Source organism: Paenibacillus sp. RC67, from assembly GCF_030020805.1.
Lineage (GTDB): Bacteria > Bacillota > Bacilli > Paenibacillales > NBRC-103111 > Paenibacillus_S.
This window is the reverse complement of sequence record NZ_CP125098.1, coordinates 3,110,515-3,225,857: the sequence shown is the minus strand read 5'-3', so window position 1 is coordinate 3,225,857 and position 115,343 is coordinate 3,110,515. Positions and strand designations below refer to the sequence as shown.

The 115,343-nt window shown below is 43.5% G+C and carries 99 protein-coding genes, 4 pseudogenes and 1 riboswitch; of the genes and pseudogenes, 23 read left to right on the top strand and 80 right to left on the bottom strand.

The genetic code is table 11. The features are described from left to right. Positions 1-180: 180 nt before the first annotated feature. Together QMA13_RS14770 and QMA13_RS14765 are read right to left on the bottom strand one after the other, a co-directional pair. Positions 181-5,727, bottom strand: coding sequence for an SdrD B-like domain-containing protein (locus tag QMA13_RS14770; RefSeq protein ID WP_282942288.1), 5,547 nt, complete (start codon positions 5,725-5,727; stop codon positions 181-183). A 32-nt stretch (positions 5,728-5,759) separates the two neighbouring features. Then, positions 5,760-6,329: a class D sortase gene (locus tag QMA13_RS14765; RefSeq protein ID WP_282942287.1), complete on the bottom strand. Its 570-nt coding sequence runs from the start codon at positions 6,327-6,329 to the stop codon at positions 5,760-5,762. A gap of 397 nt (positions 6,330-6,726) precedes the next feature. Here QMA13_RS14765 and QMA13_RS14760 point away from each other — a divergent pair, with 397 nt between their 5' ends. Further along, positions 6,727-7,947 carry an MFS transporter gene (locus QMA13_RS14760; RefSeq protein WP_282942286.1) on the top strand — a complete coding sequence of 407 codons (1,221 nt, stop codon included), beginning with the start codon at positions 6,727-6,729 and terminating at the stop codon, positions 7,945-7,947. Positions 7,948-8,123: 176 nt separating this feature from the next. On the opposite strand, the gene QMA13_RS14755 is transcribed toward QMA13_RS14760, so the two are convergent. The 10 genes and pseudogenes from QMA13_RS14755 to QMA13_RS14715 all read right to left on the bottom strand — a co-directional run bounded on the left by QMA13_RS14755 (position 8,124) and on the right by QMA13_RS14715 (position 17,207). Next, positions 8,124-8,846 (bottom strand): DUF3221 domain-containing protein, encoded by a 723-nt coding sequence (locus tag QMA13_RS14755; RefSeq protein ID WP_282942285.1) that lies wholly within the window; start codon positions 8,844-8,846, stop codon positions 8,124-8,126. Beyond that, positions 8,809-9,393, bottom strand: a complete 585-nt coding sequence (locus QMA13_RS14750; protein WP_282942284.1) for a GNAT family N-acetyltransferase — start codon at positions 9,391-9,393, stop codon at positions 8,809-8,811. Before QMA13_RS14750 ends, QMA13_RS14755 begins: the two co-directional genes overlap by 38 nt. Positions 9,394-9,412: 19 nt before the next feature. Then, positions 9,413-9,895 carry an NUDIX hydrolase gene (locus QMA13_RS14745; RefSeq protein WP_282942283.1) on the bottom strand — a complete coding sequence of 161 codons (483 nt, stop codon included), beginning with the start codon at positions 9,893-9,895 and terminating at the stop codon, positions 9,413-9,415. Between the two features lie 25 nt (positions 9,896-9,920). Then, positions 9,921-10,127, bottom strand: a pseudogene (locus QMA13_RS36575) (histidine phosphatase family protein); the annotation flags it as partial. 194 nt (positions 10,128-10,321) lie between these two features. Then, positions 10,322-10,882, bottom strand: a complete 561-nt coding sequence (locus QMA13_RS14740) for a nucleoside/nucleotide kinase family protein (RefSeq protein WP_282942281.1) — start codon at positions 10,880-10,882, stop codon at positions 10,322-10,324. 37 nt (positions 10,883-10,919) lie between these two features. Beyond that, positions 10,920-11,534, bottom strand: coding sequence for a histidine phosphatase family protein (locus tag QMA13_RS14735; protein WP_282942279.1), 615 nt, complete (start codon positions 11,532-11,534; stop codon positions 10,920-10,922). Between the two features lie 47 nt (positions 11,535-11,581). Next, positions 11,582-11,992 (bottom strand): GNAT family N-acetyltransferase, encoded by a 411-nt coding sequence (locus QMA13_RS14730; protein WP_282942277.1) that lies wholly within the window; start codon positions 11,990-11,992, stop codon positions 11,582-11,584. 590 nt (positions 11,993-12,582) lie between these two features. After that, positions 12,583-14,220: a glycosyl hydrolase family 28-related protein gene (locus tag QMA13_RS14725; protein ID WP_282942276.1), complete on the bottom strand. Its 1,638-nt coding sequence runs from the start codon at positions 14,218-14,220 to the stop codon at positions 12,583-12,585. 118 nt (positions 14,221-14,338) lie between these two features. Continuing rightward, positions 14,339-15,631, bottom strand: coding sequence for an ABC transporter substrate-binding protein (locus QMA13_RS14720; RefSeq protein ID WP_282942275.1), 1,293 nt, complete (start codon positions 15,629-15,631; stop codon positions 14,339-14,341). Positions 15,632-15,644: 13 nt separating this feature from the next. Then, positions 15,645-17,207 carry an FAD-dependent oxidoreductase gene (locus QMA13_RS14715; RefSeq protein WP_282942273.1) on the bottom strand — a complete coding sequence of 521 codons (1,563 nt, stop codon included), beginning with the start codon at positions 17,205-17,207 and terminating at the stop codon, positions 15,645-15,647. A gap of 161 nt (positions 17,208-17,368) precedes the next feature. Between QMA13_RS14715 and QMA13_RS14710 the strand changes: the two genes are divergently transcribed. Beyond that, on the top strand, positions 17,369-18,424 hold the full coding sequence (locus tag QMA13_RS14710; RefSeq protein ID WP_282942272.1) for a LacI family DNA-binding transcriptional regulator: 1,056 nt from the start codon (positions 17,369-17,371) through the stop codon (positions 18,422-18,424). A gap of 388 nt (positions 18,425-18,812) precedes the next feature. Here QMA13_RS14710 and QMA13_RS14705 read toward each other — a convergent pair whose 3' ends face one another. Beyond that, entirely contained in the window at positions 18,813-18,986 is a 174-nt protein-coding gene (locus tag QMA13_RS14705; protein WP_282942271.1) for a hypothetical protein, read from the bottom strand. Between the two features lie 281 nt (positions 18,987-19,267). Between QMA13_RS14705 and QMA13_RS14700 the strand changes: the two are divergent. The 5 genes and pseudogenes from QMA13_RS14700 to QMA13_RS14680 form a co-directional block, all read left to right on the top strand. Beyond that, a pseudogene (locus QMA13_RS14700) lies at positions 19,268-19,566 on the top strand (P-loop NTPase family protein); the annotation flags it as partial. A 345-nt stretch (positions 19,567-19,911) separates the two neighbouring features. Beyond that, positions 19,912-20,946, top strand: coding sequence for a Cfr family 23S rRNA (adenine(2503)-C(8))-methyltransferase (locus tag QMA13_RS14695; RefSeq protein ID WP_282942270.1), 1,035 nt, complete (start codon positions 19,912-19,914; stop codon positions 20,944-20,946). A 312-nt stretch (positions 20,947-21,258) separates the two neighbouring features. After that, a complete protein-coding gene (locus QMA13_RS14690; RefSeq protein WP_282942269.1) occupies positions 21,259-21,522 on the top strand; it encodes a CD3324 family protein in 264 nt (87 codons plus the stop codon). A 337-nt stretch (positions 21,523-21,859) separates the two neighbouring features. After that, positions 21,860-22,483, top strand: a complete 624-nt coding sequence (gene rplD, locus QMA13_RS14685) for a 50S ribosomal protein L4 (protein WP_282942268.1) — start codon at positions 21,860-21,862, stop codon at positions 22,481-22,483. A gap of 296 nt (positions 22,484-22,779) precedes the next feature. Continuing rightward, positions 22,780-22,977 (top strand): hypothetical protein, encoded by a 198-nt coding sequence (locus QMA13_RS14680; RefSeq protein WP_282942266.1) that lies wholly within the window; start codon positions 22,780-22,782, stop codon positions 22,975-22,977. Positions 22,978-23,000: 23 nt separating this feature from the next. On the opposite strand, the gene QMA13_RS14675 is transcribed toward QMA13_RS14680, so the two are convergent. The 3 genes from QMA13_RS14675 to QMA13_RS14665 form a co-directional block, all read right to left on the bottom strand. After that, a complete protein-coding gene (locus QMA13_RS14675) occupies positions 23,001-24,083 on the bottom strand; it encodes an NAD(P)H-dependent flavin oxidoreductase (protein WP_282942264.1) in 1,083 nt (360 codons plus the stop codon). 90 nt (positions 24,084-24,173) lie between these two features. Further along, positions 24,174-24,608 carry a tautomerase family protein gene (locus tag QMA13_RS14670; protein WP_282942263.1) on the bottom strand — a complete coding sequence of 145 codons (435 nt, stop codon included), beginning with the start codon at positions 24,606-24,608 and terminating at the stop codon, positions 24,174-24,176. Positions 24,609-25,144: 536 nt separating this feature from the next. Continuing rightward, positions 25,145-26,311 carry a YbfB/YjiJ family MFS transporter gene (locus QMA13_RS14665; RefSeq protein ID WP_282942262.1) on the bottom strand — a complete coding sequence of 389 codons (1,167 nt, stop codon included), beginning with the start codon at positions 26,309-26,311 and terminating at the stop codon, positions 25,145-25,147. Positions 26,312-26,445: 134 nt separating this feature from the next. On the opposite strand from QMA13_RS14665, the gene QMA13_RS14660 reads away from it, so the two are divergent. Next, positions 26,446-27,315, top strand: coding sequence for a LysR family transcriptional regulator (locus QMA13_RS14660; protein WP_282942261.1), 870 nt, complete (start codon positions 26,446-26,448; stop codon positions 27,313-27,315). A gap of 570 nt (positions 27,316-27,885) precedes the next feature. Continuing rightward, positions 27,886-28,374, top strand: a complete 489-nt coding sequence (locus QMA13_RS14655) for a GNAT family N-acetyltransferase (RefSeq protein ID WP_282942260.1) — start codon at positions 27,886-27,888, stop codon at positions 28,372-28,374. Between the two features lie 249 nt (positions 28,375-28,623). On the opposite strand, the pseudogene QMA13_RS14650 reads toward QMA13_RS14655, so the two are convergent. Next, positions 28,624-29,276 (bottom strand): annotated as a pseudogene (locus QMA13_RS14650) (glycosyltransferase). A gap of 590 nt (positions 29,277-29,866) precedes the next feature. On the opposite strand from QMA13_RS14650, the gene QMA13_RS14645 reads away from it, so the two are divergent. Then, positions 29,867-30,127, top strand: a complete 261-nt coding sequence (locus QMA13_RS14645; RefSeq protein WP_282942258.1) for a DUF2164 domain-containing protein — start codon at positions 29,867-29,869, stop codon at positions 30,125-30,127. 86 nt (positions 30,128-30,213) lie between these two features. Here QMA13_RS14645 and QMA13_RS14640 read toward each other — a convergent pair whose 3' ends face one another. From QMA13_RS14640 to QMA13_RS14585, 12 genes are all read right to left on the bottom strand, one after another. After that, a complete protein-coding gene (locus tag QMA13_RS14640; protein ID WP_282942256.1) occupies positions 30,214-32,529 on the bottom strand; it encodes a hypothetical protein in 2,316 nt (771 codons plus the stop codon). A gap of 136 nt (positions 32,530-32,665) precedes the next feature. Then, positions 32,666-33,577 carry an N-acetylmuramic acid 6-phosphate etherase gene (gene murQ, locus QMA13_RS14635; protein WP_282942254.1) on the bottom strand — a complete coding sequence of 304 codons (912 nt, stop codon included), beginning with the start codon at positions 33,575-33,577 and terminating at the stop codon, positions 32,666-32,668. Between the two features lie 22 nt (positions 33,578-33,599). After that, the gene (locus QMA13_RS14630) at positions 33,600-34,370 is read right to left on the bottom strand and encodes an HAD family hydrolase (protein WP_282942252.1); all 771 of its coding nucleotides are present in this window, start codon (positions 34,368-34,370) and stop codon (positions 33,600-33,602) included. Further along, on the bottom strand, positions 34,367-35,188 hold the full coding sequence (locus QMA13_RS14625; RefSeq protein ID WP_282942251.1) for a carbohydrate ABC transporter permease: 822 nt from the start codon (positions 35,186-35,188) through the stop codon (positions 34,367-34,369). Before QMA13_RS14625 ends, QMA13_RS14630 begins: the two co-directional genes overlap by 4 nt. 78 nt (positions 35,189-35,266) lie before the next feature. Continuing rightward, a complete protein-coding gene (locus tag QMA13_RS14620) occupies positions 35,267-36,253 on the bottom strand; it encodes a carbohydrate ABC transporter permease (protein ID WP_282942250.1) in 987 nt (328 codons plus the stop codon). Positions 36,254-36,280: 27 nt separating this feature from the next. Next, positions 36,281-37,588 carry an ABC transporter substrate-binding protein gene (locus QMA13_RS14615; protein WP_282942248.1) on the bottom strand — a complete coding sequence of 436 codons (1,308 nt, stop codon included), beginning with the start codon at positions 37,586-37,588 and terminating at the stop codon, positions 36,281-36,283. 170 nt (positions 37,589-37,758) lie between these two features. Then, positions 37,759-38,151: a VOC family protein gene (locus QMA13_RS14610; RefSeq protein WP_282943401.1), complete on the bottom strand. Its 393-nt coding sequence runs from the start codon at positions 38,149-38,151 to the stop codon at positions 37,759-37,761. A 21-nt stretch (positions 38,152-38,172) separates the two neighbouring features. Then, complete coding sequence (locus tag QMA13_RS14605) at positions 38,173-39,531, bottom strand: sodium-dependent transporter (protein ID WP_282942247.1); 1,359 nt, start codon at positions 39,529-39,531, stop codon at positions 38,173-38,175. 224 nt (positions 39,532-39,755) lie between these two features. Next, entirely contained in the window at positions 39,756-40,928 is a 1,173-nt protein-coding gene (locus QMA13_RS14600; protein WP_282942246.1) for a MalY/PatB family protein, read from the bottom strand. A gap of 118 nt (positions 40,929-41,046) precedes the next feature. Beyond that, on the bottom strand, positions 41,047-41,364 hold the full coding sequence (locus tag QMA13_RS14595; protein ID WP_282942244.1) for a hypothetical protein: 318 nt from the start codon (positions 41,362-41,364) through the stop codon (positions 41,047-41,049). Next, the gene (locus QMA13_RS14590) at positions 41,348-42,169 is read right to left on the bottom strand and encodes a DcrB/PsbP domain-containing protein (RefSeq protein WP_282942243.1); all 822 of its coding nucleotides are present in this window, start codon (positions 42,167-42,169) and stop codon (positions 41,348-41,350) included. Before QMA13_RS14590 ends, QMA13_RS14595 begins: the two co-directional genes overlap by 17 nt. Before the next feature lie 108 nt (positions 42,170-42,277). Further along, entirely contained in the window at positions 42,278-43,534 is a 1,257-nt protein-coding gene (locus tag QMA13_RS14585) for a S1C family serine protease (protein WP_282942241.1), read from the bottom strand. A 237-nt stretch (positions 43,535-43,771) separates the two neighbouring features. On the opposite strand from QMA13_RS14585, the gene QMA13_RS14580 reads away from it, so the two are divergent. Then, positions 43,772-44,242, top strand: coding sequence for a hypothetical protein (locus tag QMA13_RS14580; protein WP_282942239.1), 471 nt, complete (start codon positions 43,772-43,774; stop codon positions 44,240-44,242). A 503-nt stretch (positions 44,243-44,745) separates the two neighbouring features. Here QMA13_RS14580 and QMA13_RS14575 read toward each other — a convergent pair. The 6 genes from QMA13_RS14575 to QMA13_RS14550 all read right to left on the bottom strand — a co-directional run bounded on the left by QMA13_RS14575 (position 44,746) and on the right by QMA13_RS14550 (position 51,967). Next, positions 44,746-46,323, bottom strand: coding sequence for an ankyrin repeat domain-containing protein (locus tag QMA13_RS14575; RefSeq protein WP_282942237.1), 1,578 nt, complete (start codon positions 46,321-46,323; stop codon positions 44,746-44,748). A gap of 92 nt (positions 46,324-46,415) precedes the next feature. Continuing rightward, positions 46,416-48,179, bottom strand: a complete 1,764-nt coding sequence (locus QMA13_RS14570) for a methyl-accepting chemotaxis protein (RefSeq protein WP_282942235.1) — start codon at positions 48,177-48,179, stop codon at positions 46,416-46,418. A gap of 213 nt (positions 48,180-48,392) precedes the next feature. After that, complete coding sequence (locus tag QMA13_RS14565) at positions 48,393-48,569, bottom strand: hypothetical protein (protein ID WP_282942233.1); 177 nt, start codon at positions 48,567-48,569, stop codon at positions 48,393-48,395. Between the two features lie 148 nt (positions 48,570-48,717). Beyond that, complete coding sequence (locus tag QMA13_RS14560; RefSeq protein ID WP_282942231.1) at positions 48,718-49,212, bottom strand: hypothetical protein; 495 nt, start codon at positions 49,210-49,212, stop codon at positions 48,718-48,720. 118 nt (positions 49,213-49,330) lie between these two features. Then, positions 49,331-50,788, bottom strand: a complete 1,458-nt coding sequence (katA, locus tag QMA13_RS14555; RefSeq protein WP_282942230.1) for a catalase KatA — start codon at positions 50,786-50,788, stop codon at positions 49,331-49,333. 228 nt (positions 50,789-51,016) lie between these two features. Next, the gene (locus QMA13_RS14550) at positions 51,017-51,967 is read right to left on the bottom strand and encodes a D-2-hydroxyacid dehydrogenase (RefSeq protein ID WP_282942229.1); all 951 of its coding nucleotides are present in this window, start codon (positions 51,965-51,967) and stop codon (positions 51,017-51,019) included. A 303-nt stretch (positions 51,968-52,270) separates the two neighbouring features. Here QMA13_RS14550 and QMA13_RS14545 point away from each other — a divergent pair, with 303 nt between their 5' ends. After that, positions 52,271-52,558 carry a hypothetical protein gene (locus QMA13_RS14545; RefSeq protein ID WP_282942228.1) on the top strand — a complete coding sequence of 96 codons (288 nt, stop codon included), beginning with the start codon at positions 52,271-52,273 and terminating at the stop codon, positions 52,556-52,558. A gap of 110 nt (positions 52,559-52,668) precedes the next feature. Here the strand turns inward: QMA13_RS14545 and QMA13_RS14540 are convergent, their stop codons facing one another. From QMA13_RS14540 to QMA13_RS14490, 11 genes are all read right to left on the bottom strand, one after another. Further along, on the bottom strand, positions 52,669-53,151 hold the full coding sequence (locus QMA13_RS14540) for a DsrE/DsrF/DrsH-like family protein (protein ID WP_282942226.1): 483 nt from the start codon (positions 53,149-53,151) through the stop codon (positions 52,669-52,671). A 21-nt stretch (positions 53,152-53,172) separates the two neighbouring features. Continuing rightward, positions 53,173-53,556, bottom strand: a complete 384-nt coding sequence (locus QMA13_RS14535; protein WP_282942225.1) for a rhodanese-like domain-containing protein — start codon at positions 53,554-53,556, stop codon at positions 53,173-53,175. Between the two features lie 133 nt (positions 53,557-53,689). Beyond that, a complete protein-coding gene (locus tag QMA13_RS14530) occupies positions 53,690-53,914 on the bottom strand; it encodes a sulfurtransferase TusA family protein (RefSeq protein WP_282942224.1) in 225 nt (74 codons plus the stop codon). Between the two features lie 45 nt (positions 53,915-53,959). Then, on the bottom strand, positions 53,960-54,271 hold the full coding sequence (locus QMA13_RS14525) for a rhodanese-like domain-containing protein (RefSeq protein WP_481858173.1): 312 nt from the start codon (positions 54,269-54,271) through the stop codon (positions 53,960-53,962). 245 nt (positions 54,272-54,516) lie between these two features. After that, positions 54,517-54,684: a hypothetical protein gene (locus QMA13_RS14520; protein WP_282942223.1), complete on the bottom strand. Its 168-nt coding sequence runs from the start codon at positions 54,682-54,684 to the stop codon at positions 54,517-54,519. A gap of 103 nt (positions 54,685-54,787) precedes the next feature. Next, a riboswitch (cyclic di-AMP (ydaO/yuaA leader) is annotated at positions 54,788-54,937 on the bottom strand. Between the two features lie 189 nt (positions 54,938-55,126). After that, positions 55,127-55,711, bottom strand: coding sequence for a GNAT family N-acetyltransferase (locus tag QMA13_RS14515; RefSeq protein ID WP_282942222.1), 585 nt, complete (start codon positions 55,709-55,711; stop codon positions 55,127-55,129). A 75-nt stretch (positions 55,712-55,786) separates the two neighbouring features. Then, on the bottom strand, positions 55,787-58,681 hold the full coding sequence (uvrA, locus tag QMA13_RS14510) for an excinuclease ABC subunit UvrA (protein WP_282942221.1): 2,895 nt from the start codon (positions 58,679-58,681) through the stop codon (positions 55,787-55,789). Positions 58,682-58,687: 6 nt separating this feature from the next. Beyond that, entirely contained in the window at positions 58,688-59,644 is a 957-nt protein-coding gene (locus QMA13_RS14505) for a hypothetical protein (protein ID WP_282942220.1), read from the bottom strand. A gap of 587 nt (positions 59,645-60,231) precedes the next feature. Continuing rightward, the gene (locus tag QMA13_RS14500) at positions 60,232-61,155 is read right to left on the bottom strand and encodes a Rossmann-fold NAD(P)-binding domain-containing protein (protein ID WP_282942218.1); all 924 of its coding nucleotides are present in this window, start codon (positions 61,153-61,155) and stop codon (positions 60,232-60,234) included. Between the two features lie 185 nt (positions 61,156-61,340). Next, the gene (locus QMA13_RS14495) at positions 61,341-62,114 is read right to left on the bottom strand and encodes an AAC(3) family N-acetyltransferase (protein ID WP_282942217.1); all 774 of its coding nucleotides are present in this window, start codon (positions 62,112-62,114) and stop codon (positions 61,341-61,343) included. Positions 62,115-62,304: 190 nt separating this feature from the next. Next, the gene (locus tag QMA13_RS14490; protein WP_282942216.1) at positions 62,305-63,372 is read right to left on the bottom strand and encodes an FUSC family protein; all 1,068 of its coding nucleotides are present in this window, start codon (positions 63,370-63,372) and stop codon (positions 62,305-62,307) included. 196 nt (positions 63,373-63,568) lie between these two features. On the opposite strand from QMA13_RS14490, the gene QMA13_RS14485 reads away from it, so the two are divergent. Beyond that, positions 63,569-64,591, top strand: coding sequence for a HoxN/HupN/NixA family nickel/cobalt transporter (locus QMA13_RS14485; RefSeq protein WP_282942215.1), 1,023 nt, complete (start codon positions 63,569-63,571; stop codon positions 64,589-64,591). A 53-nt stretch (positions 64,592-64,644) separates the two neighbouring features. On the opposite strand, the gene QMA13_RS14480 is transcribed toward QMA13_RS14485, so the two are convergent. The 6 genes from QMA13_RS14480 to QMA13_RS14455 form a co-directional block, all read right to left on the bottom strand. Continuing rightward, positions 64,645-65,352 carry a YoaK family protein gene (locus QMA13_RS14480; RefSeq protein ID WP_282942214.1) on the bottom strand — a complete coding sequence of 236 codons (708 nt, stop codon included), beginning with the start codon at positions 65,350-65,352 and terminating at the stop codon, positions 64,645-64,647. Positions 65,353-65,437: 85 nt separating this feature from the next. After that, the gene (locus QMA13_RS14475) at positions 65,438-66,871 is read right to left on the bottom strand and encodes a PolC-type DNA polymerase III family protein (RefSeq protein ID WP_282942213.1); all 1,434 of its coding nucleotides are present in this window, start codon (positions 66,869-66,871) and stop codon (positions 65,438-65,440) included. A gap of 128 nt (positions 66,872-66,999) precedes the next feature. Next, positions 67,000-71,394: a DEAD/DEAH box helicase gene (locus tag QMA13_RS14470; protein WP_282942211.1), complete on the bottom strand. Its 4,395-nt coding sequence runs from the start codon at positions 71,392-71,394 to the stop codon at positions 67,000-67,002. A gap of 117 nt (positions 71,395-71,511) precedes the next feature. Beyond that, positions 71,512-72,636, bottom strand: coding sequence for a phosphotransferase (locus tag QMA13_RS14465; protein ID WP_282942209.1), 1,125 nt, complete (start codon positions 72,634-72,636; stop codon positions 71,512-71,514). A gap of 305 nt (positions 72,637-72,941) precedes the next feature. Beyond that, entirely contained in the window at positions 72,942-74,921 is a 1,980-nt protein-coding gene (locus tag QMA13_RS14460; protein ID WP_282943399.1) for an ABC transporter ATP-binding protein, read from the bottom strand. A gap of 117 nt (positions 74,922-75,038) precedes the next feature. Beyond that, the gene (locus QMA13_RS14455) at positions 75,039-76,787 is read right to left on the bottom strand and encodes an ABC transporter ATP-binding protein (protein WP_282942208.1); all 1,749 of its coding nucleotides are present in this window, start codon (positions 76,785-76,787) and stop codon (positions 75,039-75,041) included. A gap of 511 nt (positions 76,788-77,298) precedes the next feature. Between QMA13_RS14455 and QMA13_RS14450 the strand changes: the two genes are divergently transcribed. Then, the gene (locus QMA13_RS14450; protein WP_282942206.1) at positions 77,299-77,553 is read left to right on the top strand and encodes a ribbon-helix-helix domain-containing protein; all 255 of its coding nucleotides are present in this window, start codon (positions 77,299-77,301) and stop codon (positions 77,551-77,553) included. A gap of 9 nt (positions 77,554-77,562) precedes the next feature. After that, the gene (gene dnaN, locus QMA13_RS14445; RefSeq protein WP_282942205.1) at positions 77,563-78,690 is read left to right on the top strand and encodes a DNA polymerase III subunit beta; all 1,128 of its coding nucleotides are present in this window, start codon (positions 77,563-77,565) and stop codon (positions 78,688-78,690) included. Positions 78,691-78,724: 34 nt separating this feature from the next. Here the strand turns inward: dnaN and QMA13_RS14440 are convergent, their stop codons facing one another. Beyond that, positions 78,725-79,432, bottom strand: coding sequence for a class I SAM-dependent methyltransferase (locus QMA13_RS14440; RefSeq protein ID WP_282942204.1), 708 nt, complete (start codon positions 79,430-79,432; stop codon positions 78,725-78,727). A 121-nt stretch (positions 79,433-79,553) separates the two neighbouring features. Next, a complete protein-coding gene (locus QMA13_RS14435) occupies positions 79,554-80,330 on the bottom strand; it encodes a DUF975 family protein (RefSeq protein ID WP_282942203.1) in 777 nt (258 codons plus the stop codon). Positions 80,331-80,770: 440 nt separating this feature from the next. On the opposite strand from QMA13_RS14435, the gene QMA13_RS14430 reads away from it, so the two are divergent. Then, entirely contained in the window at positions 80,771-82,240 is a 1,470-nt protein-coding gene (locus tag QMA13_RS14430) for a hypothetical protein (RefSeq protein WP_282942201.1), read from the top strand. A 33-nt stretch (positions 82,241-82,273) separates the two neighbouring features. Here the strand turns inward: QMA13_RS14430 and QMA13_RS14425 are convergent, their stop codons facing one another. Beyond that, the gene (locus QMA13_RS14425) at positions 82,274-83,245 is read right to left on the bottom strand and encodes a DUF3895 domain-containing protein (protein WP_282942199.1); all 972 of its coding nucleotides are present in this window, start codon (positions 83,243-83,245) and stop codon (positions 82,274-82,276) included. Positions 83,246-83,483: 238 nt separating this feature from the next. On the opposite strand from QMA13_RS14425, the gene QMA13_RS14420 reads away from it, so the two are divergent. Further along, the gene (locus tag QMA13_RS14420) at positions 83,484-84,485 is read left to right on the top strand and encodes a hydroxyacid dehydrogenase (protein WP_282942198.1); all 1,002 of its coding nucleotides are present in this window, start codon (positions 83,484-83,486) and stop codon (positions 84,483-84,485) included. A gap of 56 nt (positions 84,486-84,541) precedes the next feature. On the opposite strand, the gene QMA13_RS14415 is transcribed toward QMA13_RS14420, so the two are convergent. The 4 genes from QMA13_RS14415 to QMA13_RS14400 all read right to left on the bottom strand — a co-directional run bounded on the left by QMA13_RS14415 (position 84,542) and on the right by QMA13_RS14400 (position 87,966). Beyond that, positions 84,542-85,213, bottom strand: a complete 672-nt coding sequence (locus tag QMA13_RS14415; RefSeq protein WP_282942197.1) for a hypothetical protein — start codon at positions 85,211-85,213, stop codon at positions 84,542-84,544. After that, a complete protein-coding gene (locus tag QMA13_RS14410; protein WP_282942195.1) occupies positions 85,210-85,815 on the bottom strand; it encodes a DUF2087 domain-containing protein in 606 nt (201 codons plus the stop codon). Before QMA13_RS14410 ends, QMA13_RS14415 begins: the two co-directional genes overlap by 4 nt. A gap of 460 nt (positions 85,816-86,275) precedes the next feature. After that, positions 86,276-86,902, bottom strand: a complete 627-nt coding sequence (locus tag QMA13_RS14405) for a hypothetical protein (RefSeq protein ID WP_282942193.1) — start codon at positions 86,900-86,902, stop codon at positions 86,276-86,278. Positions 86,903-87,198: 296 nt separating this feature from the next. Then, positions 87,199-87,966: a helix-turn-helix domain-containing protein gene (locus QMA13_RS14400; RefSeq protein WP_282942192.1), complete on the bottom strand. Its 768-nt coding sequence runs from the start codon at positions 87,964-87,966 to the stop codon at positions 87,199-87,201. A gap of 149 nt (positions 87,967-88,115) precedes the next feature. Here QMA13_RS14400 and QMA13_RS14395 point away from each other — a divergent pair, with 149 nt between their 5' ends. Further along, the gene (locus QMA13_RS14395) at positions 88,116-90,365 is read left to right on the top strand and encodes an FAD-dependent oxidoreductase (RefSeq protein WP_282942191.1); all 2,250 of its coding nucleotides are present in this window, start codon (positions 88,116-88,118) and stop codon (positions 90,363-90,365) included. A gap of 157 nt (positions 90,366-90,522) precedes the next feature. On the opposite strand, the gene QMA13_RS14390 is transcribed toward QMA13_RS14395, so the two are convergent. Together QMA13_RS14390 and QMA13_RS14385 are read right to left on the bottom strand one after the other, a co-directional pair. Then, positions 90,523-91,548 (bottom strand): CBM35 domain-containing protein, encoded by a 1,026-nt coding sequence (locus tag QMA13_RS14390; RefSeq protein ID WP_282942190.1) that lies wholly within the window; start codon positions 91,546-91,548, stop codon positions 90,523-90,525. A 341-nt stretch (positions 91,549-91,889) separates the two neighbouring features. Next, positions 91,890-92,123, bottom strand: coding sequence for a hypothetical protein (locus QMA13_RS14385; RefSeq protein WP_282942189.1), 234 nt, complete (start codon positions 92,121-92,123; stop codon positions 91,890-91,892). Positions 92,124-92,139: 16 nt separating this feature from the next. Between QMA13_RS14385 and QMA13_RS14380 the strand changes: the two genes are divergently transcribed. Beyond that, positions 92,140-93,126 carry a WD40/YVTN/BNR-like repeat-containing protein gene (locus QMA13_RS14380; protein ID WP_282942188.1) on the top strand — a complete coding sequence of 329 codons (987 nt, stop codon included), beginning with the start codon at positions 92,140-92,142 and terminating at the stop codon, positions 93,124-93,126. Between the two features lie 81 nt (positions 93,127-93,207). Here the strand turns inward: QMA13_RS14380 and QMA13_RS14375 are convergent, their stop codons facing one another. The 9 genes and pseudogenes from QMA13_RS14375 to QMA13_RS14335 form a co-directional block, all read right to left on the bottom strand. Next, complete coding sequence (locus tag QMA13_RS14375; RefSeq protein ID WP_282942187.1) at positions 93,208-93,495, bottom strand: hypothetical protein; 288 nt, start codon at positions 93,493-93,495, stop codon at positions 93,208-93,210. Continuing rightward, on the bottom strand, positions 93,482-93,697 hold the full coding sequence (locus tag QMA13_RS14370; protein ID WP_282942186.1) for an NUDIX domain-containing protein: 216 nt from the start codon (positions 93,695-93,697) through the stop codon (positions 93,482-93,484). Before QMA13_RS14370 ends, QMA13_RS14375 begins: the two co-directional genes overlap by 14 nt. 18 nt (positions 93,698-93,715) lie before the next feature. Beyond that, positions 93,716-93,988 (bottom strand): GNAT family N-acetyltransferase, encoded by a 273-nt coding sequence (locus tag QMA13_RS14365; protein WP_481858221.1) that lies wholly within the window; start codon positions 93,986-93,988, stop codon positions 93,716-93,718. A gap of 294 nt (positions 93,989-94,282) precedes the next feature. Beyond that, on the bottom strand, positions 94,283-95,605 hold the full coding sequence (locus tag QMA13_RS14360; protein WP_282942185.1) for an IS4 family transposase: 1,323 nt from the start codon (positions 95,603-95,605) through the stop codon (positions 94,283-94,285). Positions 95,606-95,790: 185 nt separating this feature from the next. Continuing rightward, positions 95,791-97,104, bottom strand: a complete 1,314-nt coding sequence (locus tag QMA13_RS14355) for an MFS transporter (protein WP_282942184.1) — start codon at positions 97,102-97,104, stop codon at positions 95,791-95,793. 352 nt (positions 97,105-97,456) lie between these two features. Continuing rightward, a complete protein-coding gene (locus QMA13_RS14350; protein WP_282942183.1) occupies positions 97,457-98,017 on the bottom strand; it encodes an AAA family ATPase in 561 nt (186 codons plus the stop codon). A 35-nt stretch (positions 98,018-98,052) separates the two neighbouring features. Then, positions 98,053-98,184 (bottom strand): annotated as a pseudogene (locus QMA13_RS14345) (DinB family protein); the annotation flags it as partial. A 215-nt stretch (positions 98,185-98,399) separates the two neighbouring features. After that, a complete protein-coding gene (locus QMA13_RS14340; protein ID WP_282942182.1) occupies positions 98,400-99,359 on the bottom strand; it encodes a Gfo/Idh/MocA family protein in 960 nt (319 codons plus the stop codon). 15 nt (positions 99,360-99,374) lie between these two features. Continuing rightward, a complete protein-coding gene (locus tag QMA13_RS14335) occupies positions 99,375-101,120 on the bottom strand; it encodes a sensor histidine kinase (RefSeq protein WP_282942181.1) in 1,746 nt (581 codons plus the stop codon). 186 nt (positions 101,121-101,306) lie between these two features. On the opposite strand from QMA13_RS14335, the gene QMA13_RS14330 reads away from it, so the two are divergent. After that, the gene (locus tag QMA13_RS14330) at positions 101,307-102,374 is read left to right on the top strand and encodes a chymotrypsin family serine protease (protein ID WP_282942180.1); all 1,068 of its coding nucleotides are present in this window, start codon (positions 101,307-101,309) and stop codon (positions 102,372-102,374) included. Between the two features lie 78 nt (positions 102,375-102,452). Here QMA13_RS14330 and QMA13_RS14325 read toward each other — a convergent pair whose 3' ends face one another. From QMA13_RS14325 to QMA13_RS14305, 5 genes are all read right to left on the bottom strand, one after another. Further along, entirely contained in the window at positions 102,453-102,800 is a 348-nt protein-coding gene (locus QMA13_RS14325; protein ID WP_282942179.1) for a hypothetical protein, read from the bottom strand. A 330-nt stretch (positions 102,801-103,130) separates the two neighbouring features. After that, entirely contained in the window at positions 103,131-103,415 is a 285-nt protein-coding gene (locus QMA13_RS14320; protein WP_282942178.1) for a GNAT family N-acetyltransferase, read from the bottom strand. A 14-nt stretch (positions 103,416-103,429) separates the two neighbouring features. Further along, on the bottom strand, positions 103,430-105,163 hold the full coding sequence (locus QMA13_RS14315; RefSeq protein ID WP_282942177.1) for an ABC transporter ATP-binding protein: 1,734 nt from the start codon (positions 105,161-105,163) through the stop codon (positions 103,430-103,432). Further along, the gene (locus QMA13_RS14310; protein WP_282942176.1) at positions 105,156-106,955 is read right to left on the bottom strand and encodes an ABC transporter ATP-binding protein; all 1,800 of its coding nucleotides are present in this window, start codon (positions 106,953-106,955) and stop codon (positions 105,156-105,158) included. Before QMA13_RS14310 ends, QMA13_RS14315 begins: the two co-directional genes overlap by 8 nt. 141 nt (positions 106,956-107,096) lie before the next feature. Continuing rightward, positions 107,097-108,203, bottom strand: coding sequence for an N-acetylmuramoyl-L-alanine amidase family protein (locus QMA13_RS14305; protein ID WP_282942175.1), 1,107 nt, complete (start codon positions 108,201-108,203; stop codon positions 107,097-107,099). Positions 108,204-108,414: 211 nt separating this feature from the next. On the opposite strand from QMA13_RS14305, the gene QMA13_RS14300 reads away from it, so the two are divergent. Together QMA13_RS14300 and QMA13_RS14295 are read left to right on the top strand one after the other, a co-directional pair. Beyond that, positions 108,415-108,768, top strand: coding sequence for a DMT family transporter (locus tag QMA13_RS14300; RefSeq protein WP_282942174.1), 354 nt, complete (start codon positions 108,415-108,417; stop codon positions 108,766-108,768). After that, the gene (locus tag QMA13_RS14295) at positions 108,765-109,091 is read left to right on the top strand and encodes a DMT family transporter (protein ID WP_282942173.1); all 327 of its coding nucleotides are present in this window, start codon (positions 108,765-108,767) and stop codon (positions 109,089-109,091) included. The genes QMA13_RS14300 and QMA13_RS14295 overlap by 4 nt, the downstream gene beginning before the upstream one ends. Before the next feature lie 49 nt (positions 109,092-109,140). Here QMA13_RS14295 and QMA13_RS14290 read toward each other — a convergent pair whose 3' ends face one another. Both QMA13_RS14290 and QMA13_RS14285 read right to left on the bottom strand, forming a co-directional pair. After that, positions 109,141-109,533, bottom strand: coding sequence for a DUF3997 domain-containing protein (locus tag QMA13_RS14290; RefSeq protein ID WP_282942172.1), 393 nt, complete (start codon positions 109,531-109,533; stop codon positions 109,141-109,143). Positions 109,534-109,860: 327 nt separating this feature from the next. Next, the gene (locus tag QMA13_RS14285; RefSeq protein WP_282942171.1) at positions 109,861-110,745 is read right to left on the bottom strand and encodes a metallophosphoesterase family protein; all 885 of its coding nucleotides are present in this window, start codon (positions 110,743-110,745) and stop codon (positions 109,861-109,863) included. Positions 110,746-110,887: 142 nt separating this feature from the next. Here QMA13_RS14285 and QMA13_RS14280 point away from each other — a divergent pair, with 142 nt between their 5' ends. Then, a complete protein-coding gene (locus QMA13_RS14280) occupies positions 110,888-112,513 on the top strand; it encodes an S-layer homology domain-containing protein (protein ID WP_282942170.1) in 1,626 nt (541 codons plus the stop codon). 79 nt (positions 112,514-112,592) lie between these two features. Here the strand turns inward: QMA13_RS14280 and QMA13_RS14275 are convergent, their stop codons facing one another. The 3 genes from QMA13_RS14275 to QMA13_RS14265 form a co-directional block, all read right to left on the bottom strand. Then, the gene (locus tag QMA13_RS14275) at positions 112,593-112,889 is read right to left on the bottom strand and encodes a hypothetical protein (RefSeq protein WP_282942169.1); all 297 of its coding nucleotides are present in this window, start codon (positions 112,887-112,889) and stop codon (positions 112,593-112,595) included. A 54-nt stretch (positions 112,890-112,943) separates the two neighbouring features. Continuing rightward, positions 112,944-113,474 (bottom strand): orotate phosphoribosyltransferase, encoded by a 531-nt coding sequence (pyrE, locus tag QMA13_RS14270; RefSeq protein ID WP_282942168.1) that lies wholly within the window; start codon positions 113,472-113,474, stop codon positions 112,944-112,946. Between the two features lie 109 nt (positions 113,475-113,583). Further along, a complete protein-coding gene (locus QMA13_RS14265) occupies positions 113,584-115,239 on the bottom strand; it encodes a PucR family transcriptional regulator (RefSeq protein WP_282942167.1) in 1,656 nt (551 codons plus the stop codon). Positions 115,240-115,343: the final 104 nt, after the last annotated feature.

Sequence of the window (115,343 nt, the reverse complement as noted above, 5' to 3'; positions counted from 1 at the left end):
GCTCAAGCCTGTCTAACTGTTATAGTTAGGCGGGTTTTTTGATATGAAAAAAAGAACAAAAAAGCCGCGATGAACGCGGCTCTGGTTATTTACCCATTTTGTTTCATGCAAACCAGTTTAACTCTATATACCCAATGGGGTATTTGTTTCAAGTTGTTACTTTCACGAAACGCATGCTGCTTATCGCTTTGATTTCTTTCCTCTGAAATAAAGTGCAGCAGCTGCAATAAACAACAACAATCCAATGAATGGTGTAACTGGTAAGGATTCTCCAGTTAAAGGAAGCTGCTTGCCTCCATTATGTTGGTCTGGAGTTTTATCGTTGGTCGGAGTGCTGTCCGGCTGCTGCCCTTTATTAGGTGTCGGTTCCGTTGGCTTTTCACTTGGCAAATCCGTTCCAGGTTGGCTTCCATCAGGTTTATTATCAGTAGGCTGCCCACCTCCCGGTGTAGTGCCAGGTTGAGTACCAGGAACATTACCTCCCGGATTGTTAGTATCGGGTTGGCCGCTTGGCTGCCCACCAGATCCGCCGTTACCCGGCTCTCCTCCTCCACCTGGTTGAGGATCGCTTGGAGAACCACCACCATCGCCACCGCCAGAATCGCCTGGATCGGATGGCCCCGGATCGGTTGTTTTGAGTCTTAGTCCTGCATCGATCGTAAGATTTCTTTCATCGGCTAACAGAGTAATGACATCCGTTGATCCATCTGCATTAGCGTCGGAATCAACAGTTCGATCTGTACCTTTTCCTTTCTGTGTAAACTCGTAGCCTGATGGAAGCTCGAACCTCACAACATAACTGCCTGGCTGCAGGTTATCGAACACATAGAAACCTGCTTTGTCGTAAACATTCCCTGTGACCGTGGATGTAAGCTGCACACCTCTATCGGAGTACAATTTCACTATAACTCCATTCATGCCTCGCTCATCGTTATTTTGGATGCCATCCCCGTTGGTATCCAGCCAGACATAATCGCCTATGGCTGCGTCTGGATTATCTGGACCTGTGCCAGGATTTCCGCCGTCGTCGACTTTAACCAATCCTGCGTCAATCGTCAAATTAATTTCGCCCTCAGCAAGTGTAATAAGATCTGTGGTTCCGTCTGCTTTAGCATCGGAATCGAGGCCTCTATCTGAGCCGCTCCCCTTCTGTGTAAACTCGAAACCGGATGGAAGATCAAACTTCACGAAATATTTCCCTGCTTGGAGATTGTCGAAGGAATAAGCACCTGTTTGACCATATACGGTTCCAGTTACTGTTGTCATCAGAAGACGTCCAGACTCGTCATACAAGTTCACGAAGAGGCCGTTCAGCCCTGTCTCCCCTGCATCTTGAATTCCGTTACGGTTCGAATCGATCCACACCAAATCTCCTATTTTACCCGATTTAGGCGGAGTTACTGCTTGCCTTCTTAGTCCTGCATCGATGGTCAGGTTCTTCTCACCCGGTGCGAGTGTAATTACATCTGTGAATCCATCCGGATTGGCATCGGAATCTACAGCTCTGTTGTCCCCTGCACCTTTTGAAGTAAATTCATAACCCGCAGGGAGATCAAATTTGACCTTGTAGCTTCCTGGCTGAAGATCGTCGAACAGATAGTTCCCCGTTCGGCCGTATACCGTTCCCGTCACAGTTGTCTTAAGAAGCTGACCAGTATCATTGTAGAGCTTCACTGTAACCTCATTTAGCCCTTGTTCCTTATCATTCTGAATGCCGTCTTCATTATCATCGATCCAGACATAATCACCGATCGTACCTTTTGCCGGTGGCTCCGTTATTCGAACCAACCCCGCATCCACCGTCATGTTGATCTGACCTGGTTCTAATGTGAACCAATCCGTCATTCCGTCTGCATTAGCGTCAGAATCGAGTGCACTGTCGTTACCGGCTCCTTTTTGCGTAAACGCAAAACCATTTGGCAGCTCAAATTTGACAGCATAGCGGCCTGCAAACACATTGTCGAAGCGGTAGTATCCATTAGTTGAATAAACCGACTGGTAAACGGAATTATAAACTGACTTATAGACCGATGCAGTCACCGTCGAGCTTTGCAATATTCCTGCATCATCAAATAGCTTCACAACGACACCATTAACACCGCTATTTCCGTCATTTTGAATGCCATCCCCGTTGGTATCTAACCAGACCGTATCCCCAATACTTCCACGCGCAGGCGGCTGTATTACCTTCCTGAGCCCTGCATCGATCGTGGGATTCGACTCGCCGTAACCCAGTGTAATCAAAGGAGTTTTACCATCAATCGGATTGGCATTTGAATCGATATCAGACTTCGGATCTAAACCTTGCGTTGTAAATTCATAGGAGCTGCTTGGGAGAACGAACTGCACGATGTATTTGCCTGCCCAGAGCTTATCAAACTGATAATAACCGTCACCGTAAACGGCATCCTTTACTGTTGACGTCTTTCTTAATAACTGGCCTTTCTCATCTAACAGCTGGACAGTAACCTCATTCATGCCTGGTTCCCCTGCATCTTGCAGGCCGTTCCGATTATCATCGAGCCAGACTCTGTTGCCCAAGCTGGAGTTCGGCTCCAGTATTCCAGCATCAATGGTCAAATTGACTTCATCCTGAGCTAACGAGATGATCCCTGTCTTACCTGCAGCATCTGCATCTGAATCTATCTCGCGCTTGCTTCCGTCACCTTTTGTTGTAAAAGCGAGACCCGTAGGAAGAACAAATTCTACGACATAGTCCCCTGATGTCAAATGATTGAATTCATACAATCCAGTACCGGAGGTCACGGTCGTTGCCATTAAATAACCGTTTTTGTCATACAAGTTCACAGTGACTTCACCAAGTCCAGGTTCATTTGCATCCTGCAAGCCGTCACCATTCTTGTCTAACCAAACCTTATCTCCAATCTTTCCTTTGGGAGGAATTAACCCGGCATCGATCGTATGTATCTTGTCGCCTGCTGCTAAACTGATGACACCGGTCCAGCCATCCGAATCTGCATCGGAATCGCTTGCCCTATTATCTCCAACGTTCGCTTTAGTCCATCCGCTATAGCCATCCGGCCGAATGAACTTCACTTTATAGCTGCCTGCATCCAAATTGGTAAACAAGTAATACCCCGGATTACCGGCATGATCGTTGCTCGTTATAGTCGATTGAACAAGCTCGTTTGACTTGTTATAGAGTTCTACTCGGACTCCATTGATACCCTGTTCTTTGGGCTCGTTCTGAATCCCGTCTTCATTCATATCAAGCCAAACATAGTCTCCAATCTCTCCTTTAGCATCCTCCTTAACGACAACGCCTACCTTGAGAGGTTCTGAGGCTAACAACGATTTACCGTTATCATTGCGTTTGGCCGTGAAACCAAAGGAACTCCACGCAGTTTGATCCCCTGTAGGAGCATTGACTGGAGCACGCATGACCCAATTCAGTTCTTCCTGAGCACCCGGCGCAATCACATGATCATCAGAGAATTCGAATTTGATTCCCGTAACCTTAGTAATATCAGCTGGTGGTTCCTTGGACCAAAGCCCTCCACTCATCGTTATGATCGTATCGGCAGTGTAATACACGGTAATAAAGCTAGGAGTGCTCAACTTACTTGTCAATACTGGACTCCACTTACTATCTCGCGGCGACGTATCGATGACTCCCCTGTCCCCAACCCTAGGTAAAGCATCAACAATTAATAGGCTTCTTACAGGGATATTGCCCACATTGGTTACTTGCAGCTTATATTCGACCTTACCGCCAGGTGTCGTGATACCTTTATCGGGGTATTTCGTCCAATTGCTTCCATCCAAATCCCCTTGCACCCATTTGACAGATTCAACTTTTACAACGGAGTTCACATAAAAGGCAGCGTTGTTATAAACATACCATTTGCCATTCATCTTCTTCTTTTTTGCAAAATCAATGTTATTCAAATAGGCATGTTTATCCGAGGTAATATCCGTTTCATTGTCTATATAGCCGGCTGGCGTACCTGTCTTAATCTTAGCGTCAAACTCTAGCTCTATCTTCTTGTCATTCCCAAGTACAGCAGGATTGACATCACTCCACAACCACTTAAGCAAAGTTCCGCCACTGGCAGCATCAATGGATTGCTCAAACTTCGGTGCAGAAAGATTCAATCCGCTATCGTTAACGACAACAGCGCTGCCTGCCGAATACTCCAACTGTTCCGGAAGCAGGTCCTCAATGATTGGATTGTTGAAATTGGAGCTGCTGAACTCCGTATTTCGTACCGAAATTCGATATTTTACCGTATCACCAGGTGAGAAGCTTGCACCGTTCATTACTTTCTTAGTAACTTCGACTAATGGGCGGTTCTGAACTACATAAATAGAAGCCTTGCTTTGTTGCTCCTTCATGCTGCCCTGGAAGCTGTATTTCAAGCTAGCTGTGTTAGTAATTTTATTGATTTCGTTAGGTTCTATTGGAGCCGCATAAGTTGGGTTTAGCATGTAGCGAATCTCCATATTTCCATTCTGATAAAAGTCTACTGGCACCTCTCCAAAGATGAAACGAATCCCTTTAACGGAAGCTCCAGAAAAGGGTGCATCACTTGTTTTCAGAATGATATTCTGATCGGCACGAACCGTCCCCCAGTTTTTCCATGGGTCATTAGGATTATTGGAAAGCGTATATTCGACCGAATACGTTGAAATACCGTTAAATGTAGGTGTAGTTATTTGCTGCAATTCCAATCCTTCAGGCGTCATGTCAGTGAACACATAATCTTGCAGATTGACATTGGCTGAATTGTATAGACTATAAATATTGAAATTAACAATCTGCCCCGGAGAAATCTCTTTCTGTTTATCATTCACTATCTTAAAAAAACCGGAAGCGCCATTGCCAGGATCATTGGTAAATGAATCTTTTTTCTCCGCTTTCAAGGTGACCTTATCCTGGTTTAAAGGATTGAACGTTGCTTCCGCATGATTCGTAATTTCACCAGACATATTCATAGGATACTTAACGGTTATATAGTATTCCTTATAGCCTATATTTTCTCCAAAAGTCCCCTCGTTCCAGGTTACTGTATTGCCAATCACCGTGGCTGCCGGGCGTGACGATACATATTGAGCACCTGCTGGCAGCGTATCCTGGATGACAACATTGCGAAGCTCTAGTCTGCCATAATTTGAGGAGTTCTTATTATAAAACGTAATTTTGTACTCCACTTCGCTGCCCGGTTTAGGATTCAAGCCAGCAATCGGTCTTGTTCTCTCTTTCTTGAATTCCCAATCGACAGCAGCCTGAGCCGTTACTTGAACTGAGTTCGACTTTAGAATCCCTTGGCTGCTTTCAAACTGGCTCTGGACACTGGCCTTTATTCCGTTAGGGGTAACGAAATTCGGAAAGTAGACATTCATTTGTAGCGTTCCTGTCGTACCTGCTTTAATAGCACTATTGAACTTAAAGGTTACCGTGTTGCTTGTGGCATTATACGTATATGTAGTATCATTCGCATTCACGGCAGAATCAAATTTAAGCTCCTTAGGCAAAGGAACGACAACTTGAGCATTCGTATATTGCTGTGTCGTACTCGACAAGCTGTAGTCAATTTCTAACGTGAATTTTTTTCCTGTTGCTACTTCCGACTCCGTGCTTCTCATCGCAATCTGTATCCCGTTGTCAGGCTCATCGGCAGCCATTGCCGTCATAGGTGTCAAAATAAGATTGAACATCATCAGGAGCACCCAGACCAAGGCTTGCCCTCTTAAAAACCTTCTCATTGCTACATTTCTCCTCATTCAATACTGCGTGCCTACATCTCCAATACAGCTTTGACAATAAGCCGATGAGTTGGATTATATTTAGGCTCGCACGTGATTAGAGTCATTTCGGCCTTGTCCTTTTTTTGCTCCAATACCGACAAGTCATCCGGATTAACAAGAAATTTGGCAGTAACGGTATACTTAAATGAGTGCTTTGTCGTATCGACTACGATACTATCACCGGTATCCAGCTCATTTAGACGGCTGAATTGCTTGCCATAAGTCCAACTCCGATGTCCTGCAACAACAAAATTACCCAGTACCCCTGGACTTCGATCCGGTTCAACTATACCGATTCCTGTTTTCAAAGCTTCAGGATCAGCACCTTCAACGATCGGCTCCTTGAGGTTAAGCTTATCGATTGCCATAGTCCCTCGAACAGCGAATCCATCGATATAGATCGTCTCCTCCGGCTGTTCCTGACTGGACTCCTCCTCCAATATTCCATTATTAGTTAAGGAAGAGGTTTGCAAAGACAGCATTGTCGTATCTGGTACTGAGGACTGAACTCGCAACGTATTCCATTGCTCCAACATAGAAAGCCTCTGTTTTTCCTGCATAAAACGATCCCACCACGGATACAGGATAAGCACTATTCCGCAGCCGCACAGCAGTACCACTGCGATGGTTCGCAGCTTATTCAGACGAATGGGGCAGCACCTCCTACACCTTGAGAATGTGGATTTGCAGGAGCTCTCACTCCTTTCTCACCCAAACTTCATAGGAATCTTGTTTGAGTTCCTATTTTGTGCCTTCCTTTCAGAATACGGTCGTTTGTTCCTTAATATTCCAGTCTGTAGAAGGGAGCCATATCATTTTTTTATAAAATTTCATCCCCTTCATCCTTGCAAACCTGATATACTTACTCAGGAGCCTACTGTACCTATCAATGGCCTACTATAGAAAAGGGTAAATAGAATTCAAAGATTTTCGGATAAGGAGACAAATAAAACCAATATGAACCTGACTAACAGCTTAGAATCTTCCTCTCCAAAAAAGGGACGGTTCCCCATCTCCCTCTTATGTCTCACCTTGGGAGCTTTTGCTATCGGGATGACCGAGTTTATTATTATGGGACTGCTGCCCAATGTTGCTGATGATCTGCATGTTACCATTCCTCAAGCTGGGCAGCTCATTACAAGCTATGCGCTCGGAGTCGCAGTAGGAGCGCCTGTATTAACCGTGTTGACACATCGTATTCCGCAAAAAAGGCTGCTTACTTTGCTGATGTGTATTTTTATCATCGGAAACGCTCTTTCCATGATTGCTCCTGTATACTCTTTACTTATTGCCGCGCGAGTTATGACCGCCTTTGCCCACGGAACCTTTCTGGGCGTCGGTTCGCTCATGGCTACTCGTTTAGTGCATCCAGACAAACGGGCAGGTGCTGTATCCATAGTGCTTGCAGGACTTACGATAGCTAATATTATCGGTGTTCCATTCGGGACATTCATCGGTCAGCAGCTCGGCTGGAGAGCCTCCTTTGGTGCAATTACCATTTTGGGAATTATTTCATTGATGGGCATCATTCGGTTTATCCCTGTGTTGCAACAGGAGAAGGCAGCCAATCTCGGAAAGCAATTTCGCAGCTTGATTAATCCGCAGGTACTTCTGGTATTGCTGACAGGAGCCCTTGGCTGCGGCAGTCTTTTCGCCGTGTTCACTTACATTACTCCAATGCTAGAAACGATCACAGGCTTTGCGGAACATAGTGTGACTTGGATATTGGTATTATTCGGATTTGGGGTAACCATAGGAAATATGGTTGGCGGGAAATTAGCGGACTGGAAGCTGATGCCTTCATTAATGGCTAACTTTGCAATACTAGTCGTTATTCTTGCTCTATTGACCGTTACGCTTCATAATCCCTATACGGCTATCATCACTATCTTCTGTTGGGGTGTCGCGGCATTCGGTATTATGCCTGGCATTCAGATACGTATAATGAATTTGACCCGGGAAGCGCCAATGCTTGCTGCAACCTCCAGTCACTCGGCGCTCAATCTGGGAAATGCTGGCGGAGCTTATTTAGGCGGACTTGCTATTACGTTTACCGGCCTGCCTTCTGTACCTTGGTTAGCAGCCTCTCTGGCTGCACTAGCATTAGTAGGGGCTGTAATCAGTTATCAAGCGGGGAAAAAAACAAGTATAAAAGAGTCTTTACAGCAATCAGCTTAGCTTGGCATACTAATAAAACCACTGACCAAAATGAACAGCAGTCCAATTATTAGTTACGAACTAACAGTTGGGGGGCAATTCAGAATAGCAGTGGTTTTTTATTATAGTTATATGGTCTAGGTGCATTTGCCAAAATCCTCCAACAAACTTTTCCAGTTGAATATTTCGAACCTGCATTATTTCTGACTTTCCAGTATATTTAGTTCATAAGCCCGTGTTTGCGCAGGATAACTCATCGCTTTGAACTTGGATGTCCATGCTTCTACTTGTTGTCCTATCTTGAAATCATCAAATGTAATACTCTGTTGTCCGTTCTTACTTCTTAAGGTAGCATCCTTGGAAAACGATAACCAGTTAGCATTCTGCATAACAGGGGCATTCATTGCAAATGGTTCTTTATCCACTACTAAAATTTTACTTTCTTGACTATCAATTTTGGATATAATCCCCACAATGTTTGGTTTATCGGAAATGAGATACGTGTCAAGGTATAATGGAAACGATTGGTCTAGTGCTTCATAAATGGCCTGTCTCAGCTGCTCTTCTTCCTCTTTACTCAGCTTCTCACGATGATGATACAGCTTTCTAACCGTCAAATATATCCCGTCTTTCTTGGGATTAATTTCGATCAGCTCCAATGAAAGTCGGTCATAAACCTCATTAAGCTTTGAAAGCCTCTCTGGAATTTGAGCCCTATTTACCTGAGATATTTTCGGGGTTGCTGGTAGTGTTTCATACAAAGGTTCCTTATTCTGCTGTATCGGTTCTTGACCTAAGTTACCTGCTGGCAGACTTCCCAAGCCTATTATAAAGTATAACAGCAAGGTGATGATGGTGCTCAATAGTCTCCCCTCTTTCTCATTAATACTTACTAAGTGTGTAGTGATTGTAATACTCACTTTGAATCTCTATGCGATCTTTATAAATGAATCCGCATTTTTGGATAACGGCATTGGAAGGAATATTGTTATGTAAGGCGATCACGTTAAGAATTTCAACGTCAGTATTCTCAAACAAATATTGGATCAACCCTAGCGCTGCTTGAGTGGTATAGCCTTTATTGCGATGATCTTTGGAGACCGCATACATGATCTCACGGTTAGGAGGTGGCAGCTCTTTTTTCATACCAGTACAGCACCAACCAATGAACTTTCCCGTTTCTTTCAAAATGATTCCTAGACGCAAACGAAGCTCGTCTACATGTCCACCTTCCGACACCGCTTTGAGAAACTGTTTGTTTTCTTTTATTTCATAGTTGACCATCCAGTCTAGCCTACGCTCCTTCGAGACGTTCCACCCTGGCAAGTACCGATAAATTTCAGGTTGCTGAGTCAACTCATAAAAGTCGTCCAGATCCTCCAGCCTATATTCTCGCAGTACAATGTCTTCGCACTGGATTGTAAAGACGTTTTTTGCTATATCGGGGCTGTGCTTATTTTCCATCATCGGTTGCTCCTACATTCTTCTAACTTCTAACACTTCGATTAATGACATGCTTTATTCCATTATTCATATCAAGACATTTAAGTTCAGGTACGACAAACTCTGGAACGATCTTATAATTTTCAAGATGATCTAAGTGAATCCACTTGTTCACGAACCCATCTTCTAAACCTTTAAATTCTGTATCGTTAGAATAAATGGGTTCATCCTCCGATAAAGTAACCAGAAAAAAGAACCCGATTTCATGAACCTGCATATCAGGAAATGATACAAAATTTTCTACAATCCATATCATTTTTTTATCTAATACAGTAACTCCAAACTCTTCTTGCATTTCCCTATCAATTGTATAGTCAGCGCTTTCGTCAAATTCAACTCGGCCACCTGGAATAAACCACAAGTCATCCTGACTTTGTCTCTGAAAAAGTATTCTATTTTTATGAAATAGGATACTTGCCGCTCTACACTGAAACTTATTCGTCCCAGTTTGAAAAGAAATCATCATATTTTTTTCCTTTTGAAAATGTATTTTAATTCAACGTATATTCTTTTAACTCACAATTCCCCGTGTAATACTCATAAAACTCTTCGTTCGTTTGATCATTAAAATATGTATTCATGACTCTACAGACACCCCCGTGGGTAACAAGAAACACTTTGTTATTGCGATATTTCTCTTTGATTTCTTCAATTAAATCATATACTCGATATACCACTTGAAGTACGGACTCTCCATCTGGAAGTTTTGTACGTAAACTGCTTCTTCACATCTTTAAAATCTTGCGAATCACGCGAAACTCCTTCATAAATACCATAGTTTTGCTCAAATAGTCTATTATCAATTACGGCATAAGGTAGTCTTCCCCACTGCACTTGGCCCTTCAATGCATATGTTCACTGAAATCACCCACTATATTTATCTACTATAACATTAGAATTTCATTAAATAAGTTACTACCTCATCAATTGTATGATGAAAGCTAACTGAGCTTTCGAAGTATTTAAGATTATACTTGCCGCACTCCTTTCTTATTGTTAGGCTATCTGATTTTATGCGTTCTAATTCAGTAACAGTTTCAGCATAACTAAGGTCGATAAAACCATCATTCTCCGTTTGACTGGAATAATATTTCATTGCTTCTACACTTTTTTCCACATCTAATTCGGCTAAGCCAATAAAACATGATTTTATTTGACATGGAAACTTCTGTTCTAGTTCTCGGATATTGTTAGGCAAAAGTTGTACACCTTCAATTGTGTAATCAATATGATTCTCTATCATGGCTGTCATTAAAGGAAGAACTACTTTCCACATACGTCTACCAGTAATTAAGTCGCCCTCAGTTGGTTGCACTCCGAGTTCTGGAATACCATTCGCAATGCCCATCATTAAATAATCAAGAGAGAAATACGGTATTTGTGCTTCTTTCAATATTCTTTTTGCTGTTGTTGTTTTCCCACTTCTTGAAGTACCTCCAATAATATAAAGCATTTTTTACCTCCGATTTGGAAATATGATTTAACTACAACTATTCAAGGTGTTTCATATCGTTGCTCTCCGTTATTTCCCAACCATCATCTGTTTTTTCTATAGTATGTACACTCGCATTACCTATCGGATAAAAAGAGGATTTATTAGTCCACTCTAACCCATTCAACAAATAGTATAGTACGTTGATAAACCCTCCGTGTGTTACTATGAGTACATTCGATTTAACTTCACGGCGCTCAATTTGACTACAGAATTCTTCAAATACGCTCTTAACTCTTTGAAAAAATGCAATGGGACTCTCACCACCTGGGAAAGCCTCGTCCATTTGTAAAGTATTAAAATAAACCCCAGGAAAATCTCTTTCCGCTTCCGTATTTGCTAAGCCTGCTAAAAGTCCATTATTCATTTCTCTCCAATGTGGAAAATAACCAGCTTGAATATTTAACATTGTTTCAATAGGCCTTGATGTTTCTACTGCTCTATTTAAATCACTACTAAAAATGGTATTTATCTTAAACATATCTTTATTCTGATGTAAATACTCAGCAAGCTTCCTTGATTGAGATATACCGTTACTAACCAGTCCTCTCGAGCTCCAACCACCTCGGTAACCGCTCTCATCTTCACCATGTCTTACAAGAAAAATCTTCATTTTTATCCCACCATGTAGTTAAACTATGATAAATTAACAATAATCCTTTATATAACTCTAAATAATCCGGTTAATTCATTATGTCTATATAATTTAAAGCTTTCATAAAATCTTTCAGTACCGTTGGCAGCGAACAGCCCCACGAAAGCTTTTGCAGGCGCATTAGTTTTTAAATAGTTTATTATAGAATTCATAATTTCTTTTCCTATACCGTTATTTTGATATTCGGGCATGACGGCAATATCTTGAATGTAAAAGTATATACTGCCATCTCCTACTACACGTCCCATTCCAACTACCTCATCAGACACTATGGCAACTACACCATATAAAGAGTTATTTAACGCCTCATGAGCGACATCAAAATTCATTACACTTCTCCATCCAACCGAAGTGCATAGTTTGGTATATTCCTCTATTGTTGGCACACGTTCAATGATTACTAATTTATTAGTCATTTTTTTACGTCCTTTAGATATGGTTGGCTCAACTCTCCCTTTATAGACTTACGAGCCATCATAACAAATATACCACTACAGTCATTTACTGGTAGTGGTATTAATTATTTTATATTCATTTTTTAGTTTGCTAACAAATTTCTCTGTTTCATTACCATTCTCTCCATTCTTCTGTAATGTCTTCATCATGCTTAATGTCCAGTCCAGGTTTATTATTAAATAAATCACTAATGTCATATGCGAATCCCTCATTCTACATTTGATGTCATTAGGCGAAGACCCATTTATGCTCTTGGAAGGAGCGCGCTACCGATAATTCTGCGAATCGAGGGATATCCTACATCATTTTTCTTCACTGAACCGCTGTCCCTTCTTCATGACGCCAAAGGGAATTCGAATCAGTATGTAACCGCCCTATGTAGTAAATGGAGAATAGTACTGGAAGTATGGAAAATAAGCCGATGATATGCTATGAGTGCAAATAGGTGCGTCAGCTCTATTGGATTGCATGAAAAAACCTGCTCCTAGAAGCAGGTTCATGTACTTCCTGTAGACGTAAAAGCTATTATGCATGCGATTCGGACCGGCATTCAATTCCCGTATGCAACCAATGAAACGGTTTCAAAATCAGCGGGCACCGCGTCAGTACCGAAACCATTGACGATTACGCTGCCCTGGCCGTAGCCCATAGTTTCCAGCAAGCCGATTCCGGAACTTTTCTTGCCGTTAACCAGCACGCAATAATTGGTTGTTGCGAACGGCTTTGTCCAATTCACGACATATACGCCGGCTGAAGTTCTGCTAACGGATGAGACATTATACGAATCCTTGAGGGCGACGGCCGAACCGTTCCAGCCGAAAATCACCCATGCCTTGGCGGAATTGCTGTATAGTGGCGTTTCGAATGCGCTCAGCGGCATCGTCGTGGAAAATCCGATATACGTCCGGTCCAGGAAACCGCAGTATTTCTCCGTCTCTAGATACGCTTTATTGGTCGTAACCGTAATTTTAAAGGAGTTGCGTACGCCTGCGACTTTCGGCTGACGAATCGCCAGTCCCTTGACGTTGTCTGCGTATATGCCGTATCTGGATTGGTCACTCCCATAAATGTTGACGTTCCCGATATTCACGTACGAGCAGCCCGGACCGAGATGGACGACGTCATATTCGGCACCGCCCCGTGCGATGAGATCGCTTCCGCCGTTCAGATCGACATTCTGGCAGTAATCCAGATCGACCAAATGCTGATTGGAATTGGTCGAGTTGATCAGCGTCGACCCGCTGACATGCAGTCCTCTGATAAATCTCGCCCGCAGCGCAGGCAGAGGAGATTTCGCAGTGGCAACGAAATTGGCGGAATACCCACCGGCCCACTCGGCGTCGCAATCCCGTATGACGATCTGAAACGGGTAATAATTGACTCTCCGCTTCCCGTCCGGAGTTTCAGGCGACTCAGGCGTCGCGTCAAAATGATATCCGCCTGCATTTCCCCAAGAATGGAACTTATCACAGTAAATGTTCGCAAACGTCCCGATGCACTCGAGGCCGTACCCGAACAAATTCGTAACCGCTTCCATATTATGAAAAACGGTCGGACCGGTTCCGCGGATGCCTGTTTCGTCATAAATCATGATCGCGCTGTCGCCCATATCCCGGATTACAATATCTTCAAAGATCGTGTAGCCGAACGTTCCGTGAACCCGGATCGCGTAATTGCCGGTTATTTTGTCAACGGGCGCCGTTTTCCGCTTGATCGTCAGTCCTCTCATAACGGTATCGCCGCCTTGATCCGGCGTTCTACGGTCGTCACCAACCACAAACTCAAAGCCCGGCCCGTTATGATCGATCAGCAGATTGGTTGCTTTTTTGCCTGCCCCGATCGTTTGAATCCAGCTGTGATGCGGGATGGTTTGCCTTATTATGTAATCCCCGGCCGGGATGAATATAATCCCCCTATTCGTTCTTGCAGCCATATCGCGGTAGCAGTCAAGAAATGCTTGCGTCGCGTCCGTACCGTCGCCTGCGGCTCCGTAATCTTTCACATTCAGCAGCAGATCTCCGCAGTATGGCGGCGAGCCGTTCGGATCACCTCCGTATACGGACGAAGTGACCGTTTGCGAAGACGCTGGGACCGCGCCTAACAGCGCGCCGGCCCCCAGCAGCGATACGCCAGCGGCGCTTATCGCTTTCACGAAATTTCTTCTGCTAGTGTTCTTAGTCTCAGTCAACGCTCTCAACCTCCTAATCTTATATTTAATGCGTTACGAATAGCTCATCTACCTGCGGTTCTTCTGTATCAAAAAAAAGAAATCGCATTCATAGAGTCGATTGGCTAACGTTCCGGAATTATTTTTGAACCTCTACAATTTTTCGGTTAATTTCATCCTCCGCCTCGCGAAGAATGGTGTTGACGTCTTTCGTACGCGTATAAAAATCTTTGCCGAGCGCCGTCTTGTAGAATACGTCCTTGGCGATGCCGTCATACTTCGTGACGACGGCCGGCTTGCCGATTTTATCCTTCAGGAAAGCACCCATATTTTTCCCTGCAATCCCCGGCAAATCAGCAGCAAATTGCTGCACCGCAACCGGGTTGTCTACGATCGGAGCTTTGCCCTGTCTCGCTTTGGCGATCTGCGCTTCATCCGAAAGCAAATAAGCAATAAGCTGGAATGCTTCATCCTTGTGCTTGCTATTCGGAGGAATCGCATAGAACGGTGCAATCATCTGGGTTCCCCCGCTTGGGTTGCCCGCAAACTGCGGCAAGGAGGCCACATCCCAGTTCAGCCCGGTATTTTCAGCCTCGATCACAGAGGTCAATATGTTCGGCCCGGTCCACATCGCAACCGTCTGCTCCTTGTAGAAGGTTAAATTTTTGTAGTCATTGTTCGGTATGAAATAGAACCCGCCCATCACGTCCAGCCATCGTTTCCATTCGGCTGTGTTAATCGCCGCTTTGTTCGTTTTCGGATCGACAAAGGTCAGGCCTAGCTGGTTTTTCCATACCAGATTTTGATGCTGAAAAATGAACCCGCGATACTCCGTACCGTTTTCGTTACGGGACAATTTTCGTGCAAGCTCGTAAATTTGTTCCCAGGTCATCCCGTCGCGCGGATAAGCGACGCCGAATTTATCAAAAATCGTTTTATTATAAAATAAAACATTGCTGTTAAGCTCAAACGGCAAAAACAGCGTTTCCCCGCCTTCCGAATAAGACCGAACGCTTTCCGTTACGCCGGGAATGAAACGACTCTCGTCGAACCGATATTTCTTCATCAGTGGCGTCATATCGGAGATAAGTCCGGTACTTTTCAAATCCCAAAACGAGCCAAGACTAAACGATAGGAAATCCGGGATGTCACCGGCTGTGACCAGTTGATCCATCTTTATATCTTTTTCCAGTGTAACCTTCAGGGTCACGTTCGGAAACTTCTTAGCGATTAGCTGCTTCTCGAGCTCCAGCCACTTTGTATTGTCATTCGTGTAGTAATGCAGCGTGATGGGGTCCGTTAAGGAGGCGCCGGAGGCGGAGTTCGCATCCGCCTCTGCCTTGCTGCCGCTACTTTGCGTGCAGGCAGCCACAAACGCCGAACCTAGCGCCAATAGAATACCCGTCTGACACAGTTTCGCCATTGCCGTCATACGACTCTCCCCTTTATCGATTGTTCCATTCAATCACCTGTTTATCTTCCAGCAGCTTCTTTCGAAGCTTCGCGTAATCCACTTCCTGTACGGAACACCCCGCTTCGAGCACTAATGCGGCAGCCGTCGCCGCCGATTGTCCGAGGATCATGAAGACCGGCTCCATTCGGATCGAACCGAAAGCAATATGAGAGGACGACAGACAGACCGGCACAAGTAAGTTGGCGCATTGCTCCGCTTTCGGCACGATGGCCCGGTACGAAATCGGGTAAGGTGCACTTGGTACGACCTCCACATTGCCCTCATTGACGCACCTCCCGTCAATAACGAGCCGACGGCAATTGTGGGAATCCATCGTATACGCCGCCAGGCCGACCGGGTCTTCGACAACGGCATACCCCCGGCAATGATGCTCGGTCATGATAACCTCCGAAATCATGCGGCGCGCTTCCCGGACATACAATTGCGGCGTCCAATGCCCGCTGAGCGGATATTCGTCAGCAGGTAATCCCCATTGGGCGACTTCCCGGCGGATCGGCTCAGGCACCCGTTCGTCATGGCTGAGGAAGTACAGCATCCCCAAATTGTACCGGAGATGCGCGTGAAACAGACGTTCCCGGACCAGCGAATCGCCTTCCGGCCATAAGTCGCCGCCACCGATGTAATCGGTGGATACCGCCCCGAAATTGTTCAAGTCCGTTTTCCCGTTCGGCATCATTTTGTGCAAGCGCAAAGCGTCCCACACGCCCGCCTTAATGTACCTTGCTAGCAACGTGAACTCTTCCGGATCGTAGCCAGGCGGCTGCGGAAACGGAATCCGGTTCTCGGGCACATTCGTCAGGCATATGCGGAAGTTGTACGCCTGCACGCTAGAATCGCCATCCCCTTGCCGAAGTACTGGCGCTTCCGTCACACCTGGAATCAATCCGCTTTCCGGTTTTCCCGGAATGACGTAAGGGTCGACCCACGCTTTGAAATTGTGATTCGGATGTCCGTAATGCACGCCGTTCAGCGTCTCCTGGTAAACCGAGTTCGCTTCCCGCCCGACATGATAAGAGACACCGGCACGCGCCAGCAAATCGCCTTCATACGTGGCATCGATAAAGACCGGGGCGCTGAAGCGGATGCCGTTTCTCATGACAAGAAACAATAATTTCCCTTCCCTCATTTCGATCCGATCCAACTGCTGCTCGAAGTAGACGGACACCCCCGCCGACTGCAGCCAATCCTCAAAAATCCGTTTAGCCACACTCGGTTCAAAGGTCCACTTCGTTCCATCCGGCTCCGAACTTCCATAATGCTTGCAGACCGCACTGTAAAATTCTCGGGAAATCCCTCCAATCGCTGCTTTATTGCCGATATCCGTCGCACCCAATCCGCCTGTCGTCAATCCGCCCAGATGGAAGCCAAACTCGGCGATGACCACGTTCAACCCCATCCGGTGAGCCTGGATGGCGGCGGCAATCCCTGCCGATGTTGCTCCGTAGATGCATAAATCCGCGTGTACCAGCTGCGGATTCGTTTCGACGGTAGTATCGGTATCATATTTAATCTTCCCAAAGTCAATGCTCTGCATGGCTTTTCTCCTTTGACCCTTTGTTTTGCTTGAATGTCATTTTTTGTATCCGCTTTAATTTGATTTTATTAAAATTCAACTTTCATAACTAGTTGAAGAATACTTTCATTTTAATTACAATCAAACTAAAAAACGGGAAACTAAAGGAGACTCAGACACTCATGCGGAAGAAAAAGTCAGTAACGCTGCAGGATTTGTCACGCCAATCGGGACTGTCAGTTCATACGGTATCCAAAGCTTTGCGCGGTTTGCCCGGCATGTCGGAGGAATCCAGAAATCATGTTCTTAAAATCGCGCGGGAAATCGGATACTGGACGAAGGATCAGGAGCGTGTTCATGCGGTTGAACGGATTCCGCTGCATCCCCACAAGCCTTCAAGGTTCAAGATGGTCATATCCGATAAGTTCGAAACTTTCGACATGATTCTTTTGATATTAAGCGGGTTGCAGGAGAAGCTGTCGGAATACGGTCATTCGATCGAGATGGTGACCATTCCTTATCATCTCGATTCAACTGACACGCTTCCAAATTGGTCGAAAATGCATCAGCTGGAATATTGTGACGGCGTATTCATTACTCCGATGATCGGAAGCAAACAGGAAGAACATCTGCTGCAATATTCCATTCCACGTATTTTAATCAATTTCCCGGGGCCGGCGGCAAAGGTGGATAGTATCGTTTGGGACGTCGGGACCGCCATTCACCAGTCGGTGCGACAGTTGTTATCTAAAGGGCATACTCGAATTATGTATATCGGGAATATCGGCACTCACAGAGGGTTTATTCTTCGTTGGCAGTCCTTCGTGGCGGCGACGAACGTGGCGGGAATCAATGTGAATCAAGACGACCATATGACCGGGGAGTTAAGCAGTCAAGAAAACGGGATGGCGCTGTTGATGCAAAAGCTGCAGCAATATCAGCCAACGGCGATTTTAAGTGCGGTAAGTCATGATCTCATCTGGATATACAATGCTTGCAGCCAGCTAGGCATGCGAATACCGCAGGACGTTTCAATGATCAATTTGGCGCATGCCAAGAACGATTTCGTACCGGAATTATCCAGGCCGATTCTGATGATCAAGGAATCCGGAATCCGCGCTGCCGAACGTATGCTTTGGCGCTTGGCTAACCCGCATTTACCTTATGAGCATATTTTGCTGCAGGGAAATTTTTATGAAGGTTCGACCGTAAAAGCAATTTTACCTAACGGTAGCTAGTACACCCAATGCATGTAAAGTAATCTTTCATCATTCGAAACCTAAAGGATGAAATCTCGCGAATAGACGAGCTTGCGTGAGGAAATCAAATCATACCCAGGAGTTAAATTTAACTTACATACATGGATGGGTTTCATTTGGGAGATACCCACAGAATCTAATGATTCTCTCTTTTAACATCAGGTCTCTTTTTTCGCAGCCTTTGATAATTCTTTCCATAATAAACGGATCCTGAATATCTTATCCCCTGACCCGGAATACGGTAGCCTTAACCGGAGCGCGCCTCACTTTGAATTTATATTTCGTATATACGCCAAAGTTGCCGACGATTCCGACCGAAGGACTGATTGTACGGCTTTACCTGTCTCCTTTTGCATTTCCAACGTCATCAGTATTCAGCGCCTCCTGCTACAGCAGATATTATTTCTTTTGCCACCACCGGCATCAACCATTGCTCTGCACCTTTAATCATCCACCATCGTTTGCCGGGACAATGGGTAACCATTGCTCCTTGGTGGTCTATCTGAGCATTTTTACCGAGTGGATTCCTTGATCGATACACTTGATAGATACAAAGTTGAATTGTGAAATTGGTTGTGCTACAATGCATGTAATTAATCTAGGGGAGCTGATGAGAATAATGTAATATTTCTTGCTTATTTTCGAATGATAAAACAAAAACTGTTTTATTCTTTGTTAAGCAAGAAAGTTACTTATTCTCTTCACTCAAATAAAATAACAATATCCAATCCATTAATTGGGTTAGATTTTAGTATTTGTTTATTTGAGCTACAAGAAAGGTAACTTTCTTGTAGCTCTTTATTTTTTATGGAGGATTTTGAAATGACTTTAATCAATGTGACCAACCTAACTTTTGCTTATGACAGCTTTCAAATTAATACGGATTAGGAATTAGGTTTTGCTGGAAGGAGTGGTCGAAGCAAAACAACATTTCTGAACCTAGCCGTTTGAAACCTTGTCAAACGGGGAGCTAACGATAGTTTACTCGCAACCTTGTTTTTAAGGAAAACAGTTTCCTGCTTATAGACGAACCAACTAATCACTTGGACATTCACGCACGGAACCTGGAAAGCGATTATCTAAAATCAAAGCATGGCGTATCACAAGATACCTCACATCTACAGGGCAACTTATAAGATTATGCGAGAAGGCACATCTCCATATATGGGACGAACCTTAAAATATCGCCACCAATCGTCGAACTCTAATGTAACTTTTGCTTATTTAAATTAGGAGGTTGAAATAAATGTTTGAAGTTGTAAATGTTCATGTGAACCGTTCATTGTCTGTTGGTACGGTTCACGATCAAAATAAACGGATGCCGGAGCATTATCCATCTATCGATAGATGCACGTAGCGGCTAGAGCTGCAAGCATCGTTGGGTTTTATTTTAACTGGTTAATGTAGATGTTAAGCCCTTTTATTGGTGCTTAAGGCCTTTTCTCCGGCTCAAGAGGAGAAAAATCATGAAATCAACTTCGAAATACGAAATGATTCAACACATATTGTCTGAATTGAAACAACCCGCATATCGGTTCCAACAAATTGCAGATGCGATCTTCAAGCAAAAAATTGGTGAATATGACAGAATGACCATACTGCCCAAGGGTATAAGAAGCGAACTGATTAAGAACCTTGGCGAACACGTTTTGAACTTAACCCCTGTCATGCAAAAGACATCCAGTCAAGTGAATAAAGTGCTTTTTTCTATTGAGGGCGGTGAACACATAGAAGCAGTCCAACTAAGCTATGAGCGCGGCTGGAAATCATACTGCATTTCCAGCCAGTGCGGATGCGGATATGGTTGCCGCTTCTGTGCTACAGGTACAATCGGACTGAAACGAAATCTAACCGCTGATGAAATTACCGATCAGTTGTTATACTTTCATTTAAATGGTCAAACCTTGGATAGTGTTTCGTTTATGGGCATGGGAGAGGCGCTAGCCAATCCTAATATCTTCGATACGCTTATGATTCTAACAGATCCACGAACCTTTGGTTTGGGGCACCGAAGAATTACAGTTTCCACCATCGGAATTTTACCGGGTATCGATCGAATGGCAAAGGAATTTCCACAGGTTAACCTGACCTTTTCACTACACTCTCCGTTCGACGAACAGCGGAGCAAGCTTATGCCCATTAACAACCGGTTTCCGCTTAATGATGTGTTGAACAAGTTGGATCAGCATATCCGTGATACAGGTAGAAAAGTTTATATTGCTTATATATTACTTCGAGGGGAAAACGATTCAAATGAGCATGCGGAAGCCATCGCTACTTTGTTAAAGGACAGAGGTCCTTGGGAACATTTATATCACGTCAATTTGATCCCCTACAATTCAACCGACGTGACACCTGAAAACTTTCATCATTCAGACAAAGAACGGGTTCAAAAGTTTGTCACTATCTTAAAGTCCAAGGGAATCAAAGTCACTGTGCGAACTCAATTCGGAACGGACATTGATGCAGCATGTGGTCAGCTATACGGACACAACAAGTAATGCAAAAGAATTTACAACATTCGATAATTAATTATCATTAGAAAAATTAATGTACTGTTGGTATTACTATGGTTTAAGTAGATGTTGATTTATACAGTGTGGAGTTACTAGTTCCTTAGGATTTGTAATAGTTAAAAAAGAAAACAATTCAAAAAAGGAGAAATAATTTTGTCTCATAAAAATATTACAATTACCCATGTTCAATTCCATGCAAAGACAGATATTTGGTGATATTTGCATGGAATAACATCATCACCAATCATACTGGCTTTGCTACTTGAGATATTTCATTTATTCAAGGAGTGAATCTACATGAGATATATCAACGCTAATGAAATTCTCCCAAAAGAGTTGGTTGAAAAATTGCAAGATTTTGTACAAGGTGAATACGTCTACATTCCCGCAATAAAAGATCAACATAAAAATTGGGGAGAATTATCCGGTTTTCGTGAAGAGATTGATAAGCGAAATAGTGAAATAATACAAGCATATACTTCTGGTAATTCGATTCAAGAACTTGCAGAATCTTACTACCTTTCTGTTTATGCTATCAGAAAAATAATTTACAACAAATAAAAAACGCTGAACTGTGATCCTTATTGTGGACTAATTAAAAACACTACGCTCTCAGAAGATGATCCTTGTACTCACACGGGATCATCTTTTTAATGTTCACTGATGTTATACCATACATTACAGAGCCGTTTTGTATATAGTTTATGTGATTTCTATCTGTTACTTTTATAACTATAGATTCTTCTAAAATGTAGCAGGACAAACGGAGGTTAAAAAATAATGAATGCTATTGTAAATATACAAAGAATGTTAATCAACAAGTTTTCTAATACAGTGAGGCTTTTAATGTGGATGTGGGACCGATATCGTGAAAGTTTAGGATCTGGAGGAAAGAATAATGTTGAATGTTACTATTTTCAATATGGAAGGTATTAATGTTGATGAAATGGAACTTGAAGAATCCATCTTCGGTATTATTCCCAATGAATCGGTTATGCATGATGCAGTTATAAATTATCTGGCAAATAATCGCAGTGGAACACAATCTGCATTAACACGTGGTGAAGTTAGAGGCGGTGGCAGAAAACCGTATAAGCAGAATAAAATTGATAAATCTAGAGCAGGTTCGATTCGTATGCCACATTGGCGCGGTGGAGGAGTTGTGTTTGCCCCTAAACCTCGTGACTACAGCTACAGACTCAATAAAAAGGTTAAGCGGCTTGCTATAAAATCTGCATTGTCTAGCAAAGTACAGAACAAAGAATTCATTGTCGTCGACGAGATCAAGTTAGAAAATTACAGGACAAAGTCTATAGTAGCAATGCTTAATGCTCTTGGGGCAGATAGAAAGGTGCTAATTGTTACACCTTTGATAGATAACTTTGTTATTAAAAGCGCCAATAACATACCTGGTGTAGAAACCGCTGTAGCTGATTCCATAAATGTATACAATGTTCTGAATTGTGATAAATTAATAATGGCTAAAGAAGCTATCACGATGATAACGGAAATGTACTCGTAAAGAAGGTAAACACCAGAAATATTTTCGAATCTGTATTGGCATGACTCGTATGCAGGGCAATTGTCTAAGTAAAGCTTTGTAATTCTTAACTGAGAAAAACATCAAACCGATATCGTATGTAATCCTATCATCTTTGCCACCTGAGAACCGAAGCAAGTTCCAATGTTTTTTGGAACTATGCATTCGGTATTTTTTTAATTTCGTAGCGTTTACTTTCAAAGTTCATTTCGCAGTTTTTTAGACTGTTGTTGCATTATCCATTTCTACCTCCTCTATAAGAAAGGAGAGTGATGTCGATGAATGTCAACGAAGAAATGAACGAAGTCGTCGGCTCCAATAGAGGAAGTTCATCTACCAATTTGCTATCCCCACTGCTAACATTTCCTGTAACGTATTTATTATTAAATCGAAATGGAGCACATGGTCGAAAACCTGGAGTGCTTCAATTCATTCATCTGACGATGCGAGAGATTTTCTGGCTTGGGTGCTTCTGAACGTTCTTGATAACTGGCAATGACTAATGATTGGTAGTAAGAAGAATCGATTGGGCTTGATGAATGGTTTCTTCCAGGATTCTTGCTGCGCTTTGACCGGATGTCAACATCCTCAAACCTTGTCCAGCCCACAATGACATAAAATCCGGGTTATTTTGCCTTGACGCTGCGTTTCGAATATCTCTTGTCGCCGTATTCTGCGTCGGAAACTGAAGTGGCTCGATGCCTCTCTTATCCCACATCTCGATAAAAGAATTCTTCACCCCTCTGGCCGGACGACCGGAGAAAGCCTTCGTGATGACCGTGCTTTCCTCATTGCCGGAGAGCAAAATCTTCTGATAGGCTTCATGAGCACCGGATTCGATCGAAGTCAAAAAACGAGTGCCCATTTGCACACCTTGGGCCCCTAGCGCAAGTGCGGCGACAAGCCCGCGTCCGTCCATGATCCCTCCTGCCGCGATAATTGGAACGCGAACGTGGTCCGCCATTTGCGGTACTAACGCCATCGTTCCGATATTGGCGCCCATGGGCCGACTTGAGATGTCGAATGTTCCGCGGTGCCCTCCGGCTTCGCTTCCTTGGGCCACAATCGCATCACTACCCGCTTGCTCGGCAAGAAGAGCTTCCTGCACCGTCGTCGCCATAGTAACGATTAGAATGCCGAGATCTTTCGCTTGCTTCATCATATGCGCGGGAAGAACGCCGAAAGCCGTGCTAATCACCGGTACTTGTTCCTCTATCAAAACGGCGAATTGTTGCTCGAAATAATCGGGCGACTGCACGGTTTCTCCCGAAACTGGTGAAATGCCCAGTTGCTTTCGCATCTCGTTTAGTTCTCGCTGTACTTCTTCGGTTCTCGAATTATCATCGGTAACTTGGATCGAGAACAAATTCACTCCGAAGGGGGCGTCCGTTAGTTCACGAAGCTCCCGTATTGCAGCGCGAAGCACTTCAGGCGCCATATAGGCTCCTCCCAGCGTCCCAAGGCCTCCTGCGTTGGATACGGCAGCAGCCAAGCCGACCGTAACGGGTCCTCCAGCCATCCCGGCCAGAAAGATGGGATAACGGATTTGAAACAGGCGACAAAGCGCGGTATCTAGCTTCATTCTTCTCTTCCTCCTTAAGTGCCACGCGACGACGGTAGTATCTCCATCGCGATATTCAACCAACCGCTTCCCGGTTGCCGAGCACTTATCTTATTTTACGTCCAGCAATCGTTGGCGGGCAATCCACCCAACCCCAATTCTCGGCGTCAACCGCTCCGATAACTCACCCAATCCAAAACTCCAATCCTCGTCATTATTTTCAACAATAGAAATCATTAAATCAGTTGGGGCAACACCGCATTCAGCTTCTAACCTTTCAGCCAGTGAGGAATAAAGTTTTTGTTTCTTCTCTTTTGACCGAGCTTTGCTTATTATGGAAAGAATAACTAAATTTTCGGTACGATTAAAGCCTAATCCAGTATCTTCAATAATCATATGATGGGCGGGATGTTCGTGAACGATTTGATAACGATCTCGCTCAGGAACACCGAAAGCTTCTACGACAACTTGATGAACAACATCTAAAAGTTTTTTTAGCCTTGCTTTATCTCGCCCTTCGATAAGATCAAAACGAAGTAATGGCAAATGTTTCCCTTCCTCACTTTAATGTTAATAGATTTCCTGACTAGTTGTCCAAGAATAAATGCGTCTAATTATTTTTCATCATTCCCACTCGAGACATATACGCAATATCAAGAGTATAGCCATCTGGAGAAACCCTGTTCTCTTTTGCCCCCTGAACATATTGATTCATGATCGTGTTAGGTGCAAATGCTGTCCTCTTTTTTCTGGAGTAGGATTATACCAATATTCTTCTCGTGTGGCCCTTTTTTCACCTAGTCCTTCAGGATATATGCTTCCATTTTTGCTTATTATTGCTGTTACACGCTCTGGATGATGCATCGCTATACGTTGTCTTTGGTCGCCTTTAATTCTAACAGTATTGTATTATGCCGAAGTACTCATGATTAATCTTAGATTGCTCAGAGCCATGCCGAATTAACAAGTAAGGAAGTATCGCGTATGAAGGAAGCGTCGCATGATCTATAATGCTCTAACACTCTGGCTAATGTTAAGGGATTAATAGAAAATGATCAGAATGAGTACCGTCCATATTTGAGTCACGCTCTTAATTTAGAAATGCTACGATCAGCACGACCAATTCCAAGTGGTAGACTGATCGCTCCTAACAATACGATGAATGCTGCGCCAATCAGAGCGGAAAGATAGCTGCCATTACCCGAGATCATCACTCCTGCAATAAGGGGACCTATAATCTGGCCGAGTCCAAAGAATGTGGTCAGCAGACCAATGATGCTTTTATTGTTGTGCGGGTATAAATCTTTTGCGTAAGCGACAAAGAGCATCGTTATACCCATAAAAGTTCCGCCAAATAATATGGTACCAAGAATAACACCGGTTGAAGAAGGAATGACTACTGGGATGGCTATGCCTATTGATTGCAACAACATGGCGAAGGTTAAAGTCCATTTTTTCCCCCAGCGTAAAGCAAGCAGAGACCAACCGACGCATGAAGCCATTGCTGCAATGCCTGCTATTGACCAACTTAAAGTGGAAATATTAGGAATGTTTGAAACCGTCTTAGCAAATGCAACAAGATAGGTGCCAGTCACGATATAGCCTAAACCTTCCAAGCCATAGGCAACCACAAGCCAAATCAATATTCTTCGAATGTTTGAAGAGTTAGGAGCGGGTTGCGAGTTAGATGCAATGGTAACCTTTTGCCTGCTCCTTAAAGCATAGCAAGCTGCCACCCCTATGAGCAGACTGATCCAGCCTAGCCCCTTCCATGCGTGAATCCAGTCACCGTTTGGAGCAAGCAGGGGGACTGAAATTCCGGTGAGCAGAAGGCCTGCCCCTACCCCTCCATAGAAGATACCTACCTGTGTTTCAGATAAACGATTCATAACAATGCTAGATGATATTACAAATACAGCCGCACTTGCTAATCCCGAAACAAAGCGGAGCAATAACCATGCATTGAGGCTGTGAAATTGTCCCATTCCCCATGTCGTAGCAATACTGAATATAAAACCGGCAAACAACAATAAGGATTGCCGCTTAACCTGAAATACTGCCAGGACAAGCGCACCGATCAGATATCCCAAATAGTTACTTGAAGCAATATATCCTGCACCAGTCGCGGTGAACAGATCGTGATCAATCATCATTGGAAGAATTGGAGTAAAAGCAAATCTTCCGATACCCATTGCCACTATCATGGATGCGATTCCTCCAAACAGCACGACCGTCGAACGACTTTCCATACCCACTCATCCTTTCCTCTCTATACTAGTCACTTTAATGATGATACATCGTTCTTGAAAACATGTATAATACAGAAATAAGATATCAGGTATCTCTATTTAATATATCAAAGTTTAAAAAGTCGGAGGTCTGCATGGATATTCAGTTACTCAAAGTATTTTACACCGCTGCGCAGGAAAGCAATATCTCTAAAGCAGCAAATAAATTAAATTTTGCTCAATCTAATGTTACTCATAAAATTCAACAACTGGAATCGGATCTGCAAACACAGTTATTTTATCGACATAATAGGGGAATTACGCTATCTCCTTCAGGTCAAATACTGCTGCCTTATGTAGAGAAAATACTTCACGTCATCCAGGAAGCAAGATCAGCAGTTGAAAGTTCCGCTGTTCCAACAGGAACACTTCATATAGGGTCTTTAGAAACAGCTGCTGCTATTCGGCTGCCTGCTCTGCTAACCCAATATCATACTCATTATCCAGCCGTGGATTTATCACTAATCACAGGCCCGAGTGAACAGCATCTCCATGCACTTCTTCATTATGAGTTAAATGGAGCGTTCGTTACAGGTCCGGTGGTGCACCCTGAACTAGTCCAAGAAGATGTTGTCACTGAGGAGCTGGTGCTTGTTGCGCCAGTCTCGCATCCACCTATTCATTCCATTCAGGATATTAAGCTGCTTACGTTTCTCGTTTTTCACAAAGGATGTTCTTATCGGGCTAAGCTAGAGCATTTGCTTCTGGATGAAGGTTTATCGCCGGTGAAGTTCATGGAGTTCGGATCGTTCGAGGCCATCATTGGTTGTGTCGGCGCTGGATTGGGCATCGCTCTTTTGCCGCGTTCTATCATCAATGAAGCGGAGCAGCAAGGCCGAATTCGTTGCCACGAGATCTCTAGAAAGCATGCCATGGTAAAAACGGTTTTTGTTAGACGAAAGGATGCATTAATTACTCCCGCCTTATCAGCGTTCTTATCGGAGATGAAAGAACATTTTCATTAAAAAAGAAGAGGTCTGTCAAGGATTCGGTGTAAACCGTTTGAACAGCACATGCTGGGACTAAGCTAGTCAGAAAAAGGGCCGCCGAGATGATTCTACGGCAGCCTTTTATGTTAACGGCTCGTGCATTACAAGCGATGTTGTGGAACTATGAGGTATGCTTGATGATTCCGGCAATTTATTAAAAGGGAGAGTGCTTTATGAATCCAGTCGTAGCGACAAAGCAAGCCGTATCATGGACCTGTAACAAACAACTCTTTTCAGAAATTAAGCTATAGCAGCCATCTAGTGAGCCTCACGATGTCCATCGATTTACTCCTTCAGTACCAAGAACATCTTTCCCACCTGCGAAGTCAGATCTACTGCCCGTTACTTCTATGAAAGTCGACAGCCGCTCGTCTAGCCAGCTGCCGTTTTGTCTATTGAACTCGTTTCCCGTTAGCCATTCATGCAGCGCAAGACCAGCGCTGCATGAATGGCTAACGGGCGGGATACTTGAATAGGTTGAATTATTTGGCGAATAATTATAAAATTAATAACTTATAACTACTTAGATATTGGGGGAATGAAACAATGCAAATTCGTGAAATTGAAGAAAAGGACAATCAAACAATAGAGCTAATTATTAAACGCTCATTGGAATCATTTAACCTAAACATTCCGGGAACAGCATATTTTGACCCTCAACTGAGCAGTCTGGCACAATATTACAAGGAACAATCAAATTCAAAGTATTGGGTTGCAGTGAATGAACAAAATGAAGTGGTAGGCGGTGTGGGAATTGCACCATTTGGGCAGGAACTGGGAATTTGCGAGTTGCAAAAGCTATACATTACACCCGAAGCTCAAGGTATGGGTCTGTCGAAGGATCTTATGAAAGTAGCACTCGACTTCGCCAAGGAACACTATACACACTGTTACTTAGAAACATTGAAGAAACTTCAAGCAGCAAATCTCCTATACATCAAATTAGGTTTCAAACAACTTGATAGACCACTAGATGGTTCAGCGCATAATGCTACGGACGCTTGGTTTATCAAAGATTTATCGTTTTTGGATTAGTGCAATTTCAAGAAATAATTCATTAAATCTAACGAAGAACTTCAATATAAACAGATGTAAAAAAAAGGCTTTAATGTATTTTTTTGCCGGACAATTATCTCACAGTCAGGGACTAGATCGTTAATACATGCCGCTTGCATCCATCGTTTTATTTATCAATTCATTAAACCGATAAAAAAAGCTTTCCATAGCCACCCTTTCGGGCGATTATAAAAAGCAAATCTGCTTTGTAGCGTCTATCGCATTCGCTTAAAATTTTTCAGGAAACTGCTTGACAATGCCTTCTGTCAAGATATCCGCTAAATGAATCATATGGCTCTCGTTTTTGTCTGTTGCTGCAATATCCGCTTTCCAATCTCCTTTGATACAGTCAAGGACTATTTCCGTAATCAACTGAAGGTGCGTATACAGCATATCTTGTAGCACTTTGAACTGCCAGTTCGGATTCGCTGCGCTTAAAAATTTTGAAATATCGTCGGCGTTTCTATGCCAATCCACCTCTAGCTTCTTCACATCCGCCTGATTGTCCGCTTTGGCAGCTACTATTATTTGCCCCGCGATCAGAATATGCTCTCTCAGAAGATCAGCTAGCTTATTACCAGCGGCTTCCCATAATAAGGCTTGATCACATTGCCTATATCCTGCTGGTTCCGTAAAAGCCGATCCAATACGTCCTTTTGATCTGGACGATTAGAAACGGCGCTAACAATATAGCTCCTCGTCCATATCGTATGATCGATCCAAACCTTTTGCATATCGCCCTTTAGTTGCACCATTTTGGGACTTAGGCAAGTCGAATCCTTCCTCTCTACTGCCTTCGCTTGCACGGATGTTACTGCGGGCGTCATACTAAAAACGAGCACCAAGGTTAACAGCAACGCTAATAACCGCATGTTTTTCACATTCATCTGCTCCTCTGCACGTTTGGAATAAAACAGGCTATTTTATTATGGTTAAAATATCCGATTTTATGCAAAGGATTATTTACAGCGTTTCGTAGTTATGCATGATCGTATATGCACTCGTTCGGTTGGATGCCTTTCGTATCGACTCGCAGTTGCAAATCTATATGTATTCAAGCTTTTCAATAATCTTCAAAAAAGAATCTGGAGAGCTGGTACTGGGAAATTCCCTTAACCATGCAAGTAGGTTTTGCACTTTCCGGCGTATTAGTCCTCAATGAGCGTTATGAAGTGCTGAAGCGTGCCGTGGATGAAACAGAGAAAGAGTTGAGAAACGCCAGTTGTACCTCGTTCGTAGGACTTTGGACTTTGATTCATCCACGATCAATGAGTAGGATACATCCGCTCATTTTATAGTATAAGAACTTCCTTCCATTAGTCAGTTCACGACTCTTCATTATATCAATTATTGTAAATATTGGTAATAAAAAATGATCAAAAAAAGAAATAGTGATTAGGAAGCTTTTTACGGTATATTAACTGTAAGAACTTATCTAAGACAATAAACTACCAATGGAGGACAACTAACCATGATACCTTTGAAACTGCCGAAAGAACAAAAACAACAAATGATATCTAGCCTACAAGAATATGTTGAAAGTGAATTTTCGCTTGAAATAGGACAACTCGCGGGCGAAAGCTTTCTCGACTTCATAACGAAAGAACTTTCACCTTACATTTACAATCAGGCACTTTCAGATGCACGTAAGATCATTGAACAAAAAATGGTTTCCATAGACGAGGAATTGTATGCGTTAGAACAACCTCTGCCTTTAACAAGAAGGAATTAATAACTCATACTTTAGTAGAAACGAAAAGCCCCGATCCTTTCATCAAGGCTTTTCGTTTTTACTTATTCCTATCCTTATTTAAAAAGTTACGGCGTATAGCGAACGTACCATCTCGAAATCGGACCTAAATGGGTCTGGTTCACAACATGAAAATAAGATAACAGAGTGATCCGATATAAACCAGCTCCATGATTCAACGTTAAATCCTGACTGAACCTCCCTTGCTGGAAAGGCGCCTCTCCCTCCCCATCGCTTACAAATGCTCCACCGTCCCAAAATTCAGCCTTTAAAGTCAGTCCGCTCCCTAATTCACGTTTCGCAATCCCTTCAGCGTGAATCACCTTATTCTTAGTTTCCATAAAACCTTGCTGTGGCTGATCTAATTCAATATCACTGTATTGAAACATGGGATCGTCCGGAGGATGCTTTACGCTCAGCTTAGATTTTTCATAATTGGCTGTGAGCTCCCAGTTTTGCTGCCAAATAATACGTTCTCCCATTTTAAAAACAAGGGTTAGCTGATTTAAGCCGGGTTTGACCTTTCTTGTGTTGACATAGTCATACAATGCTGACTCATATGTTAATTGAATTTGTTCTTTTTTATATGAAGCAGCGCCAACACCCTCGAAGTTTTCTTCTTGACCTGCATCATAAATAAAAAGTCCGCTAAACGGTTCAGTTACGTTGTTACTGTCAACAAAGGTATCATAATGTAATGCGGTCATCCTAAACTCGTCTCCATCGATTGTTTTTGGAATTACCGGCTGCTCCACATCGTATTCCATTTTGCTGAGCTGTATATATCCGCCTTGCGGTCCTTTCTTAACATTGGCACCTAGCATGGTGCTCACATCTTGCTCGCTGAGATACAGCTCGCCATTTTCTTTTTGGACCTCAAACCGTAAAGGTACCGTTCTCTGACTCGCCCCGTTCCATAGCGTTTGAGCCGTCTTTTCTCCGGAACGAACAACAAAAGAGTATCCTTTCCAATCTTTTAGAGTCACGATCCCGTCTTTGCTTGGTCCTTCAATCTGATAACTAAGTCTGGAAGCCAAATACTTAAGGCTGAAGTAATATTGATTATTCGAAGCATACCCGACTCGCTGATCCCCTTCAAACAGCTGATAATCTTTAATGTTTACTTGAGCATAATAGCCTTCATGTCTCGCAACCTGCAAATCATGCTCGCGTCCTTTGATAAGAATACGATCCTTGTTGGGATCAATCGGGAACCATCCTTTGCCCATGAAAGAATCGATCTGATACCAGCGCTGAGGCGAGGTTGGGTCATCCCAGTAAGCTAAGGCTTGAACGACTTGAGGTGCAATCACCGTTGAATTCAAAGAAATATAGCTTCCAGGAAACCGATATAACCTTGTGGCATCCGAACCCAGCTTAACCGAATCCTCAGTAGCCTTAGCATCTTCGGGATCTGCATATTTTTTGTTGAACCAGCCATCGTCATTTCCTACTCGAACGTGGTACCATACTCCTTCCATCCAATTACCCAGTCCCGCTTCCGGTTCGATTTTCTCCAAAGGGGTGATAGTTTGGGGCATCAACATCTTGGGATCCTTATCCTGATAGGGCCACGGAGTTTCAAAAAGCGGAGTCGGCAGCTTGAGTTCAACAGGTTCAGTTACCGGTAAAATGGTTCTGCCACGGTTCATGGTCCACTTCGCTCCATCTTTGGTTTCCAAGCGATAAGAGGTACTCACTGGTGTCGCGAACTCACCTGTTTCATGGAGACTAGCATTCCCTGAGCTTGCCGGGGGATAAACAGCGGGATTGATGAGCGGCGAATCATATAAAGCTGCACCTTGATGATAGGAATACCGGTCCACACTCCTTATTGAACCGATTTGTTCTATAGGTAGATGAATCCATTGCTCGCCGAGCCAGCTTGTTTGAATTTTCAGCCATTTAGAAGAATCTGGATAGCTATTTCTTAGAAACCACTGCTTTTCAGCTCCAGTCACTTTGACCTCCTGAGGCGATAAAACAGCCGTTGGTGTTGTGGATTCGTCAGGCACCGAGTATAGAGTAGTATTATTTAGCAGTGTCACACTCTCTGGAGGTTTAACATCAATCCCGCTGGGAAACGTGTAGATCCATCGTTCACCTAGCCAAGTGCTGATCTTAAACCAATTGGCATTGGTTACCCAGCCGGGTTCTCCTTCTACAACTTCTACTGTCTGCGGCTTAAGAACTCCATCCGGTTCATGAGAAAGTGTGTCAGGCTCACTATAGAAAGGCGTTTCCTGCAATAGCATTATCGCAGATGGAACATGATGAGCATCCGGCTTCTCTGTTAAAATATTCGGCGCAGCAGCGGCTAAACTTGAACCTGCTAATGACAACGGCACACCAATAGTCGCTGTAAACACGAGCTTCTTCCACATCCTACGGTTCACTCCCTCTTGTAAAAAAACGACTGTTTATACCATTCCCTTCCTCCCATTAGACGCCGCTTACCCTTAGAAAGTTTCGACAGCTCAAAAAGGCCACCATCCTCATGGCAGCCTTTTATCGGTCAAATCAATTAAGCTTCTTTAATAACAGACAAGCGTTCCCGAAATGGTCATTTGTTTCCTTTAGCGCCTGCACTGCTTCCTCATAGCCAATCTGATATTGCAGCATCAAGATCGCGGCTCGTGCATCACCATGGGCTTGCAGCGAAGCGGCAGCCGCAACTTCATCATTGGCCCCTGTCGCCTCCTTAATAATCCGAACGACGCGATCTCTCAGCTTCTCATTGGTTGCTTGCACGTTGACCATCAGATTTCCGTATACCTTGCCTAGCTTGATCATCGCGGTGGTCGTAATCATGTTAAGCACCATCTTCGTCGCAGTACCTGCTTTTAGACGAGTGGAGCCTGTTACAATCTCCGGACCTACCGGTACTTCAATAGAATATTGAGCTTCGGCACTTATGCGAGTGTTATGGTTACAGCTTAAAGCTACAGTTAACGCTCCAATTCGTTTGGCCTCTCTAAGAGCGCCTATCACATAAGGGGTTGTCCCGCTCGCTGCAATGCCAACTACGGCATCCTGACTCGTTACTTTACTTGCCAGATCGTCCCGTCCGGTTTGTTCGTTATCTTCTGCATTCTCAATCGATCGGGTAATGGCTCTTTCACCACCTGCTATCACCCCCACTACAAGCTCCGGCTCGACACCGAAAGTGGGGGGACATTCGGAGGCATCCAATACGCCCAATCTTCCGCTAGTTCCTGCACCGATATAATAAAGCTTGCCACCGTTAGCCATGACGCTCGCAATCGCTTCAATCGCATGGGTGATTTGAGGAAGCGCAGCATGAACACAGCCCGCTACCGTATAGTCCTCTTTATTCATAAGCTCGACTATATCTCTTACCGATAAAACATCCAAATGGTAGGATTTATCGTTTCTTTGTTCAGTTACTAATAATCCCGCTTGTGTCTTCACCTGAAGTCCCTCCTTGACGTTCTCATACACACTCCAGCAGTTCTTCCATGCGGCTCAGCACATAAGTAGGAACGTATTCAGAAGGATATGGATTCGTATCCACATGTGGATTTTCCGCCTTCAGCTTCTTCTCGCAAATTTCTTTGAATGCAGCGGTTTCAGCTCGTTCCTCCGGGCGGTAAGCCTTCAATGCTTCTGGCAGCTTATGATAGATAAGCACGGATGGTATTCCAGACTTGTTGGACAAATAGACATCGTGATCCAGCCGATCACCGACATGCGCCACAATCTCCCCACTCTTCTGAAGCTCTCTAAGGATGTTGACATCCGGCTTGCCGCAGCCCGCTTTTTCAGGCGTAATAATCTCATCGAACCACTCGCTCAGCCCAAGCTGACTCATCACAGGATACTGATACTTATAAAAACCATTCGTCACGGTTGCCAGCGAGTATCCTTTCTCCTTCAGCTTCTGCAATACGGAGATCGAATCAGGCTCCAGCAAAAATATTTTTGGCGCGATGGAGTGATCCAACACTAGCTGCTCCACATTAATATCCAATTCAAGCTGAAGCTCATTTAGCAGCTGCCGAACCATATCATCCCAATCGTAGGCTTCTACAGTCCGATTTTGCTGCATCCGAAGCTCATGCTCACGTACTAATGCCTCGGTTGATTTAAAAGGCTTTTGCAATTTATTAGAAATACTCTCTTCAATCGCTGGAAAAACCCATTTGCCGAACGGATTCTGCATGAGCGTCCCGTCCAGGTCAAACGTAATCCATTTCTTCATCATTTAACCGCTCCTGTCGTCATTCCCTCAATGAATTGTCTGGAAGCGAATAAGAATGCCACAATCAGAGGCAGTGAGGATAAGGTCAAGCCGCAGAACAGCAAGTTCCAATCCGTATCGTATTCTCCAAACAAGGTTAGCATACCGAGCGGGATTGTGCCCAACTCTGTCGTTTTAATAAAAATAAGGGGGTAAAAAAAGTCGTTCCATATTCCAATGGAGTCAACAATACTTACGGTTGCCAAAGCAGGTCTCATCAACGGCAAAACAATTTTGTAATAAACCTGGAAATCGTTACAGCCGTCAATCCGTGCGCTTTGATCCAAATCCTTGGGCAATGTACGGAAAAATCCGTAGAACACAAACACAGCAAACGAGATGTGACCTGCCACGTAGACGATAATCAACGAGCTATGCGTATCCAAGAGGTGCAGCTTCAGCATCATCATATATAACGGCGAAATCGCCAGCTTCATAGGGAGCATCAGACCCAGCATGAAGAAAAACAAGACGATGCCATTCCAACGGAATGTATATCTGGCTATGTAGAATGCCGCCATCGAGGATACCAGTAATACTAGTACGACAGATAACGCTGTAATATACAAGCTGTTTAAAAAATACTCTGAGAAATGTACTTTTTCCCATACCATTACGTAATTTTCAAAAGAAAATCCGCTTGGCAGCCCCAAAGGGTGAGTGGTAATTTCCTGTTTCGTTTTAAATGAGGATGTGATCATCAGGAAAACAGGATACACCGCGATGAAAGAAAATAGAATCAGTATAAAATATTTTACACTTTGTTGCAGTCGAAGTGCCATGGGTTACCTCCGATGTATTTTTACCACATTCTAAAGTTGAAGTACGCGTAAGCGGTAAGGTGTGGCTCCAAGCACCGATTAATTCTCGACTTCCTTCCGTTTAAAGAAAAACATCGAGATTGCGGTTGCACCTGAGATCAGCAGCAGTAAGACAACAGCCAATGCGGAGCCCAAACCTATGGACTCTCCCCCGCTTACTGAGCCGAATGCCAAACGGTAAAAATAGAGACCGAGCACATCCGTCGAGAAGTAAGGTCCTCCTGATGAACCCTGCATGGCAAAAATGAGTTCAAAAGTTTCAAAGGCGCCAATAAACGTTAAGATGGACATGATCATAATAGAAGGCATGGCTAAGGGTATCGTAATTTTCCAAATCATTTCAAATCCGGATGCCCCGTCGATCTTGGCAGCTTCATAAATTTCAGGTGAAATGGCCTGAAGTCCGACAAGAAAAATAAGGATTGCGAAGCCGAAGCCATACCAGCTGTTCACCAGAATAATCGTGTAGAGAGCTGTATTCGGATCTCCAAGCCAAGGCTTGGCAAGCTCTTCTAGTCCAATAGTATTCAAAAACGTGTTGAGCGCTCCATAGGTCGGGTTTAATACGAGACTAAACAGAAAGCCGACGACAATAACAGAAAGCAGCTTGGGAATGAAAAATAATGTTTTGAATAATTCCTTACCCTTAATTTTGCTGTTAATTAGTAATGCTAGAATAAAAGCTACAACAAGCTTGGTTAGCATGGTCCCAACAAAAAATATGACGTTATGTCCGAGCGCTCGGGTGAACGTTTCCTTAAAGGGAGATTCGGTGAATAACCGAATAAAATTTTGCAGACCGATAAAATCTCCACGTACAAGACCCTTCCATGAGAAAAAGCTGTTTAAGAGCGCTTGAAAAATAGGATAAATCATAAAGCCTAAATAAAAGATTAATGCCGGGAGTAAAAACAAGTGAACCAGATGTCTCTTGAACCGCTTGTTTGTCTTGACAGGTGACTTCAATACGGTGATTTCCTCAGTAGTTTCGACATTTGTACCAGCCATGGTCAGCTCCTTTTTCATACGGCTTCATCGGTGTATGATACATCATTATTTTTGAGGCTTGAACCATTTGTCAGCAGATGCTTGTGTATCTTCAGCTACCTTTTCCGGTGTCAGCTTGCCAATGTACATCCCTTGCAAGGAATCTTCAAATGTCGTTTTCGTTGTAGGTGTACCTTGGCTGAAGCTGGTCAAGAGCAGGTAAGGCGTGCTATTTTTCTCGCTAAAGGCGGCCATTTTTTTGAGCTGCGGATGCTTAGGCTCCACTCCTTTAATCGGGCTTACACGAGTAAGATCATCACTAAACATTTGACCAAACTTCTTGGATGCCAGGAATTCGATGAATTTGGTTGCTTGTTCTTGGTACTTCGAGCTTTTTGCAATACCGTAGGAACCGTCCACCCAAGTTGCGATCTGAGCAGGCTCTCCTTTTTTAGCGGCGAGACCTGGAATGAATTCAACTGGGAAAGCTACTTTATTCGCTTCGAACGTTTCCAAGCGCTGGCTTCCGTTTATGTACATAGCTGCTTTACTTGTATAGAACAAAGCTTGTGCATCTTTGTCTTCAATCGCTACGAAATCTTTAGGGAAGAACGTTTCCAGCTGCTTCATGCGTTTAATCGAATCAAGGAATTTAGGATCTTTGAAATTGGTAGTTCCTTTGAGTAATGCTTGTAAGTAATCTGTTCCTCCATAAGCGCTCGGTCCGATGACTGTATGAGTAGTGGATAGCAAATATGCGGCTTTGCCTGACTGTGCAATCGGTGTAATATTTTTTGCTTTTAAAGCTTCGCATGTTTTTACGAATTCATCCCATGTTTCTGGAACCTGCAGCCCGTTGTCATCAAATAGCTTCTTGTTATAGAAAATAACCGCATTGTTTAACATTAACGGAATGCCGTATACTTTTTTATCCGTGCCTCTTGCCGCATCCAAGTAGCTGTCAGCGAAGTTCTCAATGCCCTTCACCTTGTCGAGCGGGGTCAAATAGTTTGCATCCGCAAGTGCCTTGGCGCCATCATAAGGACGAAGCTGCAAAATATCCACTCCCGTCCCTGACTGTAACGAGTTAGCGAGAATGGTGTTGTACTCTGTTGCTTTAAAAGGCTTGAATTCCACCTTAATGTCCGGATTGTCCTTCTCGAACTCTGCGATGAATTTCGCATAACCATCCTTATCCTCAGGTCTCCAGCTGTACATAACGAGCTTTACCGGATCCCCCTTCGGCTTGGCAACCTCGCCTCCCACAGCAGGTTTGGAGTCAGTTGCTTTGGTAGCGCTTCCACCACTGCATGCACTAAGTATAGAGCTCAATAGAATCAGCATGGAACCAAAGACCAAGGTATTCCTTTTCATGTCATCATGCTCCCTTTTTTTATATTTACAATTTCTTAACAAATTATATAAAACATTGTGTCATAATGTAAACCTTTTTTTGAAATTTTATTTCACGAAGGAAAAATAAAAAAAGTCTGCCTAAGCAGACTCCCGATTTATTCCCTATATATCCGATGTTTCCAGTGAAGTCATTCAATTAATAATTGAGTCAATTGAATAAGGTTCCCGCAAGTATCATTGAAGACAGCCATCGTGATTGGCCCCATGGATGTTGGCTCGATTGTAAAGGCTACACCGAGCTTTTTCATTCTTTCGTATTCTTGATGAACATCTTCCACGGCAAACGATGTTGCAGCAATTCCCTGATCAAAAATCGCCTTCTGATACGTGAGGGCTGCCGGATTGTTGTTAGGCTCAAGGATCAATTGGATATCATCAGAACCTTCTGGAGAAACAACGGTTAGCCATCTGAATTCACCTGCCGGCATATCCATTTTTTTCACAAAGCCAAGAACCTCGGTATAAAACGTTAGGGCCTTTTCTTGATCATCCACAAATACACTAGTCAAATGAATTTTCATCATGTACCTCCGTTGTTTTATTTAAAAGGAAATGACACCGATCGAATAAAGGAAAATTAACAGGATAAGTATCGGATTCACTATCCGTAATAGGAACATCCATATTTTATACCAGACCCCTGTCAATCCTGCTTCCTCACCGGCACGTTTCCATGCATAAGCTGTAAATAAAGTAATAATCAGGCCGCCTAATGGCATCAGAATATAGGATGTTGTAAAGTCAACAACGTCAAAAATCGTCTTTTCACCGACTTTATACGGGTTCAATATACCTGATACTGAGAGCGCAGAAGGAACGCCTACTATAAAGCAAAGGATCGTTGTGTAAAGTGTCGCTCTTTTGCGACTCAGATTCCACCTTTGCATGACGAATGAAACGGGTACCTCTAGAATAGATACCGCTGAAGTCAAAGCCGCTATAGCTAGAAGCAGAAAGAACAAACCGCCAAAAATGATGCCAAAGGGCATTTGTGAAAAAGCTACTGGCAGTGCCATAAACGCCAGCCCTACGCCTTCTCCCGGTTTGAGTCCATACGAGAATACGGTTGGGAAAATAACGAGGCCACCGATAAAAGCATATATTAAATCACCAAGGCCAATAGCCAGTGTAGCGGTTCCCAAGGATTGCTTCTTGTCTACATAAGAACCATAGGTAAGCATACAACCGAAGCCAATAGATAAGGAGAAGAATGCATGTCCTAAAGCTACAAGAGCGGCCTCAGAGTCCAGCTTTGAGAAGTCGGGCTTTAAGAAAAAGCTAAGTCCTTCCTCAGCACCGGGAAGCGTCACGGATCGGAACGTAAGGATGATCAAAATGATTAAAAATCCGGGAATTAATATTTTGTTGAACTTCTCAATCCCGCCGGAAATCCCTCTGGCTACTATCCAGCCGGTAAGCAGCACGACAAGTGCCTGCCAAACAATGGGCATATAGCCACCGGCAAAAGTTACAAATTTCTCTTTATAGTCAATACCTGGCTGAAACAACAGCCCAGTGAAGGATTCCACTGCATAATGAACAGTCCAACCTGCTACAACTGCATAATAGGACATCGTAAAGAACGCGCATAGAATGGGAAGCAACCCCAGCACACCCCAATATTTTTTGCCGCTAAGATTAAACAGTGAGCTTGAAGCATTGCCCCTTCCGCCGCGGCCAATGGTCATTTCCGCCAACAGGATGGGTAAACCGACAATGAGTAAACAAAGGATAAATAACAGAAAAAATGCAGCACCTCCGTGCTTACCTGTAATATAAGGAAATTTCCACATATTACCTAATCCTACTGAACTGCCTATTGCCGCGATAATGAACCCTGAAGTCGTAAATCGATCCTTCTTATCTTTCTTTAGAGATGTCTCCGATGCTTTATTGCTCATGTTGTGATCTCCTGTCCCTTCTCTCTTACAAATAAAATATTCAGTTCTGAAATAACGGCTAAGATTTCCTTATTATGTACAATTTTCGCTCCAATAAATCCCCCTTGTACAAGAATCTACATACTACACAAACATCATGAAGAGACGGTTCAATAGAATTGAACCGTCCTGTGCAACCATTTGAAAGGATGCCTTGCTTGTCTAACAAGAGCCGCTACAGCTTGTTATTTTACATTAGCTGCTTCACTGAACTGTTTCAACGCTTGCTCAAGGATAGATCTCGGGCACGCAAGATTAATGCGCAGCCATCCTTCGCCCTCGGTTCCAAAAACCGAACCTTCGTTGAAAGCCACCTTGGCGCGGCGATACATCAAGTCCTTCAAACCTTTAATATCTAAACCCAGCTCACGGCAATCTATCCATAGTAAATAAGTGCCTTCTGGTTTAAGCGGCTTGACTTCAGGCAGATGCTTAGCTAAATAATCCAGCGCATAATCAAGATTGCCTTTGACATAAATCATCATTTCGTCCAGCCATTCGGCCCCTTCACGATAAGCAGCCTCAACTGCATCCTGGGCAAAATGCTGAGCCATATGTAAGCTCAATGTTTTGAGTCTATGCTCTATTTTCCTTCTTAGATTAGCATTGGAAGCAACGATAAATGACGTATGAAGCCCCGGCAAATTAAATGTTTTCGTTGCAGCCAAGCAAGTCACGGTAATGTCAGCAAGCTCTGGTGACAGGGTAGCAAACGGAACATGATTATGCCCAGGGAAAGTTAAGTCACAATGAATCTCATCCGAAATAACCGTCACTTGATACTTCAAGCAAAGCTCTCCCAATTGCTGCAGCTCTTCCCTCTCCCATACGCGTCCGCCCGGATTGTGAGGACTGCATAAGAGAAGCAGCTTGGCTCCATCTTTAAACAATGACTCCAGATGCACATAATCCATTTCAAAGCGCCCGTTACGAATCAGCAGCGAATTTTTGGCTACCTTACGCCCATTGCTTTCAATGACATCATAGAACGGGTAGTAAACAGGGGTTTGAATAACAACCGGAGCCCCTGGCTCACTGAATAATTCTACGGCTAGACTTAAAGACGTTACTATACTTGGAGAATCGGTAATCCAGTCTGGTTGAATCTCCCATTGATGACGCTCACGAAACCAGTTTACGATACTTTCAAAGTAACTGTCCGTGCGAATGGCATAACCATAAAGGCCAATATCTGCACGTTTCTTTAAAGCTTCTTTAACAGCGGGCGGGCTTGGAAAATCCATATCGGCAACCCACAACGAAAGTACATCCGAATCCCCGAACAGCTTTTCGTTTTGGTCCCATTTGTACGAACGAGTATTACGACGGTCAATTAAACGATCAAACGAGTTACTCAAGACATACCACCTCATGTTTATTTTGTATGACTTCGATAGTAGATAGAATTGTTCCTAATGTAGTACTTTTATAAGGTGTTTGTCAATAAATCACGATTATTAAACACAGATTAAGCCATTATTTCTTCGTAAAAACAATCGAATTGAACGCATCGTTCAATCGCTGCCACTGCTTGTCCGTCTTGACAGCGTCATTAATCCGTAATCGAATCGTATACACGATTCCGTTCTTCGCTATGACATATTCGTTAAGCGTGTAAGGGACATTTTTGCTTTTATACTGTACAGCAAATTTCTTGACATCCGTGTCGAACAACGTTTCGTCAGTCTCACTATACTTATAATTCGCATCATTATCCGCGTTTTTCTTATACTCCTGCTCGGTACGATTCAGTACTTCCTCCAAGCCGGAACGATCGTCAGCGGATATGTTCAAGCTGCCCCCCCTCGAAAGAGATGAGCTTGCTCGCAGAATCAGAGCTTCCTTCCACTCCACCATCAAACCACATTTCAGGCAGCTGAAGTGAATAAGCATATTTATTATTTGTAAACGTAACTTTCCGGTCAGGATCGATCAAATCATCCTCATCCTGGATGATGCTCATTGAACGGTTCATGGCTTCTTTAGGAAACTGTATCGAATGAGTCCAGTTTGCAAGCTGCTTCTCCATAGTCTCATTGTTAGAGGCTTTGGGATAAGTCATGCTCAACTCGTATTTATACTTGTCTTTAATAATGTAAACAACATAGGTTTGCTTCCACTTATCTCCCATAGTCCAACTGTACAGGTTTTGAATAGCGGTTGCTCCGCCTATCGTCGTCTCTTTGGAACCCTGAACCTCGCGGTAATCCGTCACATAGGTATCCTTGAACCTGTTTTCTTGTCGCGCAGCCCAATCAGCCAGAGTATCGCCTGACGCGGCCGAGCTTACCTGAACCGAAATCGATTGGTCTCCATCTTTGTTCGCGTATACATTGCCACCGCCATATTCTTTTTTACTCCATTCCTGCGGAAGATCAAAGGTCATACCGTATTCCGTCGATACCGTTGTTTTATCCTGATAAACCGAGATGTCCTTTAATGAATTGTTCTTCGCATCGTACTGAAGCGAGAATGAATCCAGTACATCCGCAATACTGTTGCTCTGTGCTGCGCTATGCTTGCTATCACTGGTATTAACAACCAGAATGGCATAATAGATTTTATCATCCTTTAAAAATGCCCTCGCCTGATAATACATCTCATTGTATTTTTCCCCAACCAACTTAGCGTAAGGCTGAGTGCCAGGACCCTCATTAACATAACGTTTCTCTAAAATCGTACCCAGCACGGATTGTGTATCGAGCTTTCAGAGGAGCCCCAACGGTGATAAATCTCGGCTTTGCTTCTCTTGTACACGAATATTAATAGCATAATCACCCTTAGCATCGGTGAACATAATATTATCCCCCGTTGTCGATTGGCTTGTCTTCACGAGACCTGAAGGATATTTCATCGACCAGCCAAAATGGCTGTCTCCTATTATAGTCTTTCCTTGGTCCGCATCAATATAAGATCCATCGGAATCCTGCACCACATTAGAGCTTGCTGATTTGTCCTCTGCAAGCACAAGATCCACGTTCTTGGATTCCGTACCGGATTGCAGCTTCAGCTGTACTTTATCCTCAGGCAAATATTTCTTGAGCGCTTCATTGTATTCGACCATATTATGTATTTGTACCGAATTAATGGACAGGAGCGTATCCCCTTGTTTAATACCAGCTTTAGCTGCGGTAGAGTCAGGCTCTACATATGTAACCTCAAGACCGCTGCTTGTCGGAAGCCCGACAACCGCTTCCCAGCTTTCAGCCAGCTCCAAGCCCAATGTAGGACGCTTCACTTTACCATATTTAAAAAATTGATCAAGCACGTATTGCACTGTATCCACAGGAATAGCGAAGCCTAGACTGTCTACGCCATATTCGACGTATTTCATCGTGTTGATGCCAATGACCTCACCCTTCATATTCACAAGCGCGCCGCCGCTGTTACCAGGGTTAATGGCCGCATCGGTTTGGATCAGCCTGTATTTGGACTGAACCGACCGTTCCATTCCGCTGACAATTCCAGAGGTTACGGAATTTCGTAATGCGAAGGATAGAGGAGTCCCGATGGCCATTACGGATTCGCCGACATGAATATCCGAGGATTCACCAAACTTCGCAGGCGTGAGACCGGTTGCCTCGATTTTCACTAGTGCCAAATCACTCTCTTCGTCGTAATGCGTAGTCTTTCCTGAGTATGATTTGCCATCGGATGTGACAATCGTAAGGTTACGCATGTTTTTCACGACATGAGCATTCGTTAGTATGTATCCGTCATTTCGAACAATAACTCCCGTTCCGTGCGCTAGCTGGTAGCGATCGGACTTCGATATTTTCTTGTCATCACTGGGTCTTCCAATAATCGCAACGACGGAAGATGTTGTCTTCTCTACTAGGGCCGGAATGGTTGTTCCAGTAGGCAGTGCATCTGCATAAACGGGAGTTGCAATCATCGTAGCTGCGATCATAACAGCTATCGAGCCTTTCATGACACCCTTACTTATCCTTTTCATTCTTTTCATGTTTCCGAGTCTCTCCCTATCAGCAGTTAGTTACTTTTCCCCTAAATCTTACCTACTCTATTGCTAGAGTGCAAGAAAAAATTAGTAAATACTAGTTTAATAGGAGTTCCTTTCCTAAAATAAAAAAACATCCATTGTGCCACTAACGGGGACACAATGGATGTTCTAATATGACCGAAGAGACTATGTCTCTTCCTTTAGCTGCTTGAACTACTGGAGCTACTGCCTATACCGCCCTTGGAAGCGGATGTCCCGCTGGATATGCTGCTGGACGATTTGCTGCTCGAAGATCCCGTACTCCCCGAAGAAATGGAAGTTCCCTTCGAAGCCGATGAACTTGATGAGTTGGTCGAACTCGAGGAAGAGCTGGTTGCACCGGAGCTTGTGGAACTGCCGGTACTTTTAGGCGCTGTGGTTGCAGTATTATCTTTCATCGAGCTATTGCTGTTAGCACCTGATGTTGTCGACGAAAACGAACCGGACCTCGACGAAGTCGAAGGCGTCGGAGCAGGTGTAGCCGTGGGCTTGGTGTTTGCCGCGGGAGAATCATTCCTTACATCCGTTCCTGCAGCTGGTCTCGTATTGGTGCTCGTGTTAGCAGCAGACTGCTGCCCAGACTTCCCTAGACTTCCAGCAGCTGCACCGATAACCGCACCAGCTAAAGCACCTGCAAGGATTCCTGAGGAGACAGATGAGCTCCGTCCATAGTACGTCCTTCCATCCTCGTTATAGGCGTAATCCTTGTTGTACGTATCGCCTGAGTCATCACATTTATTGTCGTTGTTTTCATCCTGACAATAGTCCTTTTGTGTACCGCCAAAAGGCGGAGTGCTTGAATCCCCCGGCTGTTGAGCCGGCGTAGTAGCGGCTACCTGCTGCCCCGTTGATGCCACTGGCGCTTTAGGAGGCTCCTGTCCGCATCCTACTAGTGCAGTCGCCATGAATAAAGATACCATCAATGCCGACTTATTAAGTGGAGCGCCTTTCTCTTTGTTGCCATTTGTTTGTTGTTTCTGTAACAACGAATTCACCTCATTTTGAACGTCTGACGCTGCCGCCGAACTTCTTTCAGTGCTTATTAATAAAATAAAATTAACTTTCAAAAAAAGAAAATTACTATTATTTTACTATAAATATATAAAATAGTCTCGGTTTAGATGAAAATTGACAGCATGTTTCGATTTTATCCGCTTTTCCACTCTTGTTGTTCATTACCGATTTGATGAGAGAAGTGCTTTTATTTCTGTTTGTCCCCTTCTTTCCGCCCAAGCGATCGGAAGCGCCCATGCATCTTTCACCGGAAGGGATGGATTCGCTCCTTCTTTTAATAAGAACCTCACCATCTCCATTTGGCCGTACTTGGCTGCCCATCCTAGAGGAGTCGAATTATATTCACTTTCAATCACATCGAGATTGGCACCATAAGCAATAAGTAATTTGGCGAATTCCACGTTCCCCATCCATGCTGCTTTATGCAGATAGGTAATCCCCTGCCAGTTCGCGTTATTCGGATTGGCCCCGGCATCCAGTAGTAATCGAACCATATCAAGACCCGCATCCAAGGCGTATCCAATAAAATTATTCGTGTCCCACGGGGCATTGAAATCTGCGCCGAAGCGAATCAACAGATTAACGATATCCGTATGACCATAACCTGCTGCCAGGCATAGCGGACCAAAATCACCTCCGGAATTCACAAGAGCGGGATTCGCATTTACGATTTCGCCAACTAAATCGATTCTGCCCAAGCAGCAAGCCGATTCTAGGTTCGCTGCAGCTCCATGGGTATAGAGCAATTTAACCAGCGAATCGTGTCCTTCGTGCAAAGCTATGAACAGCGGATTGCCTCCCGCTTCAACTACTGCATTCGGATTGGCACCATACTCCAGTAATACGGTTACGCATTCCTTATGGTTTCCTTTTGCGGCTGACCACAATGAACCTCCGTTATCAGCATCTCGCTCTGGAGCATTCGGATCTGCTCCACGCTGGAGTAACAGCTTGACAGCAGCCACATGTCCATGTAAAGACGCATAATGGAGTGGTCTTTTTCCGATGCTATTTTTCTTGTTTACTAGGGTAGGGTCTTCATCCAGATAAGAAGCAATAAGCTCTGTATCTCCTACGGCTGAAGCCAACCAAATATCATAGGCAGCTCCACGTGCTACCAAGTAGCCTGCGAGAAACCAGTGATTCCGCAGTGCTTCTGCACTTAAATCACGACGAGCACGATACCAGTAATCTCCGTCAATGGCTAGCTGTAATGGAGTGGCGCCATCCGCGCGCTTCAGATACAGATCAGCCCCTCGGTTAAGCAATTCATCTATAAGCCATAGTTGGCGGGTAAGAACAGCCCAATGCATTGGGGTATTTCCACGTTCATCCCCGGAATGGATCGCTTCGGGGTTCTCAATTAGTTCACTAAGGATATCTGCTCTCTTTCTATCCCGAATGATGCTGGCGATCCTGCTTCCTGCCGGAGAGCTCTGATAATGATGCTTCAAATGCCTCTCTAACAGCTCCGCAATGGCGCTCCATCCCCGATCCTTTGCCTTAGTCAAAGGATCGTCCTGCCACTCCAAGTTTTTCTCTGCAGCGTTCGCACCATGATTAAGAAGTAATTGTACGGAAGCTAAATGCCCTGATCTGACGGCAAAATGTAATGGTGTGAAGTAACCCCTTCGGCAATCTACGAGCATTGGGTCCTGGCGCAGCAGGTTCTCCATCGCTGAAGTGTCCCCCTGGACCGAGTAAGTTATCATTTTTTGAACAGCATCATCGTTGACCACAGCTCACAATCCTCCTCGAAGATCCCCAAGATATAAAAATAGCGAGGGACTTCTTGCACTCCCTCGCCTTTCTTCCATTATACCATAATTTACTATACTTTGATTTGCTTGATTGCTTCACGCATATCTTGGGTCATCTCATTTAAGGCAATGGCAGAGTCAGCCATTTGCTTGACTACATCCAATTGAATATCCGTTAGTTCACGAATATGTCGAGTTTGATCGGAGGACGATTTGGCAATATCCGCGATTCCGATAACAGAGGCGGCTACCTCTTCCGATCCAGCAGATATTTGTTCGGTAGCAGCCGAGATATCGTGAATCTGATCCGCCACGAATCGGAACTTCTCTACAATCATCGCCAGGTAATCTTCAGCCTGCTCCGACAATACCGTGCCCTTCTGCACTTCCTCGGAGCCTTTGTTCATTGCATCACTGATCCGCTGCGACTCGTTTTGCACGTTATGAAGCAGCTCTCCGATCTTCTGTGCAGACCCTGAAGCATTCTCCGCCAGCTTCCGTATTTCGCCTGCCACAACCGCGAATCCTGCTCCATGCTCACCGGCTCTAGCCGCCTCAATGGAAGCATTAAGAGCTAGCAGCTTCGTCTGATTTGCAATTTCAGCAATTCCACTCAGTGCGTTCTCGATCTCATTCGAATATCCTTGAAGAACACCGACTCTTTGGACGGCTTCTCCTGCCGCAGAAGATATCGTATGGATTTGAAGATTCATTTGGTGAATCGCTTTTTTACCGGATTCAGCATTTTCCAGTGCTTTTTGAGATGCGTCCGCAGCCGTTAATGAAGCTTCTGAAATCCGTTGAATCGCCGTAGTGATCTCTTCCATGGAACGGCTGCTCTCATCTGTACTCATACTTTGGACTTGTGCGCCTTCAGCTACTTGCCCGGCAGCCTGATTGGCTTTTGTATTGATTTCCAGAACATGCTTAGCATCTGAGGCGAATCGGTCGGAGGAATACACAAGCTGCTCTGATGTTTGAGCTACGTTAGAGACAATGCGGCCAATGATCGTATTCAAGCTTAAGGACATTTGAACCATCGCTTGGTATACCGCTCCAATCTCATCTTTAGAACGAACAGGATGCGTCGTTAATAAACGGTTCGCGCCCGCCAGTTCACCTACAGCGATTTGTTCTGAAGCACCCACAATCCATTTAAGAGGCCGGAAGGATCGAACAAGAACCCAAGTAATCAATACAAGACTCAAAAGCGTAATGATCCCCATCAGTACATAAATAGGAATACTCTGACGGATCATATCCCCTGAAATGGAGTCTGTTACGGCCGCATCCGTATCAATACCGAGTACTCCAATTATAGTACCGTCTGCTTTCTTAATGGGTGCATAGGACGAAATATATTTGCCGTATTGTGGATTATCGATAATAGGCGAGCTTGCGTTTTCCCCAGCTATTAGCGATTTAATTGCGTCATCAGGAATATCAGTGACCTCATTAATAGGAGACGCCGATTGCGATCCTTTAGGTTGACCGTCTATGACGATTAGCGGCCTCTGACTCTCATCGATTCTGACAATATATACGTACAATGCGCCAATTTGCTCGCGAAACAGATTGAGCTCTTGACGAATGGTCCAATACTTGTCGTTCTCCTGAGGATTCTTCAAGAACGGTTCCAATTGGGTAGTATCCAATTTTTTAGCGTAGCTGTCCGCCATACGGATCCCGTAGCTTGTTATTACCCCTTTGGCTGCGGTTTTTACATTGCTGACCTGCAAAAAGACATATCCGGCGGATAGCAAAACAATAACCATCATAACAACTACAGCAATCTTTAACGCCAGACGATTTTGAGTCCATTTGAAACCTTTCATGATTATCGAGCCCCTTTAGCAATATGACACTACACAACGTTTCAACATGCACATTTTGTTTTCGACATATTTTTCCTTTTCCCTTCCCCGAGGGGGAATATTTTCCTATAAAAATAAAAAAACGCTCCGTATTTATACAGAAGCGCTTGATTATTTAAGCATAATGAATCATTTTATTTATAAAAGCTCGGACAAAACCGTGTTTTCGAACGATTATTGCTTTATTTTTTTCACAATAAATTCGGTAATCCCGGACAGTATGATGGTTATGGATAAAACTCCAAGCGCATAAGGAACCACTAAAGGCACGACTCTATAGTCGCTAATTTTGATCCAATGTAAAAACAACGGGTACAATAATAGCAGCGCAAAGAATATAATCATCTTCATTCGAACAGATCCCTTCATGCAGTTTCAAGACCCAGTTTACATGAGACCTTGACTCTTTTCAATCAAAATTAAGAGTCTAATCAACCTGTTCTCCTGGCTTGGCATGATAGGTCTTCCCCAATTGTCTCTGCGCATTCCTTATCCCGTCTTACAGATGAAAATTAATATCACACCGAGAACCGATAGGGATCATTTCATTTAAATAATTGGCAACAAGAGCTCGTTCCTCTGCATTCACAGACCGATTCGAGTAGAAATCAAAACAAAGTGTCCCCGTTTCAGCATCATAATCCGCAAATGACAGCCGCCCGAAGGAAAACACTTGATTCATATAATCCATAATTTCATCCTGCTCCAGCACTCTGCTCATAGCTTTCTTTTTCAAATCGTCCGGCAGCTCTTGAACCTGAGGAACCTTATCGTTTTGCACCATATGATAAGACTTTACTTTAAAGCAGGCGTAAGGATGCAAGTAGTCGGATGCATACTGCTTCAAGCTGCGTATATCCTTATCATGGAGCTGCAAATCCTCATTCCATGCATAAACCGTAACTTTATATTTACCCTCCGTATGAACCCGTACATATCGTATATGAGGGAAGCGTTTTTTGATCATATGCTCGGATAAGATGCGAGTGCGCACAGTCCATCACCTCGTGATCATATTTAATCAGACTAATAAATGCTAGCGCTTACAGGTTTGTTCACAAAAGAAAGGCAGCGTCCCTCCACGATGATGTAAAGGTCAGCTGCCGCTTCGATTAATCTGCTTCCGGAACTCTGAGACCAAGGCCTTCTGCTACACGTTGTCCGTAATCCGGATCAGCCTTGAAAAAGTGACCGATTTGTCTAAGCTTAATTTCATCGCTTTCTACCGGTGTCATAGCACCCACTATAGTTTGAATGAGCCGCGAGCGCTCCTCTTCGTTTAACAGACGATATAAGTCTCCTGCTTGGGTATAATGATCGTGATGGTCGTAAGCTACGCTATCCGCTTCACCGGAAACTTCAAAAGCCGCTTGCTTGTTTTCCCTTGTTTCAGAAGGTCCGCCGAAGCTGTTCGGCTCGTAGTAGACGGAACCTCCACCGTTATTATCAAACCGCATTTGACCGTCCCTCTGATAATTGTTCACTTCGTTGTGCGCGCGGTTGATCGGGAGAGATTGATGATTAGCGCCGACCCGGTAGCGATGAGCGTCATGATAAGCGAATAAGCGGCCTTGCAGCATTTTATCCGGAGAGACGTCAATTCCAGGTACCAAGGTTCCAGGAGAGAAGGTTGCCTGCTCGACTTCAGCGAAATAATTCTCCGGGTTTCTGTCAAGGACCATACGGCCGACTTCAATTAACGGATAGTCTTTCTGAGACCATACCTTAGTCACATCGAACGGATCGAAGCGATAGGTATTCGCGTCCTCCAGGGGCATAATCTGAACACAGAGCTTCCAGGAAGGGAACTCGCCTTTATCTATTGCATTGAAGAGATCCTCTGTATGGTAATCCGGGTTATCAGCGGCTAGTTGTGCAGCAAGCTCAGGAGCCAAATTTTGTACTCCCTGCTCCGTCTTAAAATGATACTTCACCCACACTCCCTGACCGTCTGCGTTGACCCATTTAAATGTATGACTGCCAAAACCGTGCATATGCCTGAAGGTTGCAGGAATCCCGCGATCTGACATCAGTATAGTGACTTGGTGCAGCGATTCTGGTGATAAGGACCAGAAATCCCATACGGCGTTCGGGTTCTTCAAATGAGTTTGAGGATGTCTCTTTTGGGTATGGATAAAGTCCGGAAACTTGATTGCATCACGAATAAAAAATACGGGAGTATTATTGCCTACTAAATCATAATTACCTTCGTCTGTATAAAATTTAACGGCAAAACCGCGCGGGTCCCTTACCGTATCGGACGACCCGCTCTCACCTGCAACCGTAGAGAAGCGGATGAATAATGGCGTTCTTTTGCCAACCTCCGATAAAAAGCCGGCTTTCGTGTATTGCGTTAAATCATTCGTCACCTCGAAATAGCCGTGTGCCCCGGCACCCTTGGCATGCACGACCCTTTCCGGTACCCGTTCGCGATTGAAATGCGCAAGCTTTTCTAGCAAATGCACGTCTTGAATGAGAGTCGGCCCCCGTGATCCTGCTGTGATGGAGTTCTGGTTGTCCCCAACAGGAGCGCCCCAACTTGTAGTAAGCTTATTCTTGTTCTGACTCATTCTTAATCACCTCATCAAAGTATTTGCAGTAGTCCCCCTAGAGCCGTTACCTAAGAAGTCATTGAGGAGTTGTCTACTTACTATGCTTGTTCTATATGTATTCATTTTGATTGCCGTTCATTCTTAATCTGTATTAACCAAAAATCCCCCTAATCACAACATTAGTGATCCAGGAGGATTTCATTCTTGATGGCTGCAAAGCAGCCTTATGGAGTTGAAATGAGCCGTTTAGTAGCCTTTTTGACGATTAACCGTCCCTATTAGCTGTTTGTCTTGCTCGAACAAGCGTAGGTTATCTATAAAAAAACGCGCGACATCTTCAAATTGACTTTGGCCCGATAAATGAGGTGTGACGTACACGTTGGGCATTGACCATAACGGATGGTTCGCTTCTAACGGTTCATTCTCAAACACATCCAAAACAGCTGCGTGCAGCAGCCCATCCTTCATAACCTCCACAATATCTTCCTCCGAAATTAGCTGCCCTCGCCCCACATTCACTATACTAGCACCAGGCTTCATAGCGCGCATGATTTCTTTATTCACGATATGATACGTTCCTGGAGTTAGCGGTAAAGTGAGCACCAAATAATCAATTTCACGAACAAAATCGATCCAATCCCCTGCCGTAAAATGCTGATCAACCAGATCTGCATTGCTTCCAGAGAAGCTCAGACCATAAACTGTCATATCGAATGCGCGAGCTTTTCTAATGATTTCCGAGCCTATAGAACCAAGCCCCGCTACCCCGATGACTTTGCCTTTTAGCGTATCGACCTTGAACGGATCCCAGCGTCTCTGCTCTTGCGCTTGAAGCATTTTGGGTAGCTGCTTTGTTATAAATAACAAAAAGGAAAATACATACTCAGAAATCAATCCGCCGAACTGATCAAGTATACGAGTAATGGTTATGTCCTCAGGAATATTTGAATCCGTCACTAGGTCGTCGATCCCCGCACCCGTTGATTGGATCCATCTTACCGATGAAGCTTCAGGCAAAGCTAATAACTCAGTAGGGAATCTCCAGCCTAATATGACTTCCGTTTCCTTCAAGCTCATAAGTGCTTCTTCTTTGGTTGAGGCTGCTTGAATCGTTGTGTACCCGTGATCTTGCAGGAACTTCACGTATTTATCAGCTTCACGATGATACACTAAAATTTTCGGAGCTGTCTTACTCAAATTCCATTCATCCCCAATCTATCTTCTTAGGGCTCTCTCTGTAACGGCTGCCCATCATTAGAAGTCTATCACACCCCTATTCTTTTATAAACCGAACAGGCAGGCATCTTATCTACAGCAATAAATATTAGCTAATAACGGTTGCATAATTTAGCTGTACTCTCATACCTTACTGAGAGGTGCAAAGTTGTAAAGATTTGATCGATTGCTTCAAAATCAGAATACAGGGTAATAATTCCCAGGCGGACATCAAAGCCCCTTGAAAATTGAATTACATACAACCCAATCTAAGGAGTGGTAAGGATGAAAATGGTCAAAACAAAATTATCTATGGTCGTACTAGGCGCAACGTTAATGTTACCAGCAGCAGTAGGTGCAGCAGCAGCTGAAGATACCTCGAAGTCATCAACTGCTGAACCTACAACTATTACCGTTTCCTCTACGGTTCAAACCAATGTGAACGGTACTTATGTTCCAGGTATCTATGTAACCAATCAAGATTCCTTAGTAGCCTTTATTCCTGGAGGTGTCGGCTTGGTAGTTGTCAATAAAACAACTGCCCTGCCAACTGGTGCCTACTACGTGAAATAGTCAACCAATGATCACCTTCCTAACAAAGTCCATCTCTCAGCGAACCAATAAAGACTAAATCCCGTGTAGCCTTATAGGCTTTACGGGATTTTTAGTGTTTCATGCGCTTCCTATATGAACAAGTTTACTTTAGCTTCCGCCGCATCTCCTAAATAAGCCGCAACCCCTGCATACTCTAATTTATCCATAAGTTCTTCCTTCTGTAAGCCCAACAGGTCCATTGTCATCGTGCAGGCAACTAGTTTAACACGTTGCTCTTGTGCTAACTCAATTAGTTGAGGCAGAGTAAGCGCATTGTGCTTTTTCATCACATGCTTGATCATTTGCGGGCCCATGCCGCCAAAATTCATTTTGGAAAGACCGAGCTTATTTGCCCCTCTTGGCATCATTTTAGCAAACATACTTTCGAGCCAGCCTTTTTTCAATTTAATAGGCTCATCTTTTCTAAGAGCATTTAGTCCCCAAAAGGTGAAAAAAATCGTCACCTCATGATCATAAGCCGCGGCACCATTCGCAATGATGAATGCAGCTATCGCTTTATCAAGCTCTCCGCTGAACAGAACGATCGTAGTTCTCTCTTTATTGTCTCCCATACTAACATCCTTTCTGTTCGTCTAAATCCCAATTGGCTTATTGATGCAGCAGGAAAGCCTCCCTTTATTAAGGGCAATCAAATGAGGAAAGCCCGCTTTTTTCAAAATTCTGGCCGCTTTCTTGCTGTGATATTTTGAATCTGAAACCAGTATGATGTTCGACCCAGCACTTAGCTCTTTCTTCTTAACAAAAGGTAATCGGCCTAAAGAAATATGAACCGCTCCCTCCAGATGTCCGGCATAATAGTCGACAGAATCTCTAATATCCAGAAGAACAAATGAATTCGGAGAGCTCTTCATATATACACATAACTGATTTGCATCCATATATTTCAACCCTTTAACAGGTCTAATTCGTTGATAAAAAATAAATAATATAATAAATAGAACAACATATTTGATCACTGAACTGACAGCCTCCTTCCATATACCCTAGATATATGATTGAAATATAGTATACCTTTACAGGGTATAGGTTCAATGAACGATGATTGGTAAAACATCCATTACATATGTCTAATGGGCTGCCGAGCAGGTTTTATCCTTTTTTAACTAGAAAAAAAAACACCCCTTGCTCTTCCTTTGCCTCCACAAGCTCATGCTTTGACAGCCTTACCCAAGCCTGAAAATCGTTCATTGAGCCTTTATCGGTCGTATGCAGCTCCATAACTTCTCCGGATTCCAAAGAATCCATCCCTTTTTTCGCTTTTACTATGGGCATTGGGCATGCCAATCCTTTGGCATCAACAACTAAATTCGCCATAATGATTCCTCCTCTGTAATATTCAAAGTTTGTTTAGTCCTTTTGCTACTTCCCGTATTCTACTTCTCCTGTCCACTCGGACATCCCGCCGCTCATATTAACCACGGTATAACCGAATGAGGATAAATAATCACATGCAACTCGGCTTCGATTACCACTGCGGCAAACAACAATCGTCTCTGTCTTAGGCTGCAGTTCATTTAGCGCCTTAGCTATTTGACCAAGCGGAATATGCTTTGCACCAGGAATATGACCCGATTCCCATTCATCGTCTTCACGCACATCTAAAATATGAATCAATCCTTGATGCTGTATTCGGTTTAGAACATCCTGCGGCAACATTTCTTTATAGCTCAATTGTATTCCTCCTCACTCCATATACCCTATAGGGTATATAAAAGACCAAAAAAATGATTTCAATACAAAGCAAATCTGAGTAATGAAATCCTACATATACCCGTATAGGTATAAAAATAATATACCTAATCTTCTGTTCCGCGTCAAGACTATCACTGAAAAATACAAAAGCGACCGTCTCGATACTTATCGAGATACGATCGCTTTGTCTTATGTTATAAAAAACTATACGTTCTTCTTACCTATTAATCCGGTACGACGAAATAATTTTTACCATATAAATTGATGACTTCTTCGTTATTTATTTTTTTACCACTACGATGCGCAAGAAATTGAATGAATTCAATGGCTGCCCTTTGATCGCGTTCCGTTAGTCCGTCTAACAGATGAAACAATTTTTCTTTGCTGTCCATTACTAAATCCTCCTCTCAAAGTTACAGTGCTGAGGAAAGACTTTTTTGCTTTTGGTAGCACGAAAAACACAAGGCTAGACCTTGTGCTTTTAATAAGCAAATCTATCCTTCCCACAATCGCTTACGAGGTTAGCTGTCGGATTCGGGCGGTGAGAATACGCCCTACAATGTGCAGCCAAGAGCTGCGCATCGATTCACCCCATGTTACTTGGTTCCCCCGTTTTTCTCAAAGAAAACTCAGCGCATAAACTATTAAGTTGTATATTATATTATACCTTTTTTTGATGATTATTGTAAAGCCTAATTTGACTACTGAGCCGTACCTAATAACAATGTGCTTATCACGATTAGCCATATTCTTTTTTTCACTTCATCTCCTCCTCAAAAGTTAGATTGCGCCTGAGCGGCTGCATTAACTCCTCAACATTCCTCCTCATTTACATTACACACCGAACTCAACGCCACGAACCCTTGCAAAAATCATCGTGTCCATTAATACTCCATCTGTTCTGCATTCGTCGCGACGCAGAATACCCTCTAGAGTAAATCCTGACCTTTGCGCAACTTGAATGCTTCGATGATTAATGGAATCACATCTGATTTCTAACCGGTTGGCTTCCAGTTGATCAATAGCGAAATTCGCAATACCTTGAACCGCTTCCGTTATGTAGCCTAATCCACTGTACGATGTGCTTACCCAATCTCCAATTTCAAACTTTCGAGCTTGCCAATCGATCCTATGAAGTCCGCTGCATCCTACAAGTTTCCCTGAGTCCTTGTGAATCAGATATAATCTTAGATCGGAACGGTCCAAGAAATGAACTCGGGCTTGCCGAACTCCAATCTCGGATTGCTCCATGGTGGGAACATCCTGTGCCCACGGCATCCAGGGGCGTAATTGCTCTATACTCTCACAAATAGCTTCATGAACCATGGCTCCATCTCCAAACTGAGGAGCTCGTATCGTTAACCGCTCGGTCTCAAAGCTTTCTGGTATGGTGATTAAAAGTGGATTGATTGTATCCATATGATCTCTCCCCCTTCTCAAATTGCTAACCTTTACTTTGTTTCACAGTAGCATAAGGTGCACCTATCTTAACCGTTACCAATAACAATTCTCAGCAACTAGTACTTCACTCAGAAAATGACCCGTTAATGAACCTTCTACTTTTGCTACTTCTTCTGGAGTGCCGCTCGCAACGACCATTCCCCCGTTTTTACCGCCTTCGGGACCCATGTCAATGATATGGTCAGCTACTTTAATCATATCGAGATGATGCTCGATCACGACAACGGTGTGTCCTGCATCAACCAGTTGCTGAATGCAGTCAATTAGTTTTTGAATGTCCTGCAAATGTAGACCTGTCGTAGGTTCATCCAAAATGTATAAATGATGCGCTCCTCGCTTCAGTTTACTTAATTCTGTCGCTAGTTTAATTCTTTGGGCTTCACCGCCCGACAAGGTTGTTGCAGATTGTCCGACCCGCAAATATCCAAGTCCAAGCTGATTTAGTACATTCAATTTATGCAAGATATAGGCTTGCTCATTGAAAAATTCTACTGCCTCCTCGATGCTCATCTCTAGCACCTGGGCAATATTTTTGTCTTTGATTCTCACATCCAACACTTCATCATTGAATCGTGCCCCTTTGCATACAGGACAGACGGATTCGACATCCGGCATAAACTGCAACGGAGTCGTCACTATACCTTCCCCCTGACAATGCTCGCAACGCCCACCATTTTTTTGATTAAAGCTGAAGTCATTCTTGCTAAGCTGCTTACCTGCCGCCACCGCTGCATCTGCGTACAACTCACGAATTCGATCAAAGAAACCGACGTATGTCGCAGCGTTAGAGCGGGAACTTCGTCCGATTGGAGATTGATCGATATTGATAATACCGGTCAAATGCTGATGGCCTTCCAGCGAATCGTGCTCACCAGGAACAATTCGCGCATCATGGAACACGGAATAGAGCTGTTTGTACATCACTTCATTAACCAGTGTACTTTTCCCCGATCCAGATACGCCTGTTATGCATACCATTAGGCCTAATGGAATATCTACGTTCACATTGCGTAAGTTATTAGCTCTTGCGCCCTTAATAGTCAGCATGAGCCCCGATGCCTGCCTTCGCTTGGATGGCACTTCAATTTTCCTTACTCCGGACAAAAACGATCCCGTAATGGATTCTTTATGTTCGCGCAGCTGTTCGGCTGTACCTTGAGCTATAATACGCCCGCCCCGTGTGCCTGGACCTGGTCCAACTTCGATGATATGGTCAGCACTGCATATCGTATCGATATCATGTTCAACGACAATAATCGTGTTCCCCGTATCTCGCAGTTTTCTTAATGTATCGACAATTCTAATACTGTCTCGGGCATGCAACCCAATACTCGGTTCATCCAGAACATAAAGCATGCCCATAAGCCCTGAGCTGATTTGTGTAGAAAGCCGAATTCGCTGTGCCTCACCGCCAGAAATAGTATCCGAACGACGGCCCAAGCTTAAATAATCGAGCCCAATATCCAATAGCAGCAAGATCCTCGATTGAATTTCGCTTGTAATTTGCTTTCCTATCTGAGCTTTCTCCTTGGGAAAGGATACCCCCTCCAAGAATTGGTGAAGATCCTTAAGCGATTGACTGCACAGCTCGTGGATATCTTCAGCTCCGACCTTTACGCAGAAGCGCTGCGGCTTCAGTTTTCTTCCCTCACAATCAGGACAAGTATGTTCAACCATGACACGTTTATAAAACTCATCTTCTGACGTATTGGATGATTTACGCTTTAAATAGAGCTTATACCATCGGTTCACCATATTGACGAGTCCACCATAGCCCATCAGTTTACCGGCATGGCGGGCCTGAGTCTTCGATGCATCCTCAGGAACGATGAAAGGAAATTTTTGCCCTTTGGTTCCGTAAAATACTATGTTCATAACATCCTCAGGCAATTCTTTTAGAGGTGTATCCAAACTGAAGCCATAATGCTTTGCAAGGCTATGAAGCATCGACCAACGCCAAGTATTATTACTTGTACCGAGGAGCTTCGCATCCAGTGCTCCCTTAGCAATGCTTTTATCTTCATTTTTAATTAAAAAGCGTGCTTCTGTCCGCATGAAGGTTCCTATCCCCCCGCAAGTACGGCATGCGCTTTCAGGATCATTAAAAGAGAAGTAGGACGGATGCAGCTCACCCAATGTGAGATGATGCTCCGGACAAGCAAATCCCCGATAGAAGCCATCGCGATCAATGGCAGCTCCATCAGGTTGCACGATGATTTCGAATCGAATAAAGCCTTCACCGACCAGCTTTAAGCTGTTCTCAATCGTCTTGTTCAATATCTTGAACGTATCTTTCCTAACGATGAATTTATCAATAATGACCTCCATTTGATATTCAAGCTCATCGTCAAGCTCAACCGGATCCCCTAAGCTGAAGGGAGTGCCGTCTATTTTAACCGAACGAAACCCTTTAGTCCGTATTTCATCGAATAGTGTTTCATAATCTTCACCAAATATTTTGTAGATAGGTGCAAGGACTTCAACTTCTGTTCCTTCCGGCAAAGACTGAATGTGATCGATCATTTGATTCACTGTGCGTACAGGAACCGGGTGATCACAGAACGGACAGCTCGCTTCGCCAACCGATGCAAAAAGCAGCCGTAGAAAATCATAAATATCCGTCATCGTGCCCACCGTTGATCTTGGGTTAACTATGCCTTTTTTTTGTTCAATGGCAATAACGGGTGAGAGCCCGAACACAAAATCCACATCCGGTTTTTTCAACTGATTCATCCGACTCTTGGCAAAGGTAGATAGTGACTCAAGGAAACGCCGCTGCCCTTCCCCATAGATCACCTCGAATGCAAGCGAAGACTTGCCCGAACCGCTTACCCCGGTTATAACGGTCAGCTTATCTCTAGGAATGTTGACGTCGATATTTTGCAAGTTGTTTTGTCTTGCGCCCCGAACTTCAATGTACTGTCTCACAGGACCTCACATCTCCCAACCCATATCATCCGTATTTTCATACCAGTATGCAGGTTCACATAGTTCAACACGACTTTTCGGAGTCGCTTTCGTTTCGCTTTCCATTTTGGTAAGCAGCCCCAGATCTGTTAACCAGTCGCACGCCGTTGTAATGGAACCGTTATCAAGATGAACGACAACACCAAGCTTTTCCACAATATCTGTCGCCGTTCGAACGTCTCCCTCATCCTTCAAATAAGTTAAAATCGGCTGAAACAATCGTTCCGCCCGTTCGTTCAAATAGCTATTAATGCGCTGCAGCACGTCATTAACCTTCTGTTCATTAACCTCATAGGACACCATCTGGATGTAGACTGCATCAAAAAATTCAGGGTTAAAGGCTAAAGCTTGTTGAACCGCTTCCCTCATTGGCACTTCCTGATTCAGCACAACTTCAATCTGTGCAAGCATGTCCACCAGCTTCATAATCCAAAGCGCACTGTAAACCGTATCTCTCTTAACATAGTGCCATTTCTCCGCCTTGGCCAGCATGCCCAATGTGTGACATCCTATTCGCATCAATTGCATCTGGCGATCACGATCACCGACGACACGTATTTGGTCGAAATAGGGCGTTATGGAGCTATCCTTTGTAAATAAAAGCGTACTTCGTACCAGCATGGAATGGCTCATGGAGCTTTGCAAAGACCGTTCAATCCAACGCTTGAACTCATTTCGTGTTTGAATACTCGTATTGATCGGTACATCGTTCTCGACAAAGCACATATAGCTTTTACTCAGCTTTTGCTCGTGGACGATCAATTTCAAATCAATATCGGACTTCTCCCATACTTGATCGTAGGATAAGCTTCCCATCAGAATCGCTGCTATGACTTGATCGTCTTGCTTGATTTTACTAACAAAGGTTTGCAGTGCATCCCTAAATATAGCCGTCATTGACTCCCTTTGCTTTGCCAGCTCCATAACCAACCTCCAGATGACAGAATACCATACGACTCATATATTTTAACCATATTTATCCACTTTACCCACATTATACGGCACATACGTTCGCTATGTAAACCATTTTTTTTACAAAATGAATCTATTTAAATACGGAGAGAGAAGGATGATGTAATCCATTGTCGAAAACATATGGATAAATATGGATTAGCTTTTAGTAGGAGGGAAGTTGTTATGGATTTGGATCGCCAATTCCTTGAATCGCGTTGAAGGAAGCGGAAATTGCTTTTGAGGAAGGCACAGTACCGATTGGTGCAGTTCTAGTCGATCAAGACGGAAATGTTCTAAGCAAGGGAAGAAACCGAATTTTCACTCTCCATGATGAAGGAAGGCGACCATTTTAGGCATAAATTCGATAAGATTTCAATAACCGCGATGCCTTATAAAGACCTTGCCGTTCGATCGCAACAGCTTCATAGAATGTGGGATGAGTGTACATTATAGTGTTAGCGACATTTGAAATGAATCAATAAAAGATAGACGGGCTGTGTTCTGCAGCTTATCTATCTTTTCTAATTATTATGCTATAACACCCGCGGTAGTGATTCCTACTTAGATGTCGACTCGAGCAAGTGAAGCATTAATGCCTTTTGAATGTGCATTCGGTTCTCTGCTTGCTGGTAAATCACAGATCCAGGGGATTCAATGAGCTCCTCCTCAATTTCAAATCCCGGATGAATTGGCATATCATGCATGATATAAGGGGAGCAACCTTGCAAATTCATTTTGTTTAATTGATAAGGAAGCATCGTTTGAATTCTATTCTTCTTCTCTTCTGCATAATCGGGAGCATGGAAATGCTCCATGTCAATCCATGTATCCGTATAAACATAATCCGATGACGCAAGGGCTTCCACGAGAACTTCTTTGTTTTCTATATAACCGCTTAATCTTGCTTCCTTCATCAGGTCATCATCCCACGAAGCTTCATTAACAATGGGCGTAACCAGGAGAAGCTTGATCCCAAGCGTCATGCAACCTATGATTAAAGAATTAGCCACATTGTTATGTATCCCCACGTAAGTGATTGTCACCCCTGAGAACGTACCCGATATTTCGTAAATAGTCATTAAATCCGCTAGTGCCTGACATGGATGATACTTTTCACAACAGCCGTTAATAACCGGAACTTGAGAATATTCAGCTAATTGGATGATGTCTTCATGCTTTTTCAATCGTGCCATGAGGAGATCGCAATTCCTTGATGCGTAACGCACTTCATAACGAATAGGCGATAAATGAAAATTGCTCGATTCCCAATCCATTACGACAGCATACCCCCCCATCTGATTGATACCTGATTGAAAGGATAAGTTTGTTCGCGTTGAAGTTTTTTGAAAAAGCATTAGCAGCCCTTTTCTCTTGCTTGCATCATAATACTTCTCCGGATTGAGCTTGATATCAAGTCCTTTCTGGATTAACGCTAGAAGCTCATTCTTGTTAAGCTCCTTTAAAGTCAATAAATGTTTCAATTATCCCACCCCACAAATGCATATAAATGTATTTTAATTCATAATATTGTATATTTATACATATTAATGGAGCTTCATCTACAAGTCAATACGTACACAATATAAAAAAGAGCGCGATCAACGCAGCCCTGTTATATTACCTTATATTCGCGATAGTGCTTCACGTTCTTTTTTTTGTTTTCCAATTAATCAAAATAAGCTTCCTTTAAAGGCTCATTGTCAGAGAATAAGTCAGGGTTCTTTTGCAGCATATGAGATAGGACGGAGTTCAGCTTCACTGTCTCGCATACGCGAACCACAGCATCACCCAGTTTCCCCATCTTCACTGCTCCCTGCTCTAACAATACTTCCTCCACTTTCCAGAAATGCAAAGACCACGACAAGCCGCAGTGCCTTCTGGAAGGAACTTGTATTTCCGTGCCGTCACCCAATACAGTGACTAGCTCTTCATGACCGTCGGTTAGCCGTCCTGGAATGTCCATCCACTCCTCAATCCCATGTATGAACGTGTTCCTGCGCAAATCTACGCCTACGAGGATGATGGTCGCTTGCCGGTCCAACAGCTTTCCCCAAGCTGATTCCCTATGACACGGAGTGGCGAATCGTTCATCTCCTTGCACAAAAGCAGCTGCATCTTTTCCCAGAGCCGCTACCGAATGAGTTGGATGGTTAGTACGATGAACTCCCGGACGCTTGCGGAACACTTCAGGCAGAATACCAACGCAGGATGGAGATGATTCCTTGTAAAACTTCGGATTACTCGCATTAACATATGACCATGTATGGGTAGGCAGCACCAGCAACCCTTCCCTCATATAATCTGATAGTGCATCCAGCACCGTATCCGCACCATTTTCAACTTCCCCTATACTTTTCATGGATGAATGCATCAGTAGTGTCCCTCTACCATCAATCCCCATCTGATTAAGATCGTTCATCAAGCTCGCTTTGCTATGCATTTCTTCAATTCTCCTCCTTATGTCCTTATCAACTTATAATGAATACCAACAAACAATTCTTTTAAGTTTACTACATTGGATAATCAGTTAACAAAGTATTTTTATTTTTAGTCTAAATAGTTGTGAAATCAAATTCTTATTGAAAAAAGCCAACAGCTTTATCGCTGTTAGCTTCTTATAATTAATGAGTTCATTTTCTTTTAAAGCTTTTCAATAGAAGGTCCATTGGCTCCTTCATTTCGGAATCCCCACGATGATAATGCTCCAGCAGCTTATCCAACCGGGCTACTTGATGACCATAATCATACATAGCCGCGGCTACGACCGAAAGACGCAAAATCCCCGATGGCTGATCTTGATAACGTTCTATGAGCGAAGTCATGAATCGCTCGTTCTCCGCTTCCATATCCAAGCCCTCTGAGCTGTCTGCTTTGAGCTTGTTGTCAAATTTCAGCAGCACATGCTCATGGAACTTAATTAGCTTTTCCAAATGTCCATCGAACAGAGCATCCGTTTGAGGCCCTCGATTCGCTTGAAAAAAATGTTCATCTACCGTATCCAGCACCTCAAGCCCTTTGGATAAAGCACGCAGCATTTGCTTATAAATAACTAAATGGCGAATCATGCTAAATTTTCCTCGCTTGAGCTTCTTCACTTCTTCTTCCATGAGCTTGTACTTGCCTGCTAGAAACTGTAAGGAGTTGGATAACTCCCCCTTCTCTTCACGGAAAATATTCTCTTTGATTTCGTCGGAAATAACCGTACGAAGAAGAAGTGACATTTTGCTAAATACGGTATGGATTTGTGCTTCGAACTGATCTTTGGGCTTTGGAGGAAAAAATAGTACATTAATCACAAATGCACAACCTATTCCAATCAAGCTCAATAAAAACCGGTTGACAGCAAACTCCCATTCACCTGAAGCTTCCATTACTGCTACTACGGTGACTAATGTAAGGCCAATCGTTTCTTCCATTCCCATCCTCAAACAGACAACGATGACAAGAATACATACGATCCCAATCGCAATCACATTATTGGAAAAGAACATTCCTGCAAGCAAAGCCAGTGCCGCCCCCAGCACATTGGTTTGAAGCTGCTCCAAAAAATAACGCCAGGAGCGATAGATCGAAGGCTGCATTGCAAAAATAGCAGCTACTGCCGCAATAACGGGAGGAGTAAAGTTTAACAAAGCACTAAGATATAATGCCAATGTCACTGCAATTCCTGTCTTCCACACGCGTGCTCCGAAAACCACATAGCCTCTCCTTCCTTATTGTATTATCCATCTTATCTTACACGCCCGAGGCAAAGGATGCAAAGGCATTGTGTCCTAAAATATTTTCGCAAAAAAAGTTCTATGCAAAAACATTTTTTGTGTTACTATTTGATATTATAGTAGCACGATACATAGTGCCGATGGGTACATAATAATTCAAAGGAGGAGTGACGGGATGCCTCGTCAGTTAGGGAATAGCAAAGCCTCTTGGGGCGGTTATTTCATTGTCATCATAGCGCTTCATGTCATAGGTATAATAGGATTGATCACAGCAGCACGCGGTGATGCAGCATTCTGGAGTCTTGGCTTGCTAGCTTATACGTTTGGATTACGGCATGCTTTTGATGTGGATCATATCGCCGCCATCGACAACACGGTTCGTAAACTGATTCAACAAAAAAGAAATCCGCTTGGTGTAGGCTTCTACTTTTCACTTGGCCACTCATCCGTAGTATTTCTGATGGTACTGACCATTGCCCTCTCCATGAAGTGGATTCAAGATGCTATGCCGCAAATGCAAGAGATCGGCGGGATTATTGGAACTACAGTGTCCGGGGCGTTTCTTATTGTCATTGGAATTATTAATCTTGTGATTTTAATCCAGTTATTCCAAGCTTTCAGAAAAGTCCGCCAGGGAGGCTTTTTAGAAGAACAGTTGGAAGCCCTTCTGGATTCCAGAGGTTTTTTTGCCCGACTATTAAAGCCTATGTTCCGCTTCATTAGCCGCAGCTGGCATGTATATCCATTAGGATTTTTATTCGGACTCGGCTTCGATACAGCGACGGAAATCGGTTTATTAGCCATCTCCGCTAGCGCGGCTAAAACCTCGGTGCCCGTATTCGGAATTATTTCCCTCCCTTTGCTATTCGCAGCCGGTATGAGCTTAATGGATACTGCGGACGGAATGTTCATGACAAAAGCTTATCGTTGGGCATTCACAACACCACTTAGAAAGCTGTACTACAATGTAACTGTAACCACAGTTTCTGTTATAGCCGCATTGATTATTGGTATGGTCGAGCTGATTCAAGTGTTGACTGATAAATTAAACCTGCAAGCTCCTTTTTTCACTTGGATCAATGAACTGGATTTTGGCGATCTCGGTTATCTGCTTGTTGTATTGTTCGTGCTGGCCTGGCTCGTGTCTGTGACAGTATGGAAAGTAGCAAAGGTTGAGCATCGATATAAAGCTACATAAAATAGGAAAGGACCATTCCGTTCGGGTTATCCGAATGAGATCGTCCTTTTTTATTATTTATTAACCGCAGGATCATGTCGAAATTGAATACCAACCGTTAGTATAATACCTGCAATCACAGCTATGGGTACCCAGACAATAGCAAGAGGGTATGAAACTTCAGCAAGAGTACCAATGATAGCACCGAGACCATATATGACTACAGCCAGAAGTCGAAGCAATGAATCCCGACTCAACGCCATCCTGGTTTCTCTCCCGAACAGCAGTCGAAGCTGCTGAATACCGTCTTCTACCACATTGGCCAAGTTATTCGTCAGGACCGTTGTAGAGATACCTGCAATTCCTAATCTCCTTGCCGCAGTCGTCTGCATTCCCATAGCCAAACTTAAAAGAATGATAAGAAAATAGACCAAAGATTCCGATTCTCCAACCCAACTGGACGTTAAGGCAAAAATAATTAATATAATCCCTTCAATGACGAGTGCGAAAGTGACCGATCTTGGCCATAATGAAGGTGTCTTGTCTTTGTTAACAATAAGTGCAGCTATTGCTGTACCTGCTACAAAGCCTACTAATGCTGTTAAAGACCGAAGAACGGCAAGCCCTTCAACATGACCTATGGCTAGCCCCATTAATACAATGTTGCCAGTCATATTAGCGGTGAATACATGGCCTAAGCTTAAATAACCCACGACGTCAATAATACCAGAAGACATACAAAGGAGTAAAATGATAATATGGCGATACGTTGCGGTGGACATTTTGATACAGCTCCTTTTTTACCTAGAGGTGAATTGACTACATTAAAGAATAGCACAATCTTCCTCAAACTGTAAAAAGCAGTTCTCAACCATTCACTGGAATACGGATACTGCGATTATTACTTTCTATCACATACCCTTCTATTGAGTCTTGTCTGAACCGCATACTTCGAGCGCACATCTCCAATGCCACCTGATATGCGAACAACATCTGCGCTTTATCATCTTGAGGCGAGGCGAGCTTCTCCAATTGTTGAAGCTTCCTGTCTACCGCTTCTATCCCTCCCAAACACAGCTCGAAATCCATATCAGGTGCATTCACAGAATAATACACAGCATAAAACTCTAAAGGATAATACAACTTATAAAATGCATGGCGAACAGCTGACATCGCATAGGCTGCAGCATGTGCTTTAGGGAACAAATACTTGATTTTTTGGCAAGAATCGATGAACCATAAAGGAATATCGTTTTCCTTTAATTCCTTGACCCATTCCTCTGTAATCCCATGACCTTTACGTACTTTATCCGAAATATGATAAGCCCTCTCTCGAGAGACACCCCAACTGATTAGCTTCAACATCACATCATCCTTACAGGCAATAACCGACTGGAGCCTTTGTTGGCCTGTTTTTATCAGTTCGTGAGCGTTATCTTCCCAAGTACCACTCCCATGCGAAATTCCTGATATTTGCACAAGATCGGAATAAGTATTTGGCTGCAGCTCTTTGAGCATTGTTCGAACACAGACAGGCTGCAGCTCCGGGATACCATAGGTCGCTACGTCAGTCCTTAATTGCTGCGGACTAACATTTAAGGATAACGTGGACCGAAACAAGCTGAGTACAGCAGCGTCGTTCATAGGGATCGTTGTAGGATCTATACCTGTAAGTTCACTCAATAATCCTAAAGAATTAAGGGTCGTGTCCTCGAATAGATCCAGATTAAATAGAACCGTTTCTAAATCTCTATTGCCTGCGCTAAGGGTCTGACCACTTTCAATTTGCTCTTCTAATATCTTATGGGCTTGGGTCTGACTTAGAGGTACTTTCAAATCTATATTAGGAGGACGATCATATGAAAGCCCTAGAAACATTTCGCATGGAATATGATGACCATCCCCAACCATAGTTCCCTTACAATGTGGACATCCTTTCTTGGGCAGATCCACACCATAACTTATAACCTCGTTAAACCATTCACTATGCTTGCATAGAGTACATCTATAATGAGGAGGTAATGGATTAACTTCAGATATACCAAGGCAATAGGCAGCAAAAGTTGCTCCAACCGAACCCCGTGGTGTGACCATATGACCTTCTGAGTTCATTTGTTTCACAACTTGATGAGCCATTAGATACGGTGTGACATTACCGTTACGGATGATACCTTGAAGCTCAAGTTCCAATCGGTTCGAGACAGTATCAGGCAATGATTCGCCGTATATTCTTCTAGCAGTGGAATAACACAATGAACGGAACTGAGAGTCTTCTGCCTCTAGTTTAATTGTATCGCTCATATTTAGCCCTCCATTATTTCGTTGTAAACCATCATTAAGGCTTCATTTATTGAGTTGATATTTGCTGCTTACTATCAGATTCGCTACTTTACTGCTATATAAGCGCAACCAATAAGATGCTTTTGGACTCACCGTAACGCGCTTGGCCAGATAACGAGAGATTCCCGGTCTTTTTCTGCTCCGAGCTTAAATAGCACTTCTGCCAATTCAGTTTGGAGTACGGGAAGCCCGTTCCATTTTTCAATGACGAGCTTACGCATACTAGACAATCTCAAATAACCTTCGGCAGCGGAGCGGAGTAAGCTATGCAAATCGTCTTCTGATAACTTTTCCATTGCATAAAGTCGTTTTCCGCTGTTTTCAATCCATAGCAGCCAGCGGCCTTTTTGCATTACGAGATCATTTCCTTTTTTTCTTGCGAAGTTCATTCCTTCTTTGTCAGGCCAGTTGACGATAAATCCAAATGGATTAGCCGGATCCGTAGATGGAAGCACAACCGGGCTTGGGTCTCCCGCCCATTCACGGCTTCTAAGACTCTCAACCTGCTCCTTGGCTGCAAATTGCAAGGTTTGGATTTCATCCACCCAGAGCCCACGGGTCAACATCCCCCAAGTTTCCAGCTGCTTCAAAGCACCATAAATGTCTCCCCATTCCCAAGGAAGATGAAGGTCTGCAATTGATTTGGTTAACAATCCATATCCTTGCAGTAAATGCTTAATCCAAGCTATCAGGCTTTCTTGCTCCTCGCAGCCAGCTACATCTTTTAACGAGCTCACTGGATACCAGCGACCAAGCCCGGATTGAAAACCTTTCCCCTTTATAGCCTTAGATGCTGTTCCCCCATTCAATCGCAAAGGGGCGAACTGATCGTTAGAAGCCAGACCTTTCCAGGATAGAGCTAGCAGCTCAGCTGTCAGTTCCGATGGAATACGCCCCGTTTCCCTGCTCAAAGCGCTTAGGAAGCTTGCACCTTTACGCTCTAGCAGTTGAAGCAGCTGTTCGCCTTGTCTTTCTTCTTCCGATTGGTTGGGTTTACCCTCATCCGATTCTGTTTGGTTCAATTGATGCTCTGCCACTCGTTCTATCAGAGGACAGTAAAGCTCCTTCGATTCAGACAGGAAAAAAGCAACTCGCCCTTCCTTTTCTCCTTCCTGCTTTTGTCCCAACCACAATACTTCACCGGACGAACAAAGCCGGTCCAGCATATCTTTCTTGTAATCATGAACCCGAAGCGGAAAGATAGACGATTCCCATTGAGACAGCGGATAATAAAACCCTTGGAGCTTCTCTATCACTTGTCGTAGCCCTTCCTCACCGTTCAGTCGAGTGTGGGGCAGCACATACTGAAAAGACATCATCTTTGTACAATAGCTTACAGGATCAATGGCCTCGGTTGCCTTTCTAAGCTCTGATGCCTGTTCTCGGTTGTGACGTGCATCAGCTTGACGATTCAACCAGACACGATCAGTACCATCCGATCTATTCGATAATAGTTCAACACGCCCCTCTTCAACCCAACCTTGAAGAAGCTCCTCGATTCGAGCCTTATCTAGTCCGTACCGCTGCTGTAAGTCCTGTGACGTTATATTTCGCATTCGATTAACATACCGGGTCACAATGAACCTATCGGCAAGCGCTGCTTTGCCCAATTGTGAGTAGGTGTCCACCTCGTCAGCACATATCCAATATGTGATGGATGGATTGCCTAGGTATACGGATACTATTTTATGATCTCGTCGTAACGGGACTAGCATTTCCTCCAAATTATCGTTGTCAAGCCGATCCATAAGTTCTTCTTCCGTCATTTCACCGCGACGCTTCATCAGTCTAAGCAGTTGTCCTGAGTCATGCAGCTTAGGTTCTTCTATATAATGCTGCTGCTCCATTTGGTTCTGATCAACAATCTCATCCTTATCATCCTCCGATGCACTAGACGCATTAACGAACCATTGTCCTGCCAGTGAACGGTCCAGACCAACCAAGTTGGCTTGCAAGTCCTTGCTCAGTACATCCGACTCATACATCTGGGTATTAATGACATCGTTAAGAAACAATGCAGCAAAAGGCGAGGGGAATGCCGCTTGTCTCTCGATAACCTCTAGCTGTCCGGTTTCGATTTTCTCCAATACTTCACAGACTTGATTGACATCCAAATCATCATGTAAGCAAATACGAACCGCTTCACCAATAAAAGGAAATGTCTCCGCATACGGGAGCGATTCTCTAAGAAGTTCCTCGCTGCGCAATCTCTTCTGCCATGAGGGCATCCGGTTAAAGCTGCGGGATAAAAGCAAAGATGTCTCAGCTAGTCTTCGGAACGCTATTCCGAATTGCGGTGACGCTGGAATCGCATGCTGAAGCAGCGCTTCCAGCCGATCCGAGGTGACCTCGCGAATCAACGGCAGCAATCGAAGAGCCTCGCCGCTTCCGCCGTCGGAAATTACAAATTCAATCCCGTTGTCTTTGGCATTCGCATAAATCCGATACGGAATATGCTGCTCCGCATAGACCTGAATCGCTAACTGCCAGGTTCGATTAAACTTCCTGCCAAACCAGCTATGGATAATGAGCCGATGCTGTTTATATTCATCCTGAAATTGCTCAATGACTATTCTCCGATGAGTCGGAAGAACTGAGACTGCCTTTTGAGAGTGAAGCAGCATAAGCAGTTCATCTGCAGCCGAATCGTCCATATAATAATCATTCATAAGCCATTCCAACGTTTGAAGCTTGTTCTGACTATCCAACCGTACATCAAGCTCTTCGAGAAATTGTCCTATCTCAGCAGAAAAGGCTGCCGTTCTGCCTTGTCCTTCCCCACGCCAAAATGGAATTTCACTCTGCTTATTGCCAGCTTCTTCTACAACATACACACGGTCATTCCGAATGGACTGTATTCTCCAAGAGCTTGTCCCCAATTGAAATACGTCTCCAACCCGGCTTTCAAAAATATATTGTTCATCTAATTCGCCCAGGTGGATATGGCTCTCGGCATGATGAACAGGATAATCACTTCCTTGCGGGATGGTGCCTGCACCCATGATAGCCGACATTGCGGTAGAGCTTAGACGTGTTAAACGATTATTTCCCCTATCCCAATCGACCAGAGGACGCACAAAAGGATAGTACCCGGACAGCACCTGGAGGATTCCCTGCAATCGGTCCATTGTGAACCCGTGATACCCATAGCTGCGATTAAAAACAAGATGCAGCCGCTCCACTTCCCAATCATCCGCAGCAACCATTGCTGCTACTTGCTGGCATAATACATCTAGTGCATATCTGGGTATCTGAATATCTTCAATCTCCCGATTCACAATACTTTGCGCTAGCACCGCACACTCAGGCAACTGCCCTCGGGTACGTGCGAGAATGATACCCCGGCTTTCATCGCCGACAGAATGGCCTGCACGTCCTATCCGTTGTATTCCTGCAGCTGCGCTTTTAGGTGAATCGATTTGCAGGACCAGATCGATATGTCCAACATCTATCCCAAGCTCCAAAGAAGAGGTTGCAACGAGACAACGAAGCTCCCCTGCCTTAAGTGCTCTCTCCACATCAAGCCGTTGTTCTCTGGAGATACTGCCGTGATGGGATCGAGCCATTTCATAACCCATATGGTCATTTAGTCTCAAAGTAAGCCTTTCGCACAGCCTTCTATTATTTACGAATATAAGAGCCGATTGACTGCCTTCGATAAGCTTAACAATGTGCTCAATCAATGGCTTCCATATGGTTTCCTGTTTATCTCTTATGATCATTGTTTTGTGAGGGAGGGTAACCCGAAGATTAAATATTTTATCCATCTGGCTCTCGACGATTTCCACCGGACGAGGGATAAATACATTTTCCCAGCCTCCGAGAAACCGAGCAACAAGTTCAATCGGCTTCTGTGTGGCAGAAACGCCGATTCGCTGCGGCGATGAACCAATCCATTCTGTCAGCCTTTCAAGCGTAACGGATAAATGCAGCCCTCTCCTGTCGCCTGCCAAATCATGAATTTCATCTACGATACACCACTGGACATGCTTCAACATCAACCTTCCCTTGGGTGAAGTCAACAGCAAGTACAGGGATTCAGGAGTTGTCACCAGCACATCCGGAGGATTGCGAAGCATGGCTGCCCGCGAGCTTTGGGTAGTATCTCCCGTACGAACACCAACGGTTAAGCCTTTCCAACTCCAATTTTGTTCCTCCGCCATCTCCTTAAGCTGTGCAATATATCCGATCACATGATGGTGGATATCGTTGTTCAATGCCTTGAGCGGCGTAATATAGAGCAGCTTCACATGCCGGGCTGAAGAAGCCTCGCTACTCTCATCCTTGTTCTGCAGGATTTGACTTAAACAGGGAAGCAGCGCGGCTAAGGTTTTGCCAGAGCCAGTAGGTGCTGCAATTAATGTATGCACACCCGACTGAATCGCCTTCCATGAACGAATTTGCACATCCGTAGGGCGACCATATTGTTTATCAAACCATTGTGTAATAAGCGGATGAAAGCCTGCTGCTTCCAGTTCATGCATAGTGACTCTTCTCCTTCACTGCATTTCTCTATTGGTTATCGATAATTATACCAAAAAAAGGAATGCAAGCCTAAACGCTCTCGTTAGAAACCCCTATGTCACAATGCAAATCATGTATCAAATGATATCGTTTCTGAGTTGCCATGCTTCATCCAGCATATCCAGCATAAGCTGTATGACAGACAGTAGATGGTCTCTTTTCGTGATACTATAATTAGGTTTCTCCACGGTTGTAAGAAGCTTGCCCATAAGCATAACGAATCTTAATGAGGCTGCCACGGCAAAGCCATATCTCACACCGTTAGCATTTCCGTCCCAGCCAACCTCTCTTAATCCATCCAGGTAGCTTTGCACCAAAGCTTCTTTGTGCTTATACACGGTATCCATATCCACATGTTTCCTAAGCGTAAGCCCGAACATGCGTCCAAGCTCTTCTCCAACACCTGATAGGCTGGCAAACTGCCAATCAATCGCAACCAATCTGTCCTGCCCTTTGTATTGCTCCATGTATACATTCCCGCTATGAATATCTTGATGAGCAAATACCTGCGGCAGTTGATTCAACGCATCCAATAAATCTGCAACTTTTAGTCTAGAGGATTCATATCGATCCCAATACACATTAGGGTTGATGTGATCCAATTGATGTTTGTGCCAAACGGCTTTTTGTTCTTCCATGCTTTGCAAATAACTTTCAATTACTTGTACCCAAGAGTTCATCCAATTCGTACATAGGAAGGATTCCGTCGGAACGGGTAAACCTGTTAAATAAGCACCGTTGAATTTTCCAAGCCCAAAAGCAATGCCAATCTGTTCTTTCTCATTCCACCCAGTATCCAAACGCTGTTCATCAATATCCTCCATCCATACCCAAACACAGCCGTCGGATTGTTCTTCGATTAAGTAGCAAACAGGCGCCCTCATCGTATCTGGCAATTGTTCAAGTATTCCGGAATGATACACCAATACTTCACGCTTCCAGTAATAATAATGATCTTCTCCTGCTCTAGCAGCATCGGGTCTCAGGATTTTGAGGATGAGCGTACAACATGAGTTGAATTCTCCTAATAACAAGGCACAATGAATACGGTGTACCTCGGTCTCTGATTTAACCTCACCAAGTGGACGGTTATACCAGGATACAATGTGAATGGATTCCAATGGATATTTCATTTTCAATGCTGAATGCAGCATTGCTGAATCTATACAAATATCAGCTTGCTTTTCGGATTGGACCGACATGGAAAGCCCCCTTTTAATGGAATGGGATATAGCTTAATCTCTGGTTATCAAAGTAGGTATTACCATGATATGGATAATTTAGCTATCTATCAAATGCCAAATTCGTCGTTTTACATAAAGCGATCAAGAAGACTTTTCCTTTCAGCAAGCTGGAACGCAGGCTTTTCTGAAAACATACGTTCCCATTTCCTCTCTATTCCTCTTAATTTCACCGGTTTCAGATAAGTCATTTCTCATTTCTGACTTTGCCAACAAAAAAAGAATACAGGAGAATTTCCCGTATCCCTTTCTTGTTGAGTACAACCTTATGATTTGCTGGCAACAAGCTTGCCCTGCTGAATTTCATACATTTGATGGTACTTGCCACCGAGATTCATTAATTCATTGTGGTCTCCCCGTTCTACGATTTCTCCACGGTCAAGAACCAGAATTAGATCCGCATTCTTCACAGTGGATAGACGGTGAGCAATGACGAAGGTCGTTCTTCCTTGCTTCACAACATCAAGAGCTTGTTGGATGATGGTTTCTGTCTCTGTATCGATGTTGGATGTTGCTTCGTCAAGAATAAGAATAGCAGGATCAAAAGCCAAAGCCCTTGCAAAGGAAATCAGCTGTCTCTGTCCGGCAGAAAGCGTGCTTCCTTTTTCGATCACCGGTTCATCTATCCCATGAGGAAGTTGTTCCAGCAACGATTCTGCACCAACATCGGTCAGTACTTTATGGATTTTTTCACGTGTAATGGATGGATCATTTAACGATACGTTCGTTGCAATAGTTCCCGAGAAAAGGAAAGGATCCTGAAGCACTATGCCCATATGCTGTCGCATCGTTTGCCGAGGCATTTGTCTTGTGTCTATCCCGTCAATCGTGATGCCTCCTGCTTCCGGATCGTAGAATCGAAACAGTAAGTTCAGAATCGAGCTCTTCCCTGATCCCGTGTGTCCTACTAGGGCGACGGTTTGGCCCGGCTTGGCTTCGAACGTTATTCCTTTAAGTACAGGCTCTCCGCTCTTATAGGAGAACCACACTTGATCGAATTGGACATGGCCTTTATATCGCTCCACCTTTTGCTCCGAAACATCTTCGCCTTCCTCATCAACCAATTTGAAAACCCGCTCCGCCGAAACCAGCGCACGCTCCAGGTTAGGCAATTGATTCACGATGTTCACCATGGGCTGAAACAATCGGTTCAAATAATCGACGAAGGCATACAGTACCCCGAGCGAAACGGCACCAGCAGCTCCATTTAGCGACGCCCCGCCAAAATACCAGATCAGGGCGACCAAAGCCACATTCCGAATGACAGCAACCAAATTATATCCCGTCCATGAGTTTAAGCTCAGCAGCTTATTTTGAACATGGAACAGCTTGTTGTTGTATTGCTCGAAATTATCTTCAATCCGCTTCTCTTTACGAAAAGCTTTTATAATGGTCATCCCTTGTATGGATTCATTAATGATTCCGTTAATTTCACTGACGGTCGAACGAATGATGCGATTAAACTTTTTAGCTATTTTTCCGTATATAATAATCCAGACAACAAGAGCAGGGACGACGAATAGACAAATCGCGGCTAACTGCACATCCAGAATAAATAATGCGATATAAATGCCAAGCATATGAATAAAGCCTGTTGTAAAATTAGCAAGCACATTCACATACAAATCCCGGATCGACTCCGTGTCATTCGTCACTCTCGATACGACCTTCCCCGCCGGCAAGTTGTCGAAATATCGAATAGGGAGTCGGTTAAGCTGAGCGAACACATCCGTTCTCATTCGACGAATAATCCGATTAGCTGAGCTTTGCAGGAAATAACGCTGACCATAGGTAAATATAGCCGAGATGACCGTCAGGCCCATATACAACCAGCATAGCTTCAGCATTCCTGCCATTTCCGGACGAAAGAAGGTGTACAACTGCTCCCGGTTTAGCTGCTCTCCTGCATAGTTATTACTCTCTGTTCCCTTCGTAATTCGAATCGTCCCACTAGTAACCTGACGTTCACCGTCGAATGCTATAGGGCCACCAATAAAGTAATACTCACGATCAATTTGGAGCACTCTCACTTCATGACCACGTGGTTCTCCTTCAGCAAAATGGTCGGACCGTTTATACTGCTTTCCGCCATAGGATACCGTGTATTCTTCACTGCTGGTTGTTTCGTACCAAGGCTTTTCAATTCCAGAAATGTGGAGGTCAATGATCCTCTTAGCAATAAGTGGTCCCGCCAAGTCGGTACCTACGGCAACACTAAGCATGATTAACGCGAGGACCAGCTGCATTTTAAATTGAACGGCATAGGCGATCAATCGTTTAATGGTTTGGGTCTTGGTACCCGAGCCTGCTTCACTGTCGATATCATAGTCTAAGGTTTCACTTGCATCACTCATTGGATTTCTTCATCCTTCCGTTCGTTGTGCCTCTATCTGTTGACGATCATATTGTTCTTTATACCAGCTGCCCTTGCTGAGCAGCTCTTCATGTGTTCCTCGTTCGATAATGGTTCCATTCTCCATGACAAGAATAAGGTTCGCATGCTGTATAGCCGATAGACGATGGGTTGCAATGATCGTTGTTTTGCCCGATCTTTCTTTATGAATGTTGCCGATAATCTCCGCTTCCGTACGCGCATCAACAGCAGACATCGCATCGTCCAAGATCAATATTTGCGGTTTAGCAATCAGTGCCCGCGCCATGGATACACGCTGCTTTTGTCCACCGGAGAGCGCTACGCCCTTCTCACCTACTAAAGTATCCATGCCATCAGGGAGAAATTTCAGATCTTTACTGAATGCCGAAACAGCCATTGCACTTAGTAAATCCTCTTCTGTAGCCTGCTCGTTCCCAAAGTACATGTTGGCTCGAATCGTTTGCGAGAATAAAAATGATTCCTGAGGCACATAACCTAACCATGATTTTAAGCGATCCATACCGATGCGCTCGATCGGGACGCCTGCGACAAGCACATTTCCATCCCCCATCGGGTATTCTCTGAGCAGTTGTCGGATTAAGGTCGATTTACCGCTCCCTGTTCGGCCAACAATACCCAAAGTCTCTCCAGAATGAAGCGTAAACGATACATCATCCAAATTATCATAGGAAGAGGACGGATAACGGAAAGTTACATTACGAAACTCAAGGCTTCCCGGATGTTCAGGCATCACAGGGTCTGTAGGTTCCGGCACATCCTGTTCATAGTCCAAAGTTTCTGTTACCCGATCCAATGACGCGTTGCCCCGCTGCATGATATTGATTAATTCACCGATAGCGAACATAGGCCAAATCATCATCCCTAAGTACACATTGAAGGCAACAAGAGAACCGATTGTTAATTCATTATGAAACACAAGATAAGCGCCATATCCAATACCAATCATATAACTGATGCCCACTAGGATTTTGATAGTAGGCTCGAATAGCGAATCCACACGAACTACAGCCAAGTTTTTGTCCAGTACATCTTGTGTGACCTCGGCAAACTGTCTTTCAACCGCACGCTCCTGCGTATAGGCTCTAATAACACGAATGCCTGAAATCGTCTCAAGTACCCCTTCATTCATATCTCCGAAAGCGTCCTGTGCTGCCATGTACCTTTTGTGAATCCAGCCACCGTAGAAGCTTACCAATATCGCCATGATCGGGAGCGGAATGACCGCGGCAAGAGTCAACTTCCAAGAAACGAAAACGGTCATCGTTACCAGTAGAGTTGCCATCCAAAGCGTAGAATCCAGCAAAGTTAGAATTCCAAAGCCGGCTGTTTGCGCTACCGCCTGAAGGTCGTTTGTTGCTCGGGCCATTAAATCTCCCGTACGGTTCTTCTCATAAAAAGTCGGTGTCATTTTCAGAAAGTGGCGCATCAAGCGTCCTCTCATTAATTTCTCAACGACAAAAGCTCCTCCAAACAGCTTATAACCCCAAATATACGAAATAATATAAGCCGAAATCGTAATGACAACCAACCAAAGCAGCGTATTGACAATGTAATCCCAGGTCATATGACCGAGGCCAATTGTATCAATTGAGCGCCCGACCAGCATCGGCGGAAATATTTCTAGAATTCCTGCAATAATCAGCAGTACAACTGCAATGGAATACCTTCTCCATTCTTGTCTGAAAAACCAGCCCAGTTTGGTCATGATCGATAACATGATTTCTCTCTCCTCTCTATCCCAACATCCCAATTTTATGCCCCTCAACAAATAAATAAGCACACTACCCGTGGGCAATGTGCTTATCTTATCGAAGCAACGCGCACGCTATGTCACAAGGAAGAATGGCCTGCGCAAAATATAATTAGAGCTAAATGCGCTCTTCTTTATTTCTTGTATGCAAGTGAGGCCATATCCTGCCGTATGTAATTGTTGTTCGATGCCATATAAAGCGGATTTCTAAATGCAATAAGCAACATGTATAGGCCTCTCCTTTATACTGGGATATTTAGGGGGTACACAAGAACGTTAGCATGCCGCTGCAACCCCTGTCAACGATACCTTTGTCGATAATTTAATTATAATCAATTTTTCTTATAGGGGATTGGTTCATGAATTGAATGTTCTAAGGGACGGCTTCTTATTGCCACAATAAACCATATCATGCTATAATTTTGATAAATCTCAATTTGAAAAAGGTAACTTAATTCATAGAAGCGAGGTTATCCAGATGAGTAACAATTCCATTAAGCTCGGTGTGCCGAATCAAGACGGTCAGCTAAGTATGCTGTTCACACGAGGAGGTCCTCGAGAAGGTGCTGGTAGAAAACGTATGGGAACTACCAAAAAAATATCCTTAACGCTTACGGACGAAGTATGGGAGTCCATCGAGAAAGAATGTCAAAACCATCAAGCATCTCGCTCGGAAATGATCCGTGCCATAATTGAGGCTTACTATCATTCAAGCAAGCATACCCAAGAGTAGGTGAAACCAATGTATTTGTATGTTTCCCAAGAGCTTTTGTTAGCTGCACTTACTTATGTGTCAAAGGCCGTAAATTCCAACAGCCCTCAGCCTATTTTATCATGCGTCCTGATAGTTGCTCATTCTAATGGGGTGACATTAAGAGCGATGAACAGCAATATGTCTATTCAATATGATATAGCAGCTCAGTCTTCTTCAATATCCGTAAATCGAGAAGGCAGTATTGCTGTCCCAGCACGAATATTTCATGAAATTATCCATAAGCTTCCCACTGAAAAGGTGACAATAGAGTCCCAGGAAAGGATCATGATGATCCGATCGTCCTTTGGGATCTATCGTTTATGCGGTATGAACCCGAACGAATTTCCGGATTCAGCACTCGTTGGTGATGAGGATAGCTCATGTTTAAGCCTGCCTAGCCTAGTGCTCAAAAAGGGTATAAGACAAGCATTTGCTGTCTCACCTTCCGAAACGAGGCCAATACTAACTGGCATTTCTTTCGAGCTGCGTAATCAAACACTTCAGCTTACGGCCACCGATGGAATACGACTTGCTACAACAGAAATCAACGTCCCTAGTTGTCGTTGTAAGGATTCACGTTTCATTCTTCCTGGAAAACATGCGCTGGAGTTAGCCAAGATGCTGCCAGATGATCAAACACATACCGAAATCTGGATACAATCGAATCAAATCCTCTTTAAAAGCAATCAGCTTCAAATCGTTTCTTGCCTTCTCGATGGTAATTATCCTCCGATCCGTCATCTCATTCCAAACACAATTACAAGCGACATTACAGTCAGAACGTCCCGATTGCTGCAAGCCGTTGAACGTGTCGCTATCCTGGCTGGGAATCATATTCTTAAGCTTTGTATCTCCTCCGACCAAGCAATGCAAATACATTCAAATACGGCTGAGGTTGGGGATGTGCAAGAAGAAGTACTGCTTGAGGAACGAACCGGAGATGCAATTACCCTCTTTTTGAACACTAAATATTTATTAGACGTAATGCGGTTTATTCAATGTGAAACGGTACACATCCAATTTTCAGGGCAGTTAAGTCCCATTGTTATTCAGCCCTCAGATATACAATCCAAATCACTTTACTTGGTGACTCCTATTAGATCGCATCACTATTAGAGTGACGCAAGCTGCCGAATGAGATATGAAAGAGCTATTCTCTTTTTCGTACAACATAAGTAACCACATTTGATTTTAAAATAACGGGGACCTCATCTCTCATAATATCAGACTGTTGAGGCCTAACATTAACCTGAATCAGCTCCCACCCGCTGTACACATCATGTAACAATTGAAGCATATCATCCGTAGAAAGATTAACCTCCATTAATACTTCCAAGCTGCGTTGAGTCACTTGCTCTATTTCAATTAGATTCGTGTTTATAACCAAACAGTTCAATCCATGAGGCTTGGTTCCTACCTGCATAGAATGAAGAACCTTTTGCAATGATTCAAAGGACTGCGCGTGTTCCAGACTGGAAACTGCCACGATATAATCGTACTCTGCTTGTGGTATCTCATATTCGCTGATATCTGCCAGTATCGTTTGTACACATTCCGCAACTTGATACTCTTGACTGTATTGGAGGAGCTTTGCCAAGGCGGACTCTAGCAAATCTACACAAACGATGCTACCACCTTTTTCCTTTATTTGTTTTGCTAGTGGAATGCTATTTCTACCAACCCCGCAGCCTAAATCAAGAATATGTATATCTCGTTGAGTTTGTAAAAGCGTTGTCGTTTCGATCACCGCTTTTACAGGCTTATAGAGCCATGAGCCCTCTTCGAATAAAGCATAATTGTCGTAACAGTATTCATGATATTTCTTTTCTTCCTGTCGAATCCGTGCAATTCTATCCATCTGCTCACTCCTCCTATATCTATTTTTCTAGCTAATTATCTCCTGATTTCACACTTATTTCACCATATATTGTTAAAATTAAAAAAAGCTGTCGATTGACTCGACAGCCTGCTTCTTTTCCTTATTCCAATTCTGATCTATTGAGAATACCATCATTAATAGCCTGTTCACGAAGCTCTAAATACAGCTCAGCTTGTGTAGCATTCACATATGGCATAACGAACAATACACCGATGAATAAAGCTATTGTCCCCAGTATATACCAGCCTAAGAAGGATAGATCCAGCACAAACATTCTCCATTTGTATCCGTTTGTCATCCGGTTGCTTAGCTCTACGGCACGTTTAGTCCCGATATGAGGCTGATCCGCCAACAAATAGGGAGTCATGCTGTAAGCATAATACTTCACGATACCCGGGATGATGAGAAGCAGATACCACAAGAAGTTGAGAAACATCCGCCAAAGCATCGCTTTCACGATAGCTACGTAATTTCCTTTTGAAAAACCATAGCCCATATAGTTCATATTGACATCTTCTCGGGACGACTGCGTGAAATATTTTCTTATTCCTACTTCTAATGGATTACTGACCCAAATTCGAAAAGCGATCGTGGCCAAAAAAATAATAACGCCAATGATTATAGCACCAATGATAATAGCAAGCATTAAGCCATCTAATTTCCCGTTGAAATTATAATTGAAACCGTTATTAACACCTGGAAATAAAGAAAAGTCCTGATTCTTACTACCTCCGTTACCATTAAAGCTGGAGTTGTAGGAACAGCTTGGAAGTCCCCCTGTAACAACAGCCAGCAGCAAGCTGGCGAGAAAAGCCTTCCAATAAGATAGCCTTAATACATTCTTTGCTCTGTCTTTCAGTAATTTGCGAGTCCACATCCCTGCAGTCTCCTCCCTTTTCATTTAATATAAGATTGCCTGCTTACAATCCAGATGCTCTGGCCCCACTTGTTTCAAATTGCCGACTACCATCTTATGAACTGCTAAGAAGGTGTAGAACTCCCCCATAAGCCATAATACTTTTTGTAGGCTCAAAATAAAATCCATTTTCCTCCTTTTTTACAAGTTCGTTGTCATTATAACTGGGTCAGGCCATGATCCACAGGGACCAGAGTCACAATTCTTTAGGTAATATTTCGTGGCTATGCTGACAAGAGCTCTCAGATATTTGAAAGTCGTCCCCTTCACACTCCAATTAAAACTATATCGTTTGGTTCAACTCATTTGCTGCAGCACTTTCGCAACTAAGCATTTACTCATAAGTATAATTCATATATTGGAAATTGGTTAACATTTTTTAGGAAAGGGATGGGTATTGTTTGAAAAAGATCCTCTTACTGATCGCTATAGCAATTGCATCGCTGCTTCCCATTGGTCCTTCAATTATGGATGCTGCGCCCCGAACAGTCGATGTACAGCTGCCTGAATTCCAGGTTAAGATGAATGGAGTGAATCTGGATAGCGCTCAATTGAAATACCCGCTTCTGATTTATAAAGACATCACTTATATTCCGATGACATGGTCGATTAGTCAAGCGTCTGGCTTGACTACGCAGTGGAGTGATCAAGAGGGGCTTTCTGTTCAGTTAAGTGCGCCTCCTGCTCTTAAGCCACAATTCGAAGAAGGAGGTTCTTTCCATCAAGGGAAAACCTACAAAGCACAGCTACCAGATTTCCCCATCACCGTAAACCATACAGCTATTGAGAACGCCGCTGAGGATCATCCTTTACTTGTTTTTCAAAACGTGACCTATTTTCCGTTGACTTGGAAATTCGCTGTTGACGAGTTTCGCTGGAAGCTTGATTGGAATAACGACGATGGAGTGAGTATTCGAACGCAGCAAAAAACGTACATGACCGGAATCATGTACGACGATGATCCGTATTTATATTTAGGTGTCAACAACAGTAATCCCTCAAGAATCATGAGAATATATAAAAATCTGGAAGGTCCTGCCGAGCTGCTAAAGGTTGAGGAAGGAAACGTTATTTCCAATGCAAGGAGGGAAGCTTCCGCCTCCTCTTCGTTCTCCCCAAACTCTAACACCTACACTCCTGATAAAAGGCTCACTGTTCGGCAACACTCACTCTATTTTAATGATATATTGCTTATGAATGTGGAAAAATATGAGGACCTGAACTCCAAATTGCCTTCTGCTTCCTCCAATTTCCTGCCCCTTCATCGTATCTACGATTTCAATGAAGGGGTAGCACTTGTCTATATATCGATTCAGACCGGACCGAGAAACCCGGTAAACATACCTTCCGACCAATTTCTGTTTATTGTAAGAAACGGAAACGCAGAACGTGTCGAAGGCTTCAATCAAGAATTCAGTTCCCAGTCGATTCAACAAACCAAGGATGGGATGTGGATATGGACTTATTCTCCAACCTATTTAACTGCGATGTCTGGAGGATCTCGTGGCCAACTTATCCGAATCAATAACGACGGACAATATTGGTTTTGGAATCAGATGCTGAATGCTCAGTATTTGAGGGTTCTAGATCACGAGGATGATCGCTTATTGGTTCAAGCTTATCAATTAATCACCTATAACCAACCGGCCATGATTTCAGGCTATTATAGGTTACACGTGGACGGAACGTACGATTCTCTAGGTGAGCTGACCGGCAGTCCTACGCTGCCTACTTATGTCGATCAACAGAAGGAGTTGTACGTCGTCGATCGAAATACAGTCACGAATATCATGACAGGAAACACACGTACATGGTGGGATTATGAGTTAAAAGAGATCACAGCAGAAATTCCGAATGCCGGTACATGGTAACCTAAATGATAAGTTCATTTCTTATCCACTGCTTCAAATCCATTCATAATATCGGTCCTCTTGATTACCGCGTACCAGAACGGTATTCTCGCATGAATCGATGAACATACAGACAATAGGATAGATTTGCGGTTTATGGGTCATGGAGTACTCGAATCTTTGTCCCGATGCACCGTGATGTTTAATCAACAGCTCACATAATGTGCGGGCACTGGATACCCCTTCCTGCAGCATTTTCAATACAGCCAACTGCTGATCCATTGTGAGCTGGCCACCGGGTAGTACAGAAGGACCTGAGTTAGCCGCTTTAGGTAGCGTTTCTGTTGGTGTCTCCATTGCAAACAAGTCCAACTGAATAAGCTCGTTTTCCTCTTGTTCTGGAATTTGAGGAGCTTCTGTACTTAGAGCCGATGCAAGCATGGATTTGGACACAATTCGCTCGTTAGCCAGTCTTCGAAGGCGAACGACTTGACGACCAAGTAACGGCAGCTCCAGTTCCAGATGTTTTTGAATATCAGGGGGAATCACAAGCTCCTTCAAGTCGGGCAGCCGTTCCTGCTCCAAGGACCAGCCCTTCTCTATCTTGGATAATACTTCATCCAGTTCAAAATCAATGGCGTCAAAGCCTTTTAGTATCTCCGCCACAATTTTGGCATCAATACCCGTATGCAGCTGCAAATGATCGATTCCGAACTTTTTAATGACTCCGTCTTCCTTATTTTGAACAATGTGTTGGTATCTCAAGGCTCTGCCGCACTCGCATTTCAACTCAGAGGTCACATGGCCTGCATCAATGTAATTGATGTAAACCCAAGAGGTTAATAACTGTTCTATATCTTCGAACGATGCGCCTTCCGGAATAAAATGTCCTTTTTGACGTGACATTACATTTGCAAATACCGTTCGGCGGCCTCTCAGCATATCTTCATTCAAGTACTGTCTCTGTTGATCGGAAAGAAGGGCCAGAAGCGCATCCCTTTCTTCACTTGTATATATTTTCATCATCTCACATCCTTACCTGATTGCAACAAATCAGCATATCTCATTGCCTTTCTTCTATATTACTATATTAAGCTCAATATGTATTCACTGCGAATGAACATGTCCTTCACAAGTCACTTTTTCAAAAAAAATTCCTCACATGAACGCCGCCACCCGATATTCTGATGTATAATCAGATTTAGACAGCAACTTAGACCAACCTCTTGTGACCATATGCTATTCTCTAGGGTGGTGGGATTAAGTGAAGAAACGAGCAATGTTTATAGGAAACGAATCAAGAATTAATGACGTGTATAACAGTCAAATTCAGGAAGAGCTCAGCACTATTGCAGATTTCTACCCAGCAGTTATCCATAAAGACAATTTGGATGAACATGCAGCGGCTTTGAGAACCATCGAAATCGCTTTTTCTACCTGGGGAATGCCTTCACTCAGCCGAGAAGAAATACAGCGTTACTTCCCTAATTTGAAAGCGCTCTTTTACGCAGCCGGCAGTGTTCAGAACTTTGCAAGACCCTTCCTCCAGCAGGACATTGCAGTAGTCAGCGCTTGGGCCGCCAACGCTGTACCTGTAGCTGAATATACGGCTGCTCAAATCGTATTGGCTAACAAAGGCTTTTTCCAAAGTGCGTTAAATTGCAAAACGAAGCGACGGGAATCGTCGAAATATGCGAGATCTTTTCCAGGTAATTGGAATGCCAAGGTGGGTATTCTCGGAGCAGGCATGATCGGCAAAAAAGTAATTGAGTTTTTGAAACCCTATCAATTGGAAATTCATGTATTTGACCCCTACTTGCCTGATTCGGCCGCTCAAAAGTTAGGCGTTCAAAAGAAAGAGCTATCAGAAATCTTCTCCCAATGCCATACCATCTCTAATCATTTGGCGAACCTCCCGGCTACTGTAGGCATCCTGAACAGAACGCATTTTGAACTCATGCTACCCAACGCGACTTTCATCAATACTGCACGGGGATTGCAAGTGGTGGAAGCAGACTTGATCCAAGCTCTTCGCGCTGTACCAACAAGAACCGCAGTATTGGATGTGACTTACCCAGAACCCGTTCAACCTGAGAGTGATCTGCTGAAGCTGGATAATGTTATCCTGACACCTCATATTGCTGGAAGCAATCCGTCAGAAGTGACGCGAATGGCCCAATATATAGTGGAGGAATTCCGACGCTATTTACAGCAGGAAGCACTTCAATACCAAGTAACGCTAACCATGCTTGAGACGATGGCATAAACTATTCAAACCGGGTGCGCAGGCATCCGGTTTTCTTCTTACCTGAACTCATTCCTTTATCTCAAAGGATAGATCAAATGAACAGGTTCACCCTTCAATTCATTATAATAACAATAATTATGGCCATATCCGGCAATGCATAATATTGTGCTGTCAGGGTTCTTCTTAATCACGTTCTTAATTCTCTGAATCATAATAAGATGACGATGCGTCCATCTAAAGGCTTGGGCTATCGGATTGACTTGGCCCATCCATTCAAACTGACCTCTTGTTAAATCATCTAGCTCGAAGGAATTGAATGGAATCGGGCTATTCCCGCATACGGCTAGCTGCTTCTCTGTCCAATTCGATAATTCAAGCTTCAATCGTTCCTGTTCTGCTTCGCTAAATGGAGCAAAAGGATCGAAGTCCCACCACACATCCATTTCCAGCCAGTCTACAGGTTCAAATCGAATGCCCCTCTCCTTGCATAGTGGAAAGATAAGCTTCCAATACTCACTTGCCGGCTCGGCCCAATACGACTTGTAGTTCTGGTCTGGATTTGCCCAGTAGCCTTCACCAGCCTTGTTCTTACAGATTAAATCCCACGTGGACGGTATGACCTCCCCGCAGATGATGTCAGGATTGAATTCTATGATCAATTCACGAAGGAAATCGAGATGCATGCCATACTTTTCTCTGCACTCTTCATCATGAGATAAACCTAGAATACCGACTATCGTCGTCATGATAGGGTCTCCCAACGAGCCCACAGCTCTGGAGGATTCACTTCATAGACTTCATTTTCTCTGTAAACGAATTGATGCATGATAAACTCTCTTCGAATGGTAGCAAAATCATCATGATAGGCTTTAATAAACTCATTCATCTCTTTTTCTGTATAATGGCGACCTTGCTCCAATTGGAGTACCAAATGCTCCAGTATAATAAGCTTCTTCTTCAGTTGTGCGGGCACATGCTTTAATTTCCCATCTGAAGTCATGAAGTTTTTGATAACTGAGGCGGCCAATCGCTTATTGTTCTCATCCAAAGGCTCCGATCCCTCCGCTCCATTTTGCCTCTTATAAATAAAGTCGGCCGTAGCCATTGCATTACTTTTAATGAAATAATGATTGAGGGAAAAGTAAATCGTGTTCTTCTCCCTCCGTTCGTTGATTAATCCTGCTTCTCGAAGCTTAGCCGCATGATGGGTTATTGTCGCCGCTGATAGGAAACACTTCTCGGCAAGCACTTGTCCGTTCAGTTCTCCGTCTGCAAGCAGGAGCAGCATTTTGATACGTGTTGGGTCTGCAAGTGCTTTATGATAGGTAACGAGCTTATCTAATTGCATGGAGATATCACACCCTATAATTTTGATTGTTATCTAATTAGATAGTTATTAAATTATAAAATATATCATTTTACATCATTTGTCAATTGGTTCTAAAAAAATAACCGCCTGCAATGATAATATTTACTTATAAAATCAACGAACCGCGCTATGCGCGGCCAGAGTGTCGAGAAACCTGCAAAACTTGAAATTTTGCTAGTATACTCCAGCGGGGTATGCCCCTCCAGCCGCTGTTGAAACCCGTGAATTTGATTAGATTTAAGCGGTATATTCACGGATTTCAAAGGCGGACGTAAACTCCTCCGAGGCATACCCAACTTATCTATATAGCATATTTCTCGGAAATACAGGTTACTCAACAGACTCACCGTGCTAGGCGCGGCCAGTCAATTTTCATTTCAAGTCATTCAATACCAGTATGTATTTGAATTATAGCGAGTTTATATCTTACCAGTATTCATCATTTTAGGCTCTTTTTTAATAAACTTATTATTTCATCTCTTGATTTAGAAAGTTTATGACTCATGCTATCTATCAGATCATCCGTAAAAACAACCGGTGAATTCATCATATTCATATGTTTATTAAATGTTTTAATAGCTTGGTTAAGATCAAGTGGCTCGATAAACTGTATAACGCTTACTTCCATACTTAAGTGTTTATAACAAAAATCTTTTATGCATTCTTCAATACCTCTTATATCTATACCTGGTCCTGGGTGCCATAGCTCGATAGACCTTGGTTTCACATTATTCTCATTCAAAGGCAAATTGTTATAATGTAACTCGAACAAGTCTTCATCCTTTGGGTGATCATAATAGTAGTGATAATAAATCTTATCATCTTCCAAATACTTCTGAACTTGTTTGAGAAATTCTTGTTCATCCGGATCACTAGCTAATTCTACTAAACCACTTTCCATATAATTTTTACAGCATATACAAATTCCTGCTAGTTTCTCTGTATCATTCGGAGTACTATAGAGTAAAATGTCTTCCCACCCCGTTAATGGAGATAGACCATACACCCCCCACCATAAATCTAGTGATGTTGTTTTTACATAAATATCCTTTCTAACAGGAATCACAAATCCATCCCCTTCTCTTAATTATTTCCCCGTCGGCTTTTTATGAAAAGACTGCTTACGCTATAAATGATCAGGATAACAATGAAGTAAACAGGAAAAAGAACCAGCCCCACTGCAGTCGCAACGACAATCCAGGTCATCATCAGATCATCATTATCATCACAGAGAAGGAATGCGCAAAATAAACATAGCAACCAAATTAAGCAGCCTAGGTACCCGATTTTATACGGAAGTTTCAACGATATCAGTCCTTTAAGGAGTTTAGACACGATAGAAGACAGTTCCAAACTTCTTCACTACACCCGATGCAGACTCCGATAAACCGATGGGGGCATCCCTGTTTTCTTCGAGAATACACGACTCAAATAAAAACCGTTTTCGTATCCGCACTGCGCCGCGATTTCATCCAGCTTCAGCGATGTGCCTTCTAGTAAGTGCCTGGCTCTTGTGAGTCGAATTTCGTTCAAAAGCTCGGAAGGCGTCTCCCCAAATGCTTTGCGGAATCTCCTGGTTAACTGTACGGGTGTGAGCTTTAGACGATCAGCTAGCTCCTGCATCGAAAAGCTATCATAAGCTTTTTCTGTCAACCTCTTTCTAGCTTCCTCCATCAATGCGTCGCGTTGTCCTCTAGTTACATCCTGTGCAAGTTGTTCCAGCATAACCAGCCTTAGCATGTCACTCAGCATATGCTGCTTATGCAGCATACTCGTATCCTCCCACCCTGTAATTTGTCTTAAATAATGATAGTCAGACTGAAGCCTCTCCATATCATACACCGCGAGTTTACCGTTCCATTGTCCTTCTTCTACTGTATAAGGCTCCTTTAGCCAAACAAATTGAAGAAAATGGAAGCTCAAAGGCTCCAGCGTTTTCCTTATAAATGCAGTATTCGGAGGACACAGTACCAAATCGCCAAAGCTGGCTTCTCCGCTCTCCTCTCCTATGGTGTATCGAAATCGGCCGGCTTCAACGGCAAACAATGTCCAGCATGGATATGTATCAGAGGGAAGCATAAATTCTGTCTTTTGATGCCAATAGACATGAGAGATAAGTTTCAATTCCATATCGCAGGATGACAATGCAAACACCTCTAGATTTAATGAAATAAAGTATATGCATATTGTAACTCTATGCATGTTAAAAGCAAATAATCTATTTTACAATGAAATCAAAGATATTCACTATTCATTAAAAGGTGAGGTGTCAACGTTCAATGAGACAAGAATCCATCTCTTCTGACGTTACGGTAATTGGCGGCGGATTGGCAGGTGTTTGTGCAGCAATCGCTGCAGCACGACTAGGTCAAACCGTTTCTTTGATTCAAAATCGTCCTGTTCTGGGCGGAAATTCAAGCAGTGAGGTTAGGGTCTGGGTTTGCGGTGCAACCTCCCATGGTGTTCACCGGAACGCTCGTGAAACGGGCATTATGGGAGAGCTATTTGTAGAAAATCAATACCGTAATATCGACGGAAATCCGTATATTTGGGATTTGATCATCCTTGAAAAGGTAAAGGCTGAAAGCAATATTAGCCTATTTTTAAATACCGATGTTCACGAGGTGGAAGCCGTTGGGGATGAAGATCAACGTTCGATAACGTCGGTTACCGGCTGGATGATGGGATCAGAACGAAAAATTCGGTTCGAAAGCAAGCTGTATCTCGATTGCACGGGTGACGGTCTCGTCGGATTTCTTGCCGGCGCCAACTATCGTATCGGGCGCGAAGCTCAAGAAGAGTTTCAAGAAGAATGGGCACCGCTAGTGCCTGACGATATAACGCTTGGCAGCACGCTCCTGTTCTATACGAAGGATGCAGGACATCCCGTAAAATATAGGGCTCCAAGCTTTGCCAAAGATATTACTCAGACCTCCATCCCTATGAAACGAGTCATTCGCAGCGGCGATAACGGCTGTGCTTATTGGTGGATTGAGTGGGGCGGAGAACTCGATACCGTCCATGACAATGAACGCATCCGCGACGAACTCTCGTCAGTCATTTATGGCATATGGGATTATATTAAAAACTCAGGTCAATTCGAAGCTGATAATCTGACATTAGAATGGATCGGCTCCTTACCAGGCAAAAGGGAATACCGACGCTTCGTCGGTGATTATGTACTGAACCAGAATGATGTGATTGCGCAAGAAGCATTCGAGGATCGCGTTGCTTTCGGTGGCTGGTCGATTGACCTGCACCCCCCGCAAGGAATGTATTCTACAGCTAAAGGCTCGAAGCACATGCATATGGACGGAAGCTATCATATTCCGTTCCGCTCCCTCTTCTCGGCTAACGTGAGCAACATGCTGATGGCTGGCCGCAATATCAGCGCCTCTCATGTGGCTTTTGGCACCACACGTGTAATGGCCACCTGCGCGGTTATTGGTGAAGCTGCCGGTACCGGTGCTGCTCTTTGCGCAATGAAAAACACTTCGCCACGCGTCTTACACGCAGAACACTTGGATGAGCTGCAACAAACCTTGCTGCGACAAGATGCATCGGTGTTGGGGCTCAAAAATACCGATCCACATGATCTCGCTCTGCGCGCTGAAGTGAATGCATCAAGTACGCTATCGAAGCTTGCATTGGAGTATTCGATAGGAACTGTGACGCTGAACACTGATCTCAGCTTTATCATACCTGCCGATCCAGGAATCGACGGTATCGAGCTGCTTGTTGATGCTTCGAGCGATACTGAGCTGATCGTAGAACTGTGGAGCACAGGTAAACCACAAAATTATGTACCTCATTCTCATGAGGCTACTGCCAAGGTTAGCGTCACCGCTGGTGAGAAGCAATGGATTCTCGCTGGCTTATCCTGGTATCCGGATAACGCCCAGAATGCGTTTATCATTGTTAAGCAAAATCCTGCTGTAGCGCCTCACTTATCCGATCGTCCCCTCACCGGCGTGTTAGCTTTCAAACATGCCATGGATGTGCGGAGCAAAGAAGATTTCGGAGATATGCACCATCATCAACCAGTCGTAGATTGGAGCGGTAAATCCTTCATCAGAAAGCCGATTTGCTTTAAGCTTCATTCCATCTCCGATGCTCTGGCCGCTCACAAAGCGACAGACGGCTATACTCGACCATACGGCGGTCCGCATATGTGGTCGTCACAGCCAATGGACCAAGGAAAACCGGAATGGCTAGAGCTCAGCTGGCAGGAGGATGTACAAGTAGGCTGCATTCACATCACATTTAACGACGACGTCAATGAAGATCTAATCAATCTGCATCACCACCGTACTCCTTTTGAGATCATACCTGAGCTTGCCAAGGACTATCAAATTCAAGCATGGGTGCGGGGGGAATGGATCACGCTAGCCGAAGAGCACAGCAACCATACACGGAAAAGAGTCCACAAGCTAGCCTCCTCCATTGAAACGAGCAAGCTTCGTATCGTTGTCACTTCCACAAATGGAAGCGAAAGAGCGGAAATCGTTGAGGTTCGCTGCTACGAGTAAGACAATAATTGCTCATATACAAGAACGCCCTCATTATAAGCATGTAGGGCGCTCTTTTGCATACAACTAGAAATAAATTACCACCCCTGCTGGACGCATTGAAAAACGAGCGAATTCTCTGTATCGAGAATCCACTCGTGCGGTTTTTTGTTAATTCCTAATTGTCGTTTCGCCAAACTCGGATATTCTTGAAGTGCGCCTCGGAATAATTACCATCCGAGATTCCGTTGTTGTACGTTCCGTTCTTAAAGTACCATTCACGGTCAGAAGTATTGTACTGTCGTGTCTTCACCAAAACATCGTTGATCCAGATGCGTCCCACACCAGTTGAAGGATTAAAGGCACATTTAAGATTGAACCACTTGCCTGCCATGTTTGTCGCAATGTTAGTAGAATCGCCGTTGTTACGAATGTTTCCGTTGGACGTTGCCTGAATATAGATCGGCTCACCGCCAGTGTTGCTCTTGATCTGCATAATGGCAGTCTTTTCCGTTCCTGGCTCAAACATGACATCGGCTTCCCACATATTGTCTTTATTTTGATCGGCCCAATTATTCCAGCGCATCTCGACCCGCTCCTCCCCTGAGTAAACCCGGGTCGTATAAACGCCATTTACAATCCAAAATCGTTCGGACATAGGCGCATTTGTCCTGTTCTGAACATAATAAGAATTGCTGTCCCAAGGTATCTCGGTCCAGCCCGCCGTAACCATGCTCCCAGTTATAACAATGCTGTCCAAATCAGGCGCACTCACCGTATCGTTGTAAAATTTAATCGTGTTGTTTCCGGCATTGAGTTGTACCGTCATAGTAGCTTTTTCAGGGGTGCTCCAGCTTGAGCCGCTCAGCGTTTGTTGCGTTCCCGTTGCTCCGTTGACACTGATGTAAAAATCCCGCGTACCGCTTACCAGAAAGTAAATTTCCATGTTGTACGAAGCGCTGCTAAGTGCATTGACATTCATTGTCACATAATTCTCCGAGTTACTGCCGATGTAGCCTACCTTGGAACCACCTGAGCAAGCAGAGCAGCTAACTGATTTGGCCGTTCCGCTCATGGTTCCATTTTCCGCTTCATACGTTGTAGGTGCCGCATTTACACGTTCTGGCGATACCGAGTAAACGGTCAACAAAGAAAGTGCAGCCAAACAAAAAATCAAAAACATGTGGAAAAGCTTCATTCTCATTAATTAATTTCCCTCCTCTTGGAATTCGAGTGCGTTTTCAATAAAGTGTCTTTATATAAATACACAAAATATACCATAATATGTAATTTTTTTAATTTAATACGATTTCGCAACCTGAATTTCACCTTACAAGGAAATGGATCAGAGTGAAACTATTATCTATACTCGCACGTCTAATTGGTAATAAAAGGAGTGACGGTAGACATGAACCCTTATCCTTATCTTTTAACAATATCATTGACTGGATGCTTGCTCATTAGTGGCTGCGGTGATTCCCTCACAAACGCAAAGGAAGTTACAATCGAACCATCCATACAGCCTTCAGCCCCTGAGAAGACAACTCAACCTACGCCTACTTCCGTTACCTCAACTCCTGTACCGGAATCATCATTAGAACTGACTGCCACACCAACGCCTGCACCATCCATAACACCATCACCCGCTGTCACTGAAGCACCTTCAGCCAAAAATTCAATTACTCCCTCGCAGCCGCCAAGTACCGCCAAGTCTGATTCGACTCCATCTCCTGCTCCGCAGCCGAAGACTCCAAAGGAGGAAGCATTACCTTTTAACATTTCTCGTATTGTTGGTATGGACGGCTCTAGCGGTTATGGGATTGAAGACAAGAAACTTCTGTATACTCGTAATTCCGGTAAAACGTGGGATGTAGAAGTACCTGACGGAATCAGCGAGCAGGATCACCTCATAGAGGCCGATTTTCAAAACCCATCCTTAGGCTTTGCTTATTTCATGACAGGTAAAGGCCAAATTCTTATCACTCATCCGATTCAGGATGGAGGAGGTTTTCCCACAGGTTGGGAAACGGCATTATTGCCTACGTCCGAGGCATGGGAAGCTTCTTCTGATATTACAGTTCATAGCAACGCTAATTACTTTGACGCCAGCTATGCACTTCTCACCTCTTCCCCAGCATTGGGACAAATGGCTAAAACCCTATATAAGACGACAGATAGAGGAAAATCGTGGGTTCGAGTTGGAGATATCACAGATAAAATAAGCGGGTACCCTACCGGAATCTCATTTCGCGTCTCCCAGGAAGGGTGGATTACCGCAACGTATCACGGGCAAGAGTCGTTCCCATTATTCCGTACTCAGGATGGTGGCGAAACATGGAATGTTCAGCAGGTGGATATACCGGATGAATTCAAGGACGGCTACGCCAATACGCTCCCACCTGTCTTTGATATGGAGAACAACAATCACGGTCTTTTTATCGCAGAATTCGTGAAGGACGAGAACAAAGCCTATGTCCTGTATGAAAGCCATGATAGCGGCGACAGTTGGGTCCCTATCCCTTATCGCTTGAAGGATGTGCAGGCTCCACCTGTTTTTCATTTTAATGGCTTAATTGAAGGTCGAGCGATTTCCACTGACGGAAAAACTATCTATACTATGGATACTTATAATAAAGAAGATTGGCGTCCGATCCATTCGAGCATGGATTTGGAAGGAGCAGCGCAATTTTTCCTTAGATCGGATGGATATGGCTGGGTACTTATAAATGGACATACAATGATCACCCAGGATGGTGGAAAAACGTGGTCGGAGCCTGAATAACACACATAACAAACTTAAAGAAGATCCTGTTGCGGCAGGACCTTCTTTCGGTCTACTATTGACTGCTCTTGTTCCAAATGATTATCTAATGCCAAACCCTTTACTGGGCCTGTTCACATAGGGATCATGGGAAGATGACGAACGAATCGTCTCCCAGAAATACTCGTGGAGCAGCACTTCAGGGTATACAAAGGGTAAACATTGGATCTCTTCTCTACTCATGTATTCCACATCCGTTATGACTTGTTGAGCAGGGTCTAATTCTGGATCTATTCCTACTATTTTTTCTCCGTCGATGACTTCACCCTGATAATAGTAGATATACCCTACTTCTCCTTTGTCATTCTTCCCTTCCTCAACCCAAACCAATCTTTTGATAGCAATGTCTAAATCCTGTTTCTTCTTTCACTTCTCGGATCGCAGCGTCCCGACTAAATTCACACTGTTCAATGATTCCACCGGGAACGATCCAAAATATATTCTCCGGTCCTTTTTTACGATCTGTTTTAACCAGTAATACGCGATCTTCTGAATCTAGAACGAAAACTCTAACAACTGGCAATGCTTTCAACCTCCCAAGTTATTGGTATTAATTCAATTCTCTTCGGTAATGAGTAAGAGTTAAACGTTCATTAACATAGTGTTCACCTACAGAGACAAATCCGAACTTTTCGTAGAAATGCCCATTTCTTAAGTTCGGTTTTGGAGTACTAAGTGTCCACATCTGCGCTTGAGGATAAAGAGAAAATAGCGTATTCAGGATTTGACTTCCTAAGCCTTTATTATGATAGTCAGGATTCAAATACATTGGACTGATTCGGTACTGGGTCTCCGATTTATGTTGTACAGCCACCCCGCCTATGATTTCATCATGGAAACAAATGCCTTCTCTCAGTTTTCAATATTTTAACATATTTTTCTATTTCTGTACCAAGATATTTCATTTTAATCTGACATAGTACAAGAAAAAAAGACAGACCGATTGGCCAATGTCATTAAGTTAAGCTAAGAGACAAGATCGGGAAAACAAATGAAATCCGAGAAACGGCATGGGAAAAAGTCCTATGCCGTTTGTTTTTTGTGCAAGCAAGGAAAAAAGCGTACAGCAAACAAAGCGGATGGCATATCCGCTTAAAAAATGTTCATGTGAACCGAATTATGCTACTCTATAAACGAAGCTAACGACTGATTTCGAGCGGATTTTGCGCGTATTCTTCTGCCCTGGGCGAATGGGTCGAATCGGCAAAATGTTTTTGCGAATCAGCGCTTCAACATCGGGCAGGGGTTCATCGTCCCGTGAGCGCAGGAAATGTCTACAAACATGAACGGCGACCGTGAAGTTGACTTGGTAGGAGTGCCGTTTATCCATTTTCGAAATGACGACGTGCGAGGTCTTCATTTCAGCGAAATTGTACATGATCATTCTTGCGAAAATCTCTTGGACGATGGACTCTTGTCTCTTTGCGTGAAGATGCGTCAGACCGACGGTGTATTTTAATGCCCTAAAAGAAGTTTCAATGCCCCATCGCATGTTATAAATGGACTTGATTTCATCGGGTGGGAAATCAGCGGCAGAAAGATTCGTAATGACGGTTTCATAAGCGCCACTGGGCAAGACGAAACGAACAACCCGAAAGGAAATCGGGTAAAACAAGTTCTCCTGCAAATCCAAAAAATCAAATGTAGACGTGGAAGGGACGAACTTGTACATCTCGGGACGAGCCTTAACCGCTTTGGTTTGTTTTTTGGTGAGGGTCAGATGAACGTCCCAATCAAACGCTCCGCTAGTAGGCAAACGCAAACCCGAAAGAATACCATTGGACTCCAAATCCTTTACCCGTATAACATAGTTCCAACCTTTGCGTTCAATATGCGCGAAATTGTTGTAACTTTCATAACCGCGATCGGCAATCACAATGGTTTTGCCCTTGATGGGGGAACGGTCAACCATAGTAGCCAGCGCCCTTCCCTCGTTCCACAACCTTCGTGGCTGAACAAGGGCATCCACGTAAAGTCTGTTGCACAAGTCATAGGCTGCGTTCAAGTGCAGAAGGTTAAAGCCTTTCGTGTTCGGTTGACTTTGAAAATAGGTGTCCGTTTCCTCAGAGTCCGTTGCGATATGCAAATCCGAGCCGTCAACGGCAAGTAATCGATACCCTCGGTAGCACTTGATATCCGCATACGATTGCGTAAATGCGTGAAACAAGAATTCCACAGCAGACGGCAGGATATTATTTCTTTGTTGGACAAAAGCAGAAGTGGTTGCAGTGTTTACGTCATAGCCCTGCGATTCCAAGAGTTCCTTATAGATGCTGTTGCCTCCCATGGAGATCAGGAGCTGCATAACCGTTTCAAAGGGCAGCTTTTTCTTACGGGTAAAATCCTTTTCAGGATTTTTGACATAAGGTGCTGGTGCAGCTGACATTTCTCGTATGAGGGATGTCAGCGTTTTTTTAAGCGAATTCGCGTACGTATCCATTAGCGAAACCTCCTCGTTTTTTCAAGGGGCTTCGCCACATACTTTCAACTACTTGTCAAGTCTTATTTGAAAATTCGCACAAAAAAGAGCAGGCTATCTTTTCGATAGCCTGCTCTTTTTCTTGATTTTGGCCCTGCGCCTTAACTTAATGACATTGACCGATTGGCCTGCCTTTTCTGATACGACTAAAGCTTATGAGCACCTTGTTCATTTTCAATGTAGGAAACCTTGGAGGATTCACCCATACGCCAATAAACGATAAAGCTCACTAGAATACATATCGCAACATAGTAATAGTAAAGAGATTCACTCCCTATGGACTTGAACCATAATGCGATGAATTCTGCAGTTCCACCGAATATCGCAACCGTCAGTCCGTACGGGAAACCTACGCCAAGGGCTCGGATTTCTGTCGGGAACAGTTCCGCCTTCACAATGGCATTGATGGAAGTGTACCCAGTGACAATGATGAGACCGATCAGCATAAGCACGAAAGCACCGATAGGATTTTTCATATGCTCCATGAACAGGAACAAAGGGACGGTTAATAATGTTCCAAAAATTCCAAAGCTCAGCAAGAGCGGTCTTCTGCCGATTCGATCGGATAGCGAGCCAGCAAGCGGCTGAAGTACAACGAACACCAACAAGGCTATAAAGTTGATCCAACTAACAACCTCTTTATTTAATCCCACCGTATTGACCATAAACTTTTGCAAATATGTCGTGTAAGTATAAAAGGCGACGGTTCCTCCAAGCGTTAGTCCGACAACAGTCATTACCGCTTTGGGATGCTTCATCAGAGCACGTATCGTACCGGCTTTCTCACGGCTTTCGGAATCCATTTTCTTAAACTGCTCCGATTCGTCCATCGTTCTGCGCAGCCACAATACGGCTAAAGCGCCAAAAGCTCCAATAACAAAGGGGATACGCCAACCCCAAGCTTTCATTTCGGATTCATTCAGCAGCTGCTGTAAAATGATTTGTACACCAAGCGCAATCAGTTGTCCGGCAATCAATGTGACATACTGGAAGCTGGAATAAAAGCCGCGGCGACCACTGCTCGCCATTTCCGACAAGTAGGTTGCTGATGTACCATACTCTCCACCAAGCGAGAGGCCTTGAAGCAGGCGTGCGAGAACCAGGATAATCGGAGCCAATATACCAATGGTGGCATAGCTGGGAGTAAAAGCAATAATCAGAGATCCGCCAGCCATGATAGTTATGGAAAGGGTTAGCGCAGCACGTCGACCGTAACGGTCTGCATAACGGCCTAATAACAAGCTCCCAATAGGACGCATCAGAAAACCAACGGCGAAAATCGCTGCCGTATTCAGCAGCTGACTTGTCGCATCTCCCTTGGGGAAGAACTCCGCGGAGAAATAAACCGCAAAGGCAGCATAGACGTACCAGTCATACCATTCGATCAGATTGCCAACGGACCCTTTGAAAATGTTGGCCGTAATTTTCCGCGTTTGTGCACGCTCATTGGATGGATTCATTAATGCAACCTCCTGAGTTCGATCAAGCAGCTACTTTCCCCTCTTATTACCCAGTTATATTTTGTCATTACACACCAAATTATCCCTAAACCTTCCCTAGGCTGGGTTGAACAATAAAAAGAGCATACACAAGCTGTATGCCCTTAAAATTTCCATATTTAGTTAACCCATCTGGAGACTTGCACTGACCTACATCATTTGGAGCTTACTTAAATAACGCTCTAACCTCACTTCATTCCAAGATGCTAATTCAAGCAGCTGTTCATAACAATTTCCTTCCAGTTTTAACAATTGCCCAAAAGCATGTCTATGCATTATTTTCATTCCATTCTATTGCTGCTTTGTAGGCTAACTACAACATAAACTTTTCCTTAATTGACTTCGCAACTTCTTCTGGGCTTATCCTTGTGTTATTAATTCTTATATAGTTTTCCTTGTTAATTTCCCCATCATAAGAATTTAATCTATGCTTCTCAAAAGTGTTTCTTAAAGCTCGTTCAGATCGTTCCGTATTTCTTTTCGTTGGTTTATGCTCCAGTCTGTGCGGGCTTTTGTTGCGTTCAAGTCTTTCTTCCAAATCCGCCTCTAGCTCAACAAAATAAACCTCTCCACCCTTGGATTCAAAAATATGACTTATTTCATGGACATAATCCCAATCGGACTTCATATCCAATGACCATACATAAGTAAAAATAAGTCCTTCTAATTGACTCTTGGCCACTTCCTCGAAAATTTCTTTACGGAATAAGCGAACTAATCGTTTTCCAACGTCACTTCCATAGCTGAAATAAGGGGAAACCAGCTCAATCGTCATATGATTATGAAACAGCTTCAGTTCCGTTATTTTCTCCAACTCTTGACCCACTGTCATCTTGCCAACAGCCTGAGGCCCAAATAGGATAATCAATTTCATACAATTCCCTCCTCAGCCTTCCTTATTCCTGCTACATAATGATAATCCAACTGCTCCGTTGTTAGTCCTTTTACAGTATTCAAAGTTGTCAGTCTAGCATAATTCATCATAGACACCAGTCTTCCAATCTGTGGGGTAAATCCTTCTATATCAGATATTAAATACATTCTAACCGTACTCATCGTTCATCCTCCATTCTACATGGGGTTCATTAATATAAGCCATAATATACCATATCATCCATAAGTAGAATACTGCGATTTTTCCTCTTTTGTACAATACTCACATTCCACTCTTATATCCAATATTGTGTTTTATGCATAAAAAAGAACTGTACAATAAGCACAGTTCTTTAACAGCTATCGGACACGGTCCGAACGATTCAGTCCTTCATACTTTTAAACAATAGATCAATGACCTGCATATTCCGGTATGTCTCCTCTAACCCCATAAGCGGTTTGCGGTTATTGAGAACAGCATCAGCAAAATCGGTTACTTCTAGTGTATAGCGGTCCGATTCTTCTGTCTGTACTTGGCGAATTCCCTCCGTAGTAACAATGCGAATAGAGCCTTCCGTTCCAAGGAACGTATCCGGTACTTCAATTCTCCCCTTCGTGCCAATAATCTCGGAATTCATTTGATTGAAAGCATTAAATCCGCTGCTGATACTGGCTATCACACCATTAGGAAATTTTAACAAAGCAGAGAAAAGCACATCCACTCCATTATCCTTCACGCATTCTGTTACGCATGACTCTGGAAGCTGATTCATAATCATCCCCACAAAATTGACCGGATACGAGCCAACATCATACAGAGAGCCCCCACCAAGCTCTGGTCGAACTTTAATGGTATTAGGACGATCCAGCAGGAACCGGAAAGTAGATTGAAGGTAACGAACTTCTCCAATCTCACCGCTCTCCACGATTGCTTTGACTTTCTTTATCCGATCCGTATATCTGTACATGAAAGCTTCCATGAGAATGACGCCGTTCTGCTCAGCAGTGCGAATCATTTCTTCGCATTCCGAAGCATTTAAAGCCATAGGCTTCTCGCAAAGCACATGCTTCCCTTTTTGCATTGCCTTGATAGCCCATTCCTTATGCAAGGAATTCGGGAGCGGAACATAGACCGCTTGTACTTCCGGGTCCTCCAGCAGCTCGTCATAGTGAGAGTATAGATTAGGACATTGAAATAATTCACGGCACTCCTGCTGCTTTTCATCGCTCCCTGTTGCAACTGCGTATAGTGTACTATTGTCCGATTTAATAATGGCGGGAATCACCGAGTTTTTGGCAATACGGGCGTAACCGAGTACACCCCATTTAATAGGTTGCATCATTGTCTACCTCCTGAATTATTTAGCTGACGTTAAAGGAATGGATATGAGAAACTCAGTAAAGCTCGCTTCGCTCCTTAGTTGAATCGAACCCTTATAGCGGGTTACGAGCTGCTTCACAATATGCAGACCCAGTCCCGAATTTTTACCGGTTGTCTTGCTGGAAAAGCCTGATTCGAAGATTTGACTGCGAACCTCAAGCGGAATCATAGACCCTGTATTACGAACTAAAAAATCCAGCTGATTGTTCTGAATTTTCCCTTTCACGGTGACGATTCGGTTACCCGCTTCCAAGTCTGATGTGGCGTCAAAAGCATTGTCAATTAAATTACTTAGCATTTTAACAACATCTGTTGCCTTAATCGGACTCGTCTTCAGTAATTCCATATGCTTAAAATCATATTCAAACTGAATGTGCAGGGATTCAGCTTGGGCATATTTGGCCTGAATCAACGCGATAAGCGGAGGATCTTTGAGATTGACGAGCTCATTAACCACCCTGATTTCACCGACCAACGCATTCGTATACTTCTTCAACTCGTCATAGTTTTTAAGAGCTAAGAATCCATGAATCGTTTGAATATGATTAATAAAATCATGCCGCTGCTCTCGCACCGATTGAAATAAAGTTTCAATATTCCCTACATACGCCTCTTGAACGTCCTGCAAGGCATGCTCTTTATTTCTTTTGAAAATCCATAAGATAGTACTCATGATGACCAACACCAGTAAAGTGCAAACACTCATAAACCAAATAATTTGCATGAGATGCTTATGAAGAATGCTATTAATCTCTGTGTAATCGGAAGTTATCGCGATCAAAGGAGGCGAGCTGAACGCATTATATTTTAAATAAGAATTATGTATAGGCGTGAAGCTTTTCATCACAGAAAGACCATTGGATTCAGTAACATAATAGATCGTCGTATCCTTTGTCAGCGCCAGCTGTGCATATTTCTGTTCCTCCGGATCGCGGTAATCGTAGGTTCCAAAATAGATTTCCCTGGCAGAGAACCAATTGCTCGGCGTCGGGAAATTTTCTGGCAGCGTATGATCGAGCAGCTTGTCCGAATTCAAAACCGATACATTAAGCGCCGTATGCGGATTGTCCTTCATCAACCGGTTGATCGTATCCTCGACCCCCGTCACCTTCTGATATTTACGAAAGTTCGTGTCATGAACAAACGGATTAATAATATAATTCGTAGTCCCGTCGAAGTAATAGCCCCATTTGTTGATTTCTGTCTGACTTGTTGTAGCGGTGTCCCTCGGGCCGCTCCAATAGTTAGGAAGGGATTGACCGATACCCACATCAACAGTCTGACGGGCAAATAATTGCTGAAATGCATTGAAATAATGATCCCATCCCTTGGAGCTTACATTACGGTCTTTGGGATCCGAAGATTTTTGTCCTACAATATCGTCGCCGGTTTGGGTAAAGAGAGTGATCTCATCAACCCCTATAATCCGTTTCAGCTTGACTAAATCCTCATTGTCGATGTTGTTAATGTCTGGGTCCAAATTCATTTTTGCAGCAATGGATGCCATCCGGAGATTTTCGCCGATCAAGTCTTCTACGAATTGCTCTCCTGCTGCAGTTTGTTCCATATTGGTTTTAATACTATTATACAAAAGAGCCATTTTTTCTTTTTGATTCTCTTCAAGCAGTGATTTATAGTGCAAATAATAGGAAGTATTAAGCAATATCATGATGATGATGAATACCAGTGATGTTTTCAAAGGAATATTATTTAAAAATTTCATCTGTCTGTTCCACCCCACTCAAACTCAAGCTCTATTATAGCAAGATTATTAAGATTTTGTATAATTTTGTCGAAAAAATGCTAGCAAACGAAATTTCTACTATAGAATCAACTAATAAGAGGTGGATTCATCCAATCACTTACTCTTCTTCGTTAATACACTATCGTATTCTACGAGAGATAGGTGATGAGATTGGCAACTTTTGCTGCGGCTTATATCATGAAGGAAAGAATGGCACCCTCATTATTAAAACACTCCAAAGTACAAGGTATTGGCGTAGGCTATCATGATCCTAAGAAACCGAAAAAAGGAGCGGCCGTGATCATATATGCAGATGCGGTATCCGCAGTTTCCTTGGGGATAGTCTCAACCGCTTCCATTAGCGTTAAGGGAAAATCAGTAAATGTGCCTATCCGAGTGGTACGTACGGGAAAAATACGTTCCCATGCTGACTATCGTGGACGCATCCGCCCGGTTCCAGCAGGATACAGCATCGGTACGACGGCCGGTTCAGGTACAGTGGGTTTAATTGTGACGAATTTCCCTGGAGCCAATCAACGATATATCTTTAGCAACAATCACGTTCTTACCAATCCACTTAATTCCAGTGTGCGCTCCGAGACCCTTCAGCCGGGAGGAGCCGACAATGGCAGGCCGGTAAGGGACAGAGTCGGTTTTCTATCCCGATTCGCTCTTTTAAAACGCAATGGAGCTAATTATATTGATGCCGCATTGTCGTTGCCAGTTCGTAACAGCATATTGAACCCTCGCTATGCAACAGTCGGTGTTGTTCCCGGACATGTAACCTCCTACAGAGTGGGGGATCGCTTCAAGAAAGTCGGCAGAACAACCGGACTAAGGTATGGAAGGGTGGACTCAGTAAATACGGATGTACAGGTCGATTATGGTGAAGATCTAGGAGTTATTACTTTCCGTGATCAATCCGTCATCATCGGCATCAATCCTGTATCACTTCCTGGAGATTCCGGTTCTGTATGGCTAAGGCGATCCGATAATTTCGCAGCTGCTGTGAACTTCGCAGGTACGGAAGATGGACTAACCTCCATAGCATTCCCTGTTGATTGGTTTATGAGGAGATTTCGGACAAGAGTTGCTAGACCGAATGGAGCAGGAATTATTAGGAATGTTAATACCAATAATGGGAACCCGGCATATGCTCGTCGTCTGACAGCAAGTGAGTTGGCTTCCATTAAAGTCGTCCTGTCTAACAGGACTTCATCTATCAAACGATAGTTTTTAATAAAACAAAAACCCGGTACTTCAGTAGAAGCACCGGGTATAATCGTTTGATTGCTTACATTGGTAAGAGAATTAGCGAGTTTTAGTGATCAGGTACGGTGTGACTAATCTTGAAACACTCGTTGGATTTTCGATAATTAATACCCATACCGTATCGGTGGAAGGAAAACTATCTGTTGGCCAAGCTGAAGCGAAATTAGTGATCGTCCAACCTGCATTAATGACCACTCTACCCGCACCTGCAGTGAACGTTATAGTCAGGAAGCTGTTTGCAGGGATCGTTATAGGGCTAAACACAGTTCGGCGAAAACCATTGCCAAGATTTTGTGTAGCGCGAGCATGATTCGGACTGAGCACAATCTTTTTGCCTTTACTTTGTACCGCCTTCTTGCTGATCGATGCATTCATTTGTTTCTTCATGATTCAACCACCTCCTTTATAGTGATATCTCAATTTATGCAATTAGTAGATTTATAGTTTGGACATAATTGCTAGTCTCATTAATCAAAATAAAAGAGTCTCATTAGTAGAAAAAGACGATACACAAAAAAGCCCGCACCCTGACCTGGGCGCAGACCTCTGATTTTTCCTATTCTACAGAATCTATAGTTCCAGTTCCTTCTTAAAGTAATGAGACCTGCTGCCTGTTGGCGCATTGTCCAGTACAGCATATTCTTCATAACCATGTCGCCGGTAAAATTCGGGTGTTTGGAAACTGAACGTGTACAATTTAATGAAATTACATCTCTTCTATCTCGCTATAGACTCCACCTTGGAGAGCAGCTCCGTTCCATAACCCATCTGCCTAAATCCCTTATCAACCCATAAAATATCTACTTCGATCCAGTTCCATTTCATGACAGCAAGCAGACCGGCTGCTATGTTCCCTACTTCGTCTTTGATCGTCAGATGGATTGGCTCATACCTGAACTGCAATTCAACTGGAATGTGCTCTGCATTATATTCGATCAGCTTGTTACGGATATATTGAGCTTCCTCGGTTGTCGCATTTCTGATTTCAAGTGATTGGGTCATTTGTTATTCTCCTCTTATGGTTGTTGTCTTGTAACTTGCTGCTCCTGTGCCAGCACAAGCTGCTTATACTTTGAATGATAGCTCATTAATTGATCGTGTGAGCCTTGCTCGGCTATCCTTCCATTTTCCAACAAAAAAATCTTGTCCGCATTTTGTATCGTTGACAATCTGTGTGCAATGATAATAGTAGTCTTCCCAGCCCTATACTTATCGATATTGTCCATAAGTATCCGTTCTGTCACTGTATCAAGGGCTGATGTCGCTTCATCCATTAATAATATTTCTGCTTGGCTTAGAAGTGCTCTCGCTATAGCGATTCTCTGCCTCTGACCTCCGGAGAAGGTAATCCCTCTCTCTCCCAGAACGGTATCATAGCCATCTGGAAGCTGCCCAATTGTTCTATCTAAATGAGCTATCCTGCAAGCAATGTTCACCTCATAAGCAGAAGCACTTCGATCGAGTTTGATATTATTTAGAATTGTATCTGGAAAAAGAACCGGCTCCTGAAACACAACGCTTACCTTATTCGCCCAATCCTTTTTGTTCAGCAACTCCAGCGGGTGACCGTTAACCAGTATTTTTCCATGACTTGGTATAAGGTAACGAATGAATAATTGAGCAATTGTAGATTTCCCGCATCCGCTTGCACCGACAAACGCAATTTTTTTGCCTATTGGCAGGTCGAATGTTACTTTTTTCAAAACTTCATCGGTACCTTCGTCATAATTAAAGGACACATTCTCAAAACGAAGGGACGATATAGTATCTATCCCAACCAAAGGCTCCTTACTCTGTTCCTCAAAATCCTGGATAGCATCTCGGAAGCGCTCAAGACTCGACATAGAACCGCTAATCCCAACAAGGAATGAAAACATCTTCTGTATGGATTCAAACAGTCTGCCGGCCAACTGATATATGACGACGAAAGCTCCTGGTGAAAGCACACCTAATATTACACTGTATCCACCATAGCCCAATACCGTTAGATTCACTATCCATTTAAGTGGATCACTAACTACCAGCTGGAAATTCAGCAATTTCCCTTCATGAATAACACTTCTAAAATAGTTGGTGAAACTACGATCCAACCTTTCAACTTCCCAATTTCTTCGGTTAAAAGCTATCACTTCTCGAGTACTTGATATACCTTCAACCAAATGGTTTACATACTCCCCCCTATTTTCTTCCTTTTCTTTAAGCCGTTGTTTCAGTTTTGGACTTAGTGATCTTCCAAGTTTTATATACACTGGACTGAGTATGAGTGCAATGAGTAAAACACCAGGTGCATGGAAACCTACTAATACAGTTAATGTCATAAGCTCAACTACAGTTCTTACATTTGCAGGAATGGTAATTGCTATTAAGTTCGTAACATGTTCAAGATCTCCATTCACAAGTTGGATCAACTGACCGGTTTGTTTCTTTCTCAGTTTTTGGATCGATAGTTGATGGACATATCGCATGAATTCTAACGTTAGGTTCGTTCGCAGCCATACTTGAAACTTCGTTTGATTGTACATGGTGATAGAGTATAAACCATCGGCGAGAACCATTACTGTTATCAGAACCATCAAGATCGGCAAGAGCATATTGAATTGCTTGTTAATAAATACTTCATCAATTAAGTACTTTTGAATATATATGGAGAGCAAAGGGCTGGATGATTCTATCACAGCTAGAATTAAGATGACGGCAAATACAGGCCTCTTTCCCACAATTTTGTTATAAATCCATTGGACATTATTCACTTGCTTCTCCTCCTGTAGGCTCAGAAAGAAGAGAATGTGCTAACGTAAACCATTTCCCTCTGATTTCCATCAGCTCTTGATACGTGCCCGCTTCCACTATTTCCCCGTTATCCATAACAATTATTTTGTCAAAATCAAATATCGTTGATAGTCGATGTGCGATAGCAATGGTAGTTCTTCCTTTTAACAAACGATCTAGAGCGCGCTTGACTTCTGCTTCAGCAGCATAGTCTAGTGCAGAAGTAGGCTCGTCCAGCAGGATAATAGTAGGGTTTTTTAGAAAAAGTCGTGCTATGGCTATACGCTGCTTTTGTCCTCCTGATAATTTAACGCCCCGTTCACCGACGAATGTTTCATAACTATCCGTTAGCTTTAAAATGAACTCATGAGCATAAGCTGCTTTAGCCGCTTCCACGATCTCATCATCTGTACAATCCGGTCTGGCAAAGCGAATATTTTCTCGTATGGTGGCTGCAAATAAAAACGTCTCCTGAAATACATGACCTATACATTCTCTTAATTGAGAAAGAGGTAATGCTTTCAGCGAAATACCATCTAAGCAGATGTAACCTTCTGTAGGATCGTAAAACCTTGACAGCAGCTTCATGAGGGTCGTTTTCCCGCTGCCGCTTGCACCTACAAGAGCAATACGATCACCGGGTTTAATGTGTAGATCAAATTTCTTGATCACATCATCCCTATTAGGATAACCGAAGGAGACCTCACTGATAGTCAATTCTCCACGAATGGTTTGAAGCAATTCCGGGTTAATGTGCTCGCTCACTAAAGGCTCCAGTTGCATAAAAGCATGAAGCGTTCTGATTTGATGGATTAGCACCTTAAACTGTGTGATCCGAAAAAATATAAACGTAAACTTGCCAATAGCCATAAAATAAATAAAAACCATCGAAACCAACGTCCCTGTTTGCATGGAGCCTGATTGAATATAGTAAGCTCCTACAAGAAACAATAGTGCAGCGCCTAGGGTAATGGATAAATTCCTAACCGCAGCTCGAATGAACCCATACTGTTTGGATCTAAGCTCACAATAATGGTAGGATTGAACTTTATCCATCAAATTTGCTGTATTCCAATCTTCGGCACCATGTGCTCGAACTTCAGCTATCGATACCAGACTATCATGCAGCTGTTGATTTTTTGCCCTTAATTGCTCGGCACGTTTCTTCCCCCACATTTCCGCCCTTTTGGACAAATAGGGTTCAATCAAAAAAAACATCCCGAAGCATGGAAGGATAGCAGCAGCTAATTTCCACTCAGTCAGACACATGATAATCATCATCACAGCTACAAGAATGACATCTTGAACCAGCTTGGGTAGATCTCTAAAGAAGCCCTGCATCGCTGATACATCTGAATGAAGCATAGATAGAGTAGAACCCGACGGGTTATTCTCGTAGTAGGTTAACCCGAGCGCTCGTAACTTTTCGAAGATGGTATATTGTACATCTCTTCCTGGCTTCTCGCTTATAGTTAGATTCAAAAGGTTCCTGCCTGTGCTTAGGCCAATGATTCCTGCAACTATACAGATTATCAGGATGACTACAGAATATAATCCACTGAAGTCACTACGAGGAAGAATTACATCAACAAAATAACCGATCAGTTTCGGAATGGACATTTGCATAATGGAGAGGAAGACATCGCAGATTAGGATAGTAAAGACAAGGGTCCGATAAGGTCTTAGGAACGATAATGCCCAGACATACAGCTTGAATCCGCTGCTATAATTTACGGACGAGGCTGTTGTTGGTTGTACTACCTCGTTAGTCATAAGAGGGACCCCCACTCTTCATAGTGTAAACGCTTTATATTATCCATTATATCGGATATTTTTTTACATTTAAACCCATTATTTCATTGTTCTAGTAACCATAAAAACAAAAAAGGCTGCTGCGATGCAGCAACCTTTTACTCACCCTCTAAAATAATCCTGCAAGCCATTCACAATCGCATCAGCTGCCTTCTTTTGATAGCTAGAGCTTTTGACGAGCATTTCATCCTTAGCGTTAGATAAAAAACCTAACTCCACGAGCACTGAAGGTCTAGCATTTTCCCGTAATACATGATAATTCCCAAAAGAGATACCATTGCTTTTCAAATCTAACGATCGATTCAACTGGGCTTCGATTTTTCTCGCTAGAGGCATGTCCTTGGTGTTTGAATAAAAGAAGGTCAAAGTTCCGCTATTCGCTTTCGGTGACGAATTGTAATGAATGCTGACAAAAGCATCTGCCTGCTTCTTCTGACTCATCGCAACTCTGTCAGCCAAACTTGGATTCTCCTCTTGGCCGGTTCGAGTCATTGTGACTTGAGCTCCTGCCTGCCGCAATTTGTCCACCAAGTATTGCGCCGTCGATAAGTTCAATGACTTTTCGTGAGACCCATATTTCTTCCCTTGGGTTCCGATGTCGCTGCCACCATGCCCCGGATCAACCACAATCATCTTACCTTTTAGCCCTTTGCTGCTAGACGAAGCGATTACAGTATCATTGGATTTCTCTCCTACATATTTGCTCAGTACCCATCCGGATACGCCATCCTTAGTACGAACTTGCATCCAGTCCTGCTGCCGGTCAAGAACTGCCAAAGAGGCGCCAGAAGTTAACACGCTTACGACGGCATGTTGGGTTCCAGGTCCTTGACGCATATGTAGCGAATCGGCAAGCACCGTAGTGCTTCCCTTCATGGTGACTTCATTATTCTTCACGCTTGTTTTCGTTGACTTGTCCGAGTTATTGACATTAAGCATCTTTAAGTATTGACCAGCTACCCAACCGCTAGTGTTACCAGCCTTGATCTTGATCCACCCGTACGATTCCTGGGAAATGACGACAACCGTATTTTGCTTCAAAGATCCTACGATGGGGGATTGCATCTCCGGTTTACTACGAACATTGAGGGAAGCGGCCATAACAATGGCATTTGGACTTGCTGCAGCTTCTGCATTCATAGGCGGCATACCGATGGAACCGATAATAAGAATAGAAACGATGGCTTTCTTGAATGGCTGTAGTTTCATTACAAATACCTCATTCATTAGATTCCTTGTCGCTTTATGTACTAATATAACAGGAAGATTTACCCATTCATAGAGCACTTTTTCTTATTTTGTCGAACTTAACGTGAAAAAGGGTTTGAAAAAGCACCGTTCAGACGGTATTGTGAATAGATAAAGTGATGCGACTTGAATCACTTGCTCGAATTGCTTTTAGAGAAGGGAGTATGAAAGAATGGCATGGCTTTACGTTGTATTAGGGGGAATTATGGACGTAGGTTGGGCTACGGGACTAAAATATACGCATAGTTTTACCGTGCTAGTTCCTTCTGTGTTAACCATACTATGTATCGTAATTAGCTTTTATTTGTTCACCAAATCAATGACACAGCTTCCTATTGGCACAGCTTATGCGGTTTTTACTGGTATTGGGGCTGCTGGAACGGTTATCGTCGGAATGCTGTTTCTAGGTGAGCCGCGGGATGGGTTGAGGATATTTTTTATCCTAGTGCTGTTAGCTGGGCTCTTGGGACTCAAGCTGAGCGTTACGGAAACGGATCAGCCTAAGAAAGAAAATGAAGGGAAATGATAGGTGTGTCGTGGATTTTCTTGCTTCTAGCGGGGTTCATGGAAATTATCGGTGTTATATTAATAAAAAAATCCGAGGGCTTCCGCAGATTGTACTGGACTTTAGCCTGCATCCCTTCCATGGGCTTGAGCTTGTATTTTTTGTCTAAAGCATTGGTTCATATACCTATCGGAACGGCGTACAGCATCTGGACAGGAATTGGGGCAGCCGGAGCTGCCATCGTCGGTATATGGCTGTATCAAGAATCAAAAGCGCCCAAACGTCTCTTTTTCATCGGCTTAGTTATTGTCGGAGTAATCGGGTTGAAGCTAACCGGGTCCTAACCTGACTCATAATTGGAAAGAGCAGCCTCGGCTGTTTCTTTTCAAACAACTACCTTTGTATTGTTTTTAAGATCAAGCTGTCTGAAATCCCGTCTTGTTTTCTTCTTGCAGCAAAATCCTCTTCGGTCATTGGACCACGGGTCTCATCCGTTTGTATATCGATAATCCAATACCCTACAACAGACTCATCCGGGATTTGGTAAGAGCTGTTTGTTCTCATGGGATCATTCATCAGTCCAACTTGTTTTGCCAAAATATAACGTTCATCCCACGCTATCTGAACCACTTTGGCTGGAACTACCCGTTCTCCCCAAACTCCTTCGCTCACTTGCCGACTTATCGTCACCTGATGTGCCGAAGTCCTTACTACCGAGTAACCTCCAGGTAACGAAATATCATAATCTCCTAAACCCGCACAACCGCTTGTAAGGAGAAAGGTCATACATAGCAAACTAAAGGTTAGCTTTTTAATCGTGGTTCCCCCCATTGTACAGTTTTCTATTGCAACAGTATCTTATTATGTACATGTTGATTCATGCCCCTTCAAGAGACCACTCCCCTTTTCTTCATCCACATAACCATAATTGGAATTTGATCTATAATAAAGCGAATAAATCTAATAGAATCTTTCCTGTTTTTGGGATTTGTAAAATAAAAAAAGACCGAACACTACAGCGGCCTCAATAAACGTTCAATTATATTATTTTCTTAGACCAAATCCCCTCGAAGACCTGTTTCTCCAAGATTCATGAGTTGGGGAGTCCTTCCTTCAAACATTACTTTTCAAAAAATCCGAACCCTTGAGACTATTCATATAAGATATAAACTCAAAATCTTTATCCATTTCAGATAACCAATCTTCCGTTACGAAGCTCAAGCTCCCCATATCCGTATCCAATATGGCCAAACAACCTGGCTGTACTCGCCGCAGTAACCCATCTTTACGAAGATCAACTAATACATTTAACCCTAAGTAAATCGTATTACCGAATAGCTTAGGACCGATCATATGATGATAATGGCCTCCGATTGCATATTTCGGTTGAATGGTCTCAATAAGATTGGAAATCATAATAGAACCTTGGGTTTCGCCCAAATAGCTTATGCCTATACCGTAAGGAGCGTCGTGAGTGACGAGTATGTCAACCTCACCTGGTCGCAGCTGGCTTAACCGTTCGTATGAATTAGGATCGATGGATTTCTGTCTATACTCTTTCGTTTGTATCCCACCTATAAAAGCGATCTTCATGTCATTCACATGAATTATCGTTCCATCTTTTACATAGTAGAACAGGTTGAAAGGATCAACACTAACTACCTGCTCCGCGCTTGAGCCTAATGAATCCAACCAGTCAAAATCTTCATGATTACCGCGGATAAAATGAATGGGATTCAGCTCATTCTTGCGCAAAGCTACAATCCACTCGGCAAGTTCACCTTCCGCTCGTAACATACGGCTAAAATCCAATTCAGCTGGATCCTCTCGAACATACTTCTCCTTCATCAACACCTCATCCGGTATAGGGTATGCTCCCAAATCTCCAACCTGGATAATAAAATCAAGCTTTTGATTCATTTTTTGCTGCCACGCGGCTAACAGTGCTTGAGTGTGCAGAACTCTCCCATGAATATCTCCAACAAATCCAATGTGCAATAGCCCAACTCCTTGCATATTATTTTACATCCATTCAATATATTACCACAAGCCAAAAGAGTTGGCATTTGATCCGAACAAATAGTATGATTATATATTAAGAGACTATCTTTTTATTAACCTTTATTGGAGGAATACCTGTATGAAAAAAGGCTTAACTATGATAACGACTGCCGCTGTAGCTCTCTCAATGCTAGCTTCTACTGCAATGGCAAATACAACGAAAACAACATCTGATTATAAAGATCTTGCAAATGTGGAGTCCGGCCTTAAAACGAAGCTGGATACACTTCTTGCCAAAGGAATTTTTGAAGGTGTATCCGAGGATAGCTTCGGAATTTCTCAAAATATGACCCGTGCTCAATTTGCTAAAGTCGCTGCCTTGGTCTTTGGGTTAAAAGTAGATACAACCGTTCAGACGTCCAGTTTCAAGGATGTTCTAGCAAATGATCCTGCCAACGGTTGGGCTATCCCTTATATCGAAGCCGCTAAGAAAGCGGGTCTTATCGACGGAATGACGGACACCACCTTCGCTCCTGGTGAAAATGTGACCGTTGGGCAATTGGATACCGTATTCCTCAGAGGTTTGGGTAAAACCGTTAATACAACAAATACTCCATGGTTCGCTGATGCCGTTAAGCAAGCCAAGGAAGCCAACATCCATCCAGCCGATAAAGCCGGAGATGCTGTAGCAACCCGTGCAGACCTTGTGGTAGGAGCTTATGGATCACTCCCTGCTTCACCAAGTGCAGAGGACAAACAAGTATCTGTAGCTTCAGCCCAAGCATCCGGAGATCAATTAGTTCAAGTGAAGCTGGATAAAGCAGTGGATGCTACAAAAGCTACCCTGACACTTAGCAGAGACGGTTCCGTTGTTACAACAAGTACGGCATGGTCTATGGATAACAATTCCGCAACACTGACATTAACTGATGATGTGAAGCTCACTAATGGCACCTATACTGTCACCTTGGGCGGTCTTGACAGCTCTTCCATCAAGACGGCTACCACTGCCTTCACGGTAGGTACTTTAACTACAACAGGCAAGTACAAGTATTCAACCGCGTCTTCCTATGAACTGAGCAGTGTAATCGATTCCGGGCTGACATCAGTGGCTACGGGGAATGACGGCTCTGTTACAAAAAACGAAGCCGAAGATCCCACTGTCAGTAAATTAGCTAAAGAGGTTGAGATTACAGTAACCAATGAATCCGGTGAAGAGGTTTCGACACCAGGACTTGTTCAGTCCATTACCTCCTCAAATCCTAATGTAGTTAAAGTTGCGGTATCGGCTGACCATAAAGGATACATTCTCGGTAATAAAGTAGGTACAGCAACCATTTATGTCACTTATGCGACCGTTAGCGGGGATATGAATCAAATCTCGATTCCTGTCAACGTCACGAATACTGCAATCTCGGCTCAAACCGTAGAAGCAAGAACAACATCTATAACTGCTCATTCTACCGTTACCAATGGCGTTTATTCCAGTCAATTTAATGCCTATGAAAAGATGGATTTGAAAGTCACCGATAATTTCGGTACAGAGTATGAGCAAGATGAAATTGCCTACTACAATTTTGCTTTGAATACTTACTTCATCGCTGAAGATGTTACGGGAGATCCACAGAATGGACCTGTCGGAACGGTTACATTCGATAAAGCCGGCAATGTTCAAATTACAGGAAACGTAACTAATTTTACTTTGACATCTGTCCTGTTCAATGATAAGCGGGCTTACGCAAATGTAACGGTTCGCAAGCCATAAGCTTTGTTTTAACAGAACAATCGAAGCCCCTGGCCATTGGCCAAGGGCTTTTTTACCTTTTTTAAGATTCGCTTAATTTTTAAGCGCCTTGTTTAATCGACATTGGTTGTTCAGCAGAGTCATACCCCATCTGCTTCTTAATAAGATCGGAGGAGCAATCGATATATAGGGGATAGACGGGCAATTTATCCTGATTCAATACCTGCTTAGACGGTTTATTCTCTTTATTCGTGAGTGTTTCAACCATTTCCTTATTTCTTCTCACGATATCGAAACATAGAATCAACATAATGCCAATTAGTCCAGCAGCTACAGCATATACTCCATACAGCTCCTGCATCTCCATCAGTCCTCCTATGAATCTATTTTCCTCCATACTATCAGTAATCTATTAAAAATACGCTCGAATCCCGTTGTCACTATATGACTTTTATTGTTGCTGTGCAGATACAGCCTTGTTCATCTGAAATAAGGACACTAGCTTTAATCCCTCTATTTCCAGATTCATACTACCACTATATCCTCTCTCGATTACACAGAGAACCGTGCTTAGCTTTGCTCCATACGCAGCAAGCTCTCTAGCGCTTAATATGATTTGACCTCCTGTTGTAACTACATCTTCAATAATACATACTCGTTTACCGGCTATGTCTACACCCTCGGCCAGTTTGCATGTCCCGTAAGCTTTGGCTTCTTTCCTGACAAAAACAGCCGGTATCCCCGTGGCTAAGGATAAAGCCGTCGCAATGGGGATACCCCCCATCTCTATTCCAGCTATGATTTCCGTATCACGCGGCAGAAGTTGTTTGAGTTCATTTGTGATAGCAAACAATAATCGGGGGTCTGATTCGAATTGAAACTTGTCGAAATATTGATCCGACATTTGTCCTGATCTAAGCTTGAAGCTGCCTGTTAGATGGGATGCTTTATAGATTGCTTTTTCCAAATCCTGCTTGTTCATAATAACCTCCATATGGCATTTATTTGTAACCTCTCGTATCATACTCATCCTTAATGGGAAATGATATGTGGATATAGACAAAATAAAAAACCGACTTCCGTCGGTTTGGCTAACAAGGTTGTTCAACTTCAAGCATTCCGTGTATTTTTAATCCTATGTGCAAAAGCAATTGCTGTTCAGCATTATGGACGCTGCAAGCAGTAATTTGTTCTATTTTTTGCAGACGATATTTAATCGTATTGACATGAACAAAAAGCTTCTTAGCCGTTTCGGATACAGAGCCGTTGTTTTCAAAATATTGCTTCAGCGTGAACAACAATTCCGATTCGTGAATCGAATCATAGGCCGCTAACTTTCCTATCGTTTCTGCTTGAAGGCTTTTAAGCTCCGTATGATCCTGAACGGCATGCAATACACGATAAATTCCCAAATCTTCAAAATGAACCGCCCCATTCTGTCCCCAAGGCTTTCCATATTGAATCGCTTTTGTTGCTTCCTCATATCCTCTATGCATTCCGTCAAGCCCAACATAAAAGCGCCCTATACCTATACTAATTAACGCATCGTCGTAAGCAGCTATTAAGTCATCGCGAACATGATCCATTCTGTGCAGTATGTTGTCCTTTAACGGGTCCTTCATATAAGGAAGTAATGGCATACCACTCTTAATCTCTCTGGAGAACAAGATTACAATCAAATCATTAACTAATGTCACAATAGCTTGTTGACTATCAAAACGGAATATGGAATTCAGTTTGTACAGTATCCTCCTATTACGTTCGGAATTCTTCTCCTCGTCAGGAGCTTGAGCTTCTTCTCGATAGTTCTTTTCATCTATGCGAATACAGACGACCTGATAGCTTTGGGAGAAATCCCAACCGAACATTTTCGCTTTCTCGATCACTTCTGTTATATCTAGTCGCCTGCTCAATAAAATATCTGTTAAAAAATGATCTTTTAAAGCTTGCTCCAAATCATGCTTCGTAATAGCTTTAAGAAATTCCAGAGCTATGAGCATCATCGCACGATCCAGCACTTGAAAGTCCTGCTCCATAAACTCTCTTGTCGTCTGCCAACATGTGATGTCCCCCCATACTTCCTCATTCAAAAGCAGAGGAGCAACAATACAAGAGGTCTGCTTATGGTTCAGTACGCGCTGCATCCGAATGGGCCGCTTTGCCGCTTTTAAATCACTATGCTGAGCCCGCGTGAGAGGGATGACATCCATCCCTTGGAACAGCTCTAACGAAGATAGTTCGGATCCTACTGTAATGAGGTTGCCCGTCATTTGTTCGATAGCCTCTGTCAAAGCCGGGATTCCCTTACCTCCGAGAGCAAGCTCTTTGATCCATTGGTAAAAATCCTCCAATCTTGATTTTCCTGTATCTACTCTTTTTAAAATAGGCTCCATCAATGGCGTCATAATTTCCAAATAGGCCATATCACTTGGAATTTCAATGATTGGAAAGTTCAAACGATTCCCTGCATCGATAATTGTGACAGGAATCTTGTCCACATAAGTTTGGGTTTTAATGGCCAATGCCGAGTTACCTGCGGCTGCCAACTGCGGAACTAACGAACGAATAGCTTCCTCATCGTCCTTAATGGGATACAAGCTGGATAATAGTAACACATTCCCGTTCAACCAGCGTACGACATCAGGCACTTCCATAACGGTAATCGATTCAATCTGATTGTCGAGTCCTCTATCTCCAGCAACCACCTTACAACTAGCAAGGCCGCCAAATTGCATTGCTTCCCTCACAGTGATTCCCACGTGTTCTATTCCCCTCAACTTCCCGTCTGCTGTGCTTGTCCATTCTCGTGTGACATAAGAAGAAGCAGCAGTTGCTGCTTCTTCTCAATGAA

Excerpts from the sequence above, each read along its gene's own strand:
- QMA13_RS14410 (WP_282942195.1), bottom strand. The coding sequence starts at position 85,815 with ATGCAATTAGATAAGCTCGTTACCTATCATAAAGCACTTGCAGACCCA.
- QMA13_RS14495 (WP_282942217.1), bottom strand. The coding sequence starts at position 62,114 with ATGCATAGCAAAGCGAGCTTGATGAACGATCTTAATCAGATGGGGATT.
- pyrE (WP_282942168.1), bottom strand. The coding sequence starts at position 113,474 with ATGAACAAGCAGGATTTGGAAAAAGCAATCTATAAAGCATCCCATCTA.
- QMA13_RS14280 (WP_282942170.1), top strand. The coding sequence starts at position 110,888 with ATGAAAAAAGGCTTAACTATGATAACGACTGCCGCTGTAGCTCTCTCA.
- QMA13_RS14465 (WP_282942209.1), bottom strand. The coding sequence starts at position 72,636 with ATGTCGGTCCAATCCGAAAAGCAAGCTGATATTTGTATAGATTCAGCA.
- QMA13_RS14295 (WP_282942173.1), top strand. The coding sequence starts at position 108,765 with ATGATAGGTGTGTCGTGGATTTTCTTGCTTCTAGCGGGGTTCATGGAA.
- QMA13_RS14335 (WP_282942181.1), bottom strand. The coding sequence starts at position 101,120 with ATGAAATTTTTAAATAATATTCCTTTGAAAACATCACTGGTATTCATC.
- QMA13_RS14770 (WP_282942288.1), bottom strand. The coding sequence starts at position 5,727 with ATGAGAAGGTTTTTAAGAGGGCAAGCCTTGGTCTGGGTGCTCCTGATG.
- QMA13_RS14275 (WP_282942169.1), bottom strand. The coding sequence starts at position 112,889 with ATGGAGGAAAATAGATTCATAGGAGGACTGATGGAGATGCAGGAGCTG.
- QMA13_RS14740 (WP_282942281.1), bottom strand. The coding sequence starts at position 10,882 with ATGCTTTATATTATTGGAGGTACTTCAAGAAGTGGGAAAACAACAACA.
- QMA13_RS14305 (WP_282942175.1), bottom strand. The coding sequence starts at position 108,203 with ATGAAACTACAGCCATTCAAGAAAGCCATCGTTTCTATTCTTATTATC.
- QMA13_RS14355 (WP_282942184.1), bottom strand. The coding sequence starts at position 97,104 with ATGAATCCATCCAATGAGCGTGCACAAACGCGGAAAATTACGGCCAAC.
- QMA13_RS14570 (WP_282942235.1), bottom strand. The coding sequence starts at position 48,179 with ATGAAAGGTTTCAAATGGACTCAAAATCGTCTGGCGTTAAAGATTGCT.
- QMA13_RS14485 (WP_282942215.1), top strand. The coding sequence starts at position 63,569 with ATGCCTCGTCAGTTAGGGAATAGCAAAGCCTCTTGGGGCGGTTATTTC.
- QMA13_RS14480 (WP_282942214.1), bottom strand. The coding sequence starts at position 65,352 with ATGTCCACCGCAACGTATCGCCATATTATCATTTTACTCCTTTGTATG.
- QMA13_RS14330 (WP_282942180.1), top strand. The coding sequence starts at position 101,307 with ATGAGATTGGCAACTTTTGCTGCGGCTTATATCATGAAGGAAAGAATG.
- QMA13_RS14710 (WP_282942272.1), top strand. The coding sequence starts at position 17,369 with ATGCGGAAGAAAAAGTCAGTAACGCTGCAGGATTTGTCACGCCAATCG.
- QMA13_RS14655 (WP_282942260.1), top strand. The coding sequence starts at position 27,886 with ATGCAAATTCGTGAAATTGAAGAAAAGGACAATCAAACAATAGAGCTA.
- QMA13_RS14450 (WP_282942206.1), top strand. The coding sequence starts at position 77,299 with ATGAGTAACAATTCCATTAAGCTCGGTGTGCCGAATCAAGACGGTCAG.
- QMA13_RS14615 (WP_282942248.1), bottom strand. The coding sequence starts at position 37,588 with ATGAAAAGGAATACCTTGGTCTTTGGTTCCATGCTGATTCTATTGAGC.
- QMA13_RS14620 (WP_282942250.1), bottom strand. The coding sequence starts at position 36,253 with ATGAAAAAGGAGCTGACCATGGCTGGTACAAATGTCGAAACTACTGAG.
- QMA13_RS14310 (WP_282942176.1), bottom strand. The coding sequence starts at position 106,955 with ATGACTAACGAGGTAGTACAACCAACAACAGCCTCGTCCGTAAATTAT.
- QMA13_RS14395 (WP_282942191.1), top strand. The coding sequence starts at position 88,116 with ATGAGACAAGAATCCATCTCTTCTGACGTTACGGTAATTGGCGGCGGA.
- QMA13_RS14715 (WP_282942273.1), bottom strand. The coding sequence starts at position 17,207 with ATGCAGAGCATTGACTTTGGGAAGATTAAATATGATACCGATACTACC.
- QMA13_RS14455 (WP_282942208.1), bottom strand. The coding sequence starts at position 76,787 with ATGTTATCGATCATGACCAAACTGGGCTGGTTTTTCAGACAAGAATGG.
- QMA13_RS14325 (WP_282942179.1), bottom strand. The coding sequence starts at position 102,800 with ATGAAGAAACAAATGAATGCATCGATCAGCAAGAAGGCGGTACAAAGT.
- QMA13_RS14350 (WP_282942183.1), bottom strand. The coding sequence starts at position 98,017 with ATGAAATTGATTATCCTATTTGGGCCTCAGGCTGTTGGCAAGATGACA.
- QMA13_RS14735 (WP_282942279.1), bottom strand. The coding sequence starts at position 11,534 with ATGAAGATTTTTCTTGTAAGACATGGTGAAGATGAGAGCGGTTACCGA.
- QMA13_RS14730 (WP_282942277.1), bottom strand. The coding sequence starts at position 11,992 with ATGACTAATAAATTAGTAATCATTGAACGTGTGCCAACAATAGAGGAA.
- QMA13_RS14605 (WP_282942247.1), bottom strand. The coding sequence starts at position 39,531 with ATGAGCAATAAAGCATCGGAGACATCTCTAAAGAAAGATAAGAAGGAT.
- katA (WP_282942230.1), bottom strand. The coding sequence starts at position 50,788 with ATGAGTCAGAACAAGAATAAGCTTACTACAAGTTGGGGCGCTCCTGTT.
- QMA13_RS14540 (WP_282942226.1), bottom strand. The coding sequence starts at position 53,151 with ATGGGAGACAATAAAGAGAGAACTACGATCGTTCTGTTCAGCGGAGAG.
- QMA13_RS14515 (WP_282942222.1), bottom strand. The coding sequence starts at position 55,711 with ATGGATACAATCAATCCACTTTTAATCACCATACCAGAAAGCTTTGAG.
- QMA13_RS14760 (WP_282942286.1), top strand. The coding sequence starts at position 6,727 with ATGAACCTGACTAACAGCTTAGAATCTTCCTCTCCAAAAAAGGGACGG.
- QMA13_RS14625 (WP_282942251.1), bottom strand. The coding sequence starts at position 35,188 with ATGGCACTTCGACTGCAACAAAGTGTAAAATATTTTATACTGATTCTA.
- QMA13_RS14460 (WP_282943399.1), bottom strand. The coding sequence starts at position 74,921 with ATGCAGCTGGTCCTCGCGTTAATCATGCTTAGTGTTGCCGTAGGTACC.
- dnaN (WP_282942205.1), top strand. The coding sequence starts at position 77,563 with ATGTATTTGTATGTTTCCCAAGAGCTTTTGTTAGCTGCACTTACTTAT.
- QMA13_RS14415 (WP_282942197.1), bottom strand. The coding sequence starts at position 85,213 with ATGACGACGATAGTCGGTATTCTAGGTTTATCTCATGATGAAGAGTGC.
- QMA13_RS14695 (WP_282942270.1), top strand. The coding sequence starts at position 19,912 with ATGAAATCAACTTCGAAATACGAAATGATTCAACACATATTGTCTGAA.
- QMA13_RS14745 (WP_282942283.1), bottom strand. The coding sequence starts at position 9,895 with ATGATGATTTCTTTTCAAACTGGGACGAATAAGTTTCAGTGTAGAGCG.
- QMA13_RS14640 (WP_282942256.1), bottom strand. The coding sequence starts at position 32,529 with ATGTGGAAGAAGCTCGTGTTTACAGCGACTATTGGTGTGCCGTTGTCA.
- QMA13_RS14660 (WP_282942261.1), top strand. The coding sequence starts at position 26,446 with ATGGATATTCAGTTACTCAAAGTATTTTACACCGCTGCGCAGGAAAGC.
- QMA13_RS14665 (WP_282942262.1), bottom strand. The coding sequence starts at position 26,311 with ATGGAAAGTCGTTCGACGGTCGTGCTGTTTGGAGGAATCGCATCCATG.
- QMA13_RS14530 (WP_282942224.1), bottom strand. The coding sequence starts at position 53,914 with ATGGCGAATTTAGTTGTTGATGCCAAAGGATTGGCATGCCCAATGCCC.
- QMA13_RS14380 (WP_282942188.1), top strand. The coding sequence starts at position 92,140 with ATGGACGGCTCTAGCGGTTATGGGATTGAAGACAAGAAACTTCTGTAT.
- QMA13_RS14630 (WP_282942252.1), bottom strand. The coding sequence starts at position 34,370 with ATGATGAAGAAATGGATTACGTTTGACCTGGACGGGACGCTCATGCAG.
- QMA13_RS14720 (WP_282942275.1), bottom strand. The coding sequence starts at position 15,631 with ATGACGGCAATGGCGAAACTGTGTCAGACGGGTATTCTATTGGCGCTA.
- QMA13_RS14520 (WP_282942223.1), bottom strand. The coding sequence starts at position 54,684 with ATGGACAGCAAAGAAAAATTGTTTCATCTGTTAGACGGACTAACGGAA.
- QMA13_RS14675 (WP_282942264.1), bottom strand. The coding sequence starts at position 24,083 with ATGAAGCTAGATACCGCGCTTTGTCGCCTGTTTCAAATCCGTTATCCC.
- QMA13_RS14680 (WP_282942266.1), top strand. The coding sequence starts at position 22,780 with ATGAATGTCAACGAAGAAATGAACGAAGTCGTCGGCTCCAATAGAGGA.
- QMA13_RS14645 (WP_282942258.1), top strand. The coding sequence starts at position 29,867 with ATGATACCTTTGAAACTGCCGAAAGAACAAAAACAACAAATGATATCT.
- QMA13_RS14340 (WP_282942182.1), bottom strand. The coding sequence starts at position 99,359 with ATGATGCAACCTATTAAATGGGGTGTACTCGGTTACGCCCGTATTGCC.
- QMA13_RS14590 (WP_282942243.1), bottom strand. The coding sequence starts at position 42,169 with ATGTATTATCAGGCGAGGGCATTTTTAAAGGATGATAAAATCTATTAT.
- QMA13_RS14400 (WP_282942192.1), bottom strand. The coding sequence starts at position 87,966 with ATGGAATTGAAACTTATCTCTCATGTCTATTGGCATCAAAAGACAGAA.
- QMA13_RS14565 (WP_282942233.1), bottom strand. The coding sequence starts at position 48,569 with ATGAAGATGATTATATTCTTTGCGCTGCTATTATTGTACCCGTTGTTT.
- QMA13_RS14750 (WP_282942284.1), bottom strand. The coding sequence starts at position 9,393 with ATGATGGAAAATAAGCACAGCCCCGATATAGCAAAAAACGTCTTTACA.
- QMA13_RS14320 (WP_282942178.1), bottom strand. The coding sequence starts at position 103,415 with ATGACCCAATCACTTGAAATCAGAAATGCGACAACCGAGGAAGCTCAA.
- QMA13_RS14470 (WP_282942211.1), bottom strand. The coding sequence starts at position 71,394 with ATGCATGAACTGGAAGCAGCAGGCTTTCATCCGCTTATTACACAATGG.
- QMA13_RS14385 (WP_282942189.1), bottom strand. The coding sequence starts at position 92,123 with ATGTTAAAAGGTAATGCTTCCTCCTTTGGAGTCTTCGGCTGCGGAGCA.
- QMA13_RS14765 (WP_282942287.1), bottom strand. The coding sequence starts at position 6,329 with ATGCAGGAAAAACAGAGGCTTTCTATGTTGGAGCAATGGAATACGTTG.
- QMA13_RS14290 (WP_282942172.1), bottom strand. The coding sequence starts at position 109,533 with ATGACCTTTCTCCTTACAAGCGGTTGTGCGGGTTTAGGAGATTATGAT.
- QMA13_RS14435 (WP_282942203.1), bottom strand. The coding sequence starts at position 80,330 with ATGTGGACTCGCAAATTACTGAAAGACAGAGCAAAGAATGTATTAAGG.
- QMA13_RS14390 (WP_282942190.1), bottom strand. The coding sequence starts at position 91,548 with ATGAGAATGAAGCTTTTCCACATGTTTTTGATTTTTTGTTTGGCTGCA.
- QMA13_RS14440 (WP_282942204.1), bottom strand. The coding sequence starts at position 79,432 with ATGGATAGAATTGCACGGATTCGACAGGAAGAAAAGAAATATCATGAA.
- QMA13_RS14505 (WP_282942220.1), bottom strand. The coding sequence starts at position 59,644 with ATGGAGCTGGCAAAGCAAAGGGAGTCAATGACGGCTATATTTAGGGAT.
- QMA13_RS14545 (WP_282942228.1), top strand. The coding sequence starts at position 52,271 with ATGAAAATGGTCAAAACAAAATTATCTATGGTCGTACTAGGCGCAACG.
- rplD (WP_282942268.1), top strand. The coding sequence starts at position 21,860 with ATGTTGAATGTTACTATTTTCAATATGGAAGGTATTAATGTTGATGAA.
- QMA13_RS14690 (WP_282942269.1), top strand. The coding sequence starts at position 21,259 with ATGAGATATATCAACGCTAATGAAATTCTCCCAAAAGAGTTGGTTGAA.
- QMA13_RS14475 (WP_282942213.1), bottom strand. The coding sequence starts at position 66,871 with ATGAGCGATACAATTAAACTAGAGGCAGAAGACTCTCAGTTCCGTTCA.
- QMA13_RS14300 (WP_282942174.1), top strand. The coding sequence starts at position 108,415 with ATGGCATGGCTTTACGTTGTATTAGGGGGAATTATGGACGTAGGTTGG.
- QMA13_RS14360 (WP_282942185.1), bottom strand. The coding sequence starts at position 95,605 with ATGGATACGTACGCGAATTCGCTTAAAAAAACGCTGACATCCCTCATA.
- QMA13_RS14610 (WP_282943401.1), bottom strand. The coding sequence starts at position 38,151 with ATGAAAATTCATTTGACTAGTGTATTTGTGGATGATCAAGAAAAGGCC.
- QMA13_RS14585 (WP_282942241.1), bottom strand. The coding sequence starts at position 43,534 with ATGAAAAGAATGAAAAGGATAAGTAAGGGTGTCATGAAAGGCTCGATA.
- QMA13_RS14425 (WP_282942199.1), bottom strand. The coding sequence starts at position 83,245 with ATGATGAAAATATATACAAGTGAAGAAAGGGATGCGCTTCTGGCCCTT.